Source organism: Leclercia sp. UBA7405 (genome assembly GCF_037152215.1).
GTDB classification, from domain to species: Bacteria; Pseudomonadota; Gammaproteobacteria; order Enterobacterales; family Enterobacteriaceae; genus Enterobacter; species Enterobacter pneumoniae.
Genome location: NZ_JBBCMR010000001.1, coordinates 2,106,661 through 2,221,124 on the forward strand (window position 1 = coordinate 2,106,661; position 114,464 = coordinate 2,221,124).

General features: G+C 55.2%; 110 protein-coding genes, 2 pseudogenes and 1 riboswitch (2 of these 113 only partly in view). Of the genes and pseudogenes, 45 read left to right on the forward strand and 67 right to left on the reverse strand.

Features of this window, described 5'->3' with window-relative positions; translation table 11 throughout:
* The 4 genes in view from mdtC to baeR are tightly spaced (each overlapping or abutting the next) and all read left to right on the forward strand, a layout consistent with a single transcriptional unit that may run on beyond the window.
* Nucleotides 1-2,298, forward strand: partial view of a multidrug efflux RND transporter permease subunit MdtC gene (gene mdtC / locus WFN75_RS10365; RefSeq protein WP_046884787.1) — the 3' portion only. 795 nt of this gene lie to the left of the window's left edge; 2,298 of the gene's 3,093 nt are visible here — the last part of the coding sequence; its start codon lies beyond the left edge, outside the window; it ends in the stop codon at nt 2,296-2,298.
* Nucleotides 2,282-3,697 (forward strand): MFS transporter, encoded by a 1,416-nt coding sequence (locus WFN75_RS10370; RefSeq protein WP_336996119.1) that lies wholly within the window; start codon nt 2,282-2,284, stop codon nt 3,695-3,697. The genes mdtC and WFN75_RS10370 overlap by 17 nt, the downstream gene beginning before the upstream one ends.
* Nucleotides 3,694-5,097: a two-component system sensor histidine kinase BaeS gene (gene baeS / locus WFN75_RS10375; protein WP_288820704.1), complete on the forward strand. Its 1,404-nt coding sequence runs from the start codon at nt 3,694-3,696 to the stop codon at nt 5,095-5,097. The genes WFN75_RS10370 and baeS overlap by 4 nt, the downstream gene beginning before the upstream one ends.
* On the forward strand, nt 5,094-5,816 hold the full coding sequence (gene baeR / locus WFN75_RS10380) for a two-component system response regulator BaeR (RefSeq protein WP_046884784.1): 723 nt from the start codon (nt 5,094-5,096) through the stop codon (nt 5,814-5,816). Before baeS ends, baeR begins: the two co-directional genes overlap by 4 nt.
* 72 nt (nt 5,817-5,888) lie before the next feature.
* Here the strand turns inward: baeR and WFN75_RS10385 are convergent, their stop codons facing one another.
* A complete protein-coding gene (locus tag WFN75_RS10385) occupies nt 5,889-6,632 on the reverse strand; it encodes a MerR family transcriptional regulator (protein WP_046884783.1) in 744 nt (247 codons plus the stop codon).
* A gap of 114 nt (nt 6,633-6,746) precedes the next feature.
* Nucleotides 6,747-7,967: a diguanylate phosphodiesterase gene (locus WFN75_RS10390; RefSeq protein WP_336996120.1), complete on the reverse strand. Its 1,221-nt coding sequence runs from the start codon at nt 7,965-7,967 to the stop codon at nt 6,747-6,749.
* 326 nt (nt 7,968-8,293) lie between these two features.
* Between WFN75_RS10390 and ycgZ the strand changes: the two genes are divergently transcribed.
* The 4 genes from ycgZ (at nt 8,294) to trhP (ending at nt 10,848) form a co-directional block, all read left to right on the forward strand.
* The gene (gene ycgZ / locus WFN75_RS10395) at nt 8,294-8,533 is read left to right on the forward strand and encodes a regulatory protein YcgZ (protein ID WP_040074864.1); all 240 of its coding nucleotides are present in this window, start codon (nt 8,294-8,296) and stop codon (nt 8,531-8,533) included.
* Between the two features lie 139 nt (nt 8,534-8,672).
* Nucleotides 8,673-8,996: a hypothetical protein gene (locus tag WFN75_RS10400; RefSeq protein ID WP_212477779.1), complete on the forward strand. Its 324-nt coding sequence runs from the start codon at nt 8,673-8,675 to the stop codon at nt 8,994-8,996.
* Nucleotides 8,997-9,046: 50 nt separating this feature from the next.
* Nucleotides 9,047-9,313, forward strand: a complete 267-nt coding sequence (locus WFN75_RS10405; protein WP_040078438.1) for a biofilm development regulator YmgB/AriR family protein — start codon at nt 9,047-9,049, stop codon at nt 9,311-9,313.
* Nucleotides 9,314-9,486: 173 nt separating this feature from the next.
* A complete protein-coding gene (trhP, locus tag WFN75_RS10410; RefSeq protein WP_288820708.1) occupies nt 9,487-10,848 on the forward strand; it encodes a prephenate-dependent tRNA uridine(34) hydroxylase TrhP in 1,362 nt (453 codons plus the stop codon).
* Nucleotides 10,849-11,390: 542 nt separating this feature from the next.
* Here trhP and WFN75_RS10415 read toward each other — a convergent pair.
* The 3 genes and pseudogenes from WFN75_RS10415 to WFN75_RS10420 form a co-directional block, all read right to left on the reverse strand.
* Nucleotides 11,391-11,966 (reverse strand): serine acetyltransferase, encoded by a 576-nt coding sequence (locus WFN75_RS10415; RefSeq protein ID WP_212477778.1) that lies wholly within the window; start codon nt 11,964-11,966, stop codon nt 11,391-11,393.
* A gap of 414 nt (nt 11,967-12,380) precedes the next feature.
* Nucleotides 12,381-12,485: pseudogene (locus tag WFN75_RS22665) on the reverse strand (late control protein); the annotation flags it as partial.
* Nucleotides 12,486-13,628, reverse strand: a pseudogene (locus WFN75_RS10420) (phage tail sheath protein).
* Nucleotides 13,629-13,849: 221 nt separating this feature from the next.
* On the opposite strand from WFN75_RS10420, the gene WFN75_RS10425 reads away from it, so the two are divergent.
* The gene (locus WFN75_RS10425; protein WP_212477777.1) at nt 13,850-14,431 is read left to right on the forward strand and encodes a serine acetyltransferase; all 582 of its coding nucleotides are present in this window, start codon (nt 13,850-13,852) and stop codon (nt 14,429-14,431) included.
* A gap of 47 nt (nt 14,432-14,478) precedes the next feature.
* On the opposite strand, the gene WFN75_RS10430 is transcribed toward WFN75_RS10425, so the two are convergent.
* Together WFN75_RS10430 and WFN75_RS10435 are read right to left on the reverse strand one after the other, a co-directional pair.
* Nucleotides 14,479-14,718: a tail fiber assembly protein gene (locus tag WFN75_RS10430; RefSeq protein WP_263617282.1), complete on the reverse strand. Its 240-nt coding sequence runs from the start codon at nt 14,716-14,718 to the stop codon at nt 14,479-14,481.
* A gap of 332 nt (nt 14,719-15,050) precedes the next feature.
* The gene (locus tag WFN75_RS10435) at nt 15,051-15,482 is read right to left on the reverse strand and encodes a hypothetical protein (RefSeq protein WP_212477775.1); all 432 of its coding nucleotides are present in this window, start codon (nt 15,480-15,482) and stop codon (nt 15,051-15,053) included.
* Between the two features lie 152 nt (nt 15,483-15,634).
* Here WFN75_RS10435 and WFN75_RS10440 point away from each other — a divergent pair, with 152 nt between their 5' ends.
* On the forward strand, nt 15,635-15,973 hold the full coding sequence (locus WFN75_RS10440) for an anti-adapter protein iraM (RefSeq protein WP_233801752.1): 339 nt from the start codon (nt 15,635-15,637) through the stop codon (nt 15,971-15,973).
* 125 nt (nt 15,974-16,098) lie between these two features.
* Nucleotides 16,099-16,998 carry a lipid kinase YegS gene (gene yegS / locus WFN75_RS10445; protein WP_207292071.1) on the forward strand — a complete coding sequence of 300 codons (900 nt, stop codon included), beginning with the start codon at nt 16,099-16,101 and terminating at the stop codon, nt 16,996-16,998.
* A 32-nt stretch (nt 16,999-17,030) separates the two neighbouring features.
* Here the strand turns inward: yegS and WFN75_RS10450 are convergent, their stop codons facing one another.
* From WFN75_RS10450 to thiM, 9 genes are all read right to left on the reverse strand, one after another.
* Nucleotides 17,031-17,804, reverse strand: coding sequence for an ABC transporter ATP-binding protein (locus WFN75_RS10450; protein ID WP_207292072.1), 774 nt, complete (start codon nt 17,802-17,804; stop codon nt 17,031-17,033).
* Nucleotides 17,805-17,813: 9 nt separating this feature from the next.
* Nucleotides 17,814-18,677, reverse strand: coding sequence for an ABC transporter ATP-binding protein (locus tag WFN75_RS10455; RefSeq protein WP_207292073.1), 864 nt, complete (start codon nt 18,675-18,677; stop codon nt 17,814-17,816).
* Nucleotides 18,649-19,554: an ABC transporter permease gene (locus tag WFN75_RS10460; protein WP_040074856.1), complete on the reverse strand. Its 906-nt coding sequence runs from the start codon at nt 19,552-19,554 to the stop codon at nt 18,649-18,651. Before WFN75_RS10460 ends, WFN75_RS10455 begins: the two co-directional genes overlap by 29 nt.
* Complete coding sequence (locus tag WFN75_RS10465; RefSeq protein ID WP_040074855.1) at nt 19,551-20,588, reverse strand: ABC transporter permease; 1,038 nt, start codon at nt 20,586-20,588, stop codon at nt 19,551-19,553. The genes WFN75_RS10460 and WFN75_RS10465 overlap by 4 nt, the downstream gene beginning before the upstream one ends.
* On the reverse strand, nt 20,585-22,201 hold the full coding sequence (locus WFN75_RS10470) for an ABC transporter substrate-binding protein (protein ID WP_207292074.1): 1,617 nt from the start codon (nt 22,199-22,201) through the stop codon (nt 20,585-20,587). Before WFN75_RS10470 ends, WFN75_RS10465 begins: the two co-directional genes overlap by 4 nt.
* Before the next feature lie 33 nt (nt 22,202-22,234).
* Nucleotides 22,235-23,389, reverse strand: a complete 1,155-nt coding sequence (locus WFN75_RS10475) for a mandelate racemase family protein (protein ID WP_207292075.1) — start codon at nt 23,387-23,389, stop codon at nt 22,235-22,237.
* Nucleotides 23,390-23,656: 267 nt separating this feature from the next.
* Complete coding sequence (fbaB, locus tag WFN75_RS10480) at nt 23,657-24,709, reverse strand: class I fructose-bisphosphate aldolase (protein ID WP_040074852.1); 1,053 nt, start codon at nt 24,707-24,709, stop codon at nt 23,657-23,659.
* Nucleotides 24,710-24,892: 183 nt separating this feature from the next.
* Nucleotides 24,893-25,693, reverse strand: coding sequence for a bifunctional hydroxymethylpyrimidine kinase/phosphomethylpyrimidine kinase (gene thiD / locus WFN75_RS10485; RefSeq protein ID WP_207292076.1), 801 nt, complete (start codon nt 25,691-25,693; stop codon nt 24,893-24,895).
* Entirely contained in the window at nt 25,690-26,460 is a 771-nt protein-coding gene (gene thiM / locus WFN75_RS10490) for a hydroxyethylthiazole kinase (RefSeq protein WP_336996121.1), read from the reverse strand. The genes thiD and thiM overlap by 4 nt, the downstream gene beginning before the upstream one ends.
* A 36-nt stretch (nt 26,461-26,496) precedes the next feature.
* Nucleotides 26,497-26,593, reverse strand: a riboswitch (TPP riboswitch).
* A gap of 354 nt (nt 26,594-26,947) precedes the next feature.
* Here thiM and WFN75_RS10495 point away from each other — a divergent pair.
* Together WFN75_RS10495 and WFN75_RS10500 are read left to right on the forward strand one after the other, a co-directional pair.
* Nucleotides 26,948-28,333: a diaminobutyrate--2-oxoglutarate transaminase gene (locus tag WFN75_RS10495; protein ID WP_040074848.1), complete on the forward strand. Its 1,386-nt coding sequence runs from the start codon at nt 26,948-26,950 to the stop codon at nt 28,331-28,333.
* An 18-nt stretch (nt 28,334-28,351) separates the two neighbouring features.
* On the forward strand, nt 28,352-29,818 hold the full coding sequence (locus WFN75_RS10500; protein WP_040074847.1) for a pyridoxal phosphate-dependent decarboxylase family protein: 1,467 nt from the start codon (nt 28,352-28,354) through the stop codon (nt 29,816-29,818).
* Nucleotides 29,819-29,854: 36 nt separating this feature from the next.
* Here WFN75_RS10500 and WFN75_RS10505 read toward each other — a convergent pair whose 3' ends face one another.
* The 7 genes from WFN75_RS10505 to WFN75_RS10535 all read right to left on the reverse strand — a co-directional run bounded on the left by WFN75_RS10505 (nt 29,855) and on the right by WFN75_RS10535 (nt 37,246).
* Complete coding sequence (locus tag WFN75_RS10505; RefSeq protein WP_336996122.1) at nt 29,855-30,358, reverse strand: protein disulfide oxidoreductase; 504 nt, start codon at nt 30,356-30,358, stop codon at nt 29,855-29,857.
* Nucleotides 30,348-30,947: a DsbA family protein gene (locus WFN75_RS10510; protein WP_442913280.1), complete on the reverse strand. Its 600-nt coding sequence runs from the start codon at nt 30,945-30,947 to the stop codon at nt 30,348-30,350. The genes WFN75_RS10505 and WFN75_RS10510 overlap by 11 nt, the downstream gene beginning before the upstream one ends.
* On the reverse strand, nt 30,947-32,953 hold the full coding sequence (locus WFN75_RS10515; RefSeq protein ID WP_327061433.1) for a protein-disulfide reductase DsbD family protein: 2,007 nt from the start codon (nt 32,951-32,953) through the stop codon (nt 30,947-30,949). Before WFN75_RS10515 ends, WFN75_RS10510 begins: the two co-directional genes overlap by 1 nt.
* A gap of 48 nt (nt 32,954-33,001) precedes the next feature.
* Nucleotides 33,002-33,346, reverse strand: a complete 345-nt coding sequence (locus WFN75_RS10520; RefSeq protein ID WP_263617447.1) for a copper resistance protein — start codon at nt 33,344-33,346, stop codon at nt 33,002-33,004.
* Nucleotides 33,347-33,459: 113 nt separating this feature from the next.
* Entirely contained in the window at nt 33,460-35,661 is a 2,202-nt protein-coding gene (locus WFN75_RS10525) for a polysaccharide biosynthesis tyrosine autokinase (RefSeq protein WP_336996123.1), read from the reverse strand.
* Entirely contained in the window at nt 35,643-36,119 is a 477-nt protein-coding gene (locus WFN75_RS10530; protein ID WP_046884766.1) for an arsenate reductase/protein-tyrosine-phosphatase family protein, read from the reverse strand. The genes WFN75_RS10525 and WFN75_RS10530 overlap by 19 nt, the downstream gene beginning before the upstream one ends.
* The gene (locus WFN75_RS10535) at nt 36,110-37,246 is read right to left on the reverse strand and encodes a polysaccharide export protein (RefSeq protein ID WP_046884765.1); all 1,137 of its coding nucleotides are present in this window, start codon (nt 37,244-37,246) and stop codon (nt 36,110-36,112) included. The genes WFN75_RS10530 and WFN75_RS10535 overlap by 10 nt, the downstream gene beginning before the upstream one ends.
* Nucleotides 37,247-37,702: 456 nt before the next feature.
* On the opposite strand from WFN75_RS10535, the gene WFN75_RS10540 reads away from it, so the two are divergent.
* Both WFN75_RS10540 and WFN75_RS10545 read left to right on the forward strand, forming a co-directional pair.
* Nucleotides 37,703-38,035, forward strand: coding sequence for an RcnB family protein (locus WFN75_RS10540; protein WP_040074836.1), 333 nt, complete (start codon nt 37,703-37,705; stop codon nt 38,033-38,035).
* The gene (locus tag WFN75_RS10545; RefSeq protein WP_263617445.1) at nt 37,986-38,468 is read left to right on the forward strand and encodes a GNAT family N-acetyltransferase; all 483 of its coding nucleotides are present in this window, start codon (nt 37,986-37,988) and stop codon (nt 38,466-38,468) included. The genes WFN75_RS10540 and WFN75_RS10545 overlap by 50 nt, the downstream gene beginning before the upstream one ends.
* A gap of 15 nt (nt 38,469-38,483) precedes the next feature.
* Here the strand turns inward: WFN75_RS10545 and apbC are convergent, their stop codons facing one another.
* Nucleotides 38,484-39,593 (reverse strand): iron-sulfur cluster carrier protein ApbC, encoded by a 1,110-nt coding sequence (gene apbC, locus WFN75_RS10550; RefSeq protein WP_040074834.1) that lies wholly within the window; start codon nt 39,591-39,593, stop codon nt 38,484-38,486.
* A 166-nt stretch (nt 39,594-39,759) separates the two neighbouring features.
* On the opposite strand from apbC, the gene metG reads away from it, so the two are divergent.
* Both metG and WFN75_RS10560 read left to right on the forward strand, forming a co-directional pair.
* Complete coding sequence (gene metG, locus WFN75_RS10555; RefSeq protein WP_336996124.1) at nt 39,760-41,793, forward strand: methionine--tRNA ligase; 2,034 nt, start codon at nt 39,760-39,762, stop codon at nt 41,791-41,793.
* A 145-nt stretch (nt 41,794-41,938) separates the two neighbouring features.
* Nucleotides 41,939-42,394 carry a DUF1307 domain-containing protein gene (locus tag WFN75_RS10560; protein ID WP_336996125.1) on the forward strand — a complete coding sequence of 152 codons (456 nt, stop codon included), beginning with the start codon at nt 41,939-41,941 and terminating at the stop codon, nt 42,392-42,394.
* Between the two features lie 44 nt (nt 42,395-42,438).
* Here the strand turns inward: WFN75_RS10560 and WFN75_RS10565 are convergent, their stop codons facing one another.
* Genes WFN75_RS10565 through WFN75_RS10575 form a run of 3 tightly spaced genes read right to left on the reverse strand, consistent with a single transcriptional unit; the run spans nt 42,439 to nt 45,355 of the window.
* Nucleotides 42,439-42,906 (reverse strand): DUF1456 family protein, encoded by a 468-nt coding sequence (locus tag WFN75_RS10565; protein ID WP_046884759.1) that lies wholly within the window; start codon nt 42,904-42,906, stop codon nt 42,439-42,441.
* A gap of 47 nt (nt 42,907-42,953) precedes the next feature.
* Entirely contained in the window at nt 42,954-43,673 is a 720-nt protein-coding gene (btsR, locus tag WFN75_RS10570) for a two-component system response regulator BtsR (RefSeq protein ID WP_040074830.1), read from the reverse strand.
* Nucleotides 43,667-45,355, reverse strand: coding sequence for a sensor histidine kinase (locus tag WFN75_RS10575; RefSeq protein WP_040074829.1), 1,689 nt, complete (start codon nt 45,353-45,355; stop codon nt 43,667-43,669). The genes btsR and WFN75_RS10575 overlap by 7 nt, the downstream gene beginning before the upstream one ends.
* Nucleotides 45,356-45,574: 219 nt before the next feature.
* Here WFN75_RS10575 and mlrA point away from each other — a divergent pair, with 219 nt between their 5' ends.
* On the forward strand, nt 45,575-46,309 hold the full coding sequence (gene mlrA / locus WFN75_RS10580; RefSeq protein WP_046884757.1) for an HTH-type transcriptional regulator MlrA: 735 nt from the start codon (nt 45,575-45,577) through the stop codon (nt 46,307-46,309).
* Between the two features lie 59 nt (nt 46,310-46,368).
* Nucleotides 46,369-46,482: a protein YohO gene (locus WFN75_RS10585; RefSeq protein ID WP_072039489.1), complete on the forward strand. Its 114-nt coding sequence runs from the start codon at nt 46,369-46,371 to the stop codon at nt 46,480-46,482.
* Here the strand turns inward: WFN75_RS10585 and WFN75_RS10590 are convergent.
* From WFN75_RS10590 to bglX, 5 genes are all read right to left on the reverse strand, one after another.
* Nucleotides 46,457-47,194 (reverse strand): ABC transporter permease, encoded by a 738-nt coding sequence (locus WFN75_RS10590; protein ID WP_040074827.1) that lies wholly within the window; start codon nt 47,192-47,194, stop codon nt 46,457-46,459. The two genes, WFN75_RS10585 and WFN75_RS10590, sit on opposite strands and share 26 nt — an antisense overlap.
* The gene (locus tag WFN75_RS10595; protein ID WP_233801712.1) at nt 47,178-48,128 is read right to left on the reverse strand and encodes an ABC transporter ATP-binding protein; all 951 of its coding nucleotides are present in this window, start codon (nt 48,126-48,128) and stop codon (nt 47,178-47,180) included. Before WFN75_RS10595 ends, WFN75_RS10590 begins: the two co-directional genes overlap by 17 nt.
* Nucleotides 48,121-49,278, reverse strand: a complete 1,158-nt coding sequence (locus WFN75_RS10600) for an ABC transporter permease (protein ID WP_336996126.1) — start codon at nt 49,276-49,278, stop codon at nt 48,121-48,123. The genes WFN75_RS10595 and WFN75_RS10600 overlap by 8 nt, the downstream gene beginning before the upstream one ends.
* Before the next feature lie 22 nt (nt 49,279-49,300).
* Nucleotides 49,301-50,218: a glycine betaine ABC transporter substrate-binding protein OsmF gene (gene osmF, locus WFN75_RS10605; protein ID WP_046884754.1), complete on the reverse strand. Its 918-nt coding sequence runs from the start codon at nt 50,216-50,218 to the stop codon at nt 49,301-49,303.
* 144 nt (nt 50,219-50,362) lie between these two features.
* Complete coding sequence (gene bglX / locus WFN75_RS10610) at nt 50,363-52,660, reverse strand: beta-glucosidase BglX (protein WP_263617518.1); 2,298 nt, start codon at nt 52,658-52,660, stop codon at nt 50,363-50,365.
* A gap of 187 nt (nt 52,661-52,847) precedes the next feature.
* Between bglX and dld the strand changes: the two genes are divergently transcribed.
* Nucleotides 52,848-54,596 carry a D-lactate dehydrogenase gene (dld, locus tag WFN75_RS10615; protein ID WP_336996127.1) on the forward strand — a complete coding sequence of 583 codons (1,749 nt, stop codon included), beginning with the start codon at nt 52,848-52,850 and terminating at the stop codon, nt 54,594-54,596.
* Between the two features lie 110 nt (nt 54,597-54,706).
* The gene (locus WFN75_RS10620; RefSeq protein ID WP_207292092.1) at nt 54,707-55,261 is read left to right on the forward strand and encodes a GNAT family N-acetyltransferase; all 555 of its coding nucleotides are present in this window, start codon (nt 54,707-54,709) and stop codon (nt 55,259-55,261) included.
* Here the strand turns inward: WFN75_RS10620 and pbpG are convergent, their stop codons facing one another.
* Genes pbpG through WFN75_RS10635 form a run of 3 tightly spaced genes read right to left on the reverse strand, consistent with a single transcriptional unit; the run spans nt 55,262 to nt 56,964 of the window.
* A complete protein-coding gene (pbpG, locus tag WFN75_RS10625; RefSeq protein WP_336996128.1) occupies nt 55,262-56,209 on the reverse strand; it encodes a D-alanyl-D-alanine endopeptidase in 948 nt (315 codons plus the stop codon). It lies immediately after the preceding gene.
* Between the two features lie 17 nt (nt 56,210-56,226).
* Nucleotides 56,227-56,376, reverse strand: coding sequence for a hypothetical protein (locus WFN75_RS10630; RefSeq protein ID WP_156132604.1), 150 nt, complete (start codon nt 56,374-56,376; stop codon nt 56,227-56,229).
* Entirely contained in the window at nt 56,377-56,964 is a 588-nt protein-coding gene (locus WFN75_RS10635) for a Yip1 family protein (RefSeq protein ID WP_040074817.1), read from the reverse strand.
* A gap of 116 nt (nt 56,965-57,080) precedes the next feature.
* On the opposite strand from WFN75_RS10635, the gene WFN75_RS10640 reads away from it, so the two are divergent.
* Nucleotides 57,081-57,647 (forward strand): DedA family protein, encoded by a 567-nt coding sequence (locus WFN75_RS10640; protein WP_207292093.1) that lies wholly within the window; start codon nt 57,081-57,083, stop codon nt 57,645-57,647.
* A 6-nt stretch (nt 57,648-57,653) separates the two neighbouring features.
* On the opposite strand, the gene WFN75_RS10645 is transcribed toward WFN75_RS10640, so the two are convergent.
* The gene (locus tag WFN75_RS10645; protein ID WP_040074815.1) at nt 57,654-58,427 is read right to left on the reverse strand and encodes an SDR family oxidoreductase; all 774 of its coding nucleotides are present in this window, start codon (nt 58,425-58,427) and stop codon (nt 57,654-57,656) included.
* Nucleotides 58,428-58,537: 110 nt separating this feature from the next.
* Between WFN75_RS10645 and WFN75_RS22670 the strand changes: the two genes are divergently transcribed.
* Entirely contained in the window at nt 58,538-58,621 is an 84-nt protein-coding gene (locus tag WFN75_RS22670) for a hypothetical protein (RefSeq protein ID WP_442913309.1), read from the forward strand.
* Nucleotides 58,622-58,664: 43 nt separating this feature from the next.
* Here the strand turns inward: WFN75_RS22670 and WFN75_RS10650 are convergent, their stop codons facing one another.
* The 6 genes from WFN75_RS10650 to WFN75_RS10675 form a co-directional block, all read right to left on the reverse strand.
* A complete protein-coding gene (locus WFN75_RS10650) occupies nt 58,665-60,059 on the reverse strand; it encodes a glycoside hydrolase family 1 protein (RefSeq protein ID WP_336996129.1) in 1,395 nt (464 codons plus the stop codon).
* Nucleotides 60,060-60,073: 14 nt separating this feature from the next.
* On the reverse strand, nt 60,074-61,930 hold the full coding sequence (gene bglF / locus WFN75_RS10655) for a PTS beta-glucoside transporter subunit IIABC (protein WP_442913282.1): 1,857 nt from the start codon (nt 61,928-61,930) through the stop codon (nt 60,074-60,076).
* Nucleotides 61,931-62,065: 135 nt separating this feature from the next.
* The gene (gene licT / locus WFN75_RS10660) at nt 62,066-62,899 is read right to left on the reverse strand and encodes a BglG family transcription antiterminator LicT (protein WP_336996130.1); all 834 of its coding nucleotides are present in this window, start codon (nt 62,897-62,899) and stop codon (nt 62,066-62,068) included.
* Between the two features lie 247 nt (nt 62,900-63,146).
* Complete coding sequence (dusC, locus tag WFN75_RS10665) at nt 63,147-64,079, reverse strand: tRNA dihydrouridine(16) synthase DusC (RefSeq protein WP_207292097.1); 933 nt, start codon at nt 64,077-64,079, stop codon at nt 63,147-63,149.
* Nucleotides 64,080-64,145: 66 nt separating this feature from the next.
* Nucleotides 64,146-64,925 (reverse strand): type I methionyl aminopeptidase, encoded by a 780-nt coding sequence (gene map / locus WFN75_RS10670; RefSeq protein ID WP_207292098.1) that lies wholly within the window; start codon nt 64,923-64,925, stop codon nt 64,146-64,148.
* A complete protein-coding gene (locus WFN75_RS10675) occupies nt 64,906-65,124 on the reverse strand; it encodes a ParD-like family protein (protein WP_004868736.1) in 219 nt (72 codons plus the stop codon). Before WFN75_RS10675 ends, map begins: the two co-directional genes overlap by 20 nt.
* A 185-nt stretch (nt 65,125-65,309) precedes the next feature.
* Here WFN75_RS10675 and WFN75_RS10680 point away from each other — a divergent pair, with 185 nt between their 5' ends.
* The 6 genes from WFN75_RS10680 to WFN75_RS10705 all read left to right on the forward strand — a co-directional run bounded on the left by WFN75_RS10680 (nt 65,310) and on the right by WFN75_RS10705 (nt 69,531).
* A complete protein-coding gene (locus WFN75_RS10680; protein WP_040074808.1) occupies nt 65,310-65,708 on the forward strand; it encodes a CidA/LrgA family protein in 399 nt (132 codons plus the stop codon).
* Nucleotides 65,705-66,400: a CidB/LrgB family autolysis modulator gene (locus tag WFN75_RS10685; protein ID WP_040074807.1), complete on the forward strand. Its 696-nt coding sequence runs from the start codon at nt 65,705-65,707 to the stop codon at nt 66,398-66,400. Before WFN75_RS10680 ends, WFN75_RS10685 begins: the two co-directional genes overlap by 4 nt.
* Before the next feature lie 128 nt (nt 66,401-66,528).
* On the forward strand, nt 66,529-67,413 hold the full coding sequence (gene cdd / locus WFN75_RS10690; RefSeq protein WP_325945404.1) for a cytidine deaminase: 885 nt from the start codon (nt 66,529-66,531) through the stop codon (nt 67,411-67,413).
* Between the two features lie 127 nt (nt 67,414-67,540).
* A complete protein-coding gene (sanA, locus tag WFN75_RS10695; protein WP_046884742.1) occupies nt 67,541-68,260 on the forward strand; it encodes an outer membrane permeability protein SanA in 720 nt (239 codons plus the stop codon).
* A 287-nt stretch (nt 68,261-68,547) separates the two neighbouring features.
* Complete coding sequence (gene tolA / locus WFN75_RS10700) at nt 68,548-68,934, forward strand: cell envelope integrity protein TolA (RefSeq protein WP_207292102.1); 387 nt, start codon at nt 68,548-68,550, stop codon at nt 68,932-68,934.
* 177 nt (nt 68,935-69,111) lie between these two features.
* Entirely contained in the window at nt 69,112-69,531 is a 420-nt protein-coding gene (locus WFN75_RS10705; RefSeq protein WP_233801692.1) for an Exc2 family lipoprotein, read from the forward strand.
* 656 nt (nt 69,532-70,187) lie between these two features.
* On the opposite strand, the gene WFN75_RS10710 is transcribed toward WFN75_RS10705, so the two are convergent.
* From WFN75_RS10710 to WFN75_RS10725, 4 genes are all read right to left on the reverse strand, one after another.
* The gene (locus tag WFN75_RS10710; protein WP_336996131.1) at nt 70,188-71,390 is read right to left on the reverse strand and encodes an MFS transporter; all 1,203 of its coding nucleotides are present in this window, start codon (nt 71,388-71,390) and stop codon (nt 70,188-70,190) included.
* A 46-nt stretch (nt 71,391-71,436) separates the two neighbouring features.
* On the reverse strand, nt 71,437-72,198 hold the full coding sequence (locus tag WFN75_RS10715; RefSeq protein WP_212477756.1) for an SDR family NAD(P)-dependent oxidoreductase: 762 nt from the start codon (nt 72,196-72,198) through the stop codon (nt 71,437-71,439).
* 53 nt (nt 72,199-72,251) lie between these two features.
* A complete protein-coding gene (locus WFN75_RS10720; RefSeq protein ID WP_336996132.1) occupies nt 72,252-73,067 on the reverse strand; it encodes an SDR family NAD(P)-dependent oxidoreductase in 816 nt (271 codons plus the stop codon).
* A gap of 155 nt (nt 73,068-73,222) precedes the next feature.
* Entirely contained in the window at nt 73,223-74,161 is a 939-nt protein-coding gene (locus WFN75_RS10725; protein ID WP_336996254.1) for a GlxA family transcriptional regulator, read from the reverse strand.
* Between the two features lie 295 nt (nt 74,162-74,456).
* Between WFN75_RS10725 and WFN75_RS10730 the strand changes: the two genes are divergently transcribed.
* Entirely contained in the window at nt 74,457-74,666 is a 210-nt protein-coding gene (locus tag WFN75_RS10730; RefSeq protein ID WP_212477755.1) for a YdgH/BhsA/McbA-like domain containing protein, read from the forward strand.
* A gap of 403 nt (nt 74,667-75,069) precedes the next feature.
* Nucleotides 75,070-75,279 carry a DUF1471 domain-containing protein gene (locus WFN75_RS10735; RefSeq protein WP_336996133.1) on the forward strand — a complete coding sequence of 70 codons (210 nt, stop codon included), beginning with the start codon at nt 75,070-75,072 and terminating at the stop codon, nt 75,277-75,279.
* A gap of 43 nt (nt 75,280-75,322) precedes the next feature.
* On the opposite strand, the gene WFN75_RS10740 is transcribed toward WFN75_RS10735, so the two are convergent.
* Both WFN75_RS10740 and WFN75_RS10745 read right to left on the reverse strand, forming a co-directional pair.
* Complete coding sequence (locus WFN75_RS10740) at nt 75,323-76,288, reverse strand: LysR family transcriptional regulator (protein ID WP_336996134.1); 966 nt, start codon at nt 76,286-76,288, stop codon at nt 75,323-75,325.
* 48 nt (nt 76,289-76,336) lie between these two features.
* A complete protein-coding gene (locus tag WFN75_RS10745; RefSeq protein WP_233801682.1) occupies nt 76,337-76,741 on the reverse strand; it encodes a hypothetical protein in 405 nt (134 codons plus the stop codon).
* Between the two features lie 17 nt (nt 76,742-76,758).
* Between WFN75_RS10745 and WFN75_RS10750 the strand changes: the two genes are divergently transcribed.
* The 4 genes from WFN75_RS10750 to WFN75_RS10765 all read left to right on the forward strand — a co-directional run bounded on the left by WFN75_RS10750 (nt 76,759) and on the right by WFN75_RS10765 (nt 80,091).
* Nucleotides 76,759-77,223: a hypothetical protein gene (locus tag WFN75_RS10750; RefSeq protein WP_212477751.1), complete on the forward strand. Its 465-nt coding sequence runs from the start codon at nt 76,759-76,761 to the stop codon at nt 77,221-77,223.
* 175 nt (nt 77,224-77,398) lie between these two features.
* Complete coding sequence (locus WFN75_RS10755) at nt 77,399-78,400, forward strand: zinc-binding alcohol dehydrogenase family protein (protein WP_233801681.1); 1,002 nt, start codon at nt 77,399-77,401, stop codon at nt 78,398-78,400.
* A 58-nt stretch (nt 78,401-78,458) separates the two neighbouring features.
* Nucleotides 78,459-79,658 (forward strand): L-dopachrome tautomerase-related protein, encoded by a 1,200-nt coding sequence (locus WFN75_RS10760; RefSeq protein ID WP_336996135.1) that lies wholly within the window; start codon nt 78,459-78,461, stop codon nt 79,656-79,658.
* Nucleotides 79,659-79,704: 46 nt separating this feature from the next.
* Nucleotides 79,705-80,091 (forward strand): thioesterase family protein, encoded by a 387-nt coding sequence (locus WFN75_RS10765; protein WP_233801677.1) that lies wholly within the window; start codon nt 79,705-79,707, stop codon nt 80,089-80,091.
* Nucleotides 80,092-80,721: 630 nt separating this feature from the next.
* Here WFN75_RS10765 and WFN75_RS10770 read toward each other — a convergent pair.
* From WFN75_RS10770 to WFN75_RS10780, 3 genes are all read right to left on the reverse strand, one after another.
* Nucleotides 80,722-81,144 (reverse strand): cupin domain-containing protein, encoded by a 423-nt coding sequence (locus WFN75_RS10770; protein ID WP_336996136.1) that lies wholly within the window; start codon nt 81,142-81,144, stop codon nt 80,722-80,724.
* A gap of 90 nt (nt 81,145-81,234) precedes the next feature.
* The gene (locus tag WFN75_RS10775; protein WP_212477748.1) at nt 81,235-81,771 is read right to left on the reverse strand and encodes a carboxymuconolactone decarboxylase family protein; all 537 of its coding nucleotides are present in this window, start codon (nt 81,769-81,771) and stop codon (nt 81,235-81,237) included.
* Between the two features lie 552 nt (nt 81,772-82,323).
* Nucleotides 82,324-83,241, reverse strand: coding sequence for a LysR family transcriptional regulator (locus WFN75_RS10780; protein WP_336996137.1), 918 nt, complete (start codon nt 83,239-83,241; stop codon nt 82,324-82,326).
* Between the two features lie 314 nt (nt 83,242-83,555).
* On the opposite strand from WFN75_RS10780, the gene WFN75_RS10785 reads away from it, so the two are divergent.
* Complete coding sequence (locus tag WFN75_RS10785) at nt 83,556-84,422, forward strand: arylamine N-acetyltransferase family protein (RefSeq protein ID WP_336996138.1); 867 nt, start codon at nt 83,556-83,558, stop codon at nt 84,420-84,422.
* Between the two features lie 389 nt (nt 84,423-84,811).
* Here the strand turns inward: WFN75_RS10785 and mglC are convergent, their stop codons facing one another.
* The 7 genes from mglC to WFN75_RS10820 all read right to left on the reverse strand — a co-directional run bounded on the left by mglC (nt 84,812) and on the right by WFN75_RS10820 (nt 93,007).
* Nucleotides 84,812-85,822, reverse strand: a complete 1,011-nt coding sequence (mglC, locus tag WFN75_RS10790; RefSeq protein ID WP_040074800.1) for a galactose/methyl galactoside ABC transporter permease MglC — start codon at nt 85,820-85,822, stop codon at nt 84,812-84,814.
* A 15-nt stretch (nt 85,823-85,837) separates the two neighbouring features.
* On the reverse strand, nt 85,838-87,358 hold the full coding sequence (gene mglA / locus WFN75_RS10795) for a galactose/methyl galactoside ABC transporter ATP-binding protein MglA (protein ID WP_046884740.1): 1,521 nt from the start codon (nt 87,356-87,358) through the stop codon (nt 85,838-85,840).
* Between the two features lie 81 nt (nt 87,359-87,439).
* Entirely contained in the window at nt 87,440-88,438 is a 999-nt protein-coding gene (mglB, locus tag WFN75_RS10800; protein WP_046884739.1) for a galactose/glucose ABC transporter substrate-binding protein MglB, read from the reverse strand.
* A gap of 295 nt (nt 88,439-88,733) precedes the next feature.
* Nucleotides 88,734-89,756 (reverse strand): HTH-type transcriptional regulator GalS, encoded by a 1,023-nt coding sequence (galS, locus tag WFN75_RS10805; protein ID WP_040074796.1) that lies wholly within the window; start codon nt 89,754-89,756, stop codon nt 88,734-88,736.
* Between the two features lie 155 nt (nt 89,757-89,911).
* The gene (yeiB, locus tag WFN75_RS10810; RefSeq protein WP_336996139.1) at nt 89,912-91,069 is read right to left on the reverse strand and encodes a DUF418 domain-containing protein YeiB; all 1,158 of its coding nucleotides are present in this window, start codon (nt 91,067-91,069) and stop codon (nt 89,912-89,914) included.
* 17 nt (nt 91,070-91,086) lie between these two features.
* Nucleotides 91,087-91,755 carry a GTP cyclohydrolase I FolE gene (folE, locus tag WFN75_RS10815; RefSeq protein ID WP_336996140.1) on the reverse strand — a complete coding sequence of 223 codons (669 nt, stop codon included), beginning with the start codon at nt 91,753-91,755 and terminating at the stop codon, nt 91,087-91,089.
* Between the two features lie 106 nt (nt 91,756-91,861).
* Entirely contained in the window at nt 91,862-93,007 is a 1,146-nt protein-coding gene (locus WFN75_RS10820) for a YbfB/YjiJ family MFS transporter (protein WP_336996141.1), read from the reverse strand.
* 137 nt (nt 93,008-93,144) lie between these two features.
* Between WFN75_RS10820 and fghA the strand changes: the two genes are divergently transcribed.
* Complete coding sequence (gene fghA / locus WFN75_RS10825) at nt 93,145-93,981, forward strand: S-formylglutathione hydrolase (protein WP_046884735.1); 837 nt, start codon at nt 93,145-93,147, stop codon at nt 93,979-93,981.
* 255 nt (nt 93,982-94,236) lie between these two features.
* Nucleotides 94,237-96,222, forward strand: coding sequence for a ligand-gated channel protein (locus WFN75_RS10830; RefSeq protein ID WP_336996142.1), 1,986 nt, complete (start codon nt 94,237-94,239; stop codon nt 96,220-96,222).
* A 54-nt stretch (nt 96,223-96,276) separates the two neighbouring features.
* On the opposite strand, the gene WFN75_RS10835 is transcribed toward WFN75_RS10830, so the two are convergent.
* A complete protein-coding gene (locus WFN75_RS10835) occupies nt 96,277-97,746 on the reverse strand; it encodes an amino acid permease (protein ID WP_040074787.1) in 1,470 nt (489 codons plus the stop codon).
* A gap of 155 nt (nt 97,747-97,901) precedes the next feature.
* Nucleotides 97,902-98,768, reverse strand: a complete 867-nt coding sequence (yieE, locus tag WFN75_RS10840; protein WP_336996143.1) for a DNA-binding transcriptional regulator YeiE — start codon at nt 98,766-98,768, stop codon at nt 97,902-97,904.
* 125 nt (nt 98,769-98,893) lie between these two features.
* Between yieE and WFN75_RS10845 the strand changes: the two genes are divergently transcribed.
* Both WFN75_RS10845 and nfo read left to right on the forward strand, forming a co-directional pair.
* A complete protein-coding gene (locus tag WFN75_RS10845) occupies nt 98,894-99,940 on the forward strand; it encodes a YeiH family protein (protein WP_336996144.1) in 1,047 nt (348 codons plus the stop codon).
* A 77-nt stretch (nt 99,941-100,017) separates the two neighbouring features.
* Entirely contained in the window at nt 100,018-100,881 is an 864-nt protein-coding gene (nfo, locus tag WFN75_RS10850) for a deoxyribonuclease IV (protein WP_336996145.1), read from the forward strand.
* A 79-nt stretch (nt 100,882-100,960) separates the two neighbouring features.
* Here nfo and WFN75_RS10855 read toward each other — a convergent pair whose 3' ends face one another.
* Together WFN75_RS10855 and rihB are read right to left on the reverse strand one after the other, a co-directional pair.
* Nucleotides 100,961-102,214, reverse strand: a complete 1,254-nt coding sequence (locus WFN75_RS10855; RefSeq protein WP_040074783.1) for a NupC/NupG family nucleoside CNT transporter — start codon at nt 102,212-102,214, stop codon at nt 100,961-100,963.
* Between the two features lie 115 nt (nt 102,215-102,329).
* A complete protein-coding gene (rihB, locus tag WFN75_RS10860) occupies nt 102,330-103,262 on the reverse strand; it encodes a ribosylpyrimidine nucleosidase (protein WP_336996146.1) in 933 nt (310 codons plus the stop codon).
* Between the two features lie 127 nt (nt 103,263-103,389).
* On the opposite strand from rihB, the gene WFN75_RS10865 reads away from it, so the two are divergent.
* The gene (locus WFN75_RS10865) at nt 103,390-104,088 is read left to right on the forward strand and encodes a transcriptional regulator YeiL (protein WP_046884729.1); all 699 of its coding nucleotides are present in this window, start codon (nt 103,390-103,392) and stop codon (nt 104,086-104,088) included.
* A gap of 192 nt (nt 104,089-104,280) precedes the next feature.
* On the opposite strand, the gene fruA is transcribed toward WFN75_RS10865, so the two are convergent.
* The 3 genes from fruA to fruB are packed head-to-tail and all read right to left on the reverse strand — an operon-like array spanning nt 104,281 to nt 108,051.
* Nucleotides 104,281-105,966, reverse strand: coding sequence for a PTS fructose transporter subunit IIBC (fruA, locus tag WFN75_RS10870; RefSeq protein WP_336996147.1), 1,686 nt, complete (start codon nt 105,964-105,966; stop codon nt 104,281-104,283).
* Nucleotides 105,967-105,982: 16 nt separating this feature from the next.
* Nucleotides 105,983-106,921 (reverse strand): 1-phosphofructokinase, encoded by a 939-nt coding sequence (gene fruK, locus WFN75_RS10875; RefSeq protein ID WP_040074777.1) that lies wholly within the window; start codon nt 106,919-106,921, stop codon nt 105,983-105,985.
* Complete coding sequence (gene fruB, locus WFN75_RS10880) at nt 106,921-108,051, reverse strand: fused PTS fructose transporter subunit IIA/HPr protein (protein WP_336996148.1); 1,131 nt, start codon at nt 108,049-108,051, stop codon at nt 106,921-106,923. The genes fruK and fruB overlap by 1 nt, the downstream gene beginning before the upstream one ends.
* 366 nt (nt 108,052-108,417) lie before the next feature.
* Here fruB and setB point away from each other — a divergent pair, with 366 nt between their 5' ends.
* On the forward strand, nt 108,418-109,599 hold the full coding sequence (gene setB, locus WFN75_RS10885; protein WP_336996149.1) for a sugar efflux transporter SetB: 1,182 nt from the start codon (nt 108,418-108,420) through the stop codon (nt 109,597-109,599).
* Here the strand turns inward: setB and WFN75_RS10890 are convergent.
* Entirely contained in the window at nt 109,596-109,850 is a 255-nt protein-coding gene (locus tag WFN75_RS10890) for a YkgJ family cysteine cluster protein (protein ID WP_046884725.1), read from the reverse strand. The two genes, setB and WFN75_RS10890, sit on opposite strands and share 4 nt — an antisense overlap.
* Nucleotides 109,851-110,014: 164 nt before the next feature.
* On the opposite strand from WFN75_RS10890, the gene yeiP reads away from it, so the two are divergent.
* The gene (gene yeiP / locus WFN75_RS10895) at nt 110,015-110,587 is read left to right on the forward strand and encodes an elongation factor P-like protein YeiP (RefSeq protein WP_040074772.1); all 573 of its coding nucleotides are present in this window, start codon (nt 110,015-110,017) and stop codon (nt 110,585-110,587) included.
* 33 nt (nt 110,588-110,620) lie between these two features.
* Here the strand turns inward: yeiP and uxuA are convergent, their stop codons facing one another.
* A complete protein-coding gene (uxuA, locus tag WFN75_RS10900) occupies nt 110,621-111,811 on the reverse strand; it encodes a mannonate dehydratase (RefSeq protein WP_040074771.1) in 1,191 nt (396 codons plus the stop codon).
* 206 nt (nt 111,812-112,017) lie between these two features.
* On the opposite strand from uxuA, the gene WFN75_RS10905 reads away from it, so the two are divergent.
* Both WFN75_RS10905 and WFN75_RS10910 read left to right on the forward strand, forming a co-directional pair.
* On the forward strand, nt 112,018-113,490 hold the full coding sequence (locus WFN75_RS10905) for a mannitol dehydrogenase family protein (RefSeq protein WP_336996150.1): 1,473 nt from the start codon (nt 112,018-112,020) through the stop codon (nt 113,488-113,490).
* 119 nt (nt 113,491-113,609) lie between these two features.
* Nucleotides 113,610-114,464, forward strand: partial view of a CobW family GTP-binding protein gene (locus tag WFN75_RS10910; RefSeq protein ID WP_336996151.1) — the 5' portion only. Its footprint extends 132 nt past the window's final position; 855 of the gene's 987 nt are visible here — the first part of the coding sequence; its start codon is at nt 113,610-113,612; the stop codon falls past the right edge of the window.

Here is a 114,464-nt window from a genome sequence, read left to right on the forward strand (position 1 = left end):
GTTCAGGATGTGCGTAACGCCGGGATGACCAACGCCAAACCGGCCATTTTGCTGATGATCCGCAAGCTGCCGGAGGCCAACATCATCGAGACGGTGAACAGCATCCGCGCCCGTCTGCCTGAGTTGCAAGAGACCATTCCCGCGGCCATCGATCTGCAGATCGCTCAGGACCGCTCCCCCACCATTCGCGCCTCGCTTGAAGAGGTTGAGCAGTCGCTGATTATCTCCGTGGCGCTGGTGATCCTCGTGGTCTTCCTGTTCCTGCGCTCCGGTCGCGCCACGCTGATCCCCGCCGTGGCGGTACCGGTGTCGCTTATCGGCACCTTCGCCGCCATGTATCTGTGCGGTTTTAGCCTTAATAACTTGTCGCTGATGGCGCTGACTATCGCCACCGGCTTCGTGGTGGATGACGCTATTGTGGTGCTGGAGAATATCTCCCGTCACCTGGAGGCGGGCATGAAGCCGCTACAGGCGGCGCTGCAGGGGTCGCGTGAAGTGGGCTTTACGGTGCTCTCCATGAGTCTGTCGCTGGTGGCCGTGTTCTTACCGCTGCTGCTGATGGATGGCCTGCCGGGACGGCTGTTGCGCGAATTCGCCGTGACGCTCTCGGTCGCAATCGGCATTTCGCTGGCGGTCTCTCTGACCCTCACCCCAATGATGTGCGGCTGGATGCTGAAATCCGGCAAACCGCACAGCCAGCCGCGTAAACGCGGGTTTGGCCGGCTGTTGATGGCGCTGCAGGAGGGCTACGGTAAATCACTGAAGTGGGTACTTAACCATACCCGCATCGTCGGGCTGGTGCTGCTGGGCACCATTGTGCTCAATGTCTGGCTCTATATCACCATTCCGAAAACCTTCTTCCCGGAGCAGGATACCGGGGTGCTGATGGGCGGCATCCAGGCTGACCAGAGCATCTCCTTCCAGGCAATGCGCGGAAAGTTGCAGGACTTTATGAAGATCATACGCGACGACCCGGCGGTGGATAATGTCACCGGCTTTACCGGCGGCTCGCGGGTCAACAGCGGGATGATGTTTATTACCCTTAAATCCCGCGATAACCGCAGCGAAACCGCCCAGCAGGTTATTGATCGTCTGCGCGGCAAGCTGGCGAAAGAGCCCGGCGCAAACCTCTTTTTGATGGCCGTTCAGGATATCCGCGTTGGCGGGCGGCAGGCCAATGCCAGCTACCAGTACACCTTGCTGTCGGACGATCTCGCCGCCCTGCGCGAATGGGAGCCGAAGATCCGCAAAGCGCTGGCGGCCTTGCCGCAGCTTGCGGATGTTAACTCAGACCAGCAGGACAACGGCGCAGAGATGAGCCTGACCTACGACCGGGAAACCATGTCGCGGCTGGGGATAGATGTCAGCGCGGCCAACAGCCTGCTGAATAATGCCTTCGGTCAGCGACAGATCTCTACCATCTATCAGCCGATGAACCAGTACAAGGTGGTGATGGAAGTCGATCCGCGCTATACCCAGGATATCAGCGCGCTGGATAAGATGTTTGTGATTAACAACGACGGCAAGGCAATTCCGCTCTCCTACTTTGCCAGCTGGCAGCCGGCGAACGCGCCGCTGTCGGTTAACCATCAGGGGCTGTCCGCGGCGTCGACCGTCTCATTCAACCTGCCTACCGGCTCTTCGCTCTCAGAGGCCAGTGAAGCCATCAACCGCGCCATGACTCAACTGGGGGTCCCTTCGACGGTGCGCGGCAGCTTTGCCGGTACGGCGCAGGTTTTCCAGGAGACGATGAATTCTCAGATCATTTTGATTCTGGCGGCGATTGCCACCGTCTATATCGTGCTGGGAGTGCTCTACGAGAGCTATGTCCATCCGCTGACGATTCTTTCCACCCTGCCGTCGGCGGGGGTGGGGGCGCTGCTGGCGCTGGAGCTATTTGGCGCACCGTTTAGCCTCATCGCGCTTATCGGGATCATGCTATTAATAGGAATAGTGAAGAAAAACGCGATCATGATGGTCGATTTTGCCCTCGAGGCACAGCGCAACGGCAACCTGACGCCGCAAGAGGCCATCTTCCAGGCCTGCCTGCTGCGTTTCCGCCCGATTATGATGACCACCCTGGCAGCGCTGTTTGGCGCGCTACCGCTGGTTATCTCCAGCGGGGACGGTGCCGAGCTGCGTCAGCCGCTGGGGATCACCATTGTCGGCGGTCTGGTGATGAGCCAGTTGCTTACGCTCTACACGACGCCGGTGGTCTACCTGTTCTTTGATCGTTTGCGGTTGCGTTTTTCACGGCAAAACACTAACGGTGACGGAGTAAATGACCGATCTCCCTAAGCAGGTTCGCTGGCAGCTATGGATTGTCGCCTTCGGCTTCTTTATGCAGTCGCTGGATACGACCATCGTTAACACCGCCCTCCCCTCAATGGCGAAAAGCCTGGGGGAGAGTCCGCTGCATATGCACATGGTCATCGTCGCCTATGTGCTGACGGTGGCGGTGATGCTGCCTGCCAGCGGCTGGCTGGCGGACAAAGTGGGGGTGCGCAATATTTTCTTTACCGCCATCGTGCTCTTTACCACCGGCTCGCTGTTTTGTGCTCAGGCGAACACCCTCAATGAGCTGATCATGGCGCGGGCGTTACAGGGGGTCGGCGGGGCGATGATGGTGCCGGTTGGCAGGCTGACGGTGATGAAAATCGTCCCGCGCGCGCAGTATATGGCGGCAATGACCTTCGTCACCCTACCCGGCCAGGTTGGTCCGCTGCTCGGCCCGGCGCTGGGAGGGATCCTGGTTGAGTACGCTTCCTGGCACTGGATCTTCCTGATTAACCTTCCTGTGGGGGTTATCGGTGCCATCGCCACCCTCTGGCTTATGCCCAACTACACCATGCAGACCCGACGCTTCGATCTGGTGGGCTTTTTTCTGCTGGCGGCCGGTATGGCGACCCTGACCCTGGCGCTGGATGGGCAAAAGGGGCTGGGGATCTCTTCTCTGTCGCTGGTCGCTCTGGTGGCCATCGGGGTGGTTTCGGTGCTGTGGTATCTCTGGCATGCCCGCGATAACGACCGCGCCTTATTCAGTTTGTCGTTATTTCAAAATACGACCTACCGGCTGGGGCTGCTGGGCAGCTTTGCCGGGCGCATCGGCAGCGGTATGTTGCCCTTTATGACCCCAGTCTTCTTACAGATTGGACTTGGTTTCTCTCCGTTCCACGCCGGGCTGATGATGATCCCCATGGTGCTGGGCAGTATGGGGATGAAGCGTATCGTCGTGCAGGTGGTCAACCGCTTTGGCTATCGGCGGGTGCTGGTGACGTCCACCCTGGGGCTGGCGCTGATCAGTCTGCTGTTTATGGCCGTCGCCCTGCTGGGCTGGTACGCCGTTCTGCCGCTGGTGCTCTTCTTCCAGGGCGTCATTAACTCCACCCGCTTCTCGTCGATGAACACCCTCACCCTGAAGGATCTGCCGGATTCGCTGGCGAGCAGCGGCAACAGCCTGCTGTCGATGATCATGCAGCTCTCCATGAGCGTCGGGGTCACTGTCGCCGGGCTGCTGCTGGGGATGTATGGCCAGCACCATCTGAGCGCCGATACCGCCGTTGCTCACCAGGTCTTTATATACACTTATCTCAGCATGGCGGTCATCATCGCTCTGCCCGCGTTGATCTTCGCCAGGGTTCCGGATGATACCAGTAAAAACGTCGTCCTCCGGCGGCGTAAAAGGAGTGAACCATGAAGTTCTGGCGTCCCGGTATTACGGGTAAGCTGTTTCTTGCCATTTTCGCCACCTGTATCGTCCTGCTTATCACGATGCACTGGGCGGTGCGGGTCAGTTTTGAACGCGGCTTTATCGATTACATTAAGCATGGCAACGAACAGCGTCTGCAGGGGTTAAGCGATGCGCTGGGCGAACAGTATGCCCTGCATGGCAACTGGCGGTTTTTACGTAATAACGATCGCTTTATTTTTCAGATCCTGCGCTCCCTCGAACATGATTCTGATGATGATCGCCCCGGTCCGGGCATGCCGCCGCACGGCTGGCGTACCCAGTTCTGGGTGATTGATCAGGATATGCGCGTGCTCGTTGGCCCGCGCGCCCCCGTCCCCCCGGACGGGACCAAACGTGCCATCAAGGTCAACGGCGCCAACGTCGGCTGGGTCATTGCCTCCCCGGTGGAGCGGCTGACACGCAATACTGATATCAATTTCGATCGCCAGCAGCGGCAGACCAGCTGGCTGATTGTGGCCCTCTCCACCCTGCTTGCCGCGCTGGCCACCTTCCCGCTGGCGCGCGGCCTGCTGGCGCCGGTCAAGCGGCTGGTTGAAGGGACGCACAAGCTGGCGGCGGGCGATTTCTCGACCCGGGTAGATACCCGCAGCGAAGACGAATTGGGCAAGCTGGCGCAAGACTTTAACCAGCTTGCCAGCACTCTGGAGAAGAACCAGCAGATGCGCCGGGACTTTATGGCCGATATCTCGCACGAACTGCGCACCCCGCTGGCGGTGCTGCGCGGCGAACTGGAGGCCATCCAGGATGGGGTGCGGCAGTTTACCCCCGAGTCGGTGGCCTCGTTGCAGGCAGAGGTGGGTACCCTCACCAAGCTGGTGGACGATCTCCACCAGCTCTCGATGTCCGACGAAGGGGCGCTGGCCTATCAGAAAGCCCCCGTCGATGTGATCAACATTCTGGAAGTGGCCAGCGGGGCGTTTCGCGAACGTTTTGCCAGCCGCGATCTGCGCATTGAACTCGCCCTGCCCGACCATGCGGTGGTCTTTGGCGATCGCGACCGCCTGATGCAGCTATTTAATAATCTGCTGGAAAACAGCCTGCGTTATACCGATGGCGGAGGGGCATTACGCCTCTCCGGCCACCTTACAGACACCCATTTTGCCCTCACCTTCGCCGACACGGCCCCCGGGGTCACAGACGCGCAGCTCACAAAACTGTTTGAGCGCTTTTACCGTACGGAAGGTTCGCGTAATCGTGCCAGCGGCGGCTCCGGGCTGGGGCTGGCGATTTGCGTGAACATTGTGGCGGCGCACGGCGGCACGCTGCGCGCCGCGCATTCGCCTTTTGGTGGGGTTAGCATTACAGTAGAGCTACCGCTGGAAAGAGAGTTATCGAGAGAAGTATGACTGAACTCCCTATTGACGAAAACACGCCACGAATTTTGATCGTGGAGGACGAGCCTAAGCTTGGGCAGCTGTTAATCGACTATCTGCGGGCGGCCAGCTATGCGCCCACCCTGATCAGCCACGGCGATCAGGTGCTGGCGTATGTGCGTCAGACTCCACCAGATCTGATCCTGCTGGATCTGATGCTGCCAGGCACCGATGGGCTGACCCTGTGCCGCGAAATCCGCCGCTTTTCCGATCTCCCCATTGTGATGGTGACGGCAAAAATCGAAGAGATCGACCGCCTGTTGGGGCTGGAAATTGGTGCCGATGATTACATCTGTAAACCCTATAGCCCGCGCGAAGTGGTCGCCCGGGTGAAAACGATTCTGCGCCGCTGCAAGCCACACCGTGAGCTTCAGGCTCTGGATGCGGTCAGCCCGCTGATTATCGACGAGAGCCGTTTTCAGGCCAGCTGGCGTAATAAGCTGCTGGATTTAACCCCCGCCGAGTTTCGCCTGCTGAAAACCCTCTCTCACGAACCGGGGAAAGTCTTCTCCCGCGAACAGTTACTTAACCACCTGTATGACGATTATCGCGTGGTTACTGACCGTACTATTGATAGCCACATTAAAAATCTGCGCCGCAAACTGGAAGCGCTGGATGCCGATCAGTCGTTTATTCGCGCGGTGTATGGTGTGGGATATCGCTGGGAAGCGGACGCATGCCGCATCGGATAGGAGAGTGTGAACGCAGCTGAGGGGTAACAGGCTTAACCGGCCTGCGTTACCCGTGCGCGTCACGGAAGAGGATTAGCGGGCTTCGCCCAGCCCGTGCGCCATAATGGCGTAGCCCTGTTTTTGCCAGTGCTCAAGTTGTTCTGATTGTAACGCCGTTAACGTCCGGCCCGCCCAAACAAGGATCTGCTGCCCCGGGAAAAACTCGGGGTGCGGCAATTCGAGCGGTTCAGCAAAGACATCGATACGCCAGCCGCGCTGTGAGAGCCGCCAGGCTTCCAGCCACAGGCTGGTGCGATCGACAATACCCCAGCCGATTAACAGCGCATCTCTGCCAGCCTTAACCCGGGACTCGCTAAGACTGGAGACCGCATGTTCAATCAAAATGCCATCGAGCAGGCTGCACATGGCTCGCGCCGTGTTTTGATCCAGGCTCAGCGTCTGGCGAACAGGTTCAAAGACATGATCAATGAGTGAATCAATGGGATGCAGATGGCAAAAGGCATTGATTTTCGCCCGCACTTTAAGCGGGTTAACCTGCCGTAAGGTACTCATCATCTCTTCTTGCAGTGCGCGCCAGTCGCCCGGCTCAGGCGCTTTGTCCTGATCAAGCAGCGCTTTAACCTTACCGACCGGCACACCACGCTCTATCCAGCGCTTGATCTCCTCAATGCGCTGAAGGTCTTCGTCGTCAAATTGTCGATGCCCGCCTTCACTGCGCTGCGGCTTTAGCAACCCGTACCGGCGCTGCCAGGCGCGTAATGTGACGGGATTTATGCCGCAACGTTCTGCGACATCGCCAATACTGTAAAAGGCCATCGAATCCCCATGCGTAAAACGATATATTCTGTATCCAAGGTAACCAATCTCACCAGGGTGTACAACCTGTAATATTGTACAATAAGTTTGTACTATAACCCGGTGAGAGAGGATTTAAATGTCATCGATCCGCTCAGGCCACGCGATTGCCGGGATCCCCGCCAGTTGAGGACGGGCGAAAAGATGCCCCTGGAACTGAGAAACACCTGCCGATTCAAGCCACATCCACTCTTCTGGCTTCTCAATACCTACAGCAGAGATCAAGATTTCCAGCGTTGTACAACATTTGATGATAGCCAGGACGATAGCCTGCCGTGGACCACTTTTGTGTACATCGCGAATCAGATCACGGTTAATCTTAATTCTGTCCGGCTGGAACTGCGCCAGCAGCAATAATCCGGCGAATCCGCCGCCAAAGTGGTCAATAGCCACCCCTATGCCTGCCGCCTTCAGTTCGCGCACGGCACCGGTGAACTCTTCCAGCCGGGAAATGACTTCGTTCTCAGTGAATTCCACCACGATCTGCTCTGCCACCAGCCCGTTTGCTTCTATCTCCTGGAGCAAGAAATCTACCGCGTTAGGTACCATGACCAGCGTCATCGGTAATAAATTCACTGACAAGCTTTGCTTCCCTAGCCCCAGCTGGCGGGCCATAGCAAAGGCTACGCTTTTGCTCCGCAGGTCAGCTTCGTAGACCTCATCTCCTGGTCGATCGTCGAACCAGGTTTGGGCCTGTTCGCCACCCGGCGCACGAATCAAGGCCTCAAAAGAGACCACTTCCCGGGCCAGTGGGTCGATAATCGGCTGAAAAGCGAAGCTGCACATCTCATCAGGGCTCTGCTCAAGCTGACGGATGCCACTGGCATTATCATCGACAATAAATTGCCAGGAGTCTCCCGGCGGGATCTCGAAGTAGTTCTCTCTTTCACTCTCTTCGACAAACGTCCGGAAAAACTGCAGAGCGCGATCGTTATAAATCAGTTGATAACGGCTGGTTCCTTTATCCAGCACCGTTTGCAGCACCTCGTGGCGGTCATATTTGCGCAGGTCAAACAGCTCCATGCCAACCTTGCCAAAACGCCGCGAGCGGGAGAAATCGCTAAGCAGCTCTACCACATTGTGGTGGCGGTCATCGGCGCAGATATCGCGATAGATAGCCCGAACTGTCTCATCCGGTCCTTCGAGCAGTTGGAAAAAGAGCTTACCGTTAAACAACAGAATGCCGGTGACATTGGATTCGATGTTTTTCTTATTTGCTGCAACAACCATGTCTTCCAGCGTGCTAACCGGCAGTTCATCACGAAGATGACTACGGTAAATGATGGTAGTGAGCATAGGGTTTCCAATAGAGGAGGTGAATGAAACGCCACGATATCAGAAGGTTGCTAACGCGTCCTGTTGCAGGTCTGTAGTGGTTTTCCTGTCACGCCGTATGACCTTTTGTAGGACTGAAATTATGCCATAATGTACAAGCTTTTTTAAATGCACGCTAAACATTAGTTTTATAAGTTGCTGATATTAATAATTTAGCACTTAATGATCAAAAAAAAATTGATAAGTTGTACAACAGATGTGTACAGTATTTATAAATTTACATTGTGTTAACCATTTGCGTTAACGCATTTTTGAATGTTTTAAGCATTAAAAGCGAGGAGTGACATATGCGCGAGAACGGCTTTGTACCGAATACAGCGAATGCCATTACCCAATACTTCAACAAAGCAAGTCAGCCTACCCAACAAGAAGCGCTGGGACAAATTGTTGTCGAAATCCTGCGGGAGGGTAAAGTTCTTAACCGAAAAGCGATTTGCACAAAACTGCTTTCCCGGATGGAAAAGGCGTCTGATTTTGATGAGGAGAGTCGCTACCAAACTTTAATCGGCTTGCTCTTTGACCGTTAACAGATTGAGGTCAAGCGCCGCTGATTACCCGTTTTTAAGTCAGTTTTTTTGCGCCATCTTAATGCCTTATACTGGCGCAACTTACTGATGAAATGCCGCCCTTTCGCTAGCTGAATTTGGCGGCAACAGAGACGTAGTTATGAACAGAAGTGAACATGAACGACTGACTGATGAACTTATTGGCGAAGCCACCCTATCGCTGCTGAAAGATAACGGCCCTATCAGCATGAAGCTGCTGTTGGCAAGGCTGCAATCCATGTTGTCAGCAGAAAAGGATGGTGAACGACGCGCTGTACTGGCCCAGATAATCCTGGAGATTTCTAATGGGAATACCAGTTCAGAAGTGCCGGCTCGTAAGCACAAAAGTGAGCAGCATGAATGGGACAAGGAGAGTCGCCAGAGCAGTAATGTTTATCCCCTGTTTGGTGATAGCCAACAATCCAGCAGCAGCAAAAAACATTAACTGCATACATTTACTCTAAACTGAACCGGTGTGACACTATGAGCCAGGCTATGCTCCAGAAATCCGACTTTTATGATGAACTGCCCGATCCTGTCCTCTCCAGCTATTTTCGCAACTCCGGCGGTTTGCTGGCAGAAGAGTGGGCATTACTCGAATCTGTTATGGGTGCCATTCTGGATGCGAAGGAACCGCTGACTAACAAAGCGATTATCTTGCGCTTGATTCAACAAATTGAATCCACGCAGGACGTGGTAAAAGCCGATATTATCCGCAAGACGCTGGAAATTATTGTCGATCACACTCAGGACGACCTCTAATACGCACCGCAAATTTTAACGCTGACGGTACACTGCTGCCGTCAGCGTTTCTCTGTAGAGTGGTTTACCTCCCTTCCCCGTAGCGTTACAATGCCCGCCCTTAAAGTAGGGGATCTCCCCCTGGCGCCCACCTTGTGAGGCGCATCTGACCTGTCATCAGAACGAGAACATACATGTTTAAACCGGAACTTCTCTCCCCGGCGGGAACGCTGAAAAATATGCGTTACGCCTTCGCCTATGGCGCCGATGCCGTTTATGCGGGCCAGCCGCGTTACTCCCTGCGCGTGCGTAATAATGAATTCAACCACGAGAATCTGCAGCAGGGCATTAATGAAGCGCATGCCCTCGGCAAGAAATTCTATGTAGTGGTCAACATCGCCCCGCACAACGCCAAGCTGAAAACCTTTATCCGCGACCTGCAGCCGGTGGTAGAGATGGGGCCGGATGCCCTGATTATGTCGGATCCCGGCCTGATCATGTTGGTACGTGAACACTTCCCGCAGATGGATATTCATCTCTCCGTGCAGGCTAACGCCGTTAACTGGGCGACGGTGAAGTTCTGGAAACAGATGGGGCTGACCCGCGTTATTCTCTCCCGCGAACTGTCGCTTGAGGAGATCGAAGAGATTCGTACCCAGGTTCCCGATATGGAACTGGAGATCTTCGTCCACGGTGCACTGTGCATGGCCTACTCTGGCCGCTGCCTGCTCTCGGGCTATATCAATAAGCGCGACCCGAACCAGGGCACCTGTACTAACGCCTGCCGCTGGGAATATAAAGTCCAGGAAGGGAAAGAGGACGATATCGGGAATATCGTACACAAATACGAACCGATTCCCGTACAGACCGTTGAGCCGACGCTGGGTATTGGCGCTCCGACGGATAAAGTGTTCATGATTGAAGAGAACCAGCGCCCGGGCGAGTACATGACCGCCTTTGAGGACGAGCATGGCACCTACATCATGAACTCCAAAGATCTGCGGGCCATAGCTCATACCGAACGGTTGACGAAAATGGGCGTGCACTCTCTGAAGATTGAAGGTCGCACCAAATCCTACTACTACTGTGCGCGTACCGCTCAGGTCTATCGTAAAGCGATAGACGATGCCGCAGCCGGCAAGCCATTCGACACTGGGCTACTGGATACGCTGGAAGGGCTGGCCCATCGCGGCTACACCGAAGGCTTCCTGCGTCGCCATACCCACGACGATTATCAGAACTATGATTACGGCCACTCCCTTTCCGAGCGCCAGCAGTTTGTTGGGGAATTTACCGGTGAGCGTAAAGGGCCGCTGGCGGCCGTCGCCGTGAAAAACAAATTCCTCGTGGGCAACAGCATGGAACTGATGACGCCGCAGGGCAATGTTAACTTCACGCTGGAACATATGGAAAATGGCAAAGGCGAAGCCGTTTCCGTGGCGCCGGGCGATGGCCATACTGTCTGGTTGCCGGTCCCTGAAGATATCGCGCTGGAGTATGCGCTGCTGATGCGTAATTTCGACGGTGAAAACAGCCGTACGCCTTACGCGAAGTAATTTAGTGGGGTTATTTCTTCAGGGTGGGATAATTCTTAGAATCGGATCACATACCGCTGCGTTCAATACGGGTATTATCCCCAGCGCTGAAAAACATAACCCATAAATGCTAGCTGTACCAGGAACCACCTCCTTAGCCTGTGCAATCTCCCTTACGCAGGCTTATTTTTTTATTTCACTCAATGTCCACACATTGACCACATCAATTAGAACTCTGTCCACCCGGCAGGTTTTTTTTGGCTGAGTGAGAATTTGCATTAATTAAAGTATAGTGTTCCACTATATAAAAAACACCAAATCAGCGGAGATAACTGGAACCAATGTCCCTAAACGATTACATCAAAAAATATTACAACGGAAATCAGGCATCATTTGCTAGGCTAACCGGTGTGCAACCTGCTCAGGTAACACAGTACTTCTCAAAGGTTTTATCGTGGTCGATCACACGCTTTACAGCCCACGCAGAAAGCTGGGTACTTAGTATCCCGCCAGCCACATAAATCCTCGCGCTAAAAGCCCCGCATGTGCGGGGGTTGTTGTGATTATAGCTGATTTACTATTCTGGCATCTTTCTTCGTGATGAACGTGCATCCAGACGGAATATTATCCATAACAAATGACATCGCGCCTATTTTGACGTTGTCACCTATCTCAAAGTTTGACCCCAGGATGAATGTATGTGCGCCAATATCGACATTGTTCCCAATACTCAGAACATCATTATCGTCATCAGATTGCTTGCGGCCAATCGTAGTGTTTTGCCTGATGGTTAGATTTTCACCGATGATTGCTGTGCTGGTTACAATGATGCCAGTATGATGAAAAATCGTTAACCCCTTACCTACCCTTAACCCAAGACCTAGATCGCAACCGTATTCGTTAAGCAGTTTGATATTAATCTTGCGCGCCGCCCTTTTTGTAAACTTTCCACCGTGTATAAACATTTCGTTTGCAAGCCGCCACCAGAACAAAAAGTTTCTCTCCCGCGTTTTCTTCTCCCTCAAAAGCCTATGTAGCGAGAACTTATCACGCCGGATGATTTCAGCTTTCCAGTATTTGAAGAGATCTTGTGTATTTCCAAAGAGTAAAAAATATGCTGCAAAAAAGTATTTAAGCATTACCGCTTCCTAATTGATTTCTGTTTTTTTAATTTACGAACACCACACATCCGCGTGGCAACAGCTAATGATGCCTGAATTTTTTTCTATGTGCATGTTTTGATAACCAATATAAAAACCACCGCAGTTGCATGGTTATTTGTCGCATCCAGTTGATTTGCTGCTGCCCTGATGTTGTCGTATGCAATGGAGTTGGTATTAACACATCCGGCGAAACAATAAAGCGATCGACGGTTTCAGTGGCGACAAATGTCGCGCTGCAGTTGATGTTAGTGCTCTTTTGTCGTGTCAGAAAAAATAGCGGCGTGTGCGGCGTAATGGCTTTAGGGCAGTGAAACATGGCGAGCATCTCATTTTAATTTCTGATGCGCTAATTTTAACCATTATTTCCTTACATCACATATAGTTAAACCATTAATTCTGATTTAATTCTTCGCTTTCGTACTCCACATCCGAAACCTTAACCTCAATCCCTAAACCCGTCGTGTTGCCGTTTCCGTTGAGGTTATCAGAGATGCGCTAGCGCAGGGTCAGATTTTCCAGCGGGGTAACGGGGGTGTAGTCGTAATCGATATACAGCTTACCCGCCTTGAGGGTGGCGACGTCGTTCGACTCCGGGTCGTACCAGCATTTCCCGTCGACTATGTAACCGTTGGTTTTCAGCTCGCGGAATTTGACGTTGATACCCTCCATGACGTCACGAATCAGCGTCGTGGTGATGGACTTATCCATTGCCCACGCGTGCGCCTCCGCCATCGTATCGGCCAGCACCTGCGCGGTGCGGGTGTAGTTTTCAAACAGGAAGAGCGGATCGTCAGAGCAGGTGCGGTTGCCCCAGAATTTAAAGCCGTCGTTTCGAATCAGGGTCGTGACCCCCGCCTCGTTAAGCAGGTTGGCGTCAGTGGCTTTGTCCTGCACATCCCACGACACCGATGCGCTGACACCGGTCACACCGTTAACGCCCACGTTTGACAGCGTTTTATGCCAGCCGGTCTTTTGGTCGATTCTGGAACGCAGACCCAGCGCACGCGCCGTCGCCCATGCGATCGTGGTTTCGTTCGCCGTGGTATCCCACGCCAGAAAATCGGGGTGAATGACCATCAGCTCGCGCTGATCAAAGTTGTCGCGGTAGTTGATGGCCTCGGAAATGGTTTTGCAGCCCCACGCGCTGATATAGCCAAACGCGTGCAGGCTCTGGCAGGTGGAAGCAAGCGCGGTCGCGACTTCCTGAGCATCCAGCCCCGGCACGCCGAGAATGCGGGGCTTGACGCCGGTGACGGTTTTCGCCGCTGACAGCGTCTTGAGACCGGTGTATTTCCCGTTTTCGTCGGTCGTGCCGATGATGTTGGAAATGGTTTGTTTCTGCGCGGCCTCTTTGTCGTCGGGGTTTTCAGTACCTTCAGCAACGCACACAATGACAATGACCGGCTTGCACTGGTCGGCGCTAGCCTACAGGGAGGCTGAAAGGGTGCCGAGCTTACCCGCTTTCGCGATGGCGCTCTGCACGCTGGTAATCACTACCGGCTCGTTGAGGGGAAAAGCTTTCTTGTCAGCATCGCTGGCAGTGCAGACCATGCCGATGATTGCCGTCGAGACGGTGGAAATGGTGCGTGTGCCATCGTTTATCTCGATGACCTCGACGCCGTTATGATAATCGCTTATCCGTTTAACCCTGTGATTATGGAGTGAGCGTATTGTCTAGTGCGAATGAGAAAGGGGCTACTTATCGGAGTTGGCTGGGGTGTGACACAACGATGACTCTTAATCAATCATCAAAATCTGAATTATTAAATTGTGATGAATTTATGCCATAATATGACGGTTTAATGTAGTTTACGGATACATAGTCAAAATCCATACAAAAAGAGCTATCAAGGTTGGTCATGATTAAGTACTTATTGGCAATAAATTTCCTTCTCTTTGGAAACACACACGAACTTTTTGTTTACTGGAAACACGAAGTTATCAGAAGAGACAAGTTCTCAATACACAGGCTTTTACGCGAGAAAAAACACTTTGGTCGTAACTACCTCTTCTGGTGGCGACTGGCAAATCAAATGTATATTCATGGTAGTAAGCTAGAAAAGAAAGCAGCCAAGCAACTCAGTACCCTTTTAATAACTAAATTTGGTTGTGAGATTTCGTTGGGGGCGCAGATAGGGAAAGGGCTTTCAATCCCGCATCATAATGGAATTGTAATTCATCATGCTGTAAGCATTGGTGAGAATTTTGTTATTCGTCAGAATACAACCATTGGTCAAAAAGACGGTGAGAGTAAATCGCTAATATTACATATTGGCGATAATGTTGATATCGGAGCAAATACGTGCATTATCGGACTGGGTCACACTATCGGTGATAATGTAAAAATTGGTGCAATGTCCCTTGTTAATAGTGACATTCCTGATGACTGTACATTCATTACGACGAAAGCCAGCCGACTCATCAAACATAACGGCTTATGACAAATTATAAGTTAGCCTGAAAATCTCAGGCTAACTCTTGTTGATAGTTAGTCGATTTCAGGCCAGACAATGGCTGGTCCATCGCTCGGATTTACCCGACTCAACATGACTCGATAAATTTTCTTTTTCTGCAATCGTTCAGCTTCGTCATCTGTTGCTATGTTCAAATCCACAGCGTCCTGCAAAGTAGATATTTCATCTGTTGCCTGTTTTAGCAATACGGCCTTTTGTAGAGTTGCGTCTTCAATCAACGCATTTTTCTCAGCCAAAGAATCATCAACCCAAATCTCTCTATCCCATTTTTAACATGTATTATTAGGCGCTATTGCAGTAACACCTTCAGGTTAGCTTCCCGGCGCTGTTACGTGTATTGGTTCTCTGGTTTGAGTATTAAAAAATTTCCGCCCTGTGATCTTCAATTATTTTTCACACCTCACTTTTATCATGAAAAGTCGCGTTGTATCCCGGTTGAATCTTGGGGGCTGGTGTAGTTGTGGAGTTAGCAGGGAGCCCAGTAACGGTGGATTAAGAGCAACCTCTTTGCTAATGAACTCCATCGTGTCAGAACGATAGTTATAAATTGTTGTAGTCCGGCTCTGAACCGTCATTTTAAAAGTCATTAAGCAAGCCTCACAATATAGTTATATACGATGTGCTTCACAGTGTTTTCAGTGTTAACGGCAGCGTTTACTGTGAAGGTGTGACCGTGCGCGCCAATGACGACCATATGCCTATGAGACCCAATTCTCAGAGCTCCAATTCCTACCATGTACGCGTCCATTCCAGCTGAGCCGGTACCCGCAGATGAATATTGTGTATCCAGCCGGCCAGAGGTGAGCGCGATTTCCCTACCCTGATTAGCGCCATCAAAAGTAGCTATCGCGGGTGTATGCGCACCTGTATTACTAGTAGTTTTCGTATCGACAATGTAATGTTTAATAGTGGCTTTCAATGGGCTTGTGAGCCGCGCCAACCCGCATTGCACCGTTGGAAGTGCCTGCTGTAAAGTGGTGTAATCTCCCTTACGCAGGCTTATTTTTTTGCCTGCCATTCCCCGTTTTCTCTCCGCAGTTACGTAAATTTATCTCTGTTTACCTGTAGAAACGCATCGATTCGTTTGATATTGAATTTCAGTCTATTCATAGAGATACATAATGTTATTCTTTCCGCGTATATAAATTTACCTTAGGGAAAGGAGGTAATATGTATTGGGTCGTTGAAAACAGGATGGTCTGTCCTGCAACGGGAACGATTTTTGTTCATGTACTCACGGTAAAAAACATCAGGATGATAGTTTGGTATAAAGGCGATTATTTCATCAGCGTTGGTTCAATCCTTGTCACTGGCCCCTTTGGCATAGCCGTAGACGGCACCCTCAGAGAGCTGCACATTCTTCGTGTATTCCCCTATAAAGACGCACTTTGGTCTGAATTTCTCACCGGGACCCGCTGCCCCGGCAACAGCGGCGCCCTGATAACCCACTGTAAACGGCGTCCGTTCTGCGCCTTCTCCCTCTGCCCCTGGGGGGCCCGGGACTGCTAATTTATTGCCTTACGCCGCCCCCCTGCCGGGGGCGATGACGAAATTTCAACTCTTTCATCCTCTTCTTACCCGTTTTTTCTCGCGCTGCGATACACTTTTCAGAGACCCGAACAGGAGCAACGTGGATGGCAACCTATCCCGCAAGTTTATTAATTCTCAATGGCAAAGGGGCTGGCAACGATCTTTTACGCCAGGCCATCACCCTGTTACGCGAAGAGGGCGTGGTGATCCACGTCCGCGTGACCTGGGAGAAAGGCGACGCGGCGCGCTATATCGACGAAGCCTGCGCCCTGGGCGTAGAGACCGTGATCGCCGGCGGAGGCGATGGCACCATAAATGAGGTGGCAACCGGGCTGATTGCGGTACCCGAAGCCCGGCGTCCGGCGCTGGGGATTTTACCGCTGGGCACCGCTAACGACTTTGCCACCAGCGCCGGCGTGCCGGAGAGTCTGGATAAGGCACTGCAGCTGGCGATCGCCGGAAAAGCGACGGCAATGGATATCGCCCGGGTTAACGATAAAACCTGCTTTATCAATATGGCGACCGGCGGTTTTGGCACACGTATTACCAGTGAAACGCCGGAAAAATTAAAAGACGCACTGGGCGGCGTCTCTTATCTTCTTCATGGACTGGTCAGGATGGACCTGCTCAAGCCAGATAGCTGTGAAATCACCGGTGAGAACTTTAACTGGCAGGGGAACGCGCTGGTTATCGGCATTGGTAACGGACGCCAGGCGGGCGGCGGTCAGCAGCTCTGTCCCGAGGCGCTGATCAACGACGGGCAGCTGCAGCTGCGCATTTTTACCTCTGACGAGCTGCTCCCTGCCCTCTTCACCACGTTGACGCATCCGGAAGAGAGTCCGAACGTCATTGACAGCCAGTCTGCCTGGTTTGAGGTGAATGCCCCACACGGCATGACTTTCAATCTGGACGGTGAACCGCTAAGTGGCACGCACTTCCGTATGTCGTTGCTACCGGGTGCGCTTAAGTGCCGCCTGCCGCCGGACTGCCCGCTACTGCGTTAATCTTTGCCGGTCAGGTGACTGACCGGCCTGGCTTAATACGCCGCCACCTCACGCGCCATCTCACGGCTATATTGTTGACTGGCATTGACCAGCATTCGCGTGTAATCCGTCTTCGCATGACCGGCGACCAGTTCATCCACGCTCAGCGTTTCAAGGATCTTGCCGTACTGCATTACCGCTACTTTCTGGCAGAGATGGGCAATCACTCCCAGATCATGCGTGACCATCAGATAGGTGAGATTCGACTCCCGCTGCAACTCTGCCAGCAGGTTGAGGATCTCCGCCTGTACCGATACGTCCAGTGCCGAGGTGGGCTCATCCAGCAGTAAGACCTGCGGCTCCAGTATTAACGCGCGGGCGATAGCCACACGCTGGCGTTGCCCGCCTGAAAGCTGATGCGGATAGCGATCGCGAAAAGCCCGGTTTAATCCCACCCGATCCAGCAGGGTGTGAATACGGCGATCCCGCTCTTTCATCCCATGGATTTGCAGCGGCTCTTCCAGAATATCGCCGATAGTGTGGCGCGGGTGTAGCGAGCCGTAGGGATCCTGGAACACCATCTGGACCCGACGACAACGCTCAGCGCTGATGCTACGTCCGAGCGCGACCCCATCAATAGCGAGCGCCCCCTCCCAGTGGGTGAAAAGCCCCGCCAGGCATTTCAGTACCGTGGTTTTGCCGGAGCCCGACTCTCCCACCAGGCCATAAATCTCGCCTGGCTGAACATGGATATTCACGTCGTACAGCACCTGGGTGCGCTTTTCACCTTCGCCGAAAGTCAGATTAAGATTCTGTATATCGATCATGGCCCCTCCCTATTCGCTGAGCCAGCTGGCCTGACGTTGCAGCACCGGCAACACCGGGCGGCGATGGTTAATTTCCGGCAGGGCATCGATCAGCCCCTGGGTGTAGGGATGCTGTGCATTGTGCAGCTCGCTGGCGGCGATCGACTCCACCACGCGCCCGGCATACATCACCAGCACCCGATCGCAGAAGCTACGGACCAGGTTGATGTCGTGGCTGATAAATATCAGCCCCAGCCCGCGCGACTGCACCAAATCATCCAGCAATCCCAGCACTTGTAAGCGCACCGAGACGTCCAGCGCCGAGGTGGGTTCATCGGCAATCACCAGTTCGGGGTCGGTGATTAACATCATGGCAATCATGATGCGCTGCCCCTGCCCGCCGGAGATCTCGTGCGGGTACAAGTGATAAACCCGCTCCGGCTGGCGAATACGCACGACGTCGAGCATCTCCAGCACTTTGGTTTTGGCCTCCGCCTTACGGCCGGGGTGGTGGGTAAGCCATGCCTCAGCGATTTGATCCCCCACGCAGACCACCGGATTGAGCGAATACTTTGGGTCCTGCATGATCATTGAGATGCGTTTGCCGCGGATCGCACGCATTTTCGCCTCGCTGACGGTGCGTAAATCCACATCGCCAAACTGCATTTTTGTCGCACTAATCCGCGCCTTTGCCGGGTGCAGACGCATCAGCGCGCGCCCAACGGTAGATTTTCCGGAGCCGGATTCGCCGACAATCGCCAGCTTCTCACGCCCCAACTGGAAGGAGACGCCGCGCACCGCGTTGGTGACCGCACGTCCGTTGATAAAATCGACGTGCAGATCGCGCACATCTAACAGCGGCGCATCAGGCGCTGCGAGGATCGAGGATGTCACGTAAGCCATCTCCTAAGAAGTTGAACGCCAGACTGTTGATTAAAATCGCCAGCCCCGGGATCGTTACTACCCACCAGCACTCCATCATGTAGGTCCGGCCGCTGGAGATCATCGCCCCCCACTCCGGCTCTGGCGGCTGTGCCCCCAGGCCAAGGAAACCGAGCCCGGCGGCGGTCAGAATGATGCCGGCCATGTTCATGGTGATACGGATAATCACCGACGGCAGGCACAGCGGCACAATGTGACGCCAGAGGACACGCACCGGGGAAGCGCCCTGTAAACGGACGGCGGAGATGAAATCGGCCTGCCGTAAAGAGAGCGTTTCAGCCCTGGCGAGGCGGGCAATCGGCGGCCAGGCGGTGATCGTAATCGCAATGACCACGTGCTCCAGCCCAGGCCCCAGCGCGGCAACAAACGCCAGCGCCAGAACCAGGCTCGGGAAGGAGATAAAGATGTCAGTCACCCGCATCAGTACCGCATCCACCTTGCCGCCAAAATAGCCGGCGGTCACGCCCAGCAGTAGCCCCAGCGGGCCGACCGTGACCGACACCAGCAACACGATATAAAGCGTGATTCGCGCGCCATACACCAGACGGCTAAAGATATCCCGGCCAAATTCATCGGTACCGAACCAGTGCTGGCCATTAGGGGCCACCAGGGCGTTATTGAGATCCTGCACCAGCGGGTTATACGGGGCGATCCAGGGGGCAAATATCGCCACAATCAGCAGCAGCAAGATAATCCCGCCGCCAATCGCGGTAAGGGGGTTGCGCGCCATCTGCCCAAGAAAGCCCACCATGCGTGAAAGTGAACGTTTGATACGCTGGCGGCTTTCAGATTGCCCCGCCCCCAGCGGCGTATCCAGAGAAACGGTCATGATTTCGTCCTCGGGTCAAAGAGTTGATACAGCATGTCGGAGAGCAGGTTGAGCATCACAAAGATTATCCCTACCAGCAGCACGCAGCCCATTACCGCATTCATATCCCCCAGCAGCAGGCTGCCAGTAAGATAGGAGCCAAAGCCAGGCCAGGAGAAGACGGTCTCAATCAGGACGGCCCCTTCCAGCAGCGAACCGTAGGCCAGCGCGACCACGGTTAACAACTGCACCAGGATATTACGAAACGCGTGGTTCCAGATAACCTGCCGCTCGGTTAACCCTTTTACGCGGGCGGTGATAATGAACTCCTGCGACAGCTGCGCCAGCATAAAGCTACGGGTCATACGGCTGATGTAGGCCAGCGAATGAAAACCCAGCAGTGAGGCAGGTAGCACCAGGTGGTTAATGGCATTCCAGAATACGGCGCTGTTACCCGCCAGCAGGGCATCGACGGTCATGAGTCCGGTACGGCGCGGGACTAAACCGTCCAGCCCCAGATCCAGACGTCCGGCGCCCCCCACCCAGCCAAGCCAGGCGTAAAACAGCAGCAGCCCCATCATGCCGACCCAGAAGATGGGTGTGGAGTAACCCGCCAGGCTGATAATGCGCACCACGTAATCGGAAACGCTGTTGCGCCGCGCGGCGGCCAGAACGCCCAGCGGAATACCCAGCCCTGCGCCGACAATGATCGCCATCGTCGCCAGCTCCAGCGTGGCCGGGAAGACGCGTAAAATATCGTCCAGCACCGGCTTACCGGTCAGCAGCGCATTCCCCAGATTGCCGTGCAGCAAGTTGTTCAGGTAGATACCAAACTGCGTCAGCAGAGATTGATCAAAACCTAGCTGCTGATAAACCTGCTGATAGGTACTGTGGTCGGCATCCGGGCCCACAATCGCTAGTACCGGGTCAACCGGCATCACCCGACCAATAAAGAAGGTGAGCACCAGCAGGCCAAACAGCGTGATCAGCACCTGAGTCACCCGCTTTGAGAAGCGCCGGGTACGGGAGCCCGACGCGAGGATCGCCACACTCATTGTTCACCTCCGGTTTTATAGACTTCACGCAGGAAGGTGGTGGCCGACGGATGCGACTGGAAGTTTTTCACTTCGTTACGCACCACTACCGAATCCACCATCTGTGACAGCGGGATCAGCGCCGGTATCAGTTGGTCATAGCGCACCTGGATCTGCTGATAGTCGGCAATCTGTTTTTGCGGATCGCGCTCCAGCAGCGCCTTGTCGATCATCGCGTTGAGCGGCTTATCGTAGAAGCTGGTGCGCCAGCCCTGGAAGTTGGTCAGCCGCGCTTCGTCGCTGTTGTCGGGGTTATAGACCAGCGCGCGCAGGCTGGAGTGTGGATGAGGCTCTACGCCGCTCCCCCCACGCCCGACCAGCATGTCGAATTTGCGCTCGCGCATGGCTCCATAAATCTGGTTCCCGGTACCGGTAACGATTTTGGCGTTGATCCCCGCCTGCATCAGGGTGGACTGCACGGCGATGGCAATATTAAGGAAGGGCTGATCCGCCAGCACGCGCAGGGTAGTGTCGAATCCTTCCGGATACCCTGCCTCTGCCAGCAGTTTTTTAGCGCGCGGGATATCCAGCTTATAGCCGGGATCCGGCAGCGTGGAGGGCATCCCCGCCTTGATGGGCCGCTGATGCAGCACGCCGTAGCCCGGCATCAGCGCTTTGTTGATGCCCTGATAATCAATGAGGTAGCGCACCGCCTCGCGCACTTTCGGATTGGCGAAATGGGCCTCTTTCATGCTCATCGCTACGTAGTAAACCGTCCCTTTCTGCACGGCCTCTACCGTCAGCTGCGGATCCTTACGTAAGGCATTGATATCGGCAACCGCCATATTGTTGGCAATGTCGAGGTCGCCCTTTTCAATCATCAGACGCAGGGTTTGCGACTCCTGGAAATGGCGCAACACAATGCGATTCATTTTAGGCGCGTCTCGCCAGTAGTGCGGATTGCGCTGCATACGCAGCACATCTTTTGCCTGCCAGGTCTCCAGCATAAAGGGGCCGGAACCCGCTTCGTTCGTGGTGAGCCAGCGGTTGCCCCAGTCGTTATTCACTTCATGCTGTTGCACGGTTTTGCTGTCGAGCACGCCAAGGTTGCCAAGCGCCCCGAGAGAGTAAATCACCAGCTGCGGGTCATTGGCTTTTGGCAGGACGATTTGCACGGTGTAGGCATCTGGCGCACTCACCTGCTGATCAATGTTCTTCTTGCTAAAGCCGTAGGATTTCCACACCGAGGCCTGGGCCAGATTCAGGTGCAGCAGGCGACGCATCGACCAGACGACATCCTCGGCGGTAAGCGGGTTACCGGAATGAAAGGTGACGTTATCGCGCAAATGGAAGGTCAGGGTTTTGCCGTCCGGGGCAATATCCCAGGATTTCGCCAGGGCCGGTTTCACGTTGGTGAGTTGATTCGGATCCAGCTCCACCAGCGAATCATAGAGATTGACCACAATACCCACCACTTCGTTTCCGGTCATCGCCGCCGGATCGAGCGTCAGCAGGTTGTTCATATTCATGCCGATGATGAGCTGATCGGGCGGCGTTTTTGCGTACGCCGCCCCGCTCCCCATCATCAGCGAGAGCGCGAGCAAGCACGCGCCAGCTAAGGGAGATCGTTTCATGTATATATCGCCTGTAGGGTACGTTTTTATTTGTCAGTCGTGGCTGACGGTATTGGCTTCGATATATGCAAAATTAATGTCTTCGCCCAGTCCCGGACGGTTTGGCAGGCTGACCATGCCGTCGTCGTCCATCGGGTCGACCAGGCTGTTGAGGTACGCCGCGGGCTCCTCATAGTCGAGGAAGGGGTGCAATAAACCGCGCTCATACCAGCGGCAGTTTTTGATTGCCCCAATCACCGCCAGGCTTGCCGCCCCGTTGCCATGGACTTCGCAATCCATACCAAACGACTCGGCCAGGTGGGCCACCTTCAGGGTTGGCGTAATACCGCCCACTCCATTTGACCCGGCGCGTAGAATGTCGCACGCCCCTGCCTTCACCCAGTCGGCACGGCTGTGATGTTTACCGCCCAGGCTCTCCGGCCCGATGATGGGGATAGAGAGGTTCTCTGCCAGCCAGACGTAGGAGGACATGCTCTCCTCTTCCATCGGCTCCTCAAACCAGGCGAAATTAAGCTTTTCCAGCTCTTTACCGATGTACAGCGCTTCGGCCCGGCTATACCAGTGGTAGCCGTCGATCATCAGATCGATATCCGGCCCCACCGCCTCACGCACGGCGGCGCAGGCTTTAACATCCATTTTGGGGTTCGGGGCGAAGGAGACTGGCGGCATCCAGGTGTGTAGCTTGATCGCTTTGTAACCGCGCGCCACCAGTTTCTCGGCAAAGCTGGCGTACTCCTCCGGGGTGGAGAGGCCACCCGGCAGGTCATCACCGCACATGGTGCTGCCGTAGGCCGGCACTTTATCGCGATAACCGCCCAGCAGTTTCCACACCGGCATATTCAGTTTGCGGCCAATCAGATCCCACAGCGCCTGTTCAACGAAGCCCAGCGCACGCTCGCTAAGCTGATGGGCGCTGCCGCGCTGCCAGTGCGCCAGGTCTTGCCAGATGCGCTCGCGATTAAACGCATCCTGGCCGATCATCACCTTGCGAAAGAAGGTGTTGACCACAAAAGGGCGCACTACTTCCGGCGGTGCAAATGCGTACCCTTGGGTGCCATCGTCTGCGGTAATCGTCAGCATTGCCATTTTTGCCAGGCTCTCTGGCCCCGGGTGCGAATGCCCGGCGGTGTCAGAGACGCGGCGCGTGGGATACTGGAAGACGGTGACATTGACAGATTCGATTTTCATTTTCAGTCCTTAAAACTACAGAGGTTCAGAGCGACTTTGTATTTTGAAAAGCTGTTTCGAAAGTAACTTTAAGCGCAAAATTCGTCCGCTGCCTTAGACAAATTCCGCTAAGCATCGGCCATTTTTTGGGCATATGCACGGCAACGAGTGACAGTTTTCACAAAAGACAGGTGAACTGTGAAGTCGATCGGGAAGGATGTTTGAATGAAATGAAAAGCAGTTTCGAGCAACCCTCTTCCCGCCGGGAAGAGGGTCTGGAGAGGGGTATCAGGCGATGGTGACCTTGCTGTCCAGGTAGACGTCCTGCACGGCATTGATCAGTTTCACGCCGTCGGCCATCGATTTTTTAAAGGCTTTGCGGCCCAGAATCAGCCCCATCCCGCCCGCACGCTTGTTGATAACCGCCGTACGTACCGCGTCGGCCAGGTCGGTCTCGCCGCCTGCGGCACCACCGGAGTTGATCAAGCCTGCACGGCCCATGTAGCAGTTCGCCAGCTGGTAACGGACCAGGTCAATCGGGTTATCGCTGGTCAGCTTGCTGTAGACCCGTTCGTCGGTATACCCGTAATTCACCGCCGTATAGCCACCGTTATTTTCGGCCATTTTCTGCTTCACGATATCCGCACCAATGGTCGCCGCCAGGTGGTTGGCCTGCCCGGTAAGGTCGGCAGATACGTGATAGTCGGTGCCCTCTTTTTTGAACGCATTGTTGCGCAGATAGGCCCACAGGACGGTGACCATCCCCAGCTCGTGCGCACGTTCAAAGGCGCTTGAGATCTCTTCGATCTGGCGACGCGACTGTTCAGAGCCAAAGTAAATGGTCGCCCCTACCGCCACGGCCCCCATATTGAAGGCTTGCTCCACGCTGGCATACAACGTCTGGTCATATTCCGTAGGATAGCTCAGGGTCTCGTTGTGATTGAGTTTCACAAGGAAAGGAATGCGGTGCGCATAGCGGCGCGAGACGGAGGCCAGCACGCCATAGGTGGAGGCCACGCAGTTACAGCCCGCTTCGATCGCCAGTTCCACAATATTCTTCGGATCGAAATAGAGTGGATTAGCGGCAAACGACGCCCCGGCAGAGTGTTCCACCCCCTGGTCTACCGGCAGGATAGAGAGATATCCGGTGCCGCCAAGACGCCCGGTGTTATACAGCGTCTGCATATTGCGCAACACCGCAGGCGGGCGGTTGTTATCGATCATCACGCGATCGACGTAGTCGTGGCCAGGCAGGTAGAGGTTGTCGGCTGGAATGGTCATACAACGGTGCTGTAACAGGCTATCGGCATCTTTGCCAAGCAGCTGCGTAATATCAGTCATAACTTTGCTCCCCTATGTGCCGACGTCATGTCGGCGCGTGTCATCCGGACCCATGTTTTTATGGGCAGGGTAAGCCTGGTCCCGACTGAACATCTTTGCCACTTTTAAGACCGATTTTCAGGACAATCTGCTGGCACGATTCGGGTACGGCAGCGTGACACGCCGCCGTTATGCACTCTCGCCCTACCACCAGGCGTGGAAATGGTGGACCGGGCCGATGCCTTGCCCGACTTCCAGGGTATCTGCCTGGGCCAGGGCGCGGGAGAGCCAGTGCTTAGCCTCCTGTACAGTGCTGGCCCAGTTCTCATGGCGGGGCCGCAAGGCCGCCAGCGCAGCCGAGAGGGTACAGCCGGTCCCGTGCGTGTTTTTGGTGTGTACCCGTGGGGCGGTGAAGCGCAGTTCGCCGTCGCGCGTGAACAACCAGTCGGGACTTTCTGCATCATCCAGATGACCGCCCTTCATTAACACGGCCTCGCAGCCCAACGCCCGTAGCGCTCTGCCCTGCTCTTTCATCTCTTGCTCGCTGCGCGCATGGGGAGCATCGAGCAACGCCGCAGCCTCCGGCAGGTTCGGCGTTATAAGCGCGACCTGCGGCAACAATTTGTTGCGAAGGGTCGCAACCGCCGAGGGAGAGAGCAGCGGATCGCCGCTTTTCGCCAGCATTACCGTATCCAGCACCACGCTCTTGACCTGATGACGCCGGAGTTGTTCCGCCACCGCTTCCACAATATCCGTCTCTGCCAGCATGCCGATTTTGGTGGTGTCGATGCGAACATCACTGAAGACCGACTCCAGCTGCGCCGCCACAAAATCGGGTTCGATGCGGTAGACCGACTGCACCCCACGGGTGTTTTGCGCCACCAGCGCGGTAATGACCGAGCAGCCGTAAGCTCCCAGCGCCGAAAAGGTTTTCAGATCGGCCTGGATACCCGCTCCACCGCTGGGATCGGTGCCGGCGATAGTCAGTGCATTAATCCGTTTCATGCCGCCCCCTCCAGGTGCCAGATGGCATCAAGGAACGCGGTGGCGAAGCTGCCAGGCCCCTGGCTTGCCTGAGCGGCTTCGCTTCCGGCACGTTTCATCAGGCCGCAGGCCGCGGCAACGTTATCAAGCCGATCGCCAGGCAGGGCACAGCTGGCCGCCACCACCGCAGAGAGCGCGCAGCCTGTCCCCACTACGCGCGTCATTAACGGATCGCCGCCGGTGACCTGCTTCGTGCGTTGACCATCGGTGATGTAATCCACCTCTCCGGTCACGGCCACGATGGCGTGCGTCTGCCGCGCCAGCGCCTGTGCCGCAGGCAGCGCGCTGCTGGCGGTATCGGTGGTATCGACCCCGCGTCCACCGGCGCTTATGCCGGCGAGGGCCATAATCTCAGAGGCATTGCCGCGAATGGCGGCGGGTTTGAGCGCCAGCAGTTGCTGGCAAAATTGCGTGCGAAACGCCAGTGCGCCTACGGCTACGGGATCTAAGGTCCAGGGCTTACCCGCTGCCCGCGCGCTCTCGACGGCCAAACGCATCGCCTGCGCACGGGGCACCGTCAGGGTGCCGACATTGATCAGCAGCGCATCGGCAATCGCAGCGAACTGCTGGGCTTCTTCGGCCTCGATCACCATTGCGGGCGAAGCGCCAAACGCGAGCAGTACGTTGGCGGTGAAGGTTTGCACCACATCGTTCGTCATACAATGGGTCAGCGGTGCGCGGTCGCGGAAGTGGTTAAAAAGAAGGTGTTCGGGCAGGTCAGGCTGCATGTTATCGCTCCTGCCTTGCGTGAAGAAGCGATAGCCGTGAAGGGCATCTGACTTCCCTACGCTGGCATTATCCAGATCAGGTGGTACGGGTATTTCTCAGCCTTCACAAAGAAGGGCACCCCGAGTCATTTAAATCATTACGTTGCAATTACTGCGCGTAAATCGCTATTCAGAATACTGCCTCTGCGTCGCTGAAATCTACTGATTTAACGTTTTCGTCTATTTCCGTTGCGCTTAACTGATTTTGTAAAGGTTCGGTAAAACCGTCAATTTGCACCTCATCAGACCACCCGACAACCCCAGGTACCATGCGGGTTTCGCGTACCTTTCTGCTATTTATGTATCCAGTAATAAAACGTTAAACAATTAACCATTGAGCCCCACGAAAAAAGGCTCTATATTGGCCGCGATTTTTGCCACGTTTCTCATTTTTCTTAACTAATGATTCAATCGGGGCCGCCTGACGTGCCGCGGTTGTAGGAGTGATATGATGACGGATAAAGTCCGTATTGATACTTTGAATGCCTCTACTTTCAATAAATCCAACGAGACCTACCTGGCCCGTCAGGCCGAAATGGAATCCAATGTCAGAAGTTATCCGCGTAAACTGCCTTTAGCGATCACAAAGGCGGACGGCGTATGGGTAACGGATGCGGATAATAAAGAGTATCTTGATTGTCTGGCCGGCGCCGGTACCCTGGCGCTGGGTCACAACCATCCTGACGTACTGAAAAGCATCCAAAGTGTTATTACCAGCGGCTTGCCGTTACATACCCTGGATCTGACAACGCCGTTGAAAGACGCGTTCTCTGAATACCTGCTCTCCCTGCTGCCGGGCGAAGGCAAAGAGTACTGCCTGCAATTTACTGGCCCATCCGGTGCCGATGCCGTTGAGGCAGCGCTGAAGCTGGCGAAAAAAGTCACCGGTCGTAGCGGCATCATTAGCTTCTCGGGCGGCTATCACGGCATGACTCACGGTGCGCTGTCCGTGACCGGCAACCTCTCTCCGAAAGAGGCGGTTGACGGCATGATGCCTGAAGTTCAGTTCATGCCTTACCCGCATGAGTACCGCTGCCCGCTGGGTATTGGCGGTGAAGCTGGCGTGAAAGCACTGACCTACTACTTCGAAAACCTGATCAACGACGTTGAGAGCGGCGTGCGTAAACCTGCTGCCGTGATCCTGGAAGCCGTTCAGGGCGAAGGTGGCGTGAACCCGGCGCCGGCCGAGTGGCTGCAACGCATCCGTAAAGTGACTCAGGAACACGGTATCCTGCTGATCCTTGACGAAGTGCAGGCAGGCTTTGCCCGTACCGGTAAATTCTTCGCCTTCGAACACGCGGGTATTGAGCCAGACATCGTCGTGATGTCAAAAGCAGTGGGCGGCGGTCTGCCGCTGGCCGTGCTGGGTATCAAAAAGCAGTTCGACGCCTGGGCTCCGGGTCACCATACCGGTACCTTCCGCGGTAACCAGCTGGCGATGGCAACCGGCCTCACCACCCTTAAGATCCTGAAAGAGCAAAACATCGCTGACAAAGTCGCTGCACAGGGTGAATGGCTGAAAGCGAAGCTGGTTGAGCTGCAGAAACGTTATCCGGTTATCGGCCACGTTCGCGGCCTGGGCATGATGATTGGTATTGAGATCGTTAAGCCAAATGAAGCCGCCGATCAGCTGGGTTGCTTCCCGGGCGATGGCGAGCTCTCTGCCCTGATTCAGAAGAAGTGCTTCGAAGCGGGTCTGATTCTGGAGCGCGGTGGCCGTAACGGTAACGTTGTGCGTCTGCTGCCTTCTCTGCTGATCAGCGATCAAGAGCTGAACGTATTCCTGGATAAATTTGAGCAGGCGCTGCTTGCTGCGGGCGTTCGCCCGGCTTAACCGAAGACGAGAGATAAGATGTCAGATGTAAACCCGATTTTGTCGTCCTCGGCGCAAAGCATTGAAGCCTATCAGCAGGCGATTTCGCAGAGCACCGAAGCGGTAAAGCAGTGGCTACAGCAGCCGGAAATGTACAAAGGCAGAACGGTCGCGGAACTGCGTGACCGTATCCAGCTGGATTTCAGCCCGCAGGGGCTGGGCAACGAAGCCGCTATTGCGCGCGCCGTTGAATACTTCCTGAAGGACAGCCTGGCCGTGCATCATCCCCAGTGCGTTGCACACCTGCACTGCCCGAGCCTGGTGGTGAGCCAGGCGGCGGAGATCCTGATCAACGCCACCAACCAGAGCATGGACTCCTGGGATCAGAGCCCGTCTGCCACCATCATCGAGATGAAACTGATCGAGTGGCTGCGTACTCAGGTGGGCTACCAGGCTGGCGACGCGGGTGTCTTCACCAGCGGCGGCACCCAGAGCAACCTGATGGGGCTGATGCTGGCGCGTGATGCTTTCTTCGCGCGTCAGGGCCACTCCATTCAGCAGGATGGGCTGACAGGCGATCTGCGTAAAATTCGCGTTCTCTGCTCCGACAGCGCCCACTTCTCTGTGCAGAAAAATATGGCGCTGATGGGTCTGGGTTACCAGTCCGTACTGCAGGTGAAAACCGATCAGTACGCGCGTATGGATCTGAACGATCTGAAAGCGAAGCTGGCGCAGTGTGAAGCCAACGGCGAGCAGGTGATGGCGATTGTAGCCACCGCCGGCACCACCGATGCAGGGGCCATTGACCCGCTGCGCGAGATTGCTGAACTGGCGAAAGCACAGCAGATTTGGGTGCACGTGGATGCCGCCTGGGGCGGCGCGCTGCTGCTCTCTGAAAAGCATCGTCACTATCTCGACGGTATTGAGCTGGTTGACTCCGTCACGCTCGACTTCCATAAGCAGTACTTCCAGACCATCAGCTGCGGTGCTTTCTTGCTGAAAGAAGCGCGTCACTATGAGCTGATGCGTTACCAGGCCGCTTACCTGAACTCTGAGTTTGACGAAGAAGCAGGCGTGCCTAACCTGGTCTCTAAGTCGCTGCAGACGACCCGTCGTTTCGACGCGCTGAAGCTGTGGATGAGCCTGGAAGCGCTGGGACAGAAGACCTATGCCGCGATCATCGATCATGGCGTAACCATGGCGCAGGACGTTGCCGCCTGGGTTGATGGCCATAAAACGCTGGAGCTGGTCATGAAGCCGCAGCTGGCGAGCGTGCTGTTCCGTTTCCGCCCTGAAGCGGCCATGGACGACGCGGCAATCGCGCTGCTGAACCAGAAAATCGGTGATGCGCTGCTGGAGTCTGGCCGCGCAAACGTCGGCGTGACCGAGCACAATGGCATCACCTGCCTGAAGCTGACGCTGCTGAACCCAACGGTGACGCTGGAGGATGTCAAAGTCCTGCTGTCGCTGGTTGAGCGTACAGCGCTGGAAATTCTGGCGAAGTAATCTCCGGCCCGGCAGGCATAACCTGCCGGGCTTTTTTTAGCGCCCCGCCCACCAGAGGCGAAGCTTCATTCCCCAGTAGCTGCTCCAGCCGGTTGTCGTACCGACTACATTTCCTTTCGACACTATCACCAGCGTCGGCGTTACGCTCACTTGCCACTGGCGTGATAGCGCCCCGCTCGCGTCATTCACTACCGGCATGGTCAGGCGTTTCTTTGCCATCCAGCGCGACAGTTGTCCGTCATCTCCCGAACGCAACGCGACGCTCAGAACGTTGCCGCCCTCTTGCGTTAGCCTTTCAACCGCAGGAGAGGTGTAGCGGCAAATGGCGCACCAGGTCGCCCAGACGTAAATCAGCAAAGGGCGCTCCTCGCTGAGGGCGGCGATATTCATCTGCGCACCCTCCAGCGTCTCAACAGAAGTAGCCGAAAACCCGGCGGGCAGGACCGGTTTTCGCAGCTGATCCATCCCCCATACCGTTGCGATAACCATCAGCAGCAGAATCAGAAGCTCGCGCGCCCACCGGCGTAGTTTAATGCGCATCGCTTTTCGCCAGCTGTTCTTTGACCAGCGCCTCCAGATCCGCCTGAGGAATCGCCCCGGCGACCATTTGATCGCCAATAATAGTGGCAGGCGTTCCCTGAATGCCCAGCACCTGCGAGAGAATCAGGTTCATTTGCAGACTCTGCTGGCTTTTCGCATCGGGGGTGATCCCTGTCGTGGCCGTCTTTTGCTGAGCAGCCAGAATGGAGGCCGCATCATGATTGCCCTTCTTTGTCATTAATCGCTGGTGTAACGCCCAGAATTTATCAGGCATCGTGCGCCAGGCCGTCAGCGCCACCCGCGCCGAGGCCATTGAGCTTTCGCCGCGGAAGGGTAAAAGCTTCACAATCAACTGCACGTCCGGGTTGTCGTGGACAATTTTCTCCAGCATCGGGTCAAATTTCTTACACCATGGACAGTTGTAATCGGTGAAGCTGACGATAGTCAGACGGGGATGCTTTGCCCCCATTCGCGGACTGTCGGGATCATTAAAGATCAGCTCCTCCAGCTGCTGGTTGGCATCGGGTTGCTGCTCAGCCATGCTGACGGCAGAAAAACAGAACAGGAAAATCATCATCCAGTAACGCATTAGTGCTCTCCTTTAGCGGCAGACAGTGCGTTCAGCACCCCTTCGCGATTTAACAGCGCAGGCAGAATGGTGCCCTGCGGCTGAGCCGGACCATAAATCTGATTAAACGGAATCGCCGCACTCTGACGGCGTGTCAGAAACTGCGAGACAGTATCGGATGGTCGACTCCAGTCACCGCGCAGGGCAACCACATCCGGGGCACTCAGTGCCTGTTGTACATCGTCACGCAGCAACACATTGTATTTATTGGCTTTACAGGTTACGCACCAGTCGGCGGTGACATCGACAAAGACCCGTTTATTGGCCGCCAGCGCGTCGGTGATGGCCTGCTCGCTCAACGGCTGCCAGGCAATACGATCTTCCACAACGGCACCGGTCGTCTGCGAGGTCAGCCAGTATCCCGACAATGCCATCAGCAGTGCCAGCGCGGTGGCGGCAAGGGCGCCGCGTCGCTGGTAGCGTCGCCAGACGCCCGCCAGCAGGAGCACTAACACCAGCGTCAGTACACCCCACGTCGCCTTACCAATATGTAGCCAAAGCAGCGAGATAAGCCACACGGCGGAGCCCAGCATCATCAGCCCCAGCACCACGCGCAGCGTATTCATCCAGCGTCCGGGGCGCGGCAGGCGGCGCGCCAGTCCTGGCCAGGCGGCAATCGCCAGCCACGGCAAGCTCATACCGATCCCCATGGCGAGGAAGATCCCCCACAGCTGTACCAGCGGCGCCACCAGCGCGACCGACACGGCGGTGCCCAGGAACGGTGCGGTGCAGGGAGTGGCGAGTAAGGTGGCGAACGCCCCCTGCCAGAAATGTCCTGCCAGACCGTTGCCGCCTCGCGTGGCCAGCGAGGTGGTAATGCCAGAGGGTAAGCGGATTTCAAACAGTCCCAGCAGGCTGGCGCTGAACAGCACCATCACCAGCGCCATAGCGGTGATAAACCACGGATTCTGGAACTGAATCCCCCACCCCAGCGCCTGATTGCTAAGACGCAGAAACGTCATCATCAGCGCCAGTGCTAAAAACGACACCACAATGCCGGCCACCGAGGCGAGAAACTGGCCGCGTACACGGCTTCTGGTCTGCCCTTCCACCTGCAATACCGAGCCCAGTTTCATCGCCAGTACCGGCAAGACGCAGGGCATCAGGTTGAGGATAAACCCGCCTAGCAGCGCCATCGCCAGTACCGGTAAGAGGGACGACGTTGTCACCTCGGCTTCACCAATGGTGGTTTGGCTCTGCTGGGCCAGACCACCGTCGGCCAGTACCAGAGATAGCGTTTTGCCACGCAGATCGGGCGCCGCCTCACCCCAGCCGTCCGTGACCGGCACGGTCGCGGTCAGCGTTTCGCCCTGAATCTTAAAAGTCGGGCGCGCAAAATCCGCATCTTCAATACCATCAAGATAGAGCGCGGGGGCGTGCCAGCCAGCGTCGCGGGTGGCGGTTACCGTCAGTTTGCCGGGGGCCCAGGCTGCCTTCAGCGAGGAGGTCAGCCCGTCTTCCCGCGGCAGCGTACCCATCGCTTTGGTGAAGTCATAAGTAAACTGACGCTCTGTTGGCCCACTCAGGTCGAGTGAGAAGGGATAGTCGGTCAGAATACAGACATCGCTACAGGTCGAGAGCGTCAGCACACCGGACAGGGTGTCCGGCATCTTGCCTTTCACCACCAGCGGGAAGGTCACGTTACCTTGATAGCCCTGGGTGGCGATCCCCGCCACGTCAAAACGCTGGGGTGTCGGCCAGTACCACTGCACCGGGAGCGGCGTTTGCCAGGCAATAGAAGGGGCAATTCCGCCCTCGCCCGGGGATCGCCAGTAGGTTTTCCAGCCCTTTTCCAGGGCTACGTCCAACAGCAGGTGTGTCTCTCCCGCCTCAGCGGGTTGGGCACGTAAACGCACGCTGGCGTGATCGTTATCGGCAGCGCGCAGCCAGCCGCTATCGGCCGCCCAGCTTACGGGCAGCCACAGTAATGCCAGGCAGACTAAAAGCCGCCTGAAAACAGTCAACATAGATTTTCTCCGTAAATGATTAATTAACCTGGAATAACAGGCGATTAATCACTCACGGAAGACGCATAAGCGGAGATGCACCCTGAGCCGGGGCGGAGAGATAACGCGAGGAGGCCAACGCCGTTGATGTCTGACCGGCTGAGGAGTGAGGACGACCATCAGCAACGCCAGGGCAAAGAGCGCACCTTCAAACATAATAGGTGGCGATGCCAGCAAGGATTTGGCACTGAGTTCACAAGGGGTGACAGGCGGTTCAACGTCGGACTGCTGGGTAACGTGCGGAGCTTTCATCGCCAGCGCGTGCAGGCTTGCCATGCGCTGTGCGCTGCAAACCAGCACCACCAGACATGCAAGCACTACCAATAATATCGCTTTCCGCTGCTGCTTGATCATCATTGCCCCTTTATTCACGACGCTTATCTTAACGGGCTTAAACCATTTGGCAACGATAATGCTGTAAAGAAGTTTAGAGAACCGCTGCACCCTGTCAGGTGCAGCGATTAAGATCAGGGATGCGCGGTTTTACTGTGCTGCGGGTCTTTGCTCTTTGACGCGGTATAGGCATAGGCGTCGTAGCCGGTGCTGTAGTGGTTAACCAGAGATTTGACCACGTCGTTAAGTATCGCCCCTTTGATGTTCACCCCCATCTGTTCGAGACGACGGACGCTGGTGACCATCTCCTTCACGCTGGTGATGTTATGGCGCGCAACCAGCAGCGTCGATGCCGCCATACGCCCGACCATGGCGGCATCGGTGACCGCCAGAATCGGCGGCGTATCGACAATCACCATATCGTAGTTCTCGCTGGCCCAGTGCATAAAGGCCTTGAAGCGCGAGTGCATCAGCAGCTCAGAGGGGTTCGGCGGATAATACCCGCAGGTGACCACATCGAAATGTCCGTCCTCGTAGGTCTGCACCGCCTCGTCGAAGGCGATTTTGCCGGACAGCAGTTCAGAGAGCCCGCGCTCGTTTTGTAGCGCAAAAATGTTATGGACATAACCCTTACGCATATCCGCATCAACGAAGAGAACACGTCCGCCAATCTGCGCCACCAGCGCCGCCAGCGAGGTACTGACCAGCGTTTTACCGCAATCCTGCGAGGGGCCACTGAACATCAGGATGTTATTATCAGCGTCCATCATTGCAAAATGCAGGCTGGTGCGCAGACCGCGTATCGCCTCCACAAAAATGTCCAGCGGCTTGTCGACCGGCAAAAAGGGAACATTAACAATTTTATGCCGGGTACGGTTACGCCAGAAATCAAAGCTACGCAGATGCGTTTTACTGCTCAGCCATTCTGAACGGGGCAGCGTTGCGTAGACGGTAATGCCCTGGTTTTCGAGTTGCTCCGGCGAAATAATCCCCTGGCGAATTGCGCTACGTGCCAGTATCCCTCCCGAGGAGATCAGCAACCCGAGCAGGGTGGCAAGAACGACAATCAACCCTTTGCGCGGCTGCACGGGGTCAGGCTGCGCGACCGCCGAATCGATAATACGGACATTGCCGATCGTGCTGGAACGGGAGATATCCAGCTCCTGCTGACGGGTAAGCAGTTGCAGGTAGATCGCGCGCCCCGAATCCACGTCCCGACTCAGCCGTAAAATCTCCTGCTGGGTGGATGGCATCGTTCCGACCCGCTTATTCAACCGCTCACGCTCCTTTTCCAGCGTGATCCGTTTGTCCCGTAGCGCACGATAAGTGGGGTGATCCTTTTTAAAGTGCTGTGAAACTTCCGCCTCGCGGAAGGTCAGTTCGTTCAGCTGATTGTCGACATTGACAATCTGCTCAAGGACCGATTTAGCCTCCAGCGACAGATCGACCGAATCCCGCTTTTTGCGGTAGTTGTTCAGGCGACCCTCCGCTTCATCCAGCTCTCCGCGCACCTTCGGCAACTGTCGCTTCAGGAAGGCGAGACTTTGTGAATCCTGCGCGGCCTGACGGTCGATATTCTGCTGCAGATAATTATTGGCAATTTGATTTAGCGTAGCCGCAATGGCGTCTCGCTCAGGACCGGTTAAACTGAGTTCCAGTACCCCACTCTCTTTGCCCTTTTCGACCACACTAAAGCGTTTCGACAAGACGTTGATCGCCTCAAGCTGCGTTTTCTGGCTGATTTTAAAGCGAGTACCGACCGGGGCGCGCAATTCACGCACCCGCAGCGCGACGCCCGCTTTCTGCACCAGTTTCCCCGGGGTGCCATGCACGTTGATATCAATGCCTTCAAGCAGGAACTCACCATTTTTCCCGGCGGTCAGGGTCAGGGGGGAGTGCCTGGAGGGCAACATCAGCCAGTCGAGCTTCAGCACGGGCGTCTCCTGGCCTGTCAGCCGGGCCAGACCGTTGCCAATGAGCGGGAAACGCACCGGGACGATCTCATCGCGCAGGCGTAAATCATCGACGGTTTTACCCAGAATCATCCGCGATTTCAGCAGCTGGATTTCTGCCGTCGAGTCTGGTGAAGCATCCCCCGACAGCTGAGTGATCGATTTAAGGAGATTATTTTGCTGCTTTTGTTCAATTTGAATGATCGCATCGGCGATATAGACCGGCGAGGCAAAGAGTGCATACAGCAGACCGCAGGTTGCGCAGAGCAGCGTGAAACTCAATATACAAACGCGATGATCGATCAATTCGCTGAGCAGGCGAGCCAGATCCAGCTCCTGGGTTTCCATCCCGTAGCCAGACTGATTTACTGTTTTTGACGACATGTTGGTAATCCCTTAACTGTGAGCCGGCTGGCCCATTCCTGACTCGCCTCGCTTAACAGGCGAAAAACATACTCAAACGCATCCCGGCTCTGGCCGAACGGATCCGGGATCTCCTGTCCCCCCTGCCATTTACCGTACAGTAGCGCTTTGCCGCGCACCTCCGGCGCGATTTGCGAGATGCGGTTGATTTGCGCCTGCTCCATCGCAAGAATCAGATCGTGCTGCTTAAGCATGGGGGCGGTGACTACGCGCGCGACATGGTCAGCAAGCGAAATGCCATGCGCCGCCGCCACCGCCAGCGCCTGAGGGTGAACGGGCCGTCCGTTCAGTCCACTGATGCCTGCCGAGCTGACGGCGATCTCCGGCATCTTCTGCTGTAAAAGCCCCTCCCCCATCGGGGAGCGGCAGATGTTTCCTGTACACACCACCAGAATGGTTTGGATCCGCATTATGGCCACGTCCTGATGGAATGAACGGTTTCAGTCAGATCGTGGATACCGGTGATTGTCGGTACCAGCTGTTTCACGACGCGGTTCCAGCGAGCCAATGGCGCCGTAGTGACATAGACGATGTCGTAGGGCTGCAGCTCAAACTCCGTGGCCAGAACCATGGCCGACGCGTCGCGCGCTTTCAGCTGATAGATATTGGCAATTTTGCTCCCGGGCTTTTTCTCAGTCGTCGAGCGAATCACAAAAATGCCGGTAGCATCCGCCAGATCCTGGTTAATACCGCCCGCATTACCCAGGGCTTCCGCCAGGGTCATACCGCTGCGATCCATCTTCAGCGTGCTCTGTTTCACCACTTCCCCCATCACAAAGACCTTGAGGGCATCATTACGTGGAATAAAGAGGATATCGCCGGCGCTAAGCAGGCGGTTCTGACTGAGATCGCCATGCTGCATTAACGCATAGAGGGAAATCACGGAATCTTTGCCGTCATGGGTCAGCACCACGTTTCGCCAGTCGGCATCCGCAGAGAGACCGCCTGCCGCGTTAATGGCATCCATCACAGTCAGCGGAATATTGGTGATAGGCTGTTGGCCCGATTTTGCGACTTCACCCGTGACATAGGCTTTTTGCGAGCGAAACGCCGCGACGCTGACATCAACCTGTGGGCTTTCGATAACCCGCTCCAGCCGCCGGGTGATCTCACTGCGCACCTCTGCCAGCGTTTTCCCGGCTACGTGCAGCTTGCCAACGTAGGGATAAAAGAGAGTGCCATCCGCCCCTACCCAGTTGCCGGTATCGCTGGCGCTACGATATTGCCCGGCAGGCGTGGTGAGCTCCGGGTGATCCCATACGGTGATCATCAGAATGTCACCGGTGCCGATCCGGTACTCCCACTTTTTAAGCTGTTCGTCGAGTCCAGGATTTGCCTGAGATTTCAGGCTGGCTGGACGCAACTGTTCAATCACAGAAGGGGTAAGTGGCCATATTTCGACTTTTTTGCTTATATCGTCGGAGGAATCAACGGTGTGGGCTATCTTTTTCCCATTCGTTTTAAGATGTTGCCCAGGAATATTAACGCAGCCTGTTAACAACCCTGTTGTAATAAGTAAAGTCCATATCCGTATTTTAGCTTTCATTAATAATGACGCCCTGAAATTAATGTTGATACACCCGACAAGCCCGGCATTGCTGATTTGTAATAACTAATTAATATTTATAGATTTATGAGGCATCGAAACGGTATGATCCGTCCGACGAAAGTATGCTGATATTATCTGAAATATAAGCAGTGAGGAAAATCCAATAACCTTCCAGGCATTTTAAACGCTGTGCTACAAAATTAACACAGCGTGTGCGTTCTATTAATGGATAACGGCTTCAGATTCGGAATTCATTAATAAAGCAATACAAATAATTATTACTATTCTTAATGTAATTCATGCGACCGATAATTAGCGGCCACTGCTGGCGGCCAAAAGTACGGTTTGTTACATTTTTTCTCTGACGCGCCAGCAGGCGAAACTTGAGATAGACTGTCGGTTGAGTAATAACTGATGTCGCGTCACAGCAAAGCGTTAAGAACTGGAGAAAAAATGAACAAAGGTAAAGTACTGCTTCTGGGCACATTACTGTCTCTGGCGAGCACAGCATTTATTGCGCCTCTGGCCGTTGCGGCCCCTGGTGGCATCCAGGCCTATGAGGAGCAGGAGTTTATTGCCGATTTCACCAAATACAAAATTGGCGATTTTGCCCCCGCGCAATACCAGACCCCGGAATACACCATTAAACAGTACAATCTGCGTAACTTGCCTGCGCCCGATGCCGGCACGCACTGGACTTACATGGGTGAGAACTACGTACTGATTGGCGATACCGATGGCAAAATCTACAAAGCCTACAACGGTGACATCTTCTACCATCGTTAAGCCCGTGAAAATTCGTCCCTGGCAGGAGAGTGACCGCCCTTTCCTGCGCACGCTCTACCTCCACGCCCGTCGCGCTGCCTGGCCATGGCTTGATGACAGCGCCTGGCGTCTTGAGGATTTCGATGCCGCCACGCTTAATGAGCAGATTTGGGTGGCGATTGACTCGGGTCACCGGGTAGGTTTTGCCTCAGTGGCGGTCAATGACAATTTCCTGCACTGCCTGTTTGTCGATCCCCATTTTCAGGGTCAGGGGGCAGGTAAAGCCTTGCTCGAACACGTTCAGCAAAGGTTTACCAGCACCGGAGCATTGAAATGTCTGGTGAAGAACAGTCGTGCCGTGGAATTTTACCAGCGCCAGGGGTGGCATATTGAAGCGACGGGAGAGTCGCCGGACGGCGAGTATTATCTGATGCACTACAGGCTGCCCGGTTAGGGCAGCCTGCTTATTTTAGACCGCGCGGAACGCGATTTCGCTCGGGATAACGTCACCCTGCCAGTAGAGCTGCGCCGCAACGCGCCCCGCCAGCTGGCGATACATATCCGCAAACTCGCTAGCCGGACGGCTCACGACCGTTGGCTTGCCGCTGTCGAGATCCTCACGCAGCGTGATGTGTAACGGCATCTGTCCCAGCAGTTGAGTGTGATACTGTTCAGCCAGTTTTTCTGCGCCACCGGTCCCGAAGATAGGCTCATGATGCCCGCAGTTGCTGCAGATGTGCATGCTCATGTTCTCAACGATGCCCAGCACCGGCACTTCCACTTTCTCGAACATCACGATGCCTTTTTTAGCATCGATAAGCGCGATGTCCTGCGGTGTGGTCACCACAACCGCCCCGGTGACCGGGATGTTCTGCGCCAGGGTCAACTGAATGTCCCCGGTACCCGGCGGCATATCCAGGACCAGGTAATCCAGATCCGGCCACATGGTCTCTTGTAACATCTGCATCAGGGCTTTACTGGCCATCGGACCGCGCCACACCATGGCGTTGTCGTCAGTTACCAGGTAACCGATAGAGTTTGTCGCCAGCCCGTGCGCCATGATCGGCGCCATATGGGTGCCATCCGGCGACGTTGGGCGCTGGTTTTCTGCTCCCAGCATGTTCGGGATCGATGGGCCATAAATGTCCGCATCCAGGATGCCCACTTTTGCCCCTTCTGCGGCCAGCGCCAGCGCCAGGTTTACCGCGGTAGAGGATTTCCCTACCCCGCCCTTGCCGGAACTAACCGCAATGATATTTTTCACGCCGTTCACGCCCGGATGGTTTTTCACGCGCTTGAGGGTGGCGATGCTGTGCGACAACTTCCAGTCAATCGCTTTTGCGCCAGTAATGCGCAGCAGCTCAGAGCTGGTCTGCTCTTTCAGCGTTTCGAAAGCGCTGCGCCAGATAAATGGCATTTGCAGCTCAATGTGCAGCGTCTCATCCAGCCACGCTACATGGTGCAGCGCTTTCAGCGTGGTGAGATTGTGTTTCAGGGTTGGATGCTGAAAATTTGCCAGCGTCCCGGCGACCATTGCTCGTAAGGCTTCCGGTGATTTGGCCTGGGATTGAGAACTCATCCCGACTCCTTTGTTGTAGTTCTGAAATAGCATGCGTAGAGCCTAAGTTTACCCTACAGGCCACAATTATTCATTTATGGATTGATGCCCTTATTTCTTGGCGTAGTTATTCCCTTTCGGGTAACATCAAACCCCCTTTTCACAGTTAAAAGAAGTAATGCTTACTATGACTCAAGTCGCGAAAAAAATTCTGGTAACGTGCGCACTGCCGTACGCCAACGGCTCCATCCACCTCGGCCACATGCTGGAGCATATCCAGGCTGATGTCTGGGTCCGTTACCAGCGAATGCGCGGCCACGAAGTCAACTTCATCTGTGCAGACGATGCCCACGGCACGCCAATCATGCTGAAAGCGCAGCAGCTTGGCGTCAGCCCGGAGCAGATGATCGGGGAGATGAGTCAGGAACACCAGACCGACTTCGCCGGTTTCGATATCAGCTATGACAACTACCACTCGACGCACAGCGACGAGAACCGTGAGCTGTCAGAGCTTATCTATACCTGTCTGAAAGAGAACGGTTTTATTAAAAACCGCACCATTTCTCAGCTCTACGATCCGGAAAAAGGCATGTTCCTGCCAGACCGTTTCGTGAAAGGCACCTGCCCGAAATGTAAATCGCCGGATCAGTATGGTGATAACTGCGAAGTGTGCGGCGCGACCTACAGCCCGACCGAACTTATCGAGCCGAAATCCGTGGTATCCGGCGCAACGCCTGTCATGCGCGACTCTGAGCACTTCTTCTTTGATCTGCCGTCCTTCAGCGAAATGCTGCAGGCCTGGACCCGCAGCGGCGCGCTGCAGGAGCAGGTGGCGAACAAGATGCAGGAGTGGTTCGAGTCTGGTCTGCAGCAGTGGGATATCTCCCGCGATGCGCCGTACTTTGGCTTTGAGATCCCGAACGCGCCGGGCAAATATTTCTACGTCTGGCTGGATGCGCCAATTGGCTACATGGGCTCCTTCAAGAACCTGTGCGACAAGCGCGGCGATACCACCAGCTTTGAGGAATACTGGAAGAAAGATTCCACCGCCGAGCTCTACCACTTTATCGGCAAAGATATCGTTTACTTCCACAGCCTGTTCTGGCCGGCCATGCTGGAAGGCAGCAACTTCCGCAAGCCGACCAACCTGTTCGTCCACGGCTATGTGACGGTGAACGGCGCGAAGATGTCCAAATCCCGCGGCACCTTTATTAAAGCCAGCACCTGGCTGAACCACTTCGACGCGGACAGCCTGCGCTACTACTACACCGCGAAGCTCTCTTCCCGTATCGACGATATCGACCTGAACCTGGAAGATTTCGTCCAGCGCGTTAACGCGGACATCGTTAACAAGGTGGTGAACCTGGCCTCCCGTAACGCGGGCTTCATTGCTAAGCGTTTCGACGGCGTGCTCTCTGCCGAACTGGCCGATCCTGCGCTGTACAAAACCTTCACCGACGCCGCGGCTGCGATTGGCGAGGCCTGGGAAAGCCGTGAATTCGGTAAAGCCATTCGCGAAATCATGGCGCTGGCTGACGTGGCGAACCGCTACGTTGACGAGCAGGCACCGTGGGTTGTCGCTAAGCAGGAAGGTCGCGATGCGGACCTGCAGGCTATCTGCACCATGGGCCTGAATATGTTCCGCGTGCTGATGACCTGGCTGAAGCCGGTTCTGCCGCAGCTCTCTGCGCGTGCTGAAGCATTCCTGAACACCGAGCTGACCTGGGATGCCATCCATCAGCCGCTGCTCGGCCACAAGGTGAACACCTTCAAGGCGCTCTATAACCGCATCGAAATGAAGCAGGTTGAAGCCCTGGTCGACGCCTCTAAAGAAGAGGTGAAGGCTGCCGCTGCGCCGGTAACCGGCCCGCTGGCCGACGATCCGATTCAGGAGACCATCACCTTTGATGATTTCGCCAAAGTCGACTTGCGCGTCGCGCTGATTGAAAACGCGGAATTCGTCGACGGCTCCGACAAGCTGCTGCGTCTGACGCTGGATCTGGGCGGCGAGAAGCGTAACGTCTTCTCCGGCATCCGCTCTGCCTATCCAGACCCGCAGATGCTGATTGGTCGCCTGACGGTGATGGTGGCTAACCTTGCGCCACGCAAAATGCGCTTCGGCATCTCTGAGGGTATGGTGATGGCCGCAGGCCCTGGCGGGAAAGATATCTTCCTGTTAAGCCCTGACGACGGCGCGAAGCCGGGTCAGCAGGTGAAATAACCCCCTCCCCTTAAAGCGCTGCAGTGGCAGCGCTTTTTTTATAAATTCCGAAATCAAATCCCTTCACCACATTCCCGCTTTGGATATCACGATGACCTGTTAGCATCGTCGCGAAAAAGGGTCTGCTTTAACAAAAGGGAATTTGATGACAGTAAACCGCCTCACCACCGCGCTGGCCGTGATCTTGTTCGCCGCCACGGCTGTGGGCTGCGATAGCACAAGCGAAAACAGCCGCACCTTTACCAACGGCGCAAAAGAGAGTGAGATCACCTTCACTTATTACTATGAAGGGGACACCATCACTCGCCAGGATACCCAGAGTAAAATCACCTACCGATCGATGGGTGCCGCGGATGAAGCGCAGGCGCGCCAGTCCATTGAGACCATGGTGGCCCATTATGCCGGGGTGAAAGGGGCCAAATACAGTGCAGAGTATCAGCCCGACGCCGTACTGCTACGCGTCTCGGTAAACTTTAGCGAGGTCAGCGACCGCGATCTGTGCAGATTACAGGGTAAAGAGGCCGACTGTGAAAAACCGAGCCTTTCAATGGCTGAATCGGCAGAACATCGGCTTGCGCAGGGATTTGTCGAGGTGAAATGAGTACGCGCCCCCGCAGAACGTAGCTGCCGGGGCGGTCACTGGCGTCAGGCTTTGGCGTGCACCCGGTTGGTCAGGCCGCGCAGGAAGTAACGCAAGAACTGATCGCCGCACTCACGGTAGTTCTTGTGGTCCGGCGCGCGCATCATGGCCGTGATTTCCGGCATAGAGACGCGAAACTTCTGCTCGGTCATGATCGCCAGAATATCGTCTGTTTTCAGGGAGAAGGCGATGCGCAGTTTCTTCAGCACCGTGTTATTGTTAACACGACGCTCAAGCGCCAGCTCAGGCGCGGATTCATCTTTGCCACGCTTATCGTAGATCAGCCCGTTCAGGAAGCCAGACAGAATAATGTCCGGGCAACGGACAAAACCCTCTTCGTCCTCTTTGGTCATCCAGGTGTCGAAACCGGCAGAGGTGGACTCCATCTCGGAGAGCGCAAGAATGCGCACCATATCGTTATTGTTCGCTTTCAGGGTGTAGCGCAGGCTACGAAGAATGTCATTACTAAGCATGAGTGCCTTTAACTGTCGATGATGCAATGGCGCGCAGTGTAGCAGTTTTACAGCCCAATCGCCTCTTTCAAACTCTTCAGATAGCGGCGGCTTACCGGCACCGTCTGCCCGGATTTTAAGACCAGCTCCGCCTGACCGTTCTCCTCCAGCCGGATCTCTTCCAGGTGGGCCATGTTAACCAGGTATTGTCGATGGCAGCGCAACAGCGGCGTGCGGCTCTCCAGGGTTCGTAGCGTCAGCTCGGTAAAACCCTCTTTGCCTTCATGGCTGGTCACGAAAACCCCGCTCATTCGACTGCTGACAAAGGCCACGTCATCCATCTGCAGCAGATAAATACGGCTATGGCCCGAACAGGGAATGAACTTCAGGGGCTGCTGATTTTCCGCCAGCAGCGAAACATCCTGCACGCTACGCTCTTGCCGTAAACGGTTAAGGGTCTTTTCCAGCCGCTTCTCTTCGATGGGCTTCAGCAGATAGTCAAACGCATGTTCTTCAAAGGCTTTTACCGCGTACTCATCGTAGGCGGTCAGAAACACGATATAGGGCCGGTGCGCCGGATCGAGCATTCCCACCATCTCCAGACCGCTGATGCGTGGCATCTGAATGTCCAGAAACAGCACATCCGGACGCAGCGTATGGACGGCCCCGATAGCTTCGATGGCGTTGGCGCACTCCCCTACCACCTCGATATCACGCTGTTCCTGCAGGAGCACCCGCAGGTTTTCCCTCGCCAGAGGTTCATCATCAACTATCAGCACGTTCAGCATGTGCGTTCCTCCAGGGGCAGACGTAAGGTAATACGGGTAAAGCAATCCGGTTCACAGGCCACGGTAATGCCACAGCTATCGCCGAAATGGGCACGCAATCGTTTATCGACCAGCCCCATGCCCAGTCCAGTGGATCCGGGTTTTGCGGTATACAAGCCGGCGTTATCTTCAATATCAAGCACCAGATGGTGATTAAACTGGCTGGCGGTAATGGAGATCTCACCGGTGCCCAACAGCTGGGAAGTGCCATGCTTGATGGCGTTCTCGACCAGCGGCTGCAAGGTAAAAGCAGGCAGCTGTTGCCATGAGAGCTTCTCCGGCACGTTCAGCGTCACCTGTAAACGCGCCTGGAAGCGCGCCTTTTCAATTTGCAGATAGGCATTCACATGCTCTATTTCATCTGCCAGGGTGACAATCTCTGACGGCCGCTTCAGGTTCTTACGGAAGAAGGTCGATAAAAATTGCACCAGCTGCGTGGCCTGGTCGCTATCACGGCGGATCACCGCCTTAAGCGTATTGAGGGCATTGAACAGGAAGTGCGGATTCACCTGAGCATGCAGCAGCTTGATCTCCGACTGCGTCAGTAACGCTTTTTGTCGCTCATACTGTCCGGCCAGAATTTGCGCCGAGAGCAGCTGGGCAATCCCCTCCCCCAGCGTGCGGTTGATGGAGCTAAAGAGTCGGTTTTTGGCTTCATAGAGCTTGATAGTGCCCATGACCCGCTGGTTCTCTCCCCGCAGCGGGATCACCAGCGTCGACCCTAGCTTGCACTGGGGATGCAGCGAACAGCGGTACGGCACTTCGTTACCGTCTGCGTAGACTACCTCACCGGTCTCGATGGCGCGAAGCGTATAGCTGGACGAAATCGGTCTGCCCGGCTGGTGATGGTCGTCTCCGATACCGGTAAAGGCCAGCAACTTCTCACGATCGGTGATGGCTACCGCGCTGATATCCAGCTCCTGATGCAGAACCAGCGCCACTTTCATGCTGTTCTCTTCGTTGAATCCCTGGCGCAAAATCCCCTCTGTCGAGGCCGCGACTTTCAGGGCGGTGGCGGAAAATGCCGAGGTATACTTTTCAAACATGGCCCGCTTATCGAGCAAGATACGCATAAACAGCGCGGCACCGACGGTGTTCGTGACCATCATCGGTGCCGCGATGCTGCTCACCAGATGCAGCGCGCTGTCATAGGGGCGGGCAATAAGCAGGATGATCAACATTTGCACCAGTTCGGCCACAAAGGTGATGGCGCCCGCGGTCAAGGGGCTGAAAACTTTGTCCGGACGGCCACGCTTAATCATGTAGCTGTGCACCAGCCCACCCAGCAGCCCCTCAACGATGGTGGAGATCATGCAGCTTAGCGCCGTCATGCCGCCCATGGAGTAGCGGTGCAGCCCACCGGTCAACCCCACCAACCCACCTACAACCGGGCCGCCCAGCAGCCCGCCCATGACCGCGCCAATGGCGCGCGTATTGGCAATGGAGTCTTCAATATGCAGGCCGAACCAGGTGCCGAGAATACAGAAAATAGAGAATACGACGTAGCAGAGGAGTTTATGCGGCAGACGCACGGTGACCTGCATCAGGGGGATAAAGAGGCGCGTTTTGCTCATCAGCCAGGCAATGACCAGGAACACGCACATCTGCTGAAGCAGCAACAACACCAGATTGAATTCGTACATACTTGAAAACCGCAAACCCTAAAAGCGCGTAACATACACCCATAAGCGTTAACTTTCTTTGTAGCAATACTTAATAAACCTCGTTTCGTGGCTGACATCACACCTTTTGCTGAACATATTCTGATCTTCGTATTGTTTGTGCAAAAAAAGGACAATTCTTCCTGGTTCGCGAAACTCGGTCTACAGTTAAGCTGGGAATGCGCAAGCCAGGGGGCTCAGATGGCGCTTTACACGATAGGGGAAGTGGCACTTCTTTGTGACATCAATCCCGTTACGTTACGGGCCTGGCAGCGTCGCTACGGATTACTGAAACCGCAGCGAACCGACGGCGGGCATCGGCTGTTTAACGATGCGGATATCGATCGGATCCGCGAAATTAAAGGCTGGATTGATAACGGCGTGCAGGTCAGCAAGGTGAAAACCCTGCTGAGCGAGCAGAATAATACTGAACAGGACATCTGGCGCGAACAGCAGGAAGTGTTGCTACGCTATTTGCAGTCTGGCCATCTCAACCGCCTGCGTCTCTGGCTTAAGGAACGGGGCAGTGACTATCCCGCACAGACGTTAATTGCCCACCTTTTCATCCCCCTTCGCCGACGTCTGCAATCCCAACAACCAACCCTTCAGGCGTTACTGAGTGCACTGGATGGCGTGCTGATTAATTACATCTGCATCTGTCTGGCGACGGCGCGTAAGAAAAACAGCAAAGACGCGCTCGTCATTGGCTGGAACGTGCATGATACGACCCGTCTGTGGCTGGAAGCCTGGATCGCCGCCCAGCAGGGGTGGCGCGTCGATGTACTGGCCCATTCGCTCGGCCAGTTGCGCCCGGAATTGTTTGACGGCCAGACGCTGCTGGTGTGGTGCGGTGAGTCCCCCACCGAAGCACAGCAGCAGCAACTAACCCAGTGGCAAGAGCACGGATATCCGGTCTTCTCCCTTAATGGCAATTAATGGTTCATTAACAGCCGTGCTTCGCCGTATAATCGCTCTGTTAACAAAAGGAGCACAAGATGAAAGCAACCAAAGTGGCGGTAATCACCCTGTTCGCACTGATGGCCGTAAGCGGTATTGGCGGTGTGATGCTGGCTGGCTATTCCTTTATTGTTCGCGGCGGTGTCGGCTGATCCAGCCTGCCAGCCGTTCAAAGGCGCGGTCTACCACAATGGCCGCCAGCGCCACCAGAGTCGCCCCCTGAATGATATAAGCCGTATTGAATCCGCTTAAGCCGATAATAATCGGCGTTCCCAGTGTGTTCGCCCCCACCGTCGACGCGATAGCCGCCGTACCAATATTGATGATCACCGAGGTGCGGATACCTGCCAGCATCACCGGCGCCGCCAGCGGCAGCTCAATACTGCGCAGTCGCTGCCAGCCGCTCATCCCCATCCCTTCCGCTACGCTGATGGCCGAGGCGGGCACTGCCGCGAGCCCTGCCAGCGTCGCCTGTAAAATCGGCAACACGCCGTAGAGGATCAGGGCGATAATCGCCGGCTGTTGCCCAAATCCCATCACGGGCACCGCAATGGCCAGTACCGCCACCGGCGGGAACGTCTGCCCGATAGCAGCCAGCGTTTCAATTAATGGGCGAAACTCCGCCCCTGCCGGGCGCGTCACCGCAATGCCTGCCCCCACGCCAATCGCCACCGCAATCAGGCTCGATATCCCCACCAGCCAGAAGTGCGCCAGCGTCAGGCTCAGAAAACTCTCTTGCTGATAAACCGGACGAGGCAGTTCAGGAAATAGAGCGCTGAAAAGGGGCGCACTGTGGGGCATGAGCAGCAGCAGCGCCACGAAGAGCAGCACCAGCCACAGCAGCGGGTCACGCATCCACTTCATGCGCGGCCTCCCCGTTCAGCAGATCGCGAAAATGCAGCGTGCCGCAAGGCTGACCCTGGGCGTTGACGACCGGCAACCGCTCGCAGCGGCCAGTGACAAACGCCGACAGGGCATCGCGCAGGCTCATGCTGTCGTGTAAGGGCTCACCCGCCTCCGGGGTCATCTCCCGACGCATCGACTCACCCACCGTTCGCAGGGAGAGCAACCGCACCCCCAGCTCGCTGTGGCCAAAGAACTCACGTACAAAGGGGGTGGCGGGCTGTGTTAACAGCTCCAGCGGCGAGCCTTGCTGCACGACTCTGCCGTTATCCATCAGCACCAGCCTATCCGCCAGCCTCAGGGCCTCGTCAATATCGTGGGTCACCAGAACAATGGTGCGCCCCAGAATGCGGTGAATACGGGTCATCTCCAGCTGCAATGCGCTGCGTGTGACCGGATCCAGCGCCCCGAAGGGTTCATCCATTAATAGCACTTCTGGGTTAGCAGCCAGCGCCCGGGCAACCCCTACGCGCTGCTGCTGCCCGCCAGAAAGCTGATGCGGATAGCGTTCCCGCAGGGAGGGATCCAGACCCAGCAGCGCCATCAGCTCATCGACGCGGTCGTCGATCTGTTGTTTCGACCACTTTTGCAACTGCGGCACGGTGGCAATGTTGCGCGCGACCGTCCAGTGGGGGAACAGCCCGATGGATTGAATGGCGTACCCCATACGCCGACGCAGCTCCAGCACCGGCAGGCTGCGGATCTCTTGCCCGGCGAAGCAGATGCGGCCGCTGTCATGTTCCACCAGCCGATTGATCATTTTCAGGGTGGTAGACTTCCCCGATCCGGAGGTGCCAATCAGCACTGAAAACGCCCCCTCCTCACAGGTGAGGTTCAGGTCGCTGACCGCCGGCTGACCGGCGAATACTTTATTTACATCGTGGAATTCAATCATCGCGACTCCCTTTCAGTAGCGCTATCCACAGGGCGAAGAGAGCGTCAATGACGACTGCCAGCGCAATAACCGGCACCACACCCAACAGCACAAGGTCGAGGGCACTACTCAGCAGCCCCTGGAACACCAGTGCACCAAACCCGCCGGCTCCAATCAGCGCGGCAATCACCGCCATCCCGACCGTCTGCACCGCTACCACCCGTAATGCGCGTAGCAGCACCGGTAGCGCAAGGGGAAGCTGGATCTGCCAGAAGCGCTGACGGGCGTTCATGCCCATCGCATCAGCACTTTCCAGCACGTCGGCAGGCACATGGCTTAACCCCGCCACCATCCCGCGCGCCAGCGGCAGCAAGGCGTAGAGCACCAGGGCAATCAGCGCCGGGGTCAACCCTGTCCCGGCGATACCCAGCGTCGAGAGCCACGGAAAGGCTTTGGTCAGCCCGGCCAGCGGCGCGATCAGCAGGCCAAACAGGGCCACGGAAGGGATAGTCTGGATAACGTTCAACACCGCAAACACCGACCCCTGGCGGGTGGGATGGCGATAACACCACATCCCCAGCGGCACGCCAATGACCAGCGCCGGGGCGAGAGTGCCCAGCAATAGCGTTAGATGCTGCGCCAGCGCGTTATCAAACACCTCCTGCCGATTGGCGTACTCCTTTAGCAACGATAAGCTATTCAGCTCACCGCTAAAGAGCAGGGCTAACGGCAGGATCCAGATTTGCGCATGCAGCAGCCAGCGCCAGACGGGCTGAGTCGAGAGACGACGAATAGCATCGCTGCAGGCCAGCAAGCACAAGGCCAGCCAGAGCCACAGACCGCTGCCAACCGACGTACGAGCCAGCGGACTCTCTGCCGTTACCAGGTGCTTGGCCGCCTGCCCTGCGCTCCAGAAAAGCACAATAAACAGCAGCTCGCATACCAGTAGCGTCAGCATCAGCGCCAGTCGGCCACGCGCCAGCGATAGCCCCGCCAGCAGGCAGAGCGGCGCCAGAAGCAGCCAGGGGGAAAAAGACCAGATTTGCCAGAGCGCACGCCCCTCTCCGGAAACCAGCCGGTTTGGGGCGAAATTGACGAAAGGCAGTGCGGCTGCCGCCACAGCCAGAATGGCCAGCAGCAACAGCACGCGGTTATGACAGGTTATCGGCACAGCAAAGTCCTGTTGCGGTGGGCTATTTCACCAGCCCTTTCGACTTAAGATAATCTGCCGCCACTTTTTTGGCATCCAGCCCCTCTACCGCAATGCTGGCATTCAGCTGCTGTAAGGTTTTCTCATCCAGGCTTTCAAAGACGGGCTTCAGCCATTCGCCGAGCTGCGGATAGGCCTTCAGCACCGCTTCCCGTACCACGGGTGCAGGCGCATAAATAGGCTGAACCCCCTTCGGATCGGTAAGGGTCTGTAGACCCAGCGCCGCGACCGGGCCGTCGGTGCCGTAGGCCATTGCCGCGTTCACTCCGGAAGTCTGCTGCGCCGCCGCTTTAATGGTCACAGCCGTATCGCCACCGGCCAGCGACAATAGCTGGCTCTGGTCGAGCTTGAAACCGTAGGTTTTTTCAAACGCGGGTAACGCATCCGCACGTTCGATAAATTCTGCCGACGCGGCCAGTTTGAATTCGCCTTTCTCTTTCAGATAGCGGCTGAGATCCTCAAGCGTCGTCAGTTTGCCCTTTTCCGCCACGTCTTTGCGCACCGCGATGGTCCAGGTGTTATTGGCCGGGGCCGGGGTTAACCACACCAGCTTGTTCTGTTCGGCGTCGAGTTTTTTAACTTTTTCGTAGCCCTGGCTGGCATTCTTCCATGCGGCATCGTTTTCATCTTTGAAGAAAAACGCCCCGTTGCCAGTATATTCCGGGTAGATATCCAGCTCGCCGGACGTGATGGCACCGCGCACCACCGGGGTGGTGCCAAGCTGAACTTTATTGACTGTTTTTACGCCGTGACTTTCGAGCACCTGCAAAATGATATTGCCGAGCAGCGCCCCCTCAGTATCAATTTTAGAGCCCACTTTCACAGGCTCCGCGGCCTGCAGCGGTAAACTCAACGCCGCCAAAAGTGCCGCTGAGCCTAAAATCCCCTTCGAAATCGTCATACCTCATTCCTCATTTTTTTATCGCCCTTTTCAGAGGCTTGAGTGAAAAGCGTAGTTTAAAATGGCGAAATTAACCGCCAAATTGCGTTATTTGCATCGCGTGAGAGACATCCCCCGCATGGCAGGGGATGTCTGGAGGAAGGGTTACAGCAGTTCGAACTCGCCTTTGTTTACCCGCGCAGAGTCCTGGCCAATAAAGACGTTGAATTTGCCCGGTTCAGCATCGTACTTCATGCGCTGATTCCAGAACTTAAGCGCCTCGATATCGATCGGGAAGTTAACGGTTTTGGTCTCGCCCGGCTTCAGGCTAATCTTCTCAAACCCACGCAGTTGTTTAACCGGGCGGCTGGTTGAGGCGGTAACGTCCTGAATGTACATCTGCAGCACGGTCGCACCTTCACGCTTACCGCTGTTGGTTACCTGCACGCTGGCGGTGACCTTGCCGTCACGCGCCATCGACGGGGAAGACATTTTCACCTCAGAGACGCTAAATGTGGTGTAGCTCAGGCCATAGCCAAAGGGATAAAGCGGGCCATTGGCTTCGTCGAAATAGCGCGAGGTGTATTTGTTTGGCTTATCGGCGTTGTACGGACGGCCGGTGTTGAGGTGGCTGTAGTAAACCGGGATCTGTCCAACCGAACGCGGGAAGGACATCGGCAGCTTACCGGACGGGTTGTAATCGCCAAACAGCACATCGGCAATGGCGTTCCCGCCCTCGGTGCCGGCGAACCAGGTTTCCAGAATGGCGTCCGCCTGCTGATCCTCTTTTACCAGCGCCAGCGGACGGCCATTCATTAGCACCAGCACCAGCGGTTTGCCGGTGGCTTTCAGCGCGGCAATCAGGTCACGCTGACTTTGCGGCAGGGTGATGTCAGTCCGGCTGGAGGCCTCATGGGCCATGCCCTGCGCTTCACCCACCACGGCAACGATGACGTCAGACTGCTTCGCGGTATTCACCGCTTCGTCGATCATCTCTTTTGGCGAACGCGGATCGACCTTCACCGCCTCTTCATACTGATTGAGGAAGGTGACGATGCCCTGATCGTTAGTCACGTTGGCACCTTTGGCATACTTCACGGTGGCGTTGTCGCCCAGCGCATTTTTGATACCCGTCAGCACGGTGACCGACTGGTCCGCCACCCCGGCTGCCGACCAGCTTCCCATCACGTCGCGCTTGCTGTCGGCCAGCGGCCCGATCACCGCCACGGTGCCCGATTTGGCGAGCGGCAGCGTATTGAGACGGTTTTTCAGCAGCACCAGACTTTCGCGGGCGACTTCGCGGGCTTCTTTGCGGTGCAGGCGGCTTTCGGCGTTCGTGTCTACCGGATCAGACTCTTTCGGCCCCAGGTGGCTGTACGGATCGTTAAACAGCCCCATGTCATATTTCACATTCAGAACGTGACGGGTCGCGTCGTCCAGCTCCGCCATGGTGACTTTGCCCGATTTGACCAGACCCGGCAGGTATTTGCTGTAATACTCGTCGCTCATGCTCATGTTAATGCCAGACTTCAGGGCGACGCGCACAGCATCTTCAGGATCGGAGGCGGTGCCGTGCTTGATCAGCTCCTTAATGGCCCCGTGATCGGAAACGGTGATACCCTTGAAGCCCCACTCGTCACGCAGAACCTCTTTCAGCAGCCAGGCATCCGAGGTCGCCGGGGTCCCGTTCAGGGAGTTCAGGGCGACCATTACCGCGCCGCTGCCCGCGTCCAGCCCCGCTTTGTAGGGCGGCATATAGTCGTTAAACAGACGCTGCGGGCTCATGTCGACGGTGTTGTACTCTTTACCACCCTCAACGGCGCCGTAGGCCGCGAAGTGCTTCACGCTGGTCATCACCGAATAGCGATCCGCCGGGCTTTTGCCCTGCATCGCTTCCACCATGGTTTTGCCCAGGGTGGCGGTAAGGTAGGTATCTTCCCCGAAGCCTTCCGAGGCGCGCCCCCAGCGCGGATCGCGAGAGACATCGACCATTGGCGCCCAGGTCATATTCAGGCCGTCGTCGGCTGCTTCATATGCCGAGACGCGCCCCACAGTTTTCACCGCATCGAGGTTAAATGAGGAGGCCAGACCCAGGCTAATCGGGAAGACGGTACGCTGGCCGTGCAGCACGTCATAGGCAAAGAACAATGGGATCTTCAGGCGACTCAACTCCATCACCTGGTCCTGCATTTTGCGGATGTCCTGGCGGGTGACGGTATTGAAAATCGCCCCAACCTGACTCTCTTTGATCATCTCACGGATGGCCTCTTTCGGGTTATCCGGGCCGACGCTGATAAGACGTAACTGACCAATTTTCTCATCGACCGTCATCTTCTTGAGCAGGTCGGTAACAAAGGCGTCACGCGCTTCCGGCGTCAGGGGATGATTGCCAAACAGCTCATCAGCCAGCGCGGGTTGCAGTGCCAGACTTACAGCGACACCTACAGAACATAGCCATTTCATGTCGTTTACTCTCTCATCAATAACCGCCGGATAATCGCGGCCAGACCGTGCGAAAAACGCAGTGTGCCATAAACCCTGCGCCGCTTGCAGGGTTTATTCTCTGATTTTTCTGGTGAATAGAGGTTCGTCTAAAGATTAATCGCGCTATGCTGTAGAGCACGAGTTTGCTTCATCACAAGGAGTGGAAATGTCTTCCGTCAACACGCACGATAACAACGCATTTATCAATGAATTGTCACGACTGGTGGGCGCGTCCCACCTGTTGACCGACGCGGCGAAGACCGCCCGCTATCGTAAAGGGTTCCGTTCCGGCCAGGGCGATGCGCTCGCGGTGGTATTCCCGGGAACCTTGCTGGAACTATGGCGCGTGCTCAGCCTCTGCGTTGAGGCCGATAAAATCATCCTGATGCAGGCAGCCAATACCGGCCTGACCGAAGGTTCTACCCCCAACGGTAACGACTACGACCGCGATATCGTGATCATCAGTACCCTGCGACTGGATAAGCTGCACCTGCTGGACAACGGCGAACAGGTTCTGGCCTATCCGGGCACCACCCTCTACTCACTGGAAAAAGCGCTTAAGCCACTGGGACGCGAGCCGCACTCGGTGATTGGCTCCTCCTGCATTGGGGCCTCGGTAGTGGGTGGTATCTGCAATAACTCCGGTGGCTCACTGGTGCAGCGCGGTCCTGCGTATACCGAGATGTCGCTCTTTGCGCGCATCGATGAAAATGGCAAGCTTCAACTGGTGAACCATCTCGGTATTGAACTGGGCGTTACGCCAGAGCAGATCCTTAGCAAGCTGGACGACGATCGGGTCAAAGATGAGGATGTGCTTCATGACGGGCGCCACGCGCACGATCATGACTACATCAGCCGCGTGCGCGAGATTGATGCCGATACGCCGGCACGTTATAACGCTGACCCGGATCGACTGTTTGAATCCTCCGGCTGTGCGGGCAAACTGGCGGTCTTTGCCGTGCGCCTGGACACCTTTGAAGCCGAGAAAAATCAGCAGGTGTTCTATATTGGCACCAACCAGCCGGAGGTCCTGACCACCCTTCGCCGTCATATCCTTGGCGAGTTCTCTCATCTGCCGGTGGCGGGTGAGTATATGCACCGGGACATTTACGATATTGCTGAGCGTTACGGCAAAGACACGTTCCTGATGATCGACAAACTCGGTACCGACAAGATGCCCTTCTTCTTTACTATGAAGGGGCGTACCGATGCGATGCTGGAGAAAGTCTCGCTCTTTAAACCGCACTTTACCGACCGGTTTATGCAGAAACTGGGCAACGCCTTCCCGGCACACCTGCCCCCACGTATGAAGAGCTGGCGCGATAAGTACGAGCATCACCTGCTACTGAAGATGGCGGGCGACGGTATTGCCGAAGCGCAAAGCTGGTTAAGCGAATATTTCAAAACCGCCGACGGGGATTTCTTCGCCTGTACCCCGGAAGAAGGCAGCAAAGCTTTCTTGCACCGTTTTGCCGCCGCCGGCGCGGCTATCCGTTATCAGGCGGTTCATGCCGATGAAGTTGAAGATATCCTTGCGCTGGATATCGCCCTGCGCCGCAATGATACCGAGTGGTTTGAACAGCTGCCGCCGGAGATCGACAGCCAACTGGTGCATAAGCTCTATTACGGCCACTTTATGTGTTATGTCTTCCACCAGGACTATATCGTCAAAAAAGGGGTGGATGCCCATGCGCTGAAGGAGCAAATGCTGGCGCTATTGCAGGCGCGCGGGGCGCAATATCCTGCGGAGCATAATGTTGGCCACCTCTACGAAGCGCCGGAAGCATTAAAGCAGTTTTATCGCGCAAATGACCCCACCAACAGTATGAACCCCGGCATTGGTAAAACCACTAAGCACAAAAACTGGGCTGAAGGGACTAATCCAGCGGGTGATACTTTGCAAACGACGAAATAGACCAGAAAGGGTCGCAGAAGCATTTGTTAAGCGACATGCAGCAGGACTAAAGTAGCATCACTGTGCCAGAGAAACGTTTCTCTGGCTTTTTGATGAGGAATGGGCAGACCATGTCGGCTGTAGAAATGTTAACCGAAACGGAAGTTGTGGTACGCGATGTGCTGCCCGACGATGCGCATGCCATTGCGGCAATTTACGCCTGGCATGTCCTCAATGGGCGGGCCTCGTTTGAAGAGGTTCCCCCGACGGTAGAAGAGATGCGTCAACGCATCAAGAGCGTGACCGGAGAGGGATTACCCTGGCTGGTTGCCCTCTATCGCGGCATCCTGGTGGGCTACTGCTATGCGACGCTGTACCGTCCCCGCTCCGCCTATCGCTACACCCTTGAAGAGTCGATCTACGTTGATGCCAGCACGCCGGGACGGGGTTTTGGCAGCGCCCTGCTCAGCGCGTTGATTGCACGCAGCGAACAGGGGCCGTGGCGGCAGATGATCGCCATCATCGGCGATGGACCGAATAATACCGGCTCGTTGCGCCTGCATAAAAAGCACGGATTTGAAGTGGCCGGACAGCTCAGGAGCGTGGGTTACAAGAAAGGGGACTGGCGCGATACCCTGATTTTGCAGCGTCCACTCAACGACGGTGACTGGACGCTGCCGGAGTAATTAGTCGTTCTGGGCGGTCTGTTCGCCGGCGAGAGTACCCGCCGCCGCCATCTGGGCCGCTTTTTGCTTTTTATAGCTCAGCGCCGCCGCCGGAACCGGCATCACTTTCCCCGTCTCAATCCAGGTACGCAGACGGCTGGCATCCGCGAAGTGGGTGTATTTGCCGAAAGCATCCATCACCACCAGCGCCACCGGTTTACCCTTGATCACCGTACGCATCACCAGGCAGTGGCCTGCGGCGTTGGTAAAGCCGGTTTTGGTCAACTGAATGTTCCAGTTATCACGGTAGACCAGATGGTTAGTATTGCGGAACGGCAAGGTATAAGCCGGGTTCGCAAAAGTTGCCATCTCTTCTCGGGTAGTGCTCAACTGGCCAATCAGCGGATACTGTTTGCTGGCGATCAACATTTTGGTCAGATCCTGCGCGGTCGAGACGTTATGGATCGACAGGCCTGTCGGCTCTACGAAGCGGGTATGGGTCATGCCCAGCGCTTTCGCCTTAGCGTTCATGGCCTTGATAAAGGCGTTATAGCCGCCCGGATAGTGGTGAGCCAGGCTCGCCGCCGCGCGGTTTTCCGAGGACATCAGTGCCAGCAATAGCATATTTTTACGGCTGATTTCGCTGTTCAGGCGCACGCGGGAGTAGATCCCTTTCATTTCAGGCGTCTGGCTGATATCGACTTTTAGTTTCTCATCCAGCGGCAGTCGTGCGTCCAGCACAACCATCGCGGTCATTAATTTGGTGATGGAAGCGATCGGGCGCACCAGATTTGGGTGGCTGGAGTAGATCACCTTATTGGTGTTCAGATCGACGATCATCGCGCTACCGGAAGCAATTTCCGGTTGGGCTGCCGTCGTCACGGCGGCGGTTTTCGCGAGGGCCGGTGTCGCAACAGGCACGGTCAGCAACAGGGCAAGGCTCAGTATAGAAACGCGGAATTTCAGCATGGGGAGACTTCGAATAATTATTCACGCACGTGATAACGTACACCGCCGATGAAGTGAGGCATCACCGGCTGGCAAACGTCATCATAGCCGCCCGGATGCCTGGCCGCCAGAAGATAATCGTGAACAGATGCTGCATTGCTGGCGATTACACCAGCAATGCAGAGCATTCAGAACAGGCGATACCCATAACCCCAGAGAATAACAGTCAGCGCCAGCAGCGCTTCCAGCACCAGCACGCCGATAGCCAGCGTCGAGCTGGAGAAACTGAGCCCCTCCTCTTTATTGATATTGAGGAAGGTGGGAATGCCGACATACAGTAAATAGCCGGTATAGAACAGCGCAACGGTGCCCACCAGCGCACAGAGCCAGACCAGCGGGTAAATCGCCACAATGCCGCTTAAAAACAGCGGAGTAGCAACATAGCCGGCGAAGATCATACAGAGCGTGAGGGAGGGACGCTGCGGGTGGTTACGCGCCATCCAGTAAATCACGCGCCCCATGATCGCCACACCGGCCAGCATCATGCCGTAAAAGATCACCGCAAGCGCCAGGCCGGTCATCCAGGAGAGTTGTATAACTGTGCCATCACCAAAATCCCAGCCAATCTGCGTGGTACCAATAAACGCGCAAATGACGGGGATCGCCGCCATCAGCAACACATGATGGGTATAGTGATGACTGACGGTTTCGTTTTCACTTCTGATAACGTGCATTTCACGGTCGGGATGGGAAAAAAGTCCCCAGACATGGTTCATAACGCCCCCTTGTTGTCGGCCCGTACAGCGATACTTAAGTATAATCCAGGCATCAGATTATTTTGTGTACAGCATAAAAAATGCCGTTATGGCCAGAGAGGAACTACGCTTATCTTATGGATATCAATGCACTGATAGAACAATACGGATACGCCGCGTTAGTGATAGGCAGCGTGGCAGAAGGGGAAACCATTACGCTTCTGGGCGGCGTGGCCGCGCACCAGGGCCTGTTGAAATTCCCGCTGGTGGTAGCTGCCGTGGCGCTGGGGGGGATGATCGGCGATCAACTGCTCTATTTTCTTGGCGTCCGCTTTGGCCCCGCGCTGTTACGGCGCTTCTCTCGCCATCAGAAAAAAATCCAGCGGGCGCAAAAACTGATTCAGCGCCACCCTTACCTGTTTGTCATCGGCACCCGCTTTATGTATGGCTTTCGCATTATCGGCCCGCTGCTCATCGGGGCCAGCCGTCTTCCGCCCAAAATCTTCCTGCCGCTAAATATCCTCGGCGCCATTGTTTGGGCGCTGATCTTCTCCACCCTGGGTTACGCGGGTGGAGAAGTGATAGGCCCGTGGCTGCATAGCCTTGACCAGCACCTGCGCCACTGGGTATGGCTGATTGGCGTGCTGGTGCTGGTGGTGCTGATACGCCTGTGGTTAAAGCGCCGTGAGAATAAGCGCGATTAACCCCGGCTACGACTGGGGCTTGAACTGCGGATTGGCCAGCATAAAGCCCCCATCAACGATAAACGACTGGCCGGTGGTGTAACTGGCATCGCTATCGCATAGCCAGGCGACCAGACTGGCGATCTCTTTGGTGTGCCCAGGCCGCGCCAGCGGGATTTCGGGCATCGAACCCGGCTTCACTTCGCTGTCATCCATGTCGTTCATCGGCGTGGCAATAGCGCCCGGCGCCACGGCATTGACCAAAATATTGTGGTGGACGAGCTCCAGCGCCATCGATTTGGTTAGCCCGCCGAGGGCGTGTTTAGCCGCCGTGTAAGCGCTGGCCTCCGGTAACGGCGTATGTTCATGCACTGACGTGATGTTCACAATGCGCCCGCCCTGCCCCTGCTTCACCATCTGCTGCGCCGCAATCTGCGAACAGAGAAAGGCCCCGTCCACATCGACGGTGAGGATGCTGCGCCACTCCTCAAATTTCATCTCGAGGAACGGGGCTTTGGTCATCGCCCCGGCGTTATTAACCAGCACATCCAGACGGCCAAAGCGGGCAATCAGCGTCTCGATGGCCTTTGCCCCCTCCGGAAGCGTGCTTAAATCGAGGTGGATGGACTCCGCGCGGCGGCCACGGGCTTCTACCTCCCGGCAGGTCTTCGCTGCCCCCTCTTCGTCCGAATGCCAGGTGACGCCTATATCAAATCCGCGCTCTGCCAGCATCAGTGCCGTGGTTTTACCGATGCCGGAATCGGATGCGGTCACAATCGCGACCCGTTGTGTTGCCGTCATACTCACCTCCTCAAGGACAAAGAGGTAAGTATAGATCCTGACTAAAATCAGGCCGCTTTTGTCATGGTTGCTACACTTAAAGGGAAAATACACAGATGAGGGAACTGACAATGAAAATTTTGCTATGGGTTATTTTAGTTATATTTCTGATTGGGTTACTGGTGGTGACGGGTGTGTTTAAGATGATCTTCTAAGCGATACCCCGGCAGGCTGACCCCTGCCGGGATGTTTCCTGCGTTACTCTTTTAGCGATGCCCCGTTGGTGGCAATCACCTCCTGATACCACCAGAAGCTCTTTTTACGGCTCCGCGCCAGGGTGCCGTTACCCTTGTCGTCACGGTCAACGTAGATAAAGCCATAGCGTTTTGACAGCTCGGCCTTCGAGGCGCTGACCAGATCAATCGGCCCCCAGCTGGTATACCCCATGATCTCGACGCCGTCGTCAATCGCCTCGCGAACCTGCACCAGGTGATCGTTCAGATAACTGATGCGGTAATCATCTTGCACCACGCCGTCGGCATCCGGTTTATCCTTCGCACCAAGTCCATTTTCCACAATAAACAGCGGCTTCTGATAGCGATCCCACAGCACGTTCAGCAGTGTACGCAGGCCAATCGGGTCAATCTGCCAGCCCCATTCTGAGCTGGCCAGGTGCGGATTGGGGACCATGCTCAGGATGTTGCCGCGTGCCTGCTGGTTTAGCGCTTCATCGGTGGTCACACAGCCGGTCATGTAGTAGCTAAAAGAGATAAAATCGACGGTTGATTTCAGCGCCTCGCGATCGGCGTCGGTGATCTCCAACTGGATGCCGTTTTCGCGGAAGAAGCGCAGCATATAGCCCGGATACGCCCCGCGGCACTGTACGTCACCGAAGAACTGCCAGGCGCGGTTCTCCTGCAGCGCTTCCAGCACATCTTCAGGTTTGCAGGTCAGCGGATAGACCAGGCCGCCCAGCAGCATGTTGCCAATTTTCGCCTCCGCAATGATCTCGTGGCAGGCTTTGACCGCCAGTGCGCTGGCCACCAGTTGGTGGTGGATCGCCTGATAGACTTCGCCTTTACTGCTGCTCTCCGGCAGGCCGACGCCGGTCATCGGCGCGTGCAGGGACATGTTGATCTCATTGAACGTGAGCCACAGCTTCACCTTCTCTTTATAGCGTGTAAATACGGTGCGCGCGTACCGTTCAAAAAAGCCGATGGTCTGACGACTGCCCCAGCCGCCGTACTGTTTCACCAGGCCCCAGGGCATTTCGTAGTGGGAGAGCGTCACCAGCGGCGTGATGCCGTGGGCGGCCAGTTCGTCAAAGAGCTTGTCATAAAAGGCCAGCCCGGCTTCGTTTGGCTGCTGCTCGTCACCGTTCGGGAAGATACGCGTCCAGGCAATAGAGACGCGCAGGCAGCTGAAGCCCATTTCGGCAAACAGACTGATATCTTCCGGATAACGGTGATAAAAATCGATCGCCACGTCTTTGATGCCGCTGTCGCCCACAACCCGTTCCACCACCGGGCCAAAGACCCCCTGCGGCTGCACGTCAGAGGTGGATAATCCTTTGCCATCCTCCAGATAAGCCCCTTCTACCTGATTAGCGGCAACCGCGCCGCCCCACAAGAAATCATTCGGAAACGTTTTCATAGGTTCTCCTGTTATTAATGGCTGACGCAGAGTAACGGCGTGCCCGCATTGACGGCAGTGGCCGCCACGGTGGCAACATCCCGGTACTCGTCGCTATTACTGATAATGATAGGGGTCGCCAGATCGTAGCCGGCATCGATAATCGCCTGGCGATCGAACTCCAGTAGCAGATCGCCCGGCTGAACTTTGTCACCCACCTTCACGTGAGCGGTAAAGGGTTTGCCGTCGAGCTTAACGGTGTCGATTCCCACATGAATCAGCACCTCAATGCCGCTGTCGCTCAGCAGGCCGATGGCATGCTTGGTGGCAAACAGCGAGGCCACCTCCCCGGCAAATGGGGCGATGACTTTGTTGTCTGAAGGAATAATTGCCGCCCCGTTGCCCAGCAGCCCGCTGGCAAAGGTGGTATCCGGTACCTGATCCAGAGCCAGTACGGTGCCGGTCATCGGCGACAGCACATCGTTTTCACCCGGGGGCACCGCCACCGGGGTGGATTCCGCTGCCCGGCCCGGCATCCCGGCCACCAGCGTCATGACGCAGCTCAACACCAGTGCCACCAGCGTACCGATAATACCGCCCCACAGGGTGGCATCCACGCCGCCTGGCGGGATCATCTGCGCCACGGTAAAGATATTGGCAAAGCCAAAGGAGTAGACGTGAGTATCGCTGAAACCCACAATCGCGCCGCCGATAGCCCCCGCCACACAACCAAAGATAAACGGACGGCGCAGCGGCAAGTTCACGCCATAGACCGCCGGTTCAGTGATGCCAAAAATCCCTGCGGTGACGGACGAACCGGCCAACATTTTCTGACGGCTATCACGGGTACGCAGGAAGATACCCAGCGCGGCGCCTACCTGGCCAAACACCGCCGGCAGCAACATCGGCAGCATAGAGTCATGCCCCAGTACCGCAAGGTTGTTAATCATCAGCGGCACCAGCCCCCAGTGCAGGCCGAAGATCACGCAGACCTGCCAGAGCGCCCCCATTGCCGCCCCTGCCAGCCACGGCGCCAGCACGTAGATCCACTGGTACCCGTTTGCCAGCATCTGGCTAAGCCAGGTGGCAATCGGCCCAATGACCAGGAAGGTCAGCGGCACGGTCACGCCCAGACAGATGAGCGGGGTAAAGAAGTTTTTCATCGAAGAGGGCAGGCGTTTTACGCTCTGCTTCTCCAGCCAGCAGCTGACCCAGGCAGCGAGTATGATCGGAATCACCGATGAACTGTAGTTGAACCAGGTGACAGGGATCCCGAGGAAAGCGTCTTCCATCGCTCCTGCCTGCTGGCTGGCCTCAAAGGCCTGAATCATCATCGGATGGGTTAATGCCCCCCCGATGACCATGGTGATGAAGGGATTACCGCCAAATTTCTTACCGGCGGTGTAACCCAGCACCAGTGGGAAAAAGAAGAAGAGCGCATCGCTCGCCGCAAACCAGATTTTGTAGGTGCCACTGTCGGTGGTCAGCCAGCCGCAGACTACTGCCAGCGCCAACAGCCCTTTTAAAATACCGGAGGCGGCCAGAATGCCGATAAAGGGAGTAAAGATGCCCGAAACGATGTCGATCAAACGGCCAAGCAGATTACCTTTGTCGCCCGCCTCTTCCGTCACCGGCGTATCATCGGTGAGCCCGGCTTCATGACGAACGGCTTTCCACACATCGTTAACGTGGTTGCCGATCACCACCTGAAACTGGCCGCCGCTTTCGACAACCATAATCACGCCCGGATTTTTCTTCAGCCCCTCAGCATCCGCCTTTTGGCTCTCTTTCAGTTTAAAGCGAAGCCGGGTGGCGCAATGCACCAGACTGACAATGTTCTCCTTGCCCCCGACGTGGGCGAGAATATCCTTTGCCAATGCTTGATATTCCATCTCGATTTCCTTCTTCAATGCCCGCAGGCACCCGTTGACTGAGACTAAAAATAAAAAAACCCGAGAACGACCCCCATCAGGGGGCCGCGCTCAGGTTTTGCCTGCGTAATGCAGTAACAATCCAGTTGTTGAGGCTTAACGCCCCTCTTTTCTTACCCGCTCAATATGGATAGCGAGGAACATAATCTCTTCGGTTGTCAGCTCGCGCTGATAACTTTTTTGCAGATGCTGTGCGATCTTCTCGGCGCATTTCCACGCCTTCGCATAGTTATCTTTCACCGCGGTATGCAGCGAGACGTCGTCATCTTCCACGACGGTTCGCGTCAGCATGCGCTGGGCGAAGAACTTCAGGTGGGTGACGAAGCGCTGATAACTGAGCGACTCCTCGTCATACTCCAGCTGCAGTTGATACTTCACTAGCTGCAGAATTTCCTGCATCACGCGCGTAACGTGCATCACCTCCGGCATTTCGCTATTCAACTGGGCGGTCACCAGATGCAGCGCGATAAAGCCGGCCTCATCTTCGGCTAAGGCGACGTCGAGCCTTCTGGCGATAATGGCCCGGGCTTCCTGCCCCAGTTCAAACTCTTTTGGATAAAGGCGTTTGATCTCCCACAGCAGCACGTTTTTAATCGCCAGCCCCTTCTTCTGCCGCTCAATGGCGAAGTAGCAGTGGTCGGTCAGGGTGATGTATAAACTCTCCTGCAATTTACCCAGTCGCTGCGCCGCCAGCCCGATAATGCGGTCACAGGTGGTCATCACCTCCAGAGGGATCTGACTGAGAAGCTCCCCGAGGCGATGCACCAGTTCGTCACTTTGCAGTGCGAACACCTTTTCCACTTTCTCTTTATCCAGGTTCTCACCCACGCGCTTTTGAAAGGCCAGCCCACGACCCATCACGACCTGTTCGCGCCCGTGTTCATCCTGAACAACCACCACATTATTATTAAGAATTTTGGAGATGATCATCGGAACCCCAAAAACAAAAAAACCTGACCTCCGGCGGAAGCCAGAAATCAGGTTTTGCCTGCCGCAGCAGTAACAATCCAGTTCAGGTACTCTATCACTTTCATTCGTAGCCTCAATCCGCCACGAACAGAAACGTGATGGAGATCGCTCTCGGCCATTGTACAGCCAGCAGGCGATTTGCGTACCAAAGGCCCTTAATGCTGGGCGAAAGAGGCATCTAAAAGCACGGAGCCTGCACGAGCGGGTATTATTTTGCCTGGATGACGCGCGCAATCTCTGCTGAGGTTTGCAGCGTGCGGATCTCCTGAAATAACGACAGCGCCTCGTCATACTCTTTGCGCAGATAACTGAGCCACTGTTTAATGCGCGCCACATGATACAACCCGGTATCACCCTGCTTTTCCAGACGACTGTATTTTTGCAGCAAGGTCACCACCTCCGCCCAGGGCATGCGCGGCGCGTTATATTTTATGACCCGGCTCAGATTGGGCACGTTCAGGGCGCCACGGCCAATCATGACCGAATCACAGCCGGTAGCGGCCATACAGGCCTGGGCACTTTCGTAATCCCAGATCTCACCGTTGGCAATAACCGGAATCGACAGGCGTTTACGGATCTCGCCGATGGCCTGCCAGTTAATGCGTTCCGCCTTGTAGCCATCTTCTTTAGTACGCCCGTGAACCACCATCTCGCTGGCCCCCGCCTGCTGCACAGCATCGGCAATCTCAAACTGGCGATCGCTGCTGTCCCATCCCAACCGCACTTTTACCGTCACCGGCAGGTGCGCGGGTACCGCTTCGCGCATCGCCTTTGCGCCACGGTAGATAAGTTCAGGATCTTTTAATAGCGTGGCCCCGCCGCCGCTGCCGTTAACCAGCTTTGAAGGGCAGCCGCAGTTGAGATCTACGCCATACGACCCCAGCTCCACCGCCCGGGCGGCGTTTTCTGCCAGCCACTCGGGATATTGCCCCAGCAACTGTACCCTTACCAGGGTACCCGTAGAGGTGCGGCTCTGGTTGTGGAGTTCAGGGCAGAGTCTGTAAAACGACTTTACTGGCAGCAACATATCGACCACGCGCAGAAATTCGGTGATGCAGAGATCGTAATCGTTAACCTCGGTCAGCAGCTCGCGCACCAGTGAGTCGAGCACGCCTTCCATCGGCGCCAGTAATACACGCATTGTTCGTACCTGTGAAAAAAGACGCGCTATAGTAGCCGCTCTCCCGGTATGTGGAAAGCCCGGCGCTTACTCAGGCACCGTCTCTTCCGGGCGCAGCGTCAGCACTTCAAAACCCTCCGCCGTGACGGCGATGGTATGTTCCCACTGGGCCGAGAGTTTTTTGTCGCGGGTCACTACCGTCCAGCCATCTTTTTTGGTCTTGATACGGCTGTCGCCCTGGTTGATCATCGGCTCGATGGTAAAGACCATCCCTTCTTTGAGCACAGCGCCTTCACCGGGCTTTCCATAGTGCAAGACCTGCGGCTCTTCGTGCATCTCTTTGCCGATACCGTGTCCACAATATTCCCGCACCACGCTGTAGCCGTTGCTCTCAACATAAGACTGAATCGCATGGCCAATGTCCCCCAGCGTCGCGCCCGGCTTCACGGCCTTAATCCCTCTCCACATCGCCTCGTACGTTTTATTAACCAGTCGACGGGCCAGCGGCGAGACGTCGCCAATGAGATACATTTTACTGGAGTCGGCAATCATGCCCGCTTTTTCGAGCGTGATGTCGACATTGACGATGGACCCGGACTTCAGGTGCTCGGACGATTTCGGGATACCGTGGCAGACCACGTCATTCACCGAGGTGTTAAGCACATACGGGAAATCGTACTGCCCTTTACTGGCCGGACGGGCCTGGAGTTGATTAACAATAAAGGCTTCCACCCGGTCGTTGATCTCCATGGTGGTGACGCCTGGCTTAATAAAGTCGTCCAGCATGGTAAAGACCGAGGCCAGCAGTTCGCCCGCATGACGCTGGCGCGCCAGCTCATCTGCGCTTTTAATGAGAATTGATGGCATTGATCACCTCCAGTAAACGGTCGGAGCCGGATTTCAGCATCATCATCTTGATCTGCTGATGATTAAGTTCAGGGTAGAGCTCACTCATCATACCGAGGCGGATCCAGTATTCGGCCTGAGCATTGACCGAACGTGACATGGCTTTGCTGGCATCACGAATGTCGTCATGCAGCAGGTCGGAAATTTTTACGATACCCATTTATATACTCCGTAATGATTCATATATAAATCGTATATCGTCAGTGAAGGCTTGTCACCCGTGTTTGTGGAAATGCCCGACGTTCCAAAAAGCAATGTCTGGTATGCTCAAATTTCATGATGTGATCCGTAGCACGTTTCCGGGTTTAATTGTATGATGAATGCGTTTCTTCAAGGGCTTTCACCATGAACAAATCATTGAATAACGTCTGGCAGTATCTGCGCGCGTTCATATTTATCTATCTCTGCCTCTACGTGGGTAACTTCCTGGCATCGCTGCTGCCGATCACTATTCCGGGCAGCATCATTGGCATGCTGATCCTCTTTGTCTTACTGGCGCTGCAGATCATTCCGGCGAAGTGGGTTAAACCGGGATGCTCGGTGCTGATTCGCTATATGGCGCTGCTGTTTGTCCCCATCGGCGTGGGGGTGATGCAATATTACGACCTGCTAAAAGCCCAGTATGGTCCGATCGTTGTTTCCTGTTTTATCAGCACTCTGGTGGTCTTCCTGGTGGTGAGCTGGAGTTCACACCTGGTTCATGGTGAGCGCAAAGTAATTGGCGAGAAGGAGAGTAAGAAATGATGGCAAATATCTGGTGGTCATTGCCGTTAACCCTGGCCGTCTTCTTCGCCGCGCGTAAGCTCGCCATGCGTTTTAAGATGCCGCTGCTCAATCCGTTACTGGTGGCGATGGTGGTTATCATCCCTTTCCTGCTGGTGACCGGTATCTCGTATGAGCACTATTTTGCTGGCAGTAAAGTGCTCAACGATCTCCTGCAGCCTGCGGTCGTGGCGCTGGCTTTCCCGCTGTATGAACAGCTGCATCAAATCCGTGCGCGCTGGAAATCCATCATCACTATCTGCCTGGTGGGCAGCGTGGTGGCGATGATCACCGGTACCTCGGTTGCACTGCTGATGGGGGCATCACCGCAAATCGCCGCCTCTATTTTACCGAAATCGGTCACCACCCCCATTGCGATGGCGGTGGGCGGAAGCATTGGCGGTATCCCGGCCATTAGCGCCGTTTGCGTGATTTTTGTCGGCATCCTCGGGGCCGTGTTTGGTCACACGCTGCTGAACCTGATGCGTATTCGGACCAAAGCAGCCCGCGGCTTAGCGATGGGAACCGCGTCGCATGCCCTTGGCACTGCGCGCTGTGCCGAGCTGGATTATCAGGAAGGGGCATTCAGTTCGCTGGCGCTGGTGATTTGCGGGATCATGACCTCGCTTCTCGCGCCGTTCCTGTTCCCGGTGATTTTGGCGGTAATGGGCTAAAATTTGCGACGCGTCGCGCATTTTTCATTTCTGTTTCATAAGTTGCACACATAATGAGATCACTGTCACATATAAACCGGTTGCGGCTCCGTACACTACCGATCCATTAATCCTTATGAGGCAATGCCATGCACCCACGTTTTCAATCAGCTTTTGCCCAGCTTGCAGAGAATTTGCAATCAGCCCTGGCCCCGATTCTGGCAGATGCGCACTTCCCCGCCCTGCTGACGGCTGAACAGGTCACCGCACTGAAACGGGCAACCGATCTGGATGACGACGCGCTGGCCTTTGCGCTACTGCCGCTGGCCGCCGCCTGCGCACGCGCTGACCTTTCGCACTTTAACGTCGGTGCCATTGCGCGCGGCGTGAGCGGCACCTGGTATTTTGGCGGCAATATGGAGTTTCTGGGCTCCACCATGCAGCAGACGGTGCACGCCGAGCAGAGCGCTATCAGCCATGCCTGGCTGCGCGGTGAAAAAGGGTTGAGCGCCATCACCGTAAATTACACGCCTTGCGGCCACTGTCGTCAGTTTATGAATGAGCTGAATAGCGGCTTAGAGCTGCGCATTAACCTGCCGGGTCGCGCCCCACATACGCTGGCCGATTACCTGCCAGATGCTTTTGGTCCAAAAGATCTGGAGATCAAAACTCTCCTGATGGATGAGCAGAATCAGGGGTTCGCTCTGAGTGGCGACGCCTTAACTCAGGCCGCCATCGCCGCCGCCAACCACTCCCACGCCCCTTATAGTAACGCCCCGAGCGGTGTGGCCCTGGAGTGCCGGGACGGTACGATCTTCACGGGCAGCTATGCTGAAAATGCGGCATTCAACCCGACCCTGCCCCCATTGCAGGGTGCTCTGAATCTGCTGAGTCTGAATGGCTATGATTATCCGGACATTCAGCGCGCCATGCTGGCTGAAAAGGCTGATGCGTCGCTCATTCAGTGGGATGCTACGGTGGCAACCCTGAAGGCGCTGGGCTGCCAGAATATTGACCGCAGCTTGCTGGCCTGATCCGCTCCGCGGGCAGAAATGCCCGCGTATCTGGTGAAAATCCCCCCAATTAAACCGCCGTTTCTTGCGCTTACCAGACGGGTAAAGTAGCCTGAGTGAAATTTCACCCACGACACGAGTCATCTCCATGTTTAAGCGCGTTTTTTACAGCCTCTTTGTCCTGACTGGCATCGTGCTGTTGACTGCGCTTGGCCTCGACCGCTGGATGAGCTGGAAAACCGCCCCTTACATCTTCGACGACCTGCAAGACTTGCCTTACCGTCAGGTGGGCGTGGTGCTGGGTACCGCCAAGTATTACCGCACCGGGGTGATCAATCAGTATTACCGCTACCGTATTCAGGGGGCGCTGAATGCCTATAACAGCGGCAAGGTAAACTACCTGCTGCTGAGCGGCGATAATGCGCTCCAGAGCTATAACGAGCCGGTCACGATGCGTAAAGATCTGATTGCCGCCGGGGTCGATCCCGCGGATATCGTGCTCGACTATGCTGGTTTTCGTACCCTGGACTCGATTGTGCGCACCCGTAAGGTCTTTGATACCAACGACTTTATCATTATCACCCAGCGCTTCCATTGCGAACGCGCGCTGTTTATCGCGCTGCATATGGGCATTCAGGCCCAGTGCTACGCGGTCCCGTCCCCGAAAGATATGCTCACCGTACGGGTACGCGAATTTGGCGCACGTCTGGGTGCGATGGCCGATCTCTACCTCTTCAAACGTGAACCGCGCTTTTTAGGCCCACTGGTGCCGATCCCCACCCAACACGAAGTGCCGGAAGATGCGCAGGGTTACCCGGCAGTCACGCCGGAACAGCTACTGGATTTTCAGAAAAAAGAGAAAAAGTAGCCGTTTTATTTACGGCGAAAATGAGACGGCAAGTCTGAACGTTGCACAAAGAGCCCGCTATTGGACTGACTCCCTATCGCGGGCTTTTTCATGGATACGTGCAGCCAGAGATCCTCGAACTGATGTCTGCAATGAGCGAAAAGCGGACCTTATAGTCTGGCAGGCTGGTTTAACAAACGTGGAGACGCGCTCATACGCATCTCGGTTGAGCACATGAAATCGCCATTTCCAGGAGCTTTCTCTTACCACGTGATCTCATTAAGATATCCCTATTGTCAGTAATGGGAATGACTTTAGTGCCATCACAACGTATTACAACCTTTTGGTTGCTCGTTCCGTTTCTACTGGCAGCCTGTGCCGGAAGCCACAAAAATGCGCCCTTCCCGCCGGATATAAGCCAGGCAGACTTAGTTAAAATTGATGCCTATGGTGAACAAGTGCGGCAGGCCATATCAGAACAAATGCCTGATAATGATACCTGGTCGGGGAAGGAGTGTACTGTCATGATTTCCATTCTGCCGGACGGCATGTTGGTGAAGGTAGAGGCCGAAAAAGGCGACCCTGAACTCTGTCAGGCTGCGGTTTCTGCTGTAGCCCGTGCTAAAATCCCGCCTGCGCCGGATGCAAAAACCGGGGAAATATTTAAAAAAGCCTATCTGGATTTTGCTATGTAACCCCTCTTCCACTTGAAAACGCGGTAGATTATCTTTTACGCGTTATGTTGGTCTTATTTTATTTCAAGCGTTAAGAGTTTGAAAATTATGCTTGTGTCAAGGCCGCTATTTTTGGCGGCTTACGCTGGTGCAATCTTCAAACTACCATGCCTATTTCGCCTCTCACAGGGAACGTCCATGATGTATTCTGGTCGTCTTTTAGCGCTTTCACTCGTTCTACCCTTAGTCTTGGCAGCCTGCTCCAGTTCTCGTACCAGCGTCGAAAAAAACGCCCGGCATATGGCTTACCAGATGCAACAGATACACTTTGATGCCAATACGCAACCGTTAACAGCAGATAACACCCGTCTGATGACACAGTTTCTCAGCCAGTTTTATGAGTTAGGGAAAGAGGACAGGGCTGCTGGCCTGTCCATCATTCAGGCGCAGCAAAGAGTTGACAGTTTCACCAGGGATAAAGGGCCTTTTTCACCTGAGAACCAAAAAACCATGATCATAAACCGGGAATATGATGCAGACCAGCCAGACAAGCGAGGCGATATCATGAAAAATAACGCTATTCAAACATACTGGGATGGATATAACGGTCGTCCTTGAGGCTGACATGGCCAGTTGAGAGACTGCTCTATTTTATTACTTAGCTGCCCGTCGAAAGGCTCGGAAACGGTTCATTGTTGTAGCCCGGATCATGCCCCTCAGCTAAAAATGACCGCTTACTGGCTGGCAATACGGGCAGCAATACGTGCAGGCAGTGGATGGATCCGAAGAAGGACGCTTAGGGCTGTTCATTACACTCTTCTTTAGCCGACACAGGCACAAAGCGGTCATGCTCCATGAGATAAAGATCCGCTTTGAGCGAGAAGCGGACCTTGAATGCAGAAGAACAGCAAGGCACGTCCTTCTTCTTAATACGGACTTGCCTAAAGCTGCGTAATTACCGAGCTACCCTATTCTGCGAAAATATAGCTGCTATTCAGAATCGCTGGCATAAGTCTAATCCGCTGCTCACGGAGGCTGAAAAGCCGTTCTTCTGATGCACTCTCCATAAAGGCGTAGGCATCGCTTCCCAGAACGAGCCGCGACTGAGATGCCAAACGGCGCCACTTCTTTGGAAAGTGACTCTATTCTGCGATGGCGTCCAGGCCAGTGCCATCAGGAAGATGTTGCAGCAAATGATTGAAAAATTGGTCAGGCCGGAATAAAGACCGCCTCCCGGTAAGTAATACCGCGAGGCGAGCACGGAGATGCAGGGTTCAGGCTTCGCTCTGGCAGGGTTCAGCCACTGTAACCGACCTTCTGAGCTTCTCAGACAGCTGCAGGCTGACCAGCGCCAGAACAATGAAGGCCCCTGATATAGCGGCCAGTCCGTAAAATCCCGCGACCGGATAAATCCAGGAAGCTACTGCCGAGCCAAAGCCTATCCCCCCGAACATAAAGGCGCTGGTCAGCGCCAGCGCAATGCCACGATGCCGGACAGATGACAGCTCGACGATCCTGCGCTGCTGGCTGGGCCAGAGTAGATCTGTAGCAAACGCCCATAAAACCAGCATTATCAACAGTACGAGCAGCACTTTAGGCAGCATGGCAATCAGCGCCGTATCAACGATGAGCAGCGTCATGCCCGTCATCAGCAACTTTTCAGAACTAAAGCGTGTTGCCGCGCGGGTAACCCAGAGATTGCCCAGCACGCCGGCAATCCCCAGTACAGTCAGCGCTGCGGAGACCGCATGTGTGCCGCCGGTGTAGGTATCGCGGATCAACGGAGCGATGAAGGAGTAAAAACTGTAAACACCGGAGGTGATAAAAAACACGACCAGAAAGGCCGTCAGGTACTTTCCCTCAGCCAGCACGCCCGCCATCTCGGTGAGCCGGATGCGCGTTCCTGCACTTTCATTCGGCACCGTCAGCAGAATGTTGAGCCCGCTCAAGAGACTCACCAGGCCGACCAGCGCAAACAGCGCTTTTGCGCCCCACAGGCTGGCAACCCATGCGGCGAGCGGAATTCCGGCAAGGCTTGCCATCGATACCCCGAGCAGCACCATGCCGATAGCCCGGCCTCGCTGCTGCTCAAGCACCAGTTCGGAACCCAGCGCAACCAGCACCGGACCGATGAACCCCGCGCCGGCCCCCATCAGGATGCGCGAGGCAACCAGCGTGCTGTAGCCCGGGGACAGTGCAAAAGCAAAAGCGCCCAGGCCAAACAGCCCAATGCCCGTGAGCACGAGCTGGCGGCGGTGCAGGTGACCAAACAGCACCTGAACCAGCGGGGCAGCCAGCGCAAAGGTAAGGCCGAAAATACTGATTAAGCGAGCACTCTGCGCATCAGTCAGCTGCCAGGCAGCGGAAATAGCAGGCAGGCTGCCGGCAACGGACAGCGCACCGGTAGCCTGTACAAAGTAAGCGATGCTCAGCGCGCGCAAGGCACGGCGCTGGGAAGTAGTAATGAAAGCGTTCATTATTCAACTCCTGCATAAAAAACAGGGGCCGGGGCCCCTGTAACGTTTACTGGACCGGGATTGGGTTATCCGCCAGGGACTGGTTGAACTGGTTCACCAGGGTATGTTCGTCTGCGCCTGGGTTATCGCGTACAGGCAATACACGATCAACGATGGCTTCAATGGTGTCGGTGCCAAGCTTGTCAAACGTCTCGCTGATAAATGCATCCAGTGGCATGGCACGCGGGTCGCCACTCTTGTAAATCAGATCCGTATCAACCCATGGAGGAGAGATCTCGATAACCTGTACGCCAGTGTCACGCAGCAGGAAACGCTGTGACAGGGTATAGGAGTGAATTGCAGCTTTGGTGGCCGAGTAAAGTGCGTTGGTCGCCAGCGGCAGGAAGGCCAGCACAGAACTGTTGTTGATCAGCACCGCGTCCGGCTGCTGCTTAAGGTGCTCAATAAACGCCGCGCTGACGCGCACCGGCCCCAAAATATTCGTGTTTAGCAGCGTCACCGCCTGCGCATCATCCAGCTCACCCGCCGCATTATCAAACGGCATGATCCCGGCGTTATTAATCACCACGTTCAGTGCCGGATAGCGTTCCAGCACGCTCTGTGCGGCGGCATGGATACTGTCGGCGCGCGTCACGTCCAGCACCACATAATCCATGCCCGGGCTCGCGGCGATAACCTCCTTCAGCAGCGCTTCGCGACGTCCGGAGATGATCACCTGGTTACCCAGTTGATGGAATTTTTCTGCCATTGCGCGGCCAATACCAGAAGTGCCGCCGGTGATGAAGATAGTGTTGTTGGTCAGTTTCATGGTCTTACTCCTTTACGGGATAGTTTTAAGGTTGTGAGGTTGAAAAAAGTCGATCAGTGTACGGACAGGGGCTGATAGCGTTCAGCCGGTGCGTCGCTTCCCAGGTGCGGCATCATGGCCTGACGCGCTTGTTCGTAGCGGGTCCAGAACGCCTCATCCTGCAGGGAGGGGATGGTAATGAGTTCGCCGCGGGCAAATCCGGTGAGGGCAGCATCTACCATATCCTGAGCACTCATGACGATGCCCGGGTCGAGCTGTTCAACCGGCAGACCACCGTTGTCCCAGAACGGCGTGGCGGTGGCACCGGGCAGTACGGCCTGCACCTGAATGCCCTTACTGGCCAGTTCGTGATGAAGCGACTGGCTGAATGCCAGGACGTAAGCCTTGCTGCCACCGTAAACGCCGTTCAGCAGCTCAGGGGCAATGCTGACGATAGAGGCGATGTTGATGATGGCGCCGCGACCCCGAGCAACCATGCCAGGCACTACCGCGTAGGTCAGGCGGGTCAGAGCGGTGACGTTGAGGTTAATCATGGCTGTCATATCTTCTACACCACTCTGTAGCAGCGGGGTGTGCGTGCCGATACCGGCGTTATTCACCAGCAGCGTAATGCTCGCGTCCTGACGCAGCTTTTCTTCCAGCGCTTTCAACTGGGTGGCATCTGCCAGGTCCGCTGCAACCACTTCCACGCTGCGACCGCTGTCGGTGGTGATGTGTTCAGCCAGTTGGTTCAGGCGGTTGTGATTGCGTGCCACGATGATGAGGTCATAGCCCATGCGTGCCAGGCGACCGGCATACAGTGCACCCATGCCGGTTGAGGCGCCGGTGACGACGGCGGTCCCGCGGTCGGTCTGTTTGTGCTGCGTCATGATGTTCACCTTGTCATTTATCGGGTTGGTGAATTCATAGTACGCAGTCATGCAACGGGGCGGCTGACGAGAAAGGTTGTGATTTGGGACATCATGATGACCGGATGTCGGTCATCACGAGTGATGAGGGAGAGACGTCAGAAAAAAGAGAACGGTCAGGCTTTGCCGGTGCGCAACGACTGGGGCGGGATGCCATATCCGCGGATAAAGACTTCTCGCATATGACGACGGTCGCGGAATCCGGACTCTCGCGCAATCACCTCCATCGACAGCCTGCTCTGCTCGATCAGCAGCCGGGCATTTTCCAGCCGTAGCCCTTCAATGGCTTTGGCAGGAGATTTACCCGTTTCAGAACGGAACAGGCGGCTGAGTTGCCGGGCGCTGACGTGGACCGCGTCAGCTATGTCTTCGATGGTCAGCGCTTTGCTGAGGTTGTTACGCGCATATTCAAGAGCAGACTGCAGTCGGTCGCTGCGTGGGGAGAGCATCAGCATTTCCGAGTGCTGCGTCTGTCCGCCGGAGCGGCGGTGGTGCATGACCAGCAGGTGCGCCACGGAGCGGGCCACCTCGGCACCGAGGTCTTTCTCAACCATGCCCAGCGCCATATCAAGTCCGGCAGTAAGTCCCGCAGAGGTCCAGACGTGATCGTCAATTATAAAGATTCGGTCTTCTTCAACGCGCGTGGTGGGGTTCAGAGCTTTCAGACTCTGCGCGTGTACCCAGTGCGTCGTGGCGCGCCGCTCAGATAACAGACCGGCCTGTCCCAGCACGAACGCCCCGGTACAGATACCCGCCACCCGTCGTGCTCGGGAAGCATAGGTCTTCAGGAAATCAACGATGCCCGGCGAGGCAGGTAACTCCAGCGGCGTAAGCACGCCCGCGATAAGCCAGGTATCGACTTCAGTGTCCGCAGCAATCGGCTGGCTGTCCACACCAAAACCGTAAGATGACTTAACGGATCCGCCGCGCTCTGAATAAACCGTACAGTCATAAAACGGTTCGCCGACTACCTGATTGGCAAATTCAAAGATACTTAGCGTGGATAATCCCAGAATCTGGAAATGATCGGAAATCAGTAAGCCTACCCGGTGCATCATTGTCTCCTCTAATAATCCGGCGCCGTTTACATCGCTTTAGCCGGTCTGACTGCAAGCAGGGTGAACACAGACAATAACCTGTTTTTGTCCACTGGCATTACCGTCATAAAAAATAAAAGGCATCTCAACCCTTCATGGTGATCTTCACTCATCGAGTGAAAGTGTTTGCTGCGCTCACGTCTTTTTCGGCTGAACGCAGGTAACTATTATTCATTTCACACAAGGCAGCAAATAAATGCGCTGCCCTGAAACTGAAACGTAATATCTCACAAACTTTATTGAGGTCACTAAAATGAAAACTGTTAAAACCGCTCTGATGATTGCCGTCCTGTCTGCCGTTTCATTCGCAAGCTTCGCCCAAAGTATTACGGCTACGGCCTCAACGCTGGATGATGCGGAAGCGCAAATTGCTCAGCAGGCGCAGAAGGCTGGCGCTCAGTATAAAATTACTGAAAGCTATTCCGGTAATCAGGTCCACATGACCGCCCGTCTGATTAAATAATACCGTGCAAAAAAGGCCATTTACATAAATGGCCTTCTTTATTTTTTTGCACCTACATTGCCCTCCCTGCTCAAGCTCTATCTCTCCCACTGGCAACTTCACACCCACCTAAAAATCTACTCAACCATCTGAAAGTAAGCATTTTATCTCAACTTATTCTGTTTTTTTTCGTCATCCTGCCTGTCGTAATGTTTAGGTCAGTGCTACGAAAATTCATTCATGAATGAAAAAATAAGGGGGCTTTCTATTCGACTTTCACTCAGAGAGTGAAGGTCTTAACGAGTTCCGTCTCTTTTTGTGCTTCTTGTAAGGAAATAATATCACACTCATACAAGGCGGAAATTATTAACCGACGCCTGAAAATAAAGCCATTCATCTTAAAACCTGCTTAAGGAATATGAAAATGAACATTGTAAAAAACGCTCCTATTATTTCCGCCCTGTCCGCAGCTTCATTCAGTAGCTATGCTCAGAGCATCTCCGCAACAGGTTCAACACTGGGTGACGCTGAATCGCAAATTGCACAAAAAGCAAAGCGGGCTGGCGCGGATTATAAAATTACCAGCAGCTACGTCGGTAATCAGGTACATATGACGGCGATGCTGCTGAAATAACGGATATGTGGGACAAAAGGCCATTTCGATGAAATGGCCTTTTTTATGCGCTCCGGTTCGCGGACAGTGCGGCCTGAGTGTCAGGTACAAAAGCCGGATGAGTGCGCATCAGCGCCGTCACGGCTTTCAGGTGCTCACGCAGCTGCGCGTGGAGTTCGCGTATTGCAGGAGAAAACTGTTTACGGTGGGGACAGATAAGATTGAGCGGCACCCCTTCGCCAGGCTGTTCCGGCAGCAGAACCTCAAGCCTGCCTGCCAGCACATCCGCGCTCACATCGATCCATGACTTGTACGCAATTCCCATACCAGCCACGGCCCAGCGTCTTGCCAGATCGGCATCGTCACACAACATGCGACTGCTCACCGTCAACTGGCGTCTGACGCCATTTTCCGGGAAGGACCATTTGTCATACACATGACCGTTAAGCGTATAAAGCAGACAGTGATGCAGAATCAGATCGTCGAGTTGCCGGGGGCGACCATTCTTATTCAGATAGGATGGGGAAGCGACCAGCACACGACGGTTATCCTCAGCCAGTGGCAGGGCAACGTAGCTGCTGTTTTCCAGGACCCCGTAGCGAATAGCCACGTCCACCGGATCGCGGAATACATCACTGACATTATCGGACATGAAGATGCGTAGCGATATCCCGGGATGCTTCTCGCAGAAAGCGGTTATCACGGGCAACAAAACGTTGCGTCCAAGATCTGACGGAACGGAAATTTTAAGCTCACCCTGTATTTCATTCTCCCCACCCTGCAGTCGTTCGGAACCTGCCTGCAGAATATTCAGCATCTCCTGGGCATAGGGCAGCCACGCTTCACCTTCGGCGGTAAGACGCAGGCTACGGGTGGAGCGCGCAAACAGGCGCTTGTTGAGATCCCGCTCCAGGCGGTTGACCGCAGCGCTGACCTGGCCGGGGAGAATATCAGCCTCACGGCCGGCACTGGAAAAACTGCCCAGCGCGGCAGAACGGACGAATAACGTAACATCTTCAAGACGTATCATGCAGACTCCAGAGTGCAAAACGTTTCCAATACCGCGCAGACAGGGCGCTTATGTTTTTCGGGCAGGCATAAGAAATTTCATCAGACGGGTCACGCGCTGCTGCCAGGCGGTTCTGTCCAGGGCATCATTTGCTTCCAGACAAGCCTCAGCCAGGGTTGACCAGATAATTTCAGCTATGACGTCACTATTATCTCCGGCTTCATCCGCCGGAATATTCAGTTGGATCTGTGCGGTCACCGCCTCACGAAAATTACGCACAATCGTCAGTGCTTCAGCAGGCAATTCACCGACTTCCCGGGAAGAGTTGACCAGGAAACAGCCGTTAAATGCCGGATTGTTAAAAGGCGCAGCCAGCAGGAAAGCTTCAATATTTTGCCAGCCATACGGTTGTTTTTGTAGCAGAAACTGCGCGGGTGCGCTACTGACATAGTATTCAAGCGCACTGACGAACAATTGTTCCTTGGCCGGCCATGTATGCCCTTGAGGATACGCGTCATCTGCTCGACAGACTTTACACGCGGGGTGCACTACGCCTGTTTGACGTGGACGGCAGTTTTGAAGAAGAAGTGATCCCGGGGGTAACAGTGCGCCTGAGCGGGGGCCATACTCCGGGCTCGATTTCTGTTCTGGTGGAGACAGCGGAGGGACTGGCAAATATCTGTGGGGACGTGGTGTATAACCTGGAAGGCAGCCTTATTGATCCCTTCCTCGACAGTCTGAACCCTGGAGAACCGACCATCACGGGTAACCGGGCAATGTCTACACTGGAAGAAAAAACGGCCATCAAGAAAGCGCTGTCCGGCGTGCGGTTTATACTGCCCAGCCATGATCTGCCAGCGCTGGTACAGGGAGGACGGGTGACAGGTGTACTGCACAACGCCATATCAAACCCGAAAGCCCGCGTCACTGACCCTTCAGCCTACAGCCTTCTGTAATTCCAACGGGCCTGCGGGCCCGTTTTTTCGTTCATCCCTGCCCGGATTTTCACTCCCCGAGTGAAAGTGCTGATGCCGGCACCCCGTTTTTCCGCGCCACTGGCTCCCGTACTCTTCATATCAAGCACCGGCACCCTGGGTGCCACATCACCTCTTAATGAAACGGGAACATACCATGAAAGCGATCGTTTATACCCAGCACGGATTACCCATTACTGACCCCCGCTCTCTCTTTGAGACCGAACTGCCAAAACCTCAGCCGGTTGGCCATGACATCCTGGTCAAGATCCGGGCGATTTCCGTTAACCCCGCAGACACCAAGGTGCGCGCCAGCTCACCCGTTACGCAGCCGCGCATTCTCGGCTGGGACGCCGTGGGCGTGGTTGAAGCCATCGGTGAAGACGTCACACTGTTCAGGCCTGGTGATGAGGTGTACTACGCCGGCGCAATTAACCGCCCTGGCTCCTATGCCGAATACGGTCTGGTTGATGAGCGTATCGCGGCCCATAAACCGGCCTCGCTGAGCGATGCCGACGCAGCAGCGTTGCCCCTTACGTCACTTACCGCCTGGGAGTTGCTCTTCGACCGCCTGGAAGTCACAGACGGACAGGGTGATGCGCTCCTCATTATCGGCGCAGGTGGCGGTGTGGGTTCGGTGCTCACTCAGCTGGCCAGCAGGCTGACCGGCCTGCGCGTTATCGGCACCGCCTCACGAGCGGAAACGGCAGAGTGGGTGCGTGAACTCGGCGCCCATGACGTCATCGATCACTCCCGTCCGTTGCTGGAAGGCCTGCGTGAAATCGGCGTCTCTTCCGTACGTTACGTTGCAAGCCTGACGCACACCGATAAGCACTATCAGCAGATTGTGGAAGTACTGGCACCGCAGGGTCGACTGGCGGTGATTGACGATCCGGATTCGCTTGATGCGGTTCCGCTGAAGCGCAAATCCGTTTCGCTGCACTGGGAGCTGATGTTTACCCGCTCGCTGTTCCAGACCCCCGATATGATGCGCCAGAACGAAATTCTGGAAAATGTACGTCGCTTGATCGAGGACGGCACCCTGCGTACCACGAAGGGCGAGCATTACGGAAAAATCAGCGCGGAAAATCTCCGCAAGGCGCACGCCTTCATCGAAAGCGGGCGCGCGCGCGGAAAAATCGTACTGGAAGGTTTCTGATTTCCCTGCCGGTCAGGCAACAGGCTGGCCGGCTCACTCAATATCTCAGGAAGTTGTAATGATGAAAAACCGTATGATGAAAACAATGTTAGCACTGTCCGTAGCTCTGGTGGCAGGCAGCACCACCCTGAATGCTCTGGCGGCGGAATCCCACGCACTACCTGCTCTCAGCGAGCTGGCCCAGGATCGCGCGATCGGAAAACCCGAAGTGGTGGCGACATTTAGCGGTGCCATGCCGACCGGGGTCACCGTCACCGAAACGGGCCGTATTTTCGTGAACTTCCCGCGCTGGGGAGACGACGTTCCGTTTACCGTAGCCGAGGTAAAAGATAACCAGCTGGTACCTTACCCGGACGCCGCTATAAATATCGCTGACAATTCTGCTCCCCGCACGCATCTGCTGAGCGTACAGAGCGTGGTGGCCGATGGCCGGGGCCGGGTCTGGATACTTGATACCGCCGCGCCGGGCTTTTCAAAGCCTGTTGCCGGTGGCGCAAAGCTTGTCGCGGTTAACCTGAAAACTAATCAGGTTGAAAAAACCATCGTTTTCCCGGCTGACGTCATTAAGCCTGCCACTTACGTCAACGATATGCGCTTTGATTTTCGCATCGGTAAAGCCGGCGTGGCGTACGTAACCGACTCTTCACTGTCTGGTACTGGCGCTATCATCGTCATTGACCTGGACTCCGGCAAAGCGCTTCGCCGTCTGGAAGGCGACCGCACAACGTCGCCAGAGGCGGGCTTTTCACCTGTCGTAGAGGGCGAGACGCTGCTGCAGCGTCACCCGGATGGAACGACCGCGCCGTTTAGCGTGGCCTCAGACGGCATTGCCATCTCTCCGGACGGTAAAACGCTCTACTACAGTCCGCTCTCGGGGCGTCACCTGTATGCCGTTTCCACGGCGCTGCTTCGCGATCCGGCCGTCACTGAGTCTCAGCTCTCTTCGTCCGTGAAGGATTTGGGTGAAAAAGGGGCATCAGACGGTCTGGAAAGCGATGCGAACGGAACTGTTTATGCCGGTGACTATGAGCGCAATGCTATCCGTAAGCTGCCCGCTGGCGGGGAATGGACAACCATTGCGCACGGCCCGGAAATCCTGTGGCCGGATACCCTCTCAGTCGGGCCGGATGGCTATCTGTACTTCACCACGAACCAGCTGAACCGCCAGCCTGGCTTCCACAGCGGTAAAGATTTGCGTCAGAAGCCGTATGCCCTGTTACGCATCAAAATTAATGCAGCACCCGCACCAACGCACTAAATCATTTCACCTCAGGGGCCCCGTGCCCCTGCTATCAGGAGCAGGTATGTTCAGTAAAATGTATGACGTTGATGAAGGCCATATTGATTTCCAGGGCGTGGTTGATGGGCTTTACTATCCGTTTTATATGGAGTGGGCGCGTCACGCCTTTATGAAAGAGGCGCTGGGTATCGATATCGAAGAGGAATTCACACAGGGGCGCATCTATATGGTGCTGGACTACTCCCTGCGATTCCGTCAGAGCCTGAAAAAGGGAGACAGAATAGAAGCGACCTGCCAGCTGGAACGAAATGTAAAACGCAACCGCGTGAATTTTTATCAGCAAATTCGGGTTGAGGGCGTGATTTGCGCTGAAGCGACCTTTACCGCCACATGTCTGCTAAACGGCCGCCCGTCGATGCCCGAAGCAGTGATGAATGCCTTAACCTTCTGACACCCTATCCTCCCCGGCGTTTTCGTGAATAAACCCACAGCGCCGGGTTTTCTGCATCAGTCTTTATCCCTCCGCCTTACAGACTCCACTCATTACGTGAACATCAACCGTTTTCGGGCCTCAGGCAAATTCCAGGAAGAGCTGACAGGTCGTCTGTCCCTACCAGGCTGACTGACGTGTCAGCGCAGGCAGGGTAATACGTGCAGGTGACCCACACTACACCGTCGGTAAATTAGCAGACAGCAACGCCGACGGCGCATCGGACAGGACCGGCGGCTTCAGTTAAGCCTCGTCAGTACTCTGCCCCTGCTGCAGGTGGTTATCCCACGTCGGTATCAGGGCGAAACTGTCGGAAAAGTGCTCCATCAATAGTTCGTCAGAGGAAGTCCAGGACGTTTGTCGTATTCATCACTGCAAGGCGCGCCAGGAGAGGCTCCAGAGGGAATGCTGGAAAGCTGCCTGCATGCGCGGTGAAAATAAAGGAGGCGGAGTCGCCGGGATGACCGGTTCTTTTCAGGTCAGCCCGGATGGAGAGCCCTCCTGGGTACGGGGTCAGTTACAAAAGAATGAAGGCCCCCCGGTGCTTAACGCAGGGGACCCACTAAAAATATGTGTTTTTGGGCAGGAGGTTCAGCGGTTTCTGTACATAAACGTACCGACATTGCCGGCATCTGAATCGATAAATACGACATCTTCGGGCGAACGTCGGGGCGTATCCAGGGTCAGAAAAATCACGGGCTCTTCCAGCAGGGTCGGCAGTGCATGCACAACGTTGCGTTCAAAAAACAGCATATCGCCGGGACCGAATTCGGCCTCTGTCGCAGCATCCTCCATCCAGAACGTTCCGCGGCCTGATAACACATACAGGTACTCGTCGCATTCGCGGTGGAAGTGAGGTGGAACGCCCCGATAAGCCCGAAAAACACGGCTACTGGCATCAGGTCGATCTGTTAAGTAAATGTCGGCCAGCATCGTGGTGGCTGACTCCGGAAGGTTCCGGGCAATTTCTGCCGGTTTGAAACGCGCTGACTTCTTCGCGGTAATGTTCGTCATGTCCGGTTCCCTTTAGCGGGTTCAGAAGTGGAGCAGTGAGCGGGAGCGGCATGTAATGCCAGTCTCCCGCGCCACCACTGTCCTGTAAACTCAGTTCACTTTAGGGAAGTCGACAACAGTGTCGTTCACGCGGTTTACCATATTGGTAAAGAGGATGGCGCTAACGGCACCGATAGTTTCCACGACCTGCTGGTCGCTGAATCCCGCCTGACGGAAGGTCTCGACGTGTTCAGCCGCCACGGTACCGCGCGATGAAACCAGATACTGAACGAACTTCACCAGCGCATCAATATGCTCATCATCGCTGAAGCGGGCTTCGCGTAATTCACGCGTCTGCTCGTCAGTGTATCCGGCCTTTTTTGCCATCAGCGTGTGGGCGGCAAGACAATAGTCACAGCCAGACTCTTCGCTTACCGCAAGATTAATGGCTTCCAGCTCACGCGCATTGAGACTTCCCTTATGTAGTGCCGCGTTCAGCTGCAGCATCTGGCCCAGTATTTCCGGGGACTGCGTACCAATGGTCAGATAGGCGTTCGGAACTTTACCCATGCTGCCTTTGATAGCGCTGAACAGCTGTGCGGTTTTACCGGTTGCTTCGCCTTCGGCGATAGTATGTAAGCGGCTCATAATTACTCCTGATTTCATTTAGATAATTGTTCAGGTGACAGAACGTTAATGCCCTGCCACGCCAGGTTCATGAGCACATTACTGCGACAGGATAGGAGGAAAAAGTCAGCAGCCGAATTAAGACTTTCTCTCGAAAAGGTAAAATAGAACGTATACCAGGGACATTTTAATCATGCTGTGTCCCCAGAGCTGCGCTTGCCTGAATCGATCCCGAATGAGGGGCTTAACGGGCGGCCGGTTTTCCCATCCAGTTTCATTACTGCTTCCTGCAACATAAATTTCTCAGTTTTAATGACTATTCCGCCTTAATGTTTTTCGGTTGCAATAACCTCATTCGGAACATATTTGTTCTTTATTTCTCTTTTCTCTTCAGGAGAACCGAAAAATCCTGAAGCCGAATCCGGGCTGGCTAATCGTATTGAAGGGTGAGGGAGCTACAGCAGGAAGGGGTTCATGGCATGGGGTAGATGGAAACGGAAGGTCTGCTTTGAGCGAGGAGCAGACATTCCACCTGCCAGAACTAATAATTTCTACGCCATGGTTTGATACTGGCTAAGGGTCTACATTTTCATCATCTGAGGGGACGCGGCTTTTTTCCCTTAGCACATACACATTATCTTTACAGAATTCTATATATGCTCTGGCAGCTGCGGAAACATGTCTGTGTTTTTTATAAACCAGATGTAATGATGAGAAGGGCAAGCGTGTCTGAGGTAAAACCTCTATTAGTTTTCCACTATGAATGTATTCAGCAGCAAAAAATGCTGGTAGTTCAGTAATATAGTCACCAGCAAGCGCTCCAGAGCGCAGATGAAGATAATCATTGACTATGAAGGTAGCTGGTACATCGTAGACATGCTCACCGAGCATCCATACCGGACGCGCTCCTATCACTGAACCCCAGGCAGCACAGGGATACTTCATGAGATCTGACGGCTCTTTGGGATGTTCGCTACCCTGAAAAAGCTCCGGACTCGCGACCAGAATATGCCTGAAGTCCATCAAATGGCTTGCAACGACATCATCATCAGAAATGCTGCCTACCCTGAGTGCAACATCAATACCTTCAGAAACTAAATCCACCCGACGCTCAGTCGTATACACGTTAATGGCAATGCCCGGGTATGTATGCTGGAACTGCCTTATGATCTCCCACCATGGTTCAAGTGATTGAGGCATAGTCAGCCGTAAACGGCCAGTGACATGAGAATTGGCTGTTATGAGAAACTGTTCTGCATCATTAAGCATATCGATGGCCGAACTGGCTTGATTCAGCAGTCTTTCCCCCGCCTCTGTAGCTTTGCAACCTTTTACAGTTCGTTCGAGAAGAACAACATCCAGTTCATGTTCAAGTTCAGCGATCCTGCGGCTTAGCGTCGGAAGTGGAATGTTGTTCTGCCGTGCTGCAGCAGAAAGGCTTCCACTGCGGGCTGTCAAAACAAACATTTTCAAGGCATTCAAATCCATCATTCCCTCTCAAATATGAAAGCTCTGTTCTCAATGCAGACTCTACACAGTACTGAATGTGGATATTAAAATACAGTCACCTTCAAAAGAAATGCCAGTTAAACCGGAGTAAAAGTACATCTTTTACTAGTTTCAGACTGTACCTAACTCAGCCAGATCTTTTGAACTCAGAACCAGTCCGCCGAAAAGCTCTCATAAATGAAAGTAATGGGTGCTCAGGCAGCAAACCTGACGATGATTGAGTGGAAATGCAGTAGCTCACTTCTGAAGGCAAATAACTGAATAATTCTGCACATACTTAGGAATATGACAGTAACATGAACGAATTAGTAAAATCTTATCTTACCCGTCTTGGCCTCGACGCTGAAAAGCCTTCCATTGAGGCTCTTACCCGTTTACATCAGGCTCATGTTGAGCAGATTCCTTACGAAACTTTCTGGATACATCTCGGGCAGAAATGGGGAATTGACGCTATGGAAAGCTTCAGCAGAGCAGCGACAACCAGACGAGGTGGTTATTGTTTTCAGCTTAATGGCGGCTTCCACATGTTGCTCACCCATCTTGGTTACCGCGTAAGCATCAACCCTGCTAATGTCCACGGTACTGCAGGACCTGAACGCATCAAACTGGAAAACCATGTAGCAATAATCGCGGAGGGTTTACCCTGTGAGAACAATCCTGATGGCAGATGGTGGGTTGACGTCGGCCTCGGCGATGCACTTCATAAACAAATGCCGCTTATGAATGCCTCCGTTAATCAGGGGGGGATGCAGTTTGGCATGGAAGCTGTGGGCGAGAACGGTGTTGGTGATTGGCATCTCATTGCTGATCCGTCATGTTGGATAGCAGGTGTGAATATGGCCGAGCAACCTTCCTCTATGAGTGAGTTCGAAGACCGGCATCACTTTAATATGTATTCACCAGAATCCGGATATGCAAAAGTTGTTACTGCACAGCTTCGAAAGCCACATGGCAAAACGATTCTGCGAGGTTGTGTTCTGACAAAAACCGATGGTGAAGTCGTAACGACTCATACCTCTAGGTCTTTAACTGAGTGGCAGGAAGTGCTTGGCGATGAATTCGGCCTGACTTTCGAAAACGTTCCTGAGGCATCACTTAAAAAACTATGGGTTAAAGTACAGAAAATCCATGAAGAATGGCTTCAGTCGCGTGAATGTGCGTAAAACAACAAGCTATTGACATCAGTCCGATACATGCGCCTATGTTATCGGCCTGAGTTATATTACTGATCGTAGGGCTACATCCGATTATCGGATTAGCTCAATATTTGGTTGTGAGCGAAACATTATTAACATTGCAACTGGGTGAATCGCACCCTCCACGGATACCCTGTTATCAATGTCCGCTTCTGGCACAAAGCGGACCTTTTCGTATTTTTCTCTGAACGTCGACAGGATATCTGTGTCTCGCAGCCCAGGTGCCACTTCTGCTTTGCGTTAACATTCGAACGTTGCAGGATACGTTGCGTCGCCACGAAACTAGCCCACCCTCTCTTCTTCGCTGGAAATAAAAAAGCCCGCTCACTGAGCGGGCCTGATAACAGATGGATAAATTATTTTTTACGCGCGTATTTCAGTGAATCCAGCGCAACGGCGAAGATAATAATGCCGCCCTTGATAATGTACTGCCAGTAAGGGTTCACGCCGATATAGGTCAGACCGTAGTTGATAACGGTAAAGATAATGACCCCCGTCACCACGCCGAGTACGGTACCCACACCGCCGCTGAACGAGACGCCGCCCACTACACAGGCTGCAATCGCATCCAGTTCGTACATAAAGCCGAGGTTGTTGGTTGCCGAACCGATACGGCCCGCTTCCAGCATCCCACCGAAGGCATAGAAGACACCCGACAGCGCATAAATCATCAGCAGATTCAGGCCAACGTTAACGCCAGACACTTTTGCCGCTTCCGGGTTGCCGCCAATAGCGAAGATGTTTTTGCCGAAACGGGTCTTGTTCCACAGGATCCAGACGAAGGCCACCGCAATCAACGCATAGAAAGTGATATACGAGAGACGGAAGCTCCCGAGTGCGATAAAGCCCTGCGTGAAGGAGGAGAATCCGCTGTCGAAGCCAGAAATAGGCGACGCGCCTACGAAGTCGTAGTACAGGGAGTTGATACCGTAAACGATGATCATCGTACCCAGGGTGGTGATAAACGGCGTCACGTTCAGGTAAGCGATGATAATGCCGTTAATCAGACCAATGACGGCACCCACTGCGCAGACGATGAGCATAACCACGAAAATCGGCATGGTTGCCATCTCCGGGAACACCTTGTTGGCGTTCTCCATCGACTGCAACAGCGTGGCGGCGACAACCGCAGCCAGACCCACCTGACGTCCGGCAGAGAGGTCAGTCCCCTGGGTTACAATCAGCCCGGCAACGCCGAGGGCGATGATAATACGCACGGAGGACTGGGTCAGGATGTTACTCAAGTTCAATAAGCTTAAGAACGTGGGGTCCTGGAAAATAATAATGGCCAGTAACACTAAAAGAACAACGTAAATACCGCCTTCTTTCAGATAAGTGAGAAAACTTTTTTTATTTAACGCACTCATGAGGAGCCCCTGATCTTAAAGGTGCAAAGACGCAAGACGGAGAATTTCGTTTTGCGTTGTCGTTTTGGTGTCAACAATTCCGGCAACGAGACCATTGCTCATTACCAGAATACGGTCTGTGATCCCTAACAATTCCGGCATTTCGGAAGAAATAATAATGATCCCTTTATTCTTTTTAGCCAGTTCAGCAATCAGCTGATAGATTTCAAATTTTGCACCTACGTCAATGCCACGGGTGGGTTCGTCCAGCATTAAAATTTCGGGCTGGGTCAACAACCAGCGGCCAATAATGACTTTCTGCTGGTTACCACCAGAGAGAGAACCAATCTGGGTGCGGTGCCCTGGCGTTTTAACGCGCATTGAGTCAATAACCCACTGGGTATCACTCTTCATGCGGGAATTATCCAGCAGACCGACTTTATTTTTATAGTTGCGAATATTAGAGATTAACGAGTTAAAGTTAATATCCAGATAAGCGTAAATACCGGTAGAGCGGCGCTCTTCGGTGACCAGCGCAAAACCATGGTTAATGGCTTCGTTGGCGTTATGGTTATTAATTTTTTTACCATGCAGGGTAATGGTGCCGCCCGATTTTTCGCGGATACCAAACAGAGTTTCCACGATATCGGTACGCTTCGCCCCCACCAGACCGGCAATGCCCAGGATCTCGCCCTTATGCAGATCGAAGGAGACATCACGAATCGAGGGTTGACGCAGAGAGGTCAGGTTACGGACCTCGAGGATCACTTCGCCCGGGACGTTCTCGCGGTCCGGGAAGCGCTGGTTTAGGGAGCGCCCCACCATCATGGCGATGATCTTATCCATATCCAGCCCTTCAAGAGGCTGAGTGGCAATCCACTGACCGTCACGCAGAATGGTGATTTCATCGCAGAGCTGGAAGATCTCTTCCATCTTATGCGAGATATAAACAATGCCGCAGCCACGCTCTTTCAGCTTGCGGATAATAGTAAACAGATGGTTCACCTCTTTTTCCGTTAAGGAAGAAGTCGGTTCATCCATAATGACAATCTTGGCATCATAGGAAAAGGCTTTCGCAATTTCGATCATCTGCATTTGAGAAACGGATAGCGTGCCAACGCGGGCCCGTGGGTCAATATCAATATCCAGTTCATCAAAAATCGCTTTGGTATCGCGATACATTTTGTCCTGATCGACAAATACGCCTTTGGTGGGGTAACGCCCCAGCCACATATTGTCCATAACAGAACGCTGGAGAACCAGGTTTAATTCCTGGTGCACCATTGAAATGCCGTTTTCCAGTGCTTCTTTGGCCGAATGGAAGTCAATCTCTTTCCCCTGAAAAAGAATGCTACCTGAATCTTTAGAATAGATTCCAAAAAGGCATTTTAATAATGTTGATTTACCTGCACCGTTCTCCCCCATCAACGCGTGAATAGAGTGAGGACGCACTTTTAAATTAACATTATCGAGAGCCTTAACGCCCGGGAAAGACTTGTTGATATTGCTCATTTCCAACAAGAATTCACCCGACGACTGAGTATTTGTGCTGACCATAATTATACCTTGTTGGCCTCGCATATCGCGTTATAAAAGGGCGCAACGAATTGCGCCCAGTGAGAACTTACAAAAAAGAACTTATTTACCGATAAACTCAGCCAGGTTGGACTGGTCTACGCCCACGTAAGGTACGCGTACGATTTTATTTTCAATTTTCCAGTTGGTGCCATCAGCGGCACCTTTACCGTCGGCCAGGTTTTTCGCCAGGTCGAAGGTGGCTTTCGCCTGGTTGTTGGCATCGTTCAGAACGGTACCGGCCATTGCGCCAGATTTAACCAGAGCCAGCGCTTCTGGCAGGGCATCAACACCGAATACCGGAACAGAGGATTTGTTGTGTGCTTTCAGCGCTTCTACCGCCCCCATTGCCATCGCATCGTTGTTGGCAATGACCACTTCAATTTTGTTCGCATTCGGGCCAGAGAGCCATGCGTCCATCTTATCTTTCGCCTGAGCGGTATCCCACATTGCGGTATCTAACGCCAGCTGCTGGGTCTTCAGGCCCTTGTCATTCAGCTCTTTGATCACGTAAGAGGTACGCGCTTCTGCATCCGGGTGGCCCGGCTCGCCTTTCAGCAGCACGAACTGAATCTGACCATCTTTGTTCAGGTCCCAGTTCGGGTTAGCCGCCCAGTGTTTAGCAATCAGGTCGCCCTGGATAATGCCGGATTCTTTCGAGTCGGTACCCACGTAGAACGCTTTGTCGTAGCTATCCAGCGCTTTACGGGAAGGTTCTTTGTTGAAGAAGACGATAGGAACGTTCTGGCCACGCGCTTTTTCAATAACGGTGCCTGCAGCAGCCGGGTCAACCAGGTTGATTGCCAGGGCTTTTACGCCCTTCGCCAGCAGAACGTCAATCTGATCGTTCTGTTTGGACTGGTCATTCTGGGAGTCATTCATCAGCAACTGAACGTCTGGCGCTGCTTTAGCATCTTTCTCGATAGCTTTACGCACAACGGACATGAAGTTGTCGTCGTATTTATAAATAGTTACACCGATACGGGTATCAGCAGCGTGCGCTGCGGCACCGAAAAGCATGCTTGCCATTACAGCAGACAGGGTCAACACCTTCTTATTCATGGTATCTCCGGTTTTTTTTATGCAGGGTAGTTCGTGTGAATAACGGTCGGCGGGCAGTGTGTTAAAAAAACGTTACTGACTACCGAAGCTCACTTATAAAATTTCTATCTTCCTTGGTCGGTAACGCTCCAGAATGCGTTTTTTTCGTTGTTTGCGGCACGTTTGCTATGGTGAAAATGAATAATCACCGTTACATAGCGTTTCAGCCCCTAAAACGCTGACATCATAGCCAGCGCCTTGTTAAGATACTGTGAATTTACTCACAGATTGAAAGCGGTTACATCACTGCAGATAATTAGTTAGTGATCGGCGCCACAATTTGCCGAATGGCAACGGAATGGCGACGCACCAGCGTTGGCATAAAACAGTGCGTTGCATCAGGATCAAGTTGCCCCGCCGCGCCCAGTAATGCCAGCTCTGTCGCCAGTTTCGCCATAGAAGCAATGGGATAACGGACGGTAGTGAGCTGCGGATCGGTGTAACGGGCAATGGGAATATCATCGAAGCCAATCAAGGAGAGATGCTGTGGCACCGCAATGCCATTATCTTTCAGCGCTGTCAGGGCGCCGGCAGCCATACTGTCGTTGTAGGCAAAAACTGCCGTCAACTGCAGGTTTCGGCCCAGCAACTCGACCATTGCCGCCTCCCCACCCTGCATATCAGGCTCTCCGGTACCCACCCAGCTATCAGACGGCGTTATCCCCTGCTCTTTCAGCGCATTTTGCCAGCCTTCGTAACGCATCACGTCATCTTCAATATGGTGGCTGGAGGCCAGATAGCCGATGCGCTGATGACCATGATTGAGCAGCATCCGGGTAGCCATCATCGCCCCGCTGACATTATCCAGCCCCACGCAACGATGGGCGTAGCCCGGTACAATCCGGTTAATCAGCACCATGCCCGGGATCTGATCCATAAAGCTGGCCAGTTCGTCGTCGGCAAGGGCTTTTGAGTGCACAATCAGGGCGTTACAGCGCTGACGTATCAGCACCTCAATGGCGTTACGCTCTTTCTCTGCCTCGTGATAGCTGTTACCAATCAGCACATACTTCTGATGCTGCTGCGCCACCACATCCACGGCTTTAACCAGCGCACCGAAAAAGGCATCCGACACATCCATCACCACCACGCCGATGGTATCACTGACCTGAGTGGCCAGCGCCTGGGCATTCGCGTTCGGGCGATAGCCAAGCTCGGCCACCGCTTTCAACACGGCTTCCCGTGTATCAGGGCTGACCAGCGCGCTGTTGTTTAAAACGCGGGAAACGGTGGCAACAGAAACGCCCGCGATGCGGGCCACGTCACGAATGGTGATCATATTCACCATCCTTAAAGAGATTGCAGCAACTCACAGACACCCCCTGTGTTTAGCAAGGTGTCTATTCTGGCAGCGCAAGCGCGGGGACTACGTGAAGAAGCTCACACAGATGAAAACGGTTACATCCATTTTGTTAATGATTGTGATCCAGATCGTTATCTGGATGTATCGTTCAATGAAACACCGGCAGCCCTGGCGGTCAGTTGGCGCCACAGCCATTCAACCGGACCCTGGCGGAACCGGCGCAGCCAGTAAACTGAAAAGAGAATGTTTGCGGCCCATACCGGGAGTACGAATGCCAGCAGTTGCAGGCGGTCGAACTTCATAAACAGGCCCAACCGGTAGAAGAGTGTCGTACAAATCAGGGTTTGCAAAAGATAGTTGCTTAGCGCCATGCGCCCCACGCAGGCGATGGCGGTGACCAGGCGAAAGCGGCAGAGCTGCGGCCAGTAACCATACAGTAACGCCGCGTATCCCACCGTCTGGAACGGTGCACTCAGTTCGCGCGGGGCCTGCAACAGAAAGGCACACCAGCGATAGTCCCACCCCAACTGCCACTGGGTAATGACCGCCGGCAGATTGATGGCGATACCGGTCAGTACCAGCCACAGGCCAGTACGACGATAGTGCTTCAGGCTAAATTCACCCTTCAGCCAGCCGCTGCGCATCAGCGCGGCGCCCATTAACATCATCCCCGCCAGTTGCCATCCGTACTGTGCCCCGAGCGCCAGCAAACTATCGCCCAGCATATCGAGACGGTTCGTTATGGCTTCACTGCCTCCGGTAAGCTTCCAGAACTGTTCATACTGTAAGTTTGCCGCATCCGGCACCCAGGAGCGGTTGGTCGAATCACCCGAGATTAACCCCAGCAATACCAACACCCCGATCCCCATGGCATACAGCACTACGCCGGTCATAAAGAGATTTTTCACGCCGTGGGCGTCGCGGATCATGCGCCAGCAAATTAACCCCACCAGCCCATACGCCAGCAGAATATCGCCATCCCAGAAAAAGAGACCGTGCAGAAAACCGAGCAGCACCAACAGCGTCAGGCGCGACTGGATCCAGCGCTTACCGCGTTTCAGTAACAGCTGTAGTCCGGCGCCGAACAGCAGAGCAAATAAGGTCAGGAATTTAACCTGAGCGAAGAGATCCAGCACCGCCCAGGTCCAGGCGTCGCGGCGAGTGATCTCGCCATACCAGGCAGGATTGAGATAAGCGGCCTTCGGCAGACCGAAGGCGCTTATATTCAAAAGCAGGATACCGAGGATGGCAACGCCACGTACAAAATCCAGCGTGACATTCCGCTCCATATACCCTGCCCTGACGATCAGTTGTGGTGACGAACGGCGCGCAGGAACTCCTGGCGGGTGTTCTGGCTGGATTTGAAAAGACCGCCCAGCGATGTGGTAGTGGTGGCGCTGGTGGCATCGCGAATACCGCGCGCTTTTACGCAGTAATGCACGGCATCAATGGAAACGGCCACGTTATTCGTACCCAGCAGCGTCTGCAGCGCGGTAAGGATCTGCTGCGTTAAACGCTCCTGAACCTGCGGACGCTGAGCAAAGAACTGCACGATACGGTTGATCTTGGACAGACCGATTACCGCATCTTTCGGAATGTAGGCCACCGTTGCTTTACCGTCGATAGTCACGAAATGGTGCTCGCAGGTGCTGGTGAGCGTGATATCACGCACGGTGACCATCTCATCTACCTTCATTTTGTTTTCAATGACGGTGATTTTCGGGAAGTTGGCGTAATCCAGCCCGGAGAAGATCTCATCCACATACATTTTCGCAATGCGGCGCGGGGTCTCCATCAGACTGTCGTCACTCAGATCGAGATTCAGCAGCTGCATGATTTCCGTCATGTGGCCGGAAATAAGACGTTTACGGGTTTCATTGTCCATCTCCTGAACCGGTGGGCGTAGCGGGGTTTCAAGACCGCGCGCAACCAGCGCTTCATGGACAAGGGCAGCTTCTTTACTGAGTGATGACATTCATTGTTCTCCTGCAGGTGTGGCTCGCTTTTGCCTCTTGGGGGCAAAATGTGCACTCATTGTGCGCGAGGCGGCGCACTTAATCCAGTATTCACAGCGATAATTATTACGATTGCTGTAGCCTTTCATCGTAACGGCGCCAGACCAGCGCGCCCGCGACGAACAGCGCGATACCCGCAAGGCCTAAAGCCGGCTCAAGCTGATGCGTGAGCCAGGTCGACAGCGCCGAGGTTACCGGCCCTACCAGCTGCCCGACCGCATAGCCGGTAGTTAATAATCCGGCCATGTAGCGGGTATGACCAGGCGCCAGTTCACGGCCATATAACAGCGATAACTGCACGGCACATAAGAAACCGCCGCCGACCAGCAGCGCGCCGGTAATCAGGCCGGCCATACCGGGCATCAGCCAGGCGGCCAGCACGCCAATACCCTGTAACCAAAGCACCAGTGCCAGCCTGCGGTTTGACGTCGAAATATGACGCAGCGCGATACTCAGCGCAATACCGACCACTGCGGCAGCGCCAAATACGGGCCAGACGAACTGGGCGAAGACGCTACCCGGAAAACGCAGCGCCGCCATTTGCGACAGGAAGGTGGCCGGCAGGATATAGCCAAATCCCGCCAGACTGTAGCTCCATACCAGACGGCGGAGATCGCGCGTCAGGACCAGAGGCTCAGGCGCGCTCCCCGGACGGTGAAGTTGCCCGGCGCGGGGCAGATAGCGGGCGACCAGGACAATCAGCACCAGCGCCAGCACGCCATAAATCTGCCACGCGGCCCCTGCGCTCAGGGCGCGCGACTGAATATAAACCGCCAGTAGCCCGCTGATAGCAATACCGGCTCCCGGCCCGGCGAAAACCGCCGCACTCAGCCCAGGCTTGCCGTAATGGGCCAGTCGTTCGTTGGTCCAGGCGGCAATCAGCACCATCGACCAGCCGCTCATGCAGCCAATCACGAAGCGTAACAGGCCATGAACAATGGCGTTATCTGCCACGGCAGAGAGCAGCGTCAGCGCTACGGCACCGATAATCCCCAGCCACAGCCGCCCTTCAACGAAGCGGTGGGCGCGCATGGCATCCCACGCACCGACCAGATAGCCGAGATAGTTCATCGCGGCAACCAGCCCGGCGCTGGTGAGCGTCAGTTGACCGGCCGCAATCATCAGCGGCACCTGCGGCGTGAAAGCAAACCGTCCGATACCCATCGCCACGACCAGAACCACAAAACCGCTGAGCGCGATACGCAGCGCCATGATCACTCCAGTTGTTAAAATTTAGTTAATTTATGATGCAGGATCGGGAGGCGATGCGGAAGTGAAAGTTGCTCACAGGTGAATGAATTATCTGTATTATGGGCCGAATGATTCGCCCACCCCTTAAGGAGCCCTGCATGGAACTGCTCGAAGAGCACCACTGTTATGAAGGCCGACAGCAGCGCTGGCGCCACGACTCCACGGTTCTGAACTGCGCCATGACGTTCAGCATCTTTTTACCGCCGGTTGACGAAACGGCAAAGCCACCGGTGTTGTACTGGCTCTCCGGTCTGACCTGTAATGATGAAAACTTCACCACCAAAGCGGGCGCCCAGCGTGTTGCCGCAGAGCTGGGCATCGTCCTGGTAATGCCAGACACCAGCCCGCGTGGGGACGATGTAGCGGACGATGCCGGCTACGATCTGGGTAAAGGCGCCGGCTTTTATCTCAACGCCACCGAGCAGCCCTGGGCCAGCCATTACCGCATGTACGATTACCTGCGCGATGAGCTGCCTGCCCTGATTACTCAAACCTTTGCGGTGAGCGAGCGCTGCGCCATCAGCGGCCATTCTATGGGCGGCCATGGGGCATTAATCATGGCCCTGAAAAATCCGGGTCGCTTCACCAGCGTGTCGGCCTTTGCGCCGATTGTTAATCCGACACAGGTGCCCTGGGGACAAAAAGCCTTCAGCCACTATCTGGGTGATGATGCCACCCGCTGGCAGGCGTGGGACAGCTGCGCGTTGATGCTCGCCAGTCAGCCAGAGCATGCCATCCCTACGCTTATCGATCAGGGCGATGCGGATCAGTTCCTCGCCGGCCAACTCCAGCCTGCCGTGCTGGCCGAAGCCGCGCGTCAAACCGCCTGGCCCCTCACCCTGCGCATCCAGCCGGGATACGATCACAGCTACTACTTTATTGCGACCTTTATCGAAGACCACCTGCGTTTTCACGCCGAACACCTCTTAGCCTAGTTATTCAGGAGGGCGCTGCCCTCCTTCTTTACCTTCCCCTACCTTTACATTCCATCATCTTATTGAATCTTTTGTCATTCTTTATCCCTTCTATCAAACACAAATGATTTCAATTATCATTAGTGTTTACAAATAAACATTCTTTTGTACAATTCCAGGCTCTTCTCCATGCCAAAGAGTTCATACAAGACAAATACATAGGGTTCTCAGGGTTATCTCCATGGAGTTTTATCTTTTTTTATACGGAATGTACAAATGACAATACCTCAGATTAATCGTCTGGCTATCGCCGTTAGCATCGCCACATTGTCCCCTCTCCTTCACGCAGCCGACCAGGACACCGTTGTTGTCACGGCGACCGGCTTTGAACAAAAAATCCAGAATGCCCCTGCCTCTATCTCCGTCATCTCTAAACAGCAGATCGAAGATAAGGCCTACCGGGACGTGACTGACGCGCTGAAAGACGTGCCGGGCGTGGTGGTGACAGGCGGTGGCAGCAGCAGCGATATCAGTATTCGCGGCATGTCTTCGCAATACACCCTCTTCCTGGTCAACGGTAAGCGAATCAGCACCCGCAGCACCCGCCCTAACAGCGATAACTCCGGCATCGAACAAGGCTGGCTGCCGCCGCTGGAGTCCATCGAACGTATCGAAGTGATCCGCGGGCCGATGTCCTCCCTGTATGGCTCCGATGCCATGGGCGGCGTGATTAACGTCATCACTAAGAAGGTATCGAACACCAAAGCCTGGACCGGCTCGCTGCATGGCGATGCCACCTTCCAGGAGAATAACGATTCTGGCGATCTGTTCCAGACCAATGCGTATGCCTCTGGCCCGCTGATTGACGGGCTGCTGGGGGCGAAGGTGACCGGCCTGCTCTCACGCCGCGCGGAAGATAAGATTGAGAACGGTTATAACGAGCAGAAAATGCGTAACGGCGGTATCACGCTCAACTTCACGCCGGATGAGAAGAACGACATTGACCTCGATTTTGCCCGTGAGTTGCAGGATCGCAACAGCACGCCGGGGATGTCGAAAACGGTTGAAAACTGTCGCGGTAATGTCTGCACCCCAAATACCAAAAGTGAAACCCGCTACGAGCACACCACCTGGGCTCTGACCCACAGCGGCTATTACGACGATTTCAATAGCACCAGCTACATTCAGCAGGAAGAGACCAACAACCCCGATCGCGATATGCGCTCGTACAACACCACCTTTAATAACCAGAACCAGGTTTTCCTGGGCGATCATACCCTGACGCTGGGTGGGCAGTATCGTTATGAAAAACTGCGTGATGAAGGTAACCAGCTGGCCGCGGCCGATGGGTTAAGCAAGCTGACGCGCTGGAGCTGGGCACTGTTTGCCGAAGACGAGTGGGCGATGGCCGAAAGCTTTACGCTGACCGGCGGCCTGCGTATGGATAAAGATGAGAACTACGGCACCAACTGGACGCCACGTGGCTACGGCGTATGGCATCTGGCGGATCAGTGGACCCTGAAGGGTGGCGTCTCGGCAGGCTATCGTGCGCCCGATCTGCGCCAGTCCTCTGCCAACTGGGGCCAGGTTACTGGCGGTGGTCGTCTGGAGGGTATTATTGTCGGCAACCCCGATTTGAAGCCGGAAAAGAGCCTGAGCGAAGAGATTGCCCTGCTGTGGGATAACAACGATAACCTCAACGCGGGCGTCACCCTGTTCAATACCGATTTCAAAGACAAGATCACGGAAGTCCGCCGGTGTAACAGCCGCACCGATCCGGCCTGTACCATCGGCAACCAAACCTATGATTTCGTCAGCGATCGCGTCAACGTCGATAAAGCCAACATGCGCGGCGTAGAGTCCACCTTCGGCTGGAAAATCACCCGTGATGTGAACTGGACGGCCAACTACACCTATACCGAATCTGAACAGAAGAGCGGCCAGTTCTCTGGCAAACCGCTGAACAAGATGCCGAAGCATATGTTCAACACCACGCTGGACTGGCAGGCGACCGAAGATGTCGGCCTCTGGAGTCGCCTCAACTTCCGCGGCAAAACGTCTGAGTACCTGAGCCGTACTTCCATGTCCCAGGGCACCCCGTCTTACACCCAGATTGATGTGGGCCTGCGTTATAACGCCAACAAAAATCTGCTGGTTTCTGCCGGGGTCTACAACGTTCTCGATAAGCAGATCGATTACGATACCTACGACACCGTGCTGGACGGACGCCGTTACACCGTGGGGATGACCTACAGCTTCTGACCCACAAACAAAAAGCCCCCGGCGGTTGCCGGGGGCTTTTTTATGGCCGGAACATTATTTCTTAACGCGTCCCGGGAATTCCATTTCGCTGTAGCGCACGAAGCGCGTTCCTTTCGCCAGTTTGTAACCAAACCAGATGATGAGGAACAGCGGGATGCCGATATAGGTCGCCATCACACCGCCCCAGTCGATGGTGTCCGACAGGAAGGCTTCGTAGTTCTGACCCAGGGTGATGATCAAGCAAAGTACGAAGGCAAAAATCGGACCCAGCGGGAAGAAGCCGGATCGGTACGGCAGATCGTTAATATCATGACCCTGTTTCACATAGCCACGACGGAAACGGTAATGGCTAATGGCAATGCCCAGCCAGGCGATAAAGCCCGTCATCCCGGAGGTATTCAGTAGCCACAGGTAGACCGTCTGGTTACCGAACATCGAGGTAAGGAAGCACAGGCTGGCAATAACGGTAGTGGCCAACAGCGCGTTACGTGGCACACCGCCGCGAGACAGTTTGGCGAAAATACGCGGCGCTTTACCGTCGCACGCCAGCGCGTAGAGCATACGGGTTGAGGCATACATGCCAGAGTTACCCGCAGAGAGCACCGCCGTCAGGATCACCGCATTCATGATTGCCGCCGCAGAGAGCAGGCCCGCATGCTGGAACACCAGGGTGAACGGGCTGACGCTGATATCTTTTACATCATTACGCAGCAGGCTTGGATCGGTATACGGAATGATCAGGCTGATGATCAGGATAGCGAACACGTAGAACAGCAGGATACGCCAGAACACCTGCCGCACCGCGCGGGGAATGTTCTTCTCCGGGTCGGCAGACTCCCCCGCCGCGATACCGATCAGTTCGGTACCCTGGAAGGAGAAGCCTACAATCATCGCCACGCCAATCATTGCCGAGAGGCCGCCAGCAAACGGCGCATCGCCAATCTCCCAGTTGCTCCAGCCCGCAGGCTCGCTGCCCTTGAAGATGCCGACGATCATCGCCAGACCCACAATGATAAAGATAATGACGGTCGCCACTTTGATCAGGGAGAACCAGTATTCCGCCTCACCAAAGCCGCGCACCGAGATGAAGTTCAGCAGGAAGATGACGGCCAGGAAGAGCGCACTCCAGATCCAACCTGGCGTGTCCGGGAACCACCATGTCATCACCAGCTGTGCCGCCACGAGGTCAACAGCGATGGTCACCGCCCAGTTGTACCAGTAGTTCCAGCCCAGCGCGAAGCCGAAGCCTTCCTCGACGTACTTTTGCCCATAAGTAGAGAAAGAACCGGAAACCGGCATATAGGCCGCCAGTTCACCGAGACTGGTCATCAGGAAATAGACCATCAGGCCAATCAGAATATAAGAGAAGAGTGCCCCACCCGGGCCTGCCGCGGAAATCGTTGCGCCAGAGGCAACGAAAAGACCTGTACCGATGGAACCGCCAATGGCGATCATCGTCAGGTGACGCGCCTTGAGTTCGCGACGTAGCGCGGGCGCTTCTGTGGTTTTAGTTTCGGAAACCATATGAAAATGCTGTCCATTCAAAAAATGAGGCGCGATTGTAGCAGAGGATCCGCGTTCCTTCCGGCAGAAATACTCTGTTATAAGAGAGCTTCATGACCGGTCCAGGATTATAAGTAAAGCAGAGTTTCGACCGATTTCACCCCGGCCACTGGTGCTTACTGCTGGCAGTAGCGCAGGAAGCGTTGTAGCGAGCTGGAAAGGTGTTTCTGACGATGGCGAATGCACCATAGCGTGCGCACCAGCTTTGGCAAGGGCAGCGCAATCTCCACCAGCGAACCGCTCTCCAGTTGCTCGGCAATCACCCGCCGTGAAAGGCAGCTAATGCCCAACCCATGGCGAACCGCATGCTTGATGGCTTCCGAGTTGCCAAGCTCCATGCCCAGATGAAACTGCGGCAAATGCGACAACAGAAGATAATCGACAATTTCACGGGTACCCGAGCCATGCTCACGTAAAATCCACGGCGCCTGCGCCAGCCGTTCCAGCGTTACCTCCCCCTGTAGCAGCGAAGAGGCTGGCGAAGCAAAGACCACCAGCTCATCTTCCAGCCAGGGTTCAGCAACAATATCCGCGTTATGGCATGGCCCTTCGATCAGACCGATATCGACCCGAAAATCGATAATGGCGTTAATCACATCCTGGCTGTTCCCTACGCTCATCTCCAGCGGCAAGGCGGGGAAATCCCGGCGGTAGCGGGCGATGACCTCCGGCAGGATATAGTTGCCAATCGTACTGCTCGCCGAAACGCGAATGGCTCCGTTCTCTTCCCGGAACAACTGCTCAATCTCGACCGTCTGCTCCAGCAACGCCAGCGCCCGGGGGTAGAGCAACCGCCCATGCTCGTTCACCACCAGCCGCTTCCCTACCCTGTCAAAAAGCTGCACGCCGAGTTGCCCTTCAAGGTCGGTGAGCGCCGCACTGACCGCAGATTGCGATAACGCCAGCATCTGCGATGCCTGGGTCGTCGAGCCGCTTTTCAGCACTTCGGTAAAGACTTCAAGCTGGCGTAAGGTAATGTGCATAGTCGCATTCCACGGTAGGGTCAGTAGGGGGTGCTTACCACTTATAAAGATTAATTATAAATATATAATCAATTTTATTTTTAAACCAGCGCGGCGTAATCTCCAGCCAGAGAAAGGAGAAGATTATGACGACACTGATTGCACAGCATCATCGTTCTGTATGGCATTACGCCCCGGGTCTGGCCCTGAGCGCACTCATCACCGGCGCGGCACTCTGGGGTGGCAGTATCCCTGCGGTAGCGGGGGCCGGGTTTAGCGCCCTGACGCTGGCCATTTTATTTGGCATGGTGGTCGGTAATACGGTGTACCCGCGTCTCTGGCGTGCCTGTGACGGCGGCGTGATCTTTGCTAAACAGCACCTGCTACGCCTGGGGATCATTCTCTACGGTTTTCGCCTCACCTTTGCGCAGATTGCCGACGTGGGCGTCAGCGGCATCGCCATAGATGTGCTGACGCTGAGCAGCACCTTTATGCTGGCCTGCTTTATCGGACAAAAAGTGTTCGGGCTGGATAAACACACCAGCTGGTTGATTGGTGCAGGCAGCAGCATCTGCGGCGCGGCGGCGGTGCTGGCGACCGAGCCGGTAGTGAAAGCCGAGGCCAGTAAAGTGACGGTGGCCGTGGCAACCGTGGTGATATTCGGTACCCTGGCCATTTTCCTCTATCCGGCCATGTACCCCCTGCTGGCGCACTGGTTCAGCCCGGAAAACTACGGCATCTATATCGGTTCGACCATGCACGAGGTCGCTCAGGTAGTGGCTGCGGGTCATGCTATCAATCCGGAGGCGGAAAACGCGGCGGTGATCGCCAAAATGCTGCGCGTGATGATGCTGGCACCGTTCCTCATCTTCCTCGCAGCAAGGGTTAAACAGCTGGCACCGGCGGGCCAGGCGCAGAAAGGTAAAATCACCATTCCGTGGTTCGCCATCCTCTTTATCGTGGTGGCTATCTTTAACTCCTTACACCTGCTGCCGAAAGCGGTGGTGGACATGCTGATCACCCTGGATACCGTCCTGCTGGCGATGGCGATGGCAGCACTGGGGGTCACAACCCACGTCAGTGCTCTGAAAAAGGCCGGCGTTAAGCCGCTGTTGATGGCGCTGATCCTCTTTATCTGGCTGATAGTCGGCGGGGGTGCCATCAACCTGGTGGTTCATAGCCTGATGGCATAAACCACTACATCCTTCTCCTGTTAACCCGCTATCATAAGCGTTTGCTTTCCCCCGGCGGGTTAAACAGGAGTCCCTTTATGAAATATGTTGGAGCGCACGTCAGCGCAGCTGGCGGTCTTGCTAATGCTGCCATTCGCGCTGCTGAAATTGAGGCGACCGCTTTCGCCCTGTTCACCAAAAATCAGCGCCAGTGGCGCGCCGCCCCGCTCTCCACACAAGTGATTGATGATTTCAAAGCCGCGTGTGAGAAATACCACTTTGGTCCCGGCCAAATTCTGCCGCATGACAGCTATCTGATTAATTTAGGTCATCCGGTCCAGGAGGCTCTCGATAAATCTCGCGACGCGTTCATTGATGAGATGCAGCGCTGCGAACAGCTTGGCCTGACCTTGCTGAACTTCCACCCTGGTAGCCACTTGTCGCAAATCGACGAATCCACCTGTCTGGCACGCATCGCTGAGTCCATTAATATCGCGCTGGACAAAACGCAAGGGGTGACCGCCGTCATCGAAAACACGGCCGGTCAGGGCAGCAACCTCGGGTTTAAATTCGAACAGCTGGCCGAGATTATCGCCGGGGTTGAGGACAAAACCCGCGTGGGGGTGTGTATCGATACCTGTCACGCCTTTGCCGCAGGCTACGATCTCCGTACTACCGAAGAGACCGAAAAAACCTTCGCAGAATTCGAGCGTATCGTCGGCTTCCAGTATCTGCGCGGTATGCACCTGAACGATGCGAAAAGCGCCTTTGGTAGCCGCGTTGACCGCCATCACAGCCTGGGTGAAGGCAATATCGGCCATGATGCGTTCCGCTTTATTATGCAGGACGCCCGCTTCGACGGCATTCCCATGGTTCTGGAGACCATTAATCCGGATATCTGGGCCGAAGAGATTGCCTGGCTGAAGGCACAGCAAACGGCGGAGGCAACGGCGTCAGCTTAAGCCCCGGAGCCTGCTGATAACGTCCTCTGGCCGCAGGCCCATTTCGATCGACTATCGCGCCGCTTACGCGGCGCGACTCTTACCCAGCCAGACCAATAAAGAAACCCGCAATGGTGGCGCTCATCAGATTAGAGAGCGTGGCGGCGGCCAGTGCCCGCAACCCCAACTGCGCAATTTCCGGCGCGCGTCGGGGGGAAACGGCAGAAAACGCCCCGACCACGACCCCAATCGATCCGAAATTCGCAAACCCGCACAGTGCAAACGATATAATGGCGATGGTCTTCACATCCAGCTGACCGGCAGTTTGTAGCCAGGGCGAGAAGTGGAGATAAGCGACAAATTCGTTTATCGCCAGCTTCTGACCAATCAGGCTACCGGCCAGATGCGCATCGCTCCAGTCGACCCCCATCAACCATGCCAGCGGCGCCAGCGCGTAGCCAAAAATCCCCTCCAGGGTCGCCCCGCCGAAACCAAACCAACCGCCAATACCGCCAATAATCCCGTTGATCATGGCGATAATGGCCACAAAGGCCATGACCACCGTCGCCACGCCGGCGGCGATTTTCAGCCCGGTCATCGCCCCGCTGGCGGCCGCTTCAATAATGCTTTTGGGCGGCGTTTCGGTAAACGAAAGGTTATCAAACGATACCTGCGAGGCCTCCGTCGCCGGGCTCAGCAGGCGAGCAAAGAGAATGCCGCCCGGGATTGCCATCAGCGAGGCGGCTAGCAGGTAACCAATGGGTACCCCTAAAGCGGCGTAGCCAATCATTGTCGAACCCGCGATCGACGCCATCCCGCTACAGATCGCGGTAAAAAGCTCATTGCGGTTAAGACGCTCCATAAAAGGCTTCACGATCGCCGGGATCTCGTTCTGCCCGAGGAAAATGGTGGTGACCGCGACAAAGGATTCGATTTTGCTGATATTAAGCGCTTTCTGGAAAATCCCTCCAAGAAGACGAATCAGGAAGCCCATTACGCCAATGTAATAGAGCAGGCTGACCAGCGCGGTGATAAAAATAATGGCGGGCAGCACGCGAAAGGCAAACACAAAGCCGGCGCCATCAAAGACTTTGTCCATCTTGGGCCCGACCAGCGAGCCAAAGATAAAGGCGCTACCGGCATCGCTATAGGTCATCACTTTGTGGATGCCGTAGGCAGCCTTTTCTGCCAGCCACTTCCCGGGTGGAAAATAGAGCATGATGCCGCCGATGGCGATTTGCAGCAGCAACGCCGCCCCTACCGTGCGCAGACTAATACGCTTTTTATTCACTGACAGCAGAAACGCGATTGCCAGTAATACCACCATACCCAGAACACTTCTCATGACGTCCATAATGATTTTCTCTTACGGCCAGGTCTGATTTTGTTGCGGGCTACCGCTTGCTGCCCGTTGGGTGTGACAGCGATGGCGCTTTGCGCAATGGCTGTCACGCCGCACGCCCAGGGGATTAGTGGTACTTACGTACACACTCTTCCACTAAGTCCCAGAACCAGTGGGTGTCGATGGTGATGCCCACTTTGGTGTTCGCCGGTTTGCCGAGAACGCCCAGCTCATCGCACACTGTACGTCCATAGCAAGGGCCACTGTTGACGTCGATTTCGACGTACATCTCCTGGGTTTTAATGCCGGCAGGGTTGATGAGGTAAGCAATACAGGTGGCGTCGTGTACCGGGCCGCCCGCTAAGCCATAGTTTTCATACTGGGTTTTGAGGGTAAAGTTCATGATGTCTCTGAAGAGCTTGCCGGCCGGTCCCCCCGCTTTTTCCATTCTGGCGATCACGTCGGCAGTGCAGACCGTCTGGTTAGTCAGATCCAGCCCCATCATCACCAGCGGCACGCCGGAGGTGAAGACAACGCGGGCCGCTTCCGGATCGGCAAAGATATTAAACTCAGCGGATGGGGTGAAATTACCGGTGCCGTAGGCCCCGCCCATCAGCACAATCTCACGGATTTTGGGCACAATGGCGGGCTGCATACGCATCGCCACCGCAATATTGCTCAGCGGACCGACGGGCACCAGGGTGATATCCCCTTCGCTTGCCATCAGCGTATCGATAATGAATTTTACGGCATGCGTATTTTCCGCTTTGCGGGTCAACGGAGCAAATACCGGGCCATCCAGACCCGTTTCGCCATGGATATTATCGGCAACGATTTGCTGGCGCATTATCGGCTGCGGCATACCCGCATAGACCGGAACATGTATATCTAATGTCTGACAGACATTTAATCCATTGACTAATGTTTTATCCAGCGTCTGATTACCGGCAACAATCGTTATCCCTAATAAATCGATAGCCGGATGCCTTGCTGCCAGCATTATCGCAATAGCATCGTCATGGCCTGGATCGCAATCAAGAATGATCTTTCTTTTTTCCATTTTTATTTCCTCGGTTCGCTGTTGCGTTAAATTCATTTCAGTCATTAAGGTGGGGAGTGTCGACGATTGAATGTTAACAACGGAGAACGTATGCTAAATATGAGAAATCTCACATCAGGAATGGGCCGTGAAAGAGATCCACAATGAGGTTGTTAAACAGGAACTGATTCTGCAGTCAGGATATAAGGAACGGTTTTCCGTGGATATTTTGCGGGATACCCGCTTGTTTGAGGTCGCAGCAGGTGAGGAGATTGTGAGAGTAGGCCAACAACCTGCCTGGCTCTTCTATCTCGTGCGCGGACGCGCCAGACTGTACGCCACCTCAGCCAACGGGCGGGTGTCGCTGATCGATTTCTTTACTGCACCCTGTTTTATTGGCGAAATTGAATTAGTTGACGCGGATCACGAACCCCGGGCTGTTCAGGCTATTGAAGCGTGCTGGTGTCTGGCGTTGCCGATGAAGCAGTACCGCCCCTTATTGTTGAATGATGCAACATTTTTACGGCATTTGTGCATTGCGCTAAGTCGCAAAAATTATCGCAATATTGTTTCGCTTACCCAAAATCAGTCTTTCCCGCTGATTAATCGACTGGCGGCCTTTATTTTATTGACGCAGAATTGTGATATCTATCGCGAAAAACATACGCAGGCGGCCGAATATATGGGGGTCTCCTACCGTCATCTTCTTTATGTTATTGCGCAGTTCACTCAGGAAGGTGTACTGATAAAGCAAAAAGCGGGCTATATCATCAAAAATAAATCCAGACTGCTTAATCTGGCGCGGGAGATGGATCCCGAAAATAATTTCTCTGAATTATTACGTTAACCGCTTCACGCCTTTCTCGTTATATTACGCCGATCGACTCTGCCACCCCTACCCCAGACGAGGTGAGTGCGGAATAGCGATATGTCCGGAGGAAAAAAGGCCTTTTGTCAGGCCATAAAAAAACGCGGCCGACGCCGCGTTTTTGAGATGAAAAAAAGGCAGAGTCACCTCTGCCTTTATGCGTGAGCGGGTTTAAGCCGCTTTGGCAACTGCTTCCGCTTCCGGGCGCTTCAGCACCGCGTAAGAGAGGCCCGCCACCAGGGTACCGGCGATAATCGCCAGCAGGTAACCCAGCACCGGCGTGATCGCCCCAGGGATCAGCAGGACAAACAGACCGCCGTGCGGTGCCATCAGCTTCGCACCAATGGCCATAGAGATAGCACCGGTTACTGCACCACCCGCGATACAGCAAGGCAGAACGCGCATTGGGTCACGCGCAGCGAACGGAATGGCACCTTCGGTGATGAAGCACAGACCGAGAATCAGCGCTGCTTTGCCGCCTTCCTGTTGTGCCTTATCGAATTTACGGCGGGCAATAATAGTCGCCAGGCCCAGCGCCAGCGGTGGCACCATACCGGCAGCCATAATGGCAGCCATCGGCGCGTAAGTCTGGGTACTCAGCAGGCCAACACCAAACGCATAGGCCGCTTTGTTCACCGGGCCGCCCATATCGGTACACATCATGCCACCGAGGATTGCGCCCAGCAGTACCGCATTGGCAGTGCCCATGGTTTGCAGCCAGTGGGTCAGGCCTTCGAGGATACCCGCGACCGGCTTACCGATCAGGTAGATCATTCCCAGACCCACCACCAGGCTTGAAAGCAGCGGAATGATCAGGATCGGCTTCAGCGCTTCCATACTCTGCGGCAATTTCAACTTCGAACTAATTAGCTTCGCAACATAACCGGCCAGGAAGCCCGCGATGATCCCGCCGATGAAACCTGAACCGGTGCTTACAGCCAACATACCGCCAATAAGACCTGGAGTCAGACCCGGACGATCCGCGATAGAGAAGGCGATATAACCTGCCAGGACAGGTACCATCAGCGCGAAGGCAGAACCCCCACCAATTTGCATCAGCGCCGCAGCCAGCGTGTTCGGCTCTTTAAAGGCTTCGATACCGAAAGCGAAGGAGAGTGCGATACACAGACCACCAGCCACCACCATCGGCAGCATATAGGAAACCCCGGTCAGCAGGTGACGATAAGCGCCAGCAGACTCTTTTTTGGTTTCCGTCGCGCCCTGGGCACCGCCCGCCGCCTGATACGGCTTCGCTTCTGCTACGGCCTTATCGAACTCCTGCGCGGTCTTCTTCAACGCCAGACCAGTAGAGGTACGGTACATCGGTTTTCCGGCGAATTTCGCCAGATCCACTTCGATGTCTGCCGCCACGATCACCAGATCCGCTTCAGCCACCTCTTCGGGGGTGATGGCATTGCCTGCACCCACGGAGCCGCGGGTTTCAACTTTTACCCACCAGCCACGTTTTTTGGCTTCGGTTTCAATGGCTTCAGCCGCCATGAAAGTGTGTGCCACGCCCGTTGGACAGGCTGTCACCGCCACCACGCGTTTCGGACCGCCGCTCAGGGCCGGTGCCGTTGCCGCTGGCAGGGTATAGACCGAGGCGTGATCCTTCGCTTCGCTCAGGAACAGCTCCGGGTGGGCAACCGCGCGATTGATATCGCCCAGCCACACCTTTTTGCCGTTCAGCGCGCTGTCAGCAGGAATGGTGTCGCCCAGAACGATCACCAGTTCGGCATCGTTCGGGTTGTCCAGGATATCCAGATGTGCTTTGTGTGCCGCCGCGCCCAGCAGTGTCTTTGCCATATAGGCGCGGGCCTGTCCGAGAGCAGAGTCGATAATCAGCAGCGTTTTCATTATGCCTCTCCTGCTGTTAGTTAAAGGGTTTTAAGTCAACGCGCGCCATCATCGCGGCTAACTGGGTACGATCGGTAATACCGACATTGCTCTGGCTCACGGCCAGGGCAGCAACAGCGGTAGCAAGACGTAACGTGTGTTCACTGGATTCACGCATCAGCAGGCCGTAAATCAGCCCACCTACCATGGAATCCCCTGCGCCAACGGTGCTTACCACTTCCATCGACGGTGGTTTGGCAATCCATTCGCCAGACGCGTTAACCCACAGCGCGCCTTCTGCACCCAATGAAATCACCACATGAGCGATACCCTGTTCACGCAGCGCATGGGCAGCATCAATCACATCTTTCAATTCTGGCAGCTTACGGCCAGCCCAGATTTCCAGTTCGCGACGATTTGGTTTTACCAGCCATGGTGCGGCTTTAAGGCCTGCAACCAGCGCATCACGGCTGCTGTCGAAAATAATACACGGGCACTGGCTGCGCAGACGCGTCATCCAGTCGGTAAAGGCTTCCGGGCTGACGCCCGACGGCAGACTGCCGCTGACGCATACCATGTCGAACTGGCCCAGCCAGGAGAGCGAGTCGTTAACAAAACGTTCCCAGTCTGACTGCGTCACTTCGAAGCCGGAGAAGTTCAGGTCGGTCACTTCACCGTCTTTCTCGGTCAGCTTCACGTTGATGCGGGTACGGCCCTGCACAATCTGGAAACGGTTAGCAATGCCCAGTTCGCTGAACAACTGCTGAAAGCCGTCCTGGTTATCTTTGCCCAGGAAGCCGCCTACGGTGACATCGATGCCCAGATCTTTCAGCACCTTCGCCACATTGATCCCTTTACCTGCCGCATGCAGGCCAGTGGTCCGCACCAGGTTGACTTCGCCGCGCTCAATCTCCGGGCAGAATCCTACCAGGTCGTAAGCCGGGTTCAGCGTAATCGTTGCAACACGTCTGCTCATTATGCGCCCTCCCCCAGACCTGCCGCGATGGCATCGCCAATGGCTTTCAGCGCCTGTTCAGCATCGGCACCCTGGGCGGTGAAGCGCAGGCGATGGCCTTTTTTCACGCCCAGTGCGACCACTTTCATCAGGCTACGGCCATTAGCGGGCTTACCGCTGCCGTCGAGGTTAGTGACGGTGATGTCGCTTTCAAACTGCTTGATGGTATTAACCAGCATGGTGCCCGGGCGGGCATGCAGACCGTGTTCGTTACGCACCACGTACTCTGCACTGAGCAGGTCGTCGGTCAGCGCGTCATCGCTGGTCAGCAGCGCCAGCAGGGTCGCGGCATCCGCGTTCAGCAATTTGTCAGCTTTGTTGATCAGCAGCAGATCGCTCAGGCGTTTGAGCACGGCAACCGGCTGGTCATCGGCCATCGCGACGGTCACCAGCAGGGCTGCTTTCTCACCTTCAACATCAAATGCGGAGGCCGCACGGCTGACGGCAACAGCGCTGCGCAGATTGCCTTCAGCACTGTCGTTCAGCCAGACGCCCTGGCCCAGGTTCAGCGGCTTGTCCGTTATGGTATGGGTGACAAATGCTGTGTCGACCGCGCCCGCCTCTTTCAGACGTGCGGCGTTCATCGCCTGCAGCGTCACCAGATCGGAGGCGACCACATCCAGCGACAGCGTCGCGTTATCCAGCTTCAGCGCTTCGCTCTGCTTTTCACCCATCAGCAGTGCTCGCAGCTCTTCAGCGGTGGTGGCAGTTTTCAGTTGTTCCGCCACTGCGTCATCGCTCAGCACGTGCGTCAGTTGACGCAGCAGGCCCAGATGTTCGTCACTGCTGGCGGCGATACCGATGGCGACATACGCCACCTGCCCTTCGCCCCAGAGCACGCCCTGCGGGAATTGATATACCTGCACACCGGTCTTCAGAACCTGATCGCGGGTATCGGTGGTGCCATGGGGAATGGCGATGCCATTGCCGAGGAAGGTTGAGGTCTGCTGCTCACGCGCCAGCATGCCATCAACATAGCCAGCGGCAACATTGCCAGACTGCACCAGCGCGGCAGCGATCTGCCGGATGGCCTCTTCTTTATTACCGGCCTGTTCGCCCGGATGAATGTCCTGTACGGATAACTGGAACATAGCTCTCCACTCCTGCTGAAATTGAATCGTTTCAGCTTAAATGTGAAAATAGGCGCCAATCCGTTTGTATTAGATCAACCAATTAGCGCTGAAACGTTTCAAGAAGTCTTGCTTTTTATCGCCATCCTTGCAAGTAAAGTTACGTTTCAGCTTTCGGAATTTAGAGTTGCAGCACATTTTTGCAACATTCCGTCCTCTTTCGCGGGCAATAAAAGAGACCAGCGCGCTTTACTTCAGCAGCTTCAGCAAGCGCAGCGGCAATATGAAATGCCATTTTGATTTTTTGTGGTAATAAGAGTGCGCATCTGTTCATTTTCTGACAAGCGGCGTAAACTCCGCCTCTCTTCATATTACTGATACAGAAACATGCATACGACTCCCGCTGCCGCCAGGCAAAAATCGTTTGATTTGACGTCATCGGCGTTTTTGATTGTGGCCTTCCTCACCGGTATTGCCGGTGCACTGCAAACCCCTACGCTGAGCCTGTTCCTGACCACGGAAGTGCATGCTCGTCCGGCGATGGTTGGCTTCTTTTTTACCGGCAGCGCCATCATCGGCATTTTTGTTAGCCAGTTTTTGGCGGGTCGCTCAGACAAAAAGGGCGATCGCAAAAGCTTGATCGTCTTCTGTTGTCTGCTGGGCGTGTTCGCCTGCCTGCTATTTGCCTGGAACCGTAATTACTTCATTTTGTTGTTCGTTGGCGTCTTTTTGGGGAGTTTTGGCTCTACGGCTAACCCGCAGATGTTTGCCCTCGCCCGCGAACATGCGGATCGCACCGGGCGTGAAGCGGTGATGTTCAGTTCAATATTGCGTGCCCAGGTTTCGCTGGCCTGGGTGATAGGTCCGCCGCTGGCTTACGCCCTGGCGATGGGTTTTGGCTTTACGGTGATGTATCTCAGCGCCGCAGCGGCGTACATCATTTGCGGCCTGATGGTATGGTTCTTTTTACCCTCTATGCGTAAAGAGCCGAAGCTGGCGACCGGTACGCTGGAAGCCCCGCGTCGTAACCGCCGCGACGCCCTGCTGCTGTTTATTATCTGCACATTGATGTGGGGTACTAACAGTCTGTACATCATCAATATGCCGCTGTTTATTATTAATGAACTGCATCTGTCGGAAAAACTGGCGGGCATCATGATGGGCGCGGCGGCGGGGCTGGAAATCCCGACCATGCTGATTGCCGGCTATTACGCCAGGCGCTTCGGCAAACGCTTTCTGATGCGCATTGCCGCCGTAGCAGGACTGCTGTTCTATATCGGGATGCTGACCGCCAGCTCACCGGCATTGTTGCTGGGGTTACAACTGCTCAATGCGATTTATATCGGCATTCTGGCGGGGATCGGCATGCTCTATTTTCAGGATTTAATGCCCGGCCAGGCGGGGGCAGCCACCACGCTTTATACCAATACGACGCGCGTGGGCTGGATCATCGCGGGCTCGATGGCCGGTGTGGTGGCCGAGATCTGGAGCTATCACGCGGTCTTCTGGATAGCGCTGGCGATGTGCGTGATCACCTGCGTTTGCCTGACGCGCATAAAAGACATTTAAGGCGCGGTCAGCGCCTCCAGCTCCAGCAGCCAGGTCATCGCCTGCTGGCGCGAACTGCCACACATATCGGCGGCGGGCTGCAGGCCGGCGCAGACTTTTGGGCGTAGCGGTGAGCCAAAAATCTTACAGCGCTGCTGCGCATCCAGCTGTACGCACGGTGTATTCGCCGGCTTGCCGTTGGGCATGCCGGGAATCGGGCTGGTAATGGAGGGTGCAGTGCAGCACGCTCCACAGTCTGGACGGCATTCCATAAAGGCACTCTTACCCTGACGAGAACCCGCAGAGCGGGCGTGGCGCGCACAGTAACACCTTTTATGTATTGATAGCAAAACCCACGAATTCCTCTTGCCTGAAAGCCCGCGCGCGAGTACTTTGACGCGATATTTTTGACCTCCCCGTTAACAGGATTACTGCAATGCCAAGAGCGAACGAAATTAAAAAAGGTATGGTGCTGAACTACAACAGCAAACTGCTGATTGTGAAGGATATTGATATCCAGGCACCGAGCGCCCGTGGCGCAGCGACGCTGTATAAAATGCGTTTCTCCGATGTCCGCACCGGTCTTAAAGTGGAAGAGCGCTTTAAAGGCGACGATATCGTCGATACCGTGACCCTGACCCGCCGCTTCGTTGACTTCTCTTATATTGATGGCAACGAATACGTGTTTATGGATAAAGAAGATTACACCCCGTATATCTTCACCAAAGATCAGATCGCAGACGAGCTGCAGTTTATGCCTGAAGGCGGCATGCCGGATATGCAGGTACTGACCTGGGACGGCCAGCTGCTGGCGCTTGAGCTGCCGCAGACCGTTGATCTGGAAATCGTTGAGACCGCACCGGGCATCAAAGGGGCTTCAGCCAGCGCCCGTAACAAACCGGCGACGCTGACCACCGGCCTGGTGGTGCAGGTTCCGGAGTACCTCTCCGCTGGCGAGAAGATCCGTATCCATATCGAAGAAAAACGTTATATGGGTCGTGCAGACTAAGACAAAAAACCCGGCTTTCGCCGGGTTTCTTTTTTACAGCAGTTCGGGATATTTGGTCATTTTTAGCGCCAATTCCACGCCACGCACTTCCGCCATCCCCTTCAGTCGCCCAATCGCCGAATAGCCAGGATTGGTTTTCTTACGCAGGTCATCCAGCATTTGATGGCCGTGATCGGGACGGAATGGAATCGGTCGCACATCGCCCGCTTTCTTGCGGCGTTGCTCTTCACTGAGGATAGCGTCCACCACCGCCACCATATTCACGTCACCGCCCAGATGCGCGGCTTCGTGGAAGGTTTTTGGATTCTCTTCCCGGCAGGTAGCGCGCAGGTGAGTAAAGTGAATACGGTCACCAAAGGTTTCGATCATCCGCACCAGATCGTTATCGGCACGCACGCCGTAGGAGCCGGTACACATGGTGAAGCCATTGTTGATGCTGTCGACGGTCTCTTTCAGCCACTGCATATCTTCAATGGTAGAGACAATACGCGGCAGACCGAGAATTGGACGCGGTGGATCGTCCGGATGGACTGCCAGACGCACGCCCGCTTCTTCTGCCACCGGGACGATAGCGCGCAGGAAGTGGGCCATGTTTTCCCGCAGCTGCGCTTTATCGATATTGCCATACTCCGCCAGACGCGCGCGGAACTGGTCGAGGGTATAGCCCTCTTCAGCGCCCGGCAGGCCGGCAATAATATTGCGGGTCAATTTTTCAATTTCTGCCGCGCTGGCCGCATTAAACCATGCCTGGGCTTGTTGCTGCTCTTCAGGGCTGTAATCGGCTGCTGCGCCTTCACGCTTCAGAATATGCAGCTCAAATGCGGCGAAGGCGATCTGATCAAAGCGCAGTGCTTTGGAGCCATCCGGCAATTCGTATTCCAGATCGGTGCGCGTCCAGTCGAGGATAGGCATAAAGTTGTAGCAGACCGTATCAATACCGCAGGCCGCCAGATTACGAATGCTCTGCTGATAGTTGGCAATCCAGGTCGCGCACTGCCCGGAATGAGTTTTGATCTCTTCGTGCACCGGAATGCTTTCAACGACAGACCAGGTGAGCCCTTTTTCGGCCAGCAGCTTCTGGCGCTGTTTAATCTCTTCTACCGGCCATACCTCACCGTTAGGAATATGATGCAGCGCGGTCACCACGCCGGTCGCGCCTGCCTGGCGCACGTCATCAAGAGAAACCGGATCGTTCGGGCCATACCAACGCCAGGTTTGTTCCATCGCTTCATCCTCGCAAAGTTGTTATACCAATATAATGTGACGCAATGACGACTACCATACATGTCTAACGCGCCGGGTCAACGCGCCTCGCCTCATTGATTGATCAAACTCACAGTTCCCGCATATTTACGGCTCACCAATTTAAATTGCTGTCATATAACTTTAGACTGACATTGTTAATTAACGGTTAATTAGGTGTGTATTTCATGAAGACAATTGCCTCTATTACGCTGCCCGCTAACGTTAAGCAGCCCCAGTACGATCGTCAGCAACTGCGCTCCCGCATCGTCCATTTTGGATTTGGTGCTTTTCATCGCGCGCATCAGGCGCTGTTAACCGATCGCGTGCTGAATTCCGAGGGCGGCGACTGGGGTATCTGTGAGATTAGCCTGTTTAGCGGCGATAAGCTGATGAGCCAGCTGCGCGCGCAGGATCACCTGTTTACCGTGCTGGAAAAAGGGGCGGATGGGAATCAACCCATCATCGTCGGCGCGGTGCATGAGTGCCTGAACGCGAAGCTTGATTCGCTGGCCGCCATTATTGAGAAGTTCTGTGAACCGCAGGTGGCGATCGTCTCTCTGACCATTACGGAAAAGGGTTACTGCATTGATCCTGCCACCGGCAAACTGGATGTGCAGAACGAACGTATTCTTCACGATCTGGAAAATCCCACTGAGCCACACTCGGCGCCGGGTATTCTGGTCGAAGCGTTACACCGTCGTCGCGAACGCGGCCTGACGCCCTTCAGCGTACTCTCCTGCGATAACATCCCCGATAACGGTCATGTAGTGAAAAATGCGGTGCTGGGCATGGCGCAGAAACGCTCGCCGGAACTGGCTGAGTGGATTGCGAAACATGTTAGCTTCCCGGGGACGATGGTGGATCGCATTGTTCCTGCAGCGACCGACGCCTCCCTTGCGGAAATTGCTGACGTGCTGGGTGTGGATGATCCCTGCGCCATCAGCTGTGAGCCCTTTATCCAGTGGGTGGTTGAAGATAATTTTGTGGCCGGTCGCCCGGCGTGGGAAGCCGCGGGCGTTCAGCTTGTGCAGGATGTGTTGCCCTGGGAGCAGATGAAGCTGCGAATGCTTAATGGCAGCCACTCTTTCCTCGCCTGGCTGGGTTATCTCAGCGGGTTTGCCCATATCAGCGACTGCATGCAGGACGAGGCTTTGCGCAAGGCTGCCCGTCAGCTGATGCTGACCGAACAAGCCCCTACCCTGCGCATTACCGGTGTGGATCTGGATGCGTATGCCGACAGTCTGATCGACCGTTTTACCAACCCGGCCCTGCAGCACCGTACATGGCAGATTGCGATGGATGGCAGCCAGAAGCTGCCTCAGCGCATGCTGGAAGGGATCCGCGTGCACCTGCAGCGCGGCACCCCGTGGCCACTGCTGGCGCTTGGCGTAGCGGGCTGGATGCGTTACGTCAGCGGCGTGGATGATGCGGGTCAGGCCATCGACGTACGCGATCCCCTGAGCGACAAAATCCGCGCTATCGTCGACAGCAGTACCGAGCAGACGCGCGTGCAGGCGCTGCTTGGCCTGAGCGAAATTTTTGGCGAGGATCTGCCGCAGGATGCCGGGTTTGTTGACGCCGTCAGCAACGCTTACCAGCGTATTCAGCACACCGGCGCCCGCCAGGCAATCATTGATACGCTAAACCTTTCCCAATAATGGCGGTTTACGCGGACGGAATAGGGTTCCGTTCGCGTGACCTCTTCTCATGACTGTTCTTTTCAGCCAGGATTATTGATAATTGTTATAAGATTACAGTTATCACTCCTGGAGCACATGTGACCAAGACTAACCTGATCACCGGTTTTCTCGGCAGCGGCAAAACCACCTCAATTTTGCATCTGCTGGCCAATAAAGATCCTGCCGAAAAATGGGCCGTACTGGTCAATGAATTTGGCGAAGTGGGTATCGATGGCGCGCTGCTGGCCGACAGCGGCGCGATGATCAAAGAGATACCCGGAGGCTGCATGTGTTGTGTCAATGGTCTGCCGATGCAGGTTGGCCTGAACACGCTTCTGCGACAGGGTAAACCCGACCGACTGCTCATCGAGCCCACTGGCCTCGGCCATCCAAAGCAGATCCTCGACCTGCTCACCTCGCCGGTTTATGAACCCTGGATCGATCTGCGTGCGACGCTATGCGTGCTCGACCCGCGTCAGCTGCTGGACGAAAAAGCGGTACAAAATGACAACTTCCGCGATCAGCTGGCTTCTGCCGATATTATCATTGCCAACAAAGAAGACCGGGCGACGCCAGAAAGCTGTGAAGCGCTTCAGATTTGGTGGCAACACGTCGGCGGGGAGCGTCAGTTGCAGTACGCAACGCAGGGCAATATCGATATCGCCTTGTTAGATCTGCCGCGCCTGAATACGGTGGAACTGCCTGCCAGCGCGGAACACAACCATTCCCATCGCGATCAGAAAGGGCTTGCCGCCCTGAGCCTGCCTGCCCACCAGCGCTGGCGGCGTAACCTCAATAGCGGCCAGGGCCATCAGGCGTGCGGATGGATTTTTGACGCTGACACCTGTTTCGACACTATCGGTCTGCTGGAATGGGCGCGACTGGCGCCGGTTGATCGCGTTAAAGGGGTGATGCGCACGCCAGATGGCCTGGTGCGGATTAATCGCCAGGGG

Coding starts and splice junctions, on each gene's coding strand:
- WFN75_RS10370 (WP_336996119.1), top strand. CDS start 2,282: ATGACCGATCTCCCTAAGCAGGTTCGCTGGCAGCTATGGATTGTCGCC.
- baeS (WP_288820704.1), top strand. CDS start 3,694: ATGAAGTTCTGGCGTCCCGGTATTACGGGTAAGCTGTTTCTTGCCATT.
- baeR (WP_046884784.1), top strand. CDS start 5,094: ATGACTGAACTCCCTATTGACGAAAACACGCCACGAATTTTGATCGTG.
- WFN75_RS10385 (WP_046884783.1), bottom strand. CDS start 6,632: ATGGCCTTTTACAGTATTGGCGATGTCGCAGAACGTTGCGGCATAAAT.
- WFN75_RS10390 (WP_336996120.1), bottom strand. CDS start 7,967: ATGCTCACTACCATCATTTACCGTAGTCATCTTCGTGATGAACTGCCG.
- ycgZ (WP_040074864.1), top strand. CDS start 8,294: ATGCGCGAGAACGGCTTTGTACCGAATACAGCGAATGCCATTACCCAA.
- WFN75_RS10400 (WP_212477779.1), top strand. CDS start 8,673: ATGAACAGAAGTGAACATGAACGACTGACTGATGAACTTATTGGCGAA.
- WFN75_RS10405 (WP_040078438.1), top strand. CDS start 9,047: ATGCTCCAGAAATCCGACTTTTATGATGAACTGCCCGATCCTGTCCTC.
- trhP (WP_288820708.1), top strand. CDS start 9,487: ATGTTTAAACCGGAACTTCTCTCCCCGGCGGGAACGCTGAAAAATATG.
- WFN75_RS10415 (WP_212477778.1), bottom strand. CDS start 11,966: ATGCTTAAATACTTTTTTGCAGCATATTTTTTACTCTTTGGAAATACA.
- WFN75_RS10425 (WP_212477777.1), top strand. CDS start 13,850: ATGATTAAGTACTTATTGGCAATAAATTTCCTTCTCTTTGGAAACACA.
- WFN75_RS10435 (WP_212477775.1), bottom strand. CDS start 15,482: ATGGCAGGCAAAAAAATAAGCCTGCGTAAGGGAGATTACACCACTTTA.
- WFN75_RS10440 (WP_233801752.1), top strand. CDS start 15,635: ATGTATTGGGTCGTTGAAAACAGGATGGTCTGTCCTGCAACGGGAACG.
- yegS (WP_207292071.1), top strand. CDS start 16,099: ATGGCAACCTATCCCGCAAGTTTATTAATTCTCAATGGCAAAGGGGCT.
- WFN75_RS10450 (WP_207292072.1), bottom strand. CDS start 17,804: ATGATCGATATACAGAATCTTAATCTGACTTTCGGCGAAGGTGAAAAG.
- WFN75_RS10460 (WP_040074856.1), bottom strand. CDS start 19,554: ATGACCGTTTCTCTGGATACGCCGCTGGGGGCGGGGCAATCTGAAAGC.
- WFN75_RS10465 (WP_040074855.1), bottom strand. CDS start 20,588: ATGAGTGTGGCGATCCTCGCGTCGGGCTCCCGTACCCGGCGCTTCTCA.
- WFN75_RS10470 (WP_207292074.1), bottom strand. CDS start 22,201: ATGAAACGATCTCCCTTAGCTGGCGCGTGCTTGCTCGCGCTCTCGCTG.
- WFN75_RS10475 (WP_207292075.1), bottom strand. CDS start 23,389: ATGAAAATCGAATCTGTCAATGTCACCGTCTTCCAGTATCCCACGCGC.
- fbaB (WP_040074852.1), bottom strand. CDS start 24,709: ATGACTGATATTACGCAGCTGCTTGGCAAAGATGCCGATAGCCTGTTA.
- thiD (WP_207292076.1), bottom strand. CDS start 25,693: ATGAAACGGATTAATGCACTGACTATCGCCGGCACCGATCCCAGCGGT.
- thiM (WP_336996121.1), bottom strand. CDS start 26,460: ATGCAGCCTGACCTGCCCGAACACCTTCTTTTTAACCACTTCCGCGAC.
- WFN75_RS10495 (WP_040074848.1), top strand. CDS start 26,948: ATGATGACGGATAAAGTCCGTATTGATACTTTGAATGCCTCTACTTTC.
- WFN75_RS10500 (WP_040074847.1), top strand. CDS start 28,352: ATGTCAGATGTAAACCCGATTTTGTCGTCCTCGGCGCAAAGCATTGAA.
- WFN75_RS10505 (WP_336996122.1), bottom strand. CDS start 30,358: ATGCGCATTAAACTACGCCGGTGGGCGCGCGAGCTTCTGATTCTGCTG.
- WFN75_RS10510 (WP_442913280.1), bottom strand. CDS start 30,947: ATGCGTTACTGGATGATGATTTTCCTGTTCTGTTTTTCTGCCGTCAGC.
- WFN75_RS10515 (WP_327061433.1), bottom strand. CDS start 32,953: ATGTTGACTGTTTTCAGGCGGCTTTTAGTCTGCCTGGCATTACTGTGG.
- WFN75_RS10520 (WP_263617447.1), bottom strand. CDS start 33,346: ATGATCAAGCAGCAGCGGAAAGCGATATTATTGGTAGTGCTTGCATGT.
- WFN75_RS10525 (WP_336996123.1), bottom strand. CDS start 35,661: ATGTCGTCAAAAACAGTAAATCAGTCTGGCTACGGGATGGAAACCCAG.
- WFN75_RS10535 (WP_046884765.1), bottom strand. CDS start 37,246: ATGAAAGCTAAAATACGGATATGGACTTTACTTATTACAACAGGGTTG.
- WFN75_RS10540 (WP_040074836.1), top strand. CDS start 37,703: ATGAACAAAGGTAAAGTACTGCTTCTGGGCACATTACTGTCTCTGGCG.
- WFN75_RS10545 (WP_263617445.1), top strand. CDS start 37,986: ATGGCAAAATCTACAAAGCCTACAACGGTGACATCTTCTACCATCGTT.
- apbC (WP_040074834.1), bottom strand. CDS start 39,593: ATGAGTTCTCAATCCCAGGCCAAATCACCGGAAGCCTTACGAGCAATG.
- metG (WP_336996124.1), top strand. CDS start 39,760: ATGACTCAAGTCGCGAAAAAAATTCTGGTAACGTGCGCACTGCCGTAC.
- WFN75_RS10560 (WP_336996125.1), top strand. CDS start 41,939: ATGACAGTAAACCGCCTCACCACCGCGCTGGCCGTGATCTTGTTCGCC.
- WFN75_RS10565 (WP_046884759.1), bottom strand. CDS start 42,906: ATGCTTAGTAATGACATTCTTCGTAGCCTGCGCTACACCCTGAAAGCG.
- btsR (WP_040074830.1), bottom strand. CDS start 43,673: ATGCTGAACGTGCTGATAGTTGATGATGAACCTCTGGCGAGGGAAAAC.
- WFN75_RS10575 (WP_040074829.1), bottom strand. CDS start 45,355: ATGTACGAATTCAATCTGGTGTTGTTGCTGCTTCAGCAGATGTGCGTG.
- mlrA (WP_046884757.1), top strand. CDS start 45,575: ATGGCGCTTTACACGATAGGGGAAGTGGCACTTCTTTGTGACATCAAT.
- WFN75_RS10585 (WP_072039489.1), top strand. CDS start 46,369: ATGAAAGCAACCAAAGTGGCGGTAATCACCCTGTTCGCACTGATGGCC.
- WFN75_RS10590 (WP_040074827.1), bottom strand. CDS start 47,194: ATGAAGTGGATGCGTGACCCGCTGCTGTGGCTGGTGCTGCTCTTCGTG.
- WFN75_RS10595 (WP_233801712.1), bottom strand. CDS start 48,128: ATGATTGAATTCCACGATGTAAATAAAGTATTCGCCGGTCAGCCGGCG.
- osmF (WP_046884754.1), bottom strand. CDS start 50,218: ATGACGATTTCGAAGGGGATTTTAGGCTCAGCGGCACTTTTGGCGGCG.
- bglX (WP_263617518.1), bottom strand. CDS start 52,660: ATGAAATGGCTATGTTCTGTAGGTGTCGCTGTAAGTCTGGCACTGCAA.
- dld (WP_336996127.1), top strand. CDS start 52,848: ATGTCTTCCGTCAACACGCACGATAACAACGCATTTATCAATGAATTG.
- WFN75_RS10620 (WP_207292092.1), top strand. CDS start 54,707: ATGTCGGCTGTAGAAATGTTAACCGAAACGGAAGTTGTGGTACGCGAT.
- pbpG (WP_336996128.1), bottom strand. CDS start 56,209: ATGCTGAAATTCCGCGTTTCTATACTGAGCCTTGCCCTGTTGCTGACC.
- WFN75_RS10630 (WP_156132604.1), bottom strand. CDS start 56,376: ATGCTCTGCATTGCTGGTGTAATCGCCAGCAATGCAGCATCTGTTCAC.
- WFN75_RS10635 (WP_040074817.1), bottom strand. CDS start 56,964: ATGAACCATGTCTGGGGACTTTTTTCCCATCCCGACCGTGAAATGCAC.
- WFN75_RS10640 (WP_207292093.1), top strand. CDS start 57,081: ATGGATATCAATGCACTGATAGAACAATACGGATACGCCGCGTTAGTG.
- WFN75_RS10645 (WP_040074815.1), bottom strand. CDS start 58,427: ATGACGGCAACACAACGGGTCGCGATTGTGACCGCATCCGATTCCGGC.
- WFN75_RS22670 (WP_442913309.1), top strand. CDS start 58,538: ATGAAAATTTTGCTATGGGTTATTTTAGTTATATTTCTGATTGGGTTA.
- WFN75_RS10650 (WP_336996129.1), bottom strand. CDS start 60,059: ATGAAAACGTTTCCGAATGATTTCTTGTGGGGCGGCGCGGTTGCCGCT.
- bglF (WP_442913282.1), bottom strand. CDS start 61,930: ATGGAATATCAAGCATTGGCAAAGGATATTCTCGCCCACGTCGGGGGC.
- licT (WP_336996130.1), bottom strand. CDS start 62,899: ATGATCATCTCCAAAATTCTTAATAATAATGTGGTGGTTGTTCAGGAT.
- dusC (WP_207292097.1), bottom strand. CDS start 64,079: ATGCGTGTATTACTGGCGCCGATGGAAGGCGTGCTCGACTCACTGGTG.
- map (WP_207292098.1), bottom strand. CDS start 64,925: ATGCCATCAATTCTCATTAAAAGCGCAGATGAGCTGGCGCGCCAGCGT.
- WFN75_RS10675 (WP_004868736.1), bottom strand. CDS start 65,124: ATGGGTATCGTAAAAATTTCCGACCTGCTGCATGACGACATTCGTGAT.
- WFN75_RS10680 (WP_040074808.1), top strand. CDS start 65,310: ATGAACAAATCATTGAATAACGTCTGGCAGTATCTGCGCGCGTTCATA.
- WFN75_RS10685 (WP_040074807.1), top strand. CDS start 65,705: ATGATGGCAAATATCTGGTGGTCATTGCCGTTAACCCTGGCCGTCTTC.
- cdd (WP_325945404.1), top strand. CDS start 66,529: ATGCACCCACGTTTTCAATCAGCTTTTGCCCAGCTTGCAGAGAATTTG.
- sanA (WP_046884742.1), top strand. CDS start 67,541: ATGTTTAAGCGCGTTTTTTACAGCCTCTTTGTCCTGACTGGCATCGTG.
- tolA (WP_207292102.1), top strand. CDS start 68,548: ATGACTTTAGTGCCATCACAACGTATTACAACCTTTTGGTTGCTCGTT.
- WFN75_RS10705 (WP_233801692.1), top strand. CDS start 69,112: ATGATGTATTCTGGTCGTCTTTTAGCGCTTTCACTCGTTCTACCCTTA.
- WFN75_RS10710 (WP_336996131.1), bottom strand. CDS start 71,390: ATGAACGCTTTCATTACTACTTCCCAGCGCCGTGCCTTGCGCGCGCTG.
- WFN75_RS10715 (WP_212477756.1), bottom strand. CDS start 72,198: ATGAAACTGACCAACAACACTATCTTCATCACCGGCGGCACTTCTGGT.
- WFN75_RS10720 (WP_336996132.1), bottom strand. CDS start 73,067: ATGACGCAGCACAAACAGACCGACCGCGGGACCGCCGTCGTCACCGGC.
- WFN75_RS10725 (WP_336996254.1), bottom strand. CDS start 74,161: ATGCACCGGGTAGGCTTACTGATTTCCGATCATTTCCAGATTCTGGGA.
- WFN75_RS10730 (WP_212477755.1), top strand. CDS start 74,457: ATGAAAACTGTTAAAACCGCTCTGATGATTGCCGTCCTGTCTGCCGTT.
- WFN75_RS10735 (WP_336996133.1), top strand. CDS start 75,070: ATGAACATTGTAAAAAACGCTCCTATTATTTCCGCCCTGTCCGCAGCT.
- WFN75_RS10740 (WP_336996134.1), bottom strand. CDS start 76,288: ATGATACGTCTTGAAGATGTTACGTTATTCGTCCGTTCTGCCGCGCTG.
- WFN75_RS10750 (WP_212477751.1), top strand. CDS start 76,759: ATGTATGCCCTTGAGGATACGCGTCATCTGCTCGACAGACTTTACACG.
- WFN75_RS10755 (WP_233801681.1), top strand. CDS start 77,399: ATGAAAGCGATCGTTTATACCCAGCACGGATTACCCATTACTGACCCC.
- WFN75_RS10760 (WP_336996135.1), top strand. CDS start 78,459: ATGATGAAAAACCGTATGATGAAAACAATGTTAGCACTGTCCGTAGCT.
- WFN75_RS10765 (WP_233801677.1), top strand. CDS start 79,705: ATGTTCAGTAAAATGTATGACGTTGATGAAGGCCATATTGATTTCCAG.
- WFN75_RS10770 (WP_336996136.1), bottom strand. CDS start 81,144: ATGACGAACATTACCGCGAAGAAGTCAGCGCGTTTCAAACCGGCAGAA.
- WFN75_RS10775 (WP_212477748.1), bottom strand. CDS start 81,771: ATGAGCCGCTTACATACTATCGCCGAAGGCGAAGCAACCGGTAAAACC.
- WFN75_RS10780 (WP_336996137.1), bottom strand. CDS start 83,241: ATGATGGATTTGAATGCCTTGAAAATGTTTGTTTTGACAGCCCGCAGT.
- WFN75_RS10785 (WP_336996138.1), top strand. CDS start 83,556: ATGAACGAATTAGTAAAATCTTATCTTACCCGTCTTGGCCTCGACGCT.
- mglC (WP_040074800.1), bottom strand. CDS start 85,822: ATGAGTGCGTTAAATAAAAAAAGTTTTCTCACTTATCTGAAAGAAGGC.
- mglA (WP_046884740.1), bottom strand. CDS start 87,358: ATGGTCAGCACAAATACTCAGTCGTCGGGTGAATTCTTGTTGGAAATG.
- mglB (WP_046884739.1), bottom strand. CDS start 88,438: ATGAATAAGAAGGTGTTGACCCTGTCTGCTGTAATGGCAAGCATGCTT.
- galS (WP_040074796.1), bottom strand. CDS start 89,756: ATGATCACCATTCGTGACGTGGCCCGCATCGCGGGCGTTTCTGTTGCC.
- yeiB (WP_336996139.1), bottom strand. CDS start 91,069: ATGGAGCGGAATGTCACGCTGGATTTTGTACGTGGCGTTGCCATCCTC.
- folE (WP_336996140.1), bottom strand. CDS start 91,755: ATGTCATCACTCAGTAAAGAAGCTGCCCTTGTCCATGAAGCGCTGGTT.
- WFN75_RS10820 (WP_336996141.1), bottom strand. CDS start 93,007: ATGGCGCTGCGTATCGCGCTCAGCGGTTTTGTGGTTCTGGTCGTGGCG.
- fghA (WP_046884735.1), top strand. CDS start 93,145: ATGGAACTGCTCGAAGAGCACCACTGTTATGAAGGCCGACAGCAGCGC.
- WFN75_RS10830 (WP_336996142.1), top strand. CDS start 94,237: ATGACAATACCTCAGATTAATCGTCTGGCTATCGCCGTTAGCATCGCC.
- WFN75_RS10835 (WP_040074787.1), bottom strand. CDS start 97,746: ATGGTTTCCGAAACTAAAACCACAGAAGCGCCCGCGCTACGTCGCGAA.
- yieE (WP_336996143.1), bottom strand. CDS start 98,768: ATGCACATTACCTTACGCCAGCTTGAAGTCTTTACCGAAGTGCTGAAA.
- WFN75_RS10845 (WP_336996144.1), top strand. CDS start 98,894: ATGACGACACTGATTGCACAGCATCATCGTTCTGTATGGCATTACGCC.
- nfo (WP_336996145.1), top strand. CDS start 100,018: ATGAAATATGTTGGAGCGCACGTCAGCGCAGCTGGCGGTCTTGCTAAT.
- WFN75_RS10855 (WP_040074783.1), bottom strand. CDS start 102,214: ATGGACGTCATGAGAAGTGTTCTGGGTATGGTGGTATTACTGGCAATC.
- rihB (WP_336996146.1), bottom strand. CDS start 103,262: ATGGAAAAAAGAAAGATCATTCTTGATTGCGATCCAGGCCATGACGAT.
- fruA (WP_336996147.1), bottom strand. CDS start 105,966: ATGAAAACGCTGCTGATTATCGACTCTGCTCTCGGACAGGCCCGCGCC.
- fruK (WP_040074777.1), bottom strand. CDS start 106,921: ATGAGCAGACGTGTTGCAACGATTACGCTGAACCCGGCTTACGACCTG.
- fruB (WP_336996148.1), bottom strand. CDS start 108,051: ATGTTCCAGTTATCCGTACAGGACATTCATCCGGGCGAACAGGCCGGT.
- setB (WP_336996149.1), top strand. CDS start 108,418: ATGCATACGACTCCCGCTGCCGCCAGGCAAAAATCGTTTGATTTGACG.
- WFN75_RS10890 (WP_046884725.1), bottom strand. CDS start 109,850: ATGGAATGCCGTCCAGACTGTGGAGCGTGCTGCACTGCACCCTCCATT.
- yeiP (WP_040074772.1), top strand. CDS start 110,015: ATGCCAAGAGCGAACGAAATTAAAAAAGGTATGGTGCTGAACTACAAC.
- uxuA (WP_040074771.1), bottom strand. CDS start 111,811: ATGGAACAAACCTGGCGTTGGTATGGCCCGAACGATCCGGTTTCTCTT.
- WFN75_RS10905 (WP_336996150.1), top strand. CDS start 112,018: ATGAAGACAATTGCCTCTATTACGCTGCCCGCTAACGTTAAGCAGCCC.